This window comes from Flavobacterium sp. UBA5153, assembly GCA_002413745.1.
In the GTDB taxonomy this organism is placed as follows: domain Bacteria; phylum Bacteroidota; class Bacteroidia; order Flavobacteriales; family Flavobacteriaceae; genus Flavobacterium.
Genome location: DHXP01000025.1, coordinates 1 through 90,907 on the forward strand (window position 1 = coordinate 1; position 90,907 = coordinate 90,907).

Consider the following 90,907-nt stretch of genomic DNA (forward strand, 5'->3'; position numbering starts at 1 on the left):
CTTGTTTTAGTAGGGGACAAATCCATTCCGAATCCAGAATTCAATCAACTCTATAATTCCTTGGAAAAATCGATCCAAAATAAAATTATAATCCTGTATAAAATCGATTTCAAGGAATTATTGCTTTTGTTGCGGGGCGCATCGCTATCTGTTTATCCTTCAATCGCCGAGGGTTTTGGAATTCCGCCACTGGAGGCTGCCGCTGCGGGTATTTCATCCATTTGCTCCAATACAACCGCAATGTCCGATTTCAATTTTTTTCAAAACAGATTATTTAATCCTCTTGATAAAAATGATTTATTCGAAAAAATTTCATTCGCTTTAAACCATCAAAACAATAAAGAAATAATAGAGTCAGTCAGGCTCAAATACAATTGGGAATCATCAGCCTCATTGTTTCTGAAAGCCATTGAAGAAAAGCAGTAGGTTTTTTATTTAAAATGGCTTTAAAACCCTTATTTTTGGGTTATTAAAAAGGAAATAAATTAATGAGAATAGCCATTTTAGGAACTCGAGGTATTCCAAACCATTATGGAGGTTTTGAGCAATTTGCCGAGTTTTTCTCTGTTTACCTTGCGGAAAATGGGCAAGAAGTATTTGTTTATAATTCACATAACCATCCTTATCAAGAAAATTTTTTCAAAGGAGTACATATTATCCATTGTTATGATCCCGAAGGTAAAATAGGAACAGTGGGTCAGTTTATCTATGATTTGAATTGCATTTTAGACTCTCGAAGGAGAAATTTTGATATAATTTTGCAATTGGGCTACACCAGTAATTCTCTTTGGCACTTCCTTTTGCCAAGTAAAGCAATCATCATCACTAATATGGATGGTTTGGAATGGAAAAGGACAAAATATTCAAAACCTGTTCAAAAAGCATTAAAGTTTGCCGAAAAATTGGCGGTAAATAAAAGTGATTATTTAATTTCGGATTCACTGGGAATTCAAAAATATATAAAGGAAAAATACAATAAAGATTCCACCTATATTCCTTACGGAGCAATACCATTTAGTAATCCGGACGAAGAATTACTTGGTCAATATAAGGTTGAAAAATACAATTTCAATATGATTTTGGCCAGATTGGAACCGGAAAACAACATTGAAACGATTCTTGACGGTGTTGTTTTGAGTCAAGATGAAACGATAATTCTGGTTATCGGAAATCATGATACCAAGTTTGGAAATTATCTTAAAAAGAAATTCAACGATAAGAGTAACATTCGGTTTATCGGGGCGTTATTCAACCAAGCAAATCTTGATAATTTGAGATATTATTCCAATCTCTATTTTCACGGTCATTCCGTGGGCGGAACAAATCCGTCGTTGCTGGAAGCCATGGCGTCAAAGGCATTAATTATTGCCCATAACAATGATTTTAATAGAGCCATTCTTAAAGAAAACGCCTATTATTTCTCGAATGCCGTCGAGGTAAAAAAACGAATCCTGGAAATCAAAAAAAATGATAACTTGCAGTTAATTCAAAATAACTTTGATGCTATTCTAAGCGAATACAATTGGGATAAAATAAATGGAACATATTTACAACTATTTCAAAAAAGCATTTCAAAAAAAGGGTGATTCAACAAAAACACCAGCGGTTTTTGTTTATCTTTTATCAGCGATTTTGGTGACAATTCCGTTGAATTTTGCTTTTGGAAGTATATCGTGTATATTGTTTTTAATAGTGTCTTTTTCTACATTGTACAAAATTAAATTTTCTTACAGCAGGGCATTAATGTTGCCCATTTTGTTCTATTGCTTAATGATTTTGTCACTTTTTTGGACAAGAGATACAAAATCAACATTGGCGGGTTTGCAAAAAGAAATAGTGTTTTTGTTTCTGCCCTTGGCTTTTTTGTTTATCCCAAAATTAAGTAAACAAGCCATAGACAGCATCTTTAGGATGTTTAGTTTTAGTATGGTTTTTTATGCGTTATACTATTTTATAAAAGCTTTGTCTAGGTATTTTGTTTCAGGAAACACGGATGTTTTTTTCTATCATGAATTGGTAACAAAGGAATTAAATGCCATTTATGTTTCGGTTCTTGCCTCATATGCCATGTTTTATTTTATTTCATTGTCAAAGAAATCATTAAAAGAAAGGACGGCTCTAATCCTATTAATTTTATTGGTGTTTTTATTATCATCAAAAAACATCATTGTTATAGACTTTTTATTGATTGTCATTTATTACTTATTCTTTTCAGGCAGATCAAAGCAAATTAAGGTTATTACTGTGTTGATGATTGCATTTTCATTGCTTTTATCCGTAGTATTTGTAAATAAAATAAGAGATAGATTTTTGATTGAATATGAAACCGCTTTCAATGGCAATACCACAAATAAAAACGGGAAGGTTTGCAATATAAGTCTGAAGCAAGCTTGGAGTAATGAACAATTTAAGCAAAATGATTTTTTTTCCGGAACGGCATTCAGGTTATATCAAATTAGAATTTTCAAGGAAATGTTACATGAAGAAAACATTTTTTTTACCGGTTTCGGTCTTGAAGCTTCCCAGGATAAAATAAAAGAAAAAGCAAAACAACATAATTTGTATCCAGAATATGGGAAGTTTAATTTCCATAACCAGTACATTCAAACTTTTTCAGAATTGGGCATATTTGGACTATTACTTTTAGTTTTAATGGTATTAATCAATATAAAAAACGCGGTGGTTCATAAAAATTTCCTTCATATTGTTTTTACGGTAACAATGATAACACTATTTTTGACAGAATCCTTTTTTTGCAGGCAACGTGGTGTGATTTTTTTCGTCACAATGTATTGCATATTTAATACAACAGATGTGTCTAAAGTCAAAATCACTTTAAAATAAAAATATGAAAAGAATACTCATTACCGGAGCAGCAGGATTTTTAGGATCACATCTTTGTGATCGATTTATTGCCGAAGGCTACTTTGTAATCGGTATGGATAATCTTATCACAGGCGATTTAAAAAACATTGAGCATTTGTTCAAGCTCGAAAATTTCGAGTTCTATCATCATGACATTACGAAATTTGTTTATGTGCCAGGAAAATTAGATTATATTCTTCATTTTGCGTCACCTGCCAGTCCAATAGATTACTTAAAAATCCCAATACAAACCTTAAAAGTGGGTTCCTTGGGAACACATAATCTCCTCGGTTTGGCAAGAGTAAAAGAAGCCAGAATTCTTATTGCTTCGACATCAGAAGTTTATGGGGATCCGTTGGTTCATCCACAAACCGAAGAATACTATGGAAATGTAAATACGATAGGGCCGAGAGGCGTTTATGATGAAGCCAAACGTTTTCAGGAATCTATCACTATGGCGTATCATACTTTTCATGGTGTAGAGACCAGAATCGTCCGGATTTTTAACACCTATGGTCCAAGAATGCGACTCAATGACGGCCGAGTAATTCCTGCGTTCATTGGGCAGGCGCTTCGTGGCGAAGATTTGACTATTTTTGGCGATGGTATGCAAACGCGTTCTTTTTGTTATGTAGACGATCAGGTGGAAGGTATTTTTAGATTACTCCATTCTGATTATGCGTTTCCTGTTAATATTGGGAATCCAGACGAAATTACCATCAAAGATTTTGCCGATGAAATTATAAAACTCACCGGAACCAATCAAAAAATCGTTTATTATCCGCTCCCTGTTAATGATCCTTTACAACGACAACCCGATATAACAAAAGCCAGAGAATTACTGGGCTGGGAAGCCAAAGTGTCTCGAGCGGAAGGGATGAAAATCACCTATGACTATTTCAAATCATTATCAAAGGAAGAACTTTCAAAAGAAGAGCACAAAGACTTTTCTAAGTACATAATTTAGTGAAAACCAAAACGGGAAGATATTCAGGCTATATTCGCCCTTTTTCATACTTGATAGATCTGATAATTATCAACATACTTGCTATTTATATAATTCCAGTATCGGTCAATGAAATTTTTTATTCTGTTTTTATAAGTTGTACCTGGTTTATTATTGCCGCCAATCTTGGTTTTTATGAAGTGTATCGCTATACCAAGGTAATTTCTATTCTAAATTGCACCCTGAAACAAGGATTATTATTCACTTTATTTTGTCTTGCTTTTGAGTTTTTTTATTCCGAAAATTCCAATTCCGAAAAAGTTGTTTTGTTTGCCGCTATTGCTCTATTTTTAATTCTATTAATTAAACTGTTTATTTATTATTTCCTAAGAAAATACAGAGTGTTATTTGGAGGAAATTTCAGAACCGTTGTGTTGTTAGGAAATAATAAAAGTATCAATCCATTGCGGTGTTTTTTTATGGAAAATCCAGATTATGGATACCAATTAATGAAAGTATTTGACCTGGAAAACCATAAAAAACTCAAAATTAACGAATGCCTTTCCTTTGTTTTAGAGAACAAAATCGATGAAATATACTGTTCGATGTCCGATTTGTCAAATAAACAAATAAGCAACATTATCTATTTTGCCGACAATAATTTGAAAACATTAAAATTTATTCCTGACGAAAAGCAAATTCTTTCACGAAACTTTACTTTCGAATATTATGATTACATACCCGTTATTTCTCTAAGAACCATTTTGCTGGACGAAACGCTAAATAAAGGTATCAAACGTGTTTTCGACTTCCTTTTTTCGGCAGTAATTATTGTAGGGGTATTGTCTTGGCTTACACCAATTTTAGCTATTATTATAAAACGGGAGTCAAAAGGGCCTTTATTTTTTGTGCAAAAAAGAAATGGATTGAATTATAAAGAATTCAATTGTTATAAATTCAGGTCGATGGAGTTAAACGATCAAGCCGATTTACATCAAGTTTCCAAAAACGATATTAGAGTTACTAAAATAGGCAAATTGATGCGAAAAACCAGCATTGATGAGCTGCCACAGTTTTTCAATGTTTTATTGGGCGAAATGTCGGTGGTGGGGCCCAGACCACACATGGTAAGTCACACCAATATATATGCCTTAAGAATAGACAAATTTATGGTGCGTCATTTTGTAAAACCAGGAATCACGGGACTCGCTCAAACAAAAGGATTTCGAGGCGAAGTAGAAAGAGAAGCCGATATCATAAATAGAGTAAAATATGATATCTTCTATATGGAAAATTGGTCTATTTTATTGGACATTAAAATTATCTTCAGCACGATATTTAACATTTTAAAAGGTGATAAAAAAGCGTATTAAAAAACATCCTTTTCAATTAATCCCGTCATTTGAAAATCGAGATTAAAATTGTTTTCAGCATAATCAAAAACTATCTTTTTCATCTGCTGAATTTGTTCTTTTCCTTCTTTTGAGATTTTGATCAAAGTAAAATTCAAATTCTCAAAATTCCCAACTTCGGCAACCCAACCCAAATTGTTTTCTTTCACGATTGTCTCTCCTTCGCCACCGCCAAAATAAAGAATGGGGAATCCCAACGCGCTATATTCGAATATTTTTGAAGGAACTGATCCGTAAATTCTTGTTTTCAAGGGTACAATGGCAATATCAAAAGCTTTTAGTTTTTCGTGTAAAATATTTCGTTCCTTCATTCCGTGAAAGAATATTTTTTTCTGTGGATTTTGTTTGATTAGATCTTCAATCTGGGATTTCTCTGTGCCGTCGCCAAAAATATGCAAATCAATGTTTAAACCTTCTAATTCAATTTTTTGACACAATTCAAAAACACCTTGGGCAACACCCAACAATCCGGCATAAAACAGTTGAATGGGTTCATTTTTTTTGGTTTCAAACTTCATTTCCGCGACTTGATGATCAGGAAAATTGCGATATAAATAGCATTTTTTTTCTGGAAAAACCGAATGAATGTGTGCGATGATTTCTTTGGATTGTCCAAAAACTATCGAGGATTTCTTGTAAATATATCGTTCTAAAAACAACGAAACTTTATGCGAAAAGCTGTTTTTTTTAAGGGCTTTCAATTCAATGGCTGCCAATGGCCACAAATCAGAAACATTCAAGATTATTTTTTTCCGTTTTAGCGAAAGCACAAAAACCGAGATAAACGACAACAATAAAGGAGGTGATTGAACCACGACTTTATGGGGCGTTTTTTGGAACAATAAATAGAAAAAAAGCCCAGTTGAAAACGACAAAACCGAAAGCGTTCTTTTAAGGATGTTTTTGCTGACACTCGGATAAATCCAAAGGCGTTTTACGATGATATTCTGGAGATTTTCTGTTACCGAAAACTTGCCTTTGTATTCCGGAAACAATTCTCCTTTTGGATAATTCGCGAGTGGACAAATTACCGAAACCTTGTAATTATTTTGATGCAATTTCAGAGCCAACTGCTCAATTCTATTGGCGGCAGCCCCTTTTTCTGGAGGATAATAATTGGATATAATAAGGATTTCTTCCATTAGTTTTTGTCCAGTAAAATATCAATAATTCGTTCCGATGCTTTTCCGTCCCAAAGTTCTGGAATTCCGGCAGTTCTTTTTTCCTTTTTTAGAAATTCATCAAAGATTTCCTTTAAATTTTCAACCGAAGTTCCTACCAAAGTGTTCGTTCCAATGGTTTCTGTTTCGGGTCTTTCGGTGTTGTTTCGCATTGTAAAACAAGGAATTCCCAAAACCGTGGTTTCTTCCGAAATCCCCCCAGAATCAGTGATTACGGCAAAACTGTTTTTTATCAAATACATAAAATTCAAATAACCTTGCGGCTCCACAAAAACGATGTTTTTTAACGCCAAATCAGTTTCTCCCAAAATTGCTTTCGTTCTTGGATGAATGGGAAAAATCACTTTTTTGTTTCCCGCCATTTTATCAATGCCTTCGAGTAATTGAATTAGCGATTGTTCTTCATCCACATTTGACGGACGATGCAAAGTTAAAACGATATAATTTCCGGCTTCCAATCCAAATTCTATCCAAAAAACCGGCGCAAAAATTCTGTCCAAATTTTGATATAAAGTATCAATCATCACGTTACCCACGAAATGGATATTGTCTTTTTCGACACCATATTTCAATAAATTTTCCGATGCCGTTTCCGAAGTTGTGAAGAAATAATCCGTGATACTGTCCGTAACGATTCGGTTTATTTCTTCCGGCATCGTCATATCTCCAGAGCGAATTCCGGCTTCTACGTGGGCAACTTTTATGTTTTGTTTTTTGGCCACAATGGCACAAGCCATCGTCGAATTGACATCGCCAACCACCAAAACCAAATCGCAAGGATTTTGCAGCAATTCTTTTTCAAAGGCAATCATAATGGCACCTGTTTGTTCCGCCTGCGAACCGCTTTTCACCTCTAAATTGCTGTTAGGTTTTGGAATATTGAGTTCTTCAAAAAAAGTGTCGCTGAGGTTTTTGTCATAATGCTGACCCGTATGCACCAATCGATAGGAAACATTAAGCCCTTCTTTTTGCTTTTTTTCAATCGCTTTTATGATGGGTGCGATTTTGATGAAATTAGGCCTTGCACCTGCAACTATGGTGATTTTCATTTTTTTATTTCTTTGATTAATGAAACAAACTGCTTCAATTTCCCGCTTTTGCTTCGTTCCAGCTTCTCTTTTCGGATAAATGTAAAAGTCAATCCTTTTTCCAGATACAAACCAATTGCATTTTCAATTTTTTTGATTTGTTCCAATGTCAATTCCATTTCACTAACATATTCAACCTCAAAAGTATTGATTTTAGTTTGTTTGATGACAAATTCTTTTACGTTGCCATCGTCTTCAATGATACTTTTGGTCACGTAATAAAACGTCAATCCGGGCGATTTTTTTCCGCTTGGCAAAAGGGCAACATCGTTGGTTCTGCCAATTAATTTTTTCAGAATTGGTTTTTTGGCAGTGCTTTTCGTATCCAAAATTCCAATATCGCCAATGTCATATCGAATGAACGGATGCGCTTTGTTGAACAAAGAAGTGATCACGATGCGACCTGATTTGCCATAAGGCAATACATTATTATCATCGTCCAAAATTTCCACAAAAAGTGTTTCCGAATTCACCTGCCATTCTCCATCAGGGTTTTCGAAAGCAATCAAATCCAGTTCCGAAGCTCCGTATTCATTGACAACGGGAACGCCAAATTGTTTTTCCAGCAAGATTTTGTCTTCTTCGAAGAGCATTTCCGAAGTTACTATGCAAACCTTTAGAGTTGGGCAAATATCATTTAATATAACGTTTTTCTTTTGTAAAAACTTGGCAAACAAAACAATCGAACTAGTGTATCCATTGATGTAATCGAATTTTTTAGTTTCAAATTTTTTAAGAAATCCCTCTAAAACGTCATCCGATAAATCGAAAATCGAAAATCGAAAACGGCGGAGCAAAAAATCTTTAAAACGTTCCTTCTTGTTGCCCATAAAATCCAATGGAATTCCATAAAATCGAGCTTGAAAAGAGATGTTGAAATCGATTCCGTGCCGGCCGAAACGATACCTATTCGAAGCCCAAGTCAGAGCATGGGTATATTTGTCCTTGGCAAAAATAAAGGGATCTCCGCTAGAACCGGAAGTTTTATTGACGTAAACATTTTTTGAAGAATATCCCTTTGAAAGTCTTCCTTTTAGAGGTTTTTGAAAGTCTTTTTTGGTCATTATGGGCAAATCATTCCAGTTTTGCTTCGCCAATTCGCTATCGCTCGGGTCAAAATTACTTTTGTCAACAAATTTTTTATAATACGGATTGTTTTTTAGATGAAATTCAACAATTTCAAGTTTTTTGTTTTCAAGAAAATCTTCGAATTCTTGTTCAGGAATAGACAGGATTTTTCGCAATTCGGCTTTGGCTTCCTTCATCGGGAAACCATTTAATTGGAGCGACAAATTGAAAAGTTGAAACATTTAAGCTACTTTTTGTCCATCAAATCGTTTGATGGATTCCAATTCCTGTCTTTTATTTTCCGTTCCTTCTTCTATATCAAAATCATCTTGAAGGCCTAGCCAAAATTTTGCTGAATTTCCAAAGTATTGGCTTAGTCGCAGGGCTGTATCGGCCGTTATTCTTCGGTTACCTTTGGTGATTTCCGAAATTCTGGTTTGCGGAATCTTCAGATCTTTTGACAATCGGTAAGAGGTTATTTCTAAAGGAATAAGAAATTCTTCTAATAAAATTTCACCAGGATGTATATTTTTTAGTTTTTCCATTTTAAAGTTTTTAATGATAGTTTATAATCTCAACATTGCTAGTATTTCCATTTTCCCAAATAAAAATAATTCGCCATTGATTGTTAATTCGAATACTATAATAAACTTTCAAATTACCACTTAATTTTTCTAAATGGTTCGATGGAGGAATTCTTAAATCTATCAAATCTTGAGAATTGTTAAGCATTCTAAGCTTTCTTCTACCAATTTGCTGTATTTCTATTGATGGTTTTTTTACAATAATTCCATTCCATATTTTTTCAGTTTCTTTAGATCCGAATGAAATTATCATATCTTTTGCGTTACTAACGTCAAAAGTAAGTAAAAAAAATTATTATTTCAACTTAAAACGAACTATTTTTGCACCACAACTAAACAAAACTACACCATGACAATTTTACTACTGGGTTCAGGCGGAAGAGAACATGCATTTGCATGGAAAATGATTCAAAGTCCACTTTGCGACAAACTTTTTGTAGCGCCAGGAAACGCAGGCACAGCTTTAATAGCAAACAATGTTAATATCAGTCCAACTGATTTTGACGCCATAAAAGCATTTGTCATTCAGGAAAAAGTAACAATGGTTGTTGTGGGTCCGGAAGATCCGCTGGTAAAAGGGATTTATGACTTTTTTCTAAACGATGAGGATTTAAAGCATATTCCTGTCATTGGACCATCAAAAATTGGGGCACAACTCGAAGGAAGTAAAGAATTTGCCAAAGAATTCCTTATTAAACATAATATACCAACGGCTGCTTACGATAGTTTTACAGCCGAAACAGTCGAAAAAGGGTGTAAATTTTTGGAAACATTGCAACCGCCCTATGTTTTGAAAGCTGATGGTTTGGCCGCAGGGAAAGGGGTTTTAATTATTCACGATTTGGCGGAAGCCAAGGACGAATTGCGAAATATGTTGGTTCATCAAAAATTTGGCTCCGCCAGTTCAAAAGTGGTTATCGAAGAATTTCTTGACGGAATAGAATTGAGTTGTTTCGTTCTTACCGATGGGAAAAATTATAAAATTCTACCAACTGCCAAAGATTACAAACGTATTGGCGAAGGAGACACGGGATTAAATACAGGCGGAATGGGAGCCGTTTCTCCAGTTCCTTATGTTGACGCAGTTTTGATGGAAAAAATCGAAACACGCATCGTAAAACCTACGATTGAAGGTTTTCAGAAAGACGGAATTCCATATAAAGGTTTTGTTTTTATTGGTTTGATCAACGTAAATAACGAGCCAATCGTGATTGAATATAACGTGAGAATGGGCGATCCGGAGACTGAAGTGGTTATTCCGAGGTTGAAATCGGATTTAGTCGAATTGTTTTTGGCTGTAGCCAATGAAAAACTAGATGAAGTTTCCCTAGAAATTGACGAAAGAAGTGCCACAACGATTATGGTCGTTTCAGGCGGTTATCCTGAAGATTACGAAAAAGGGAAAGTTATTTCAGGATTAGAAAATATTACCGATTCCATAGTTTTTCATGCCGGAACAAAATTGGACAACGGAAATGTAGTTACTAATGGAGGAAGAGTTTTAACAGTAACTTCTTACGGGAATGATTTTCAAGAGGCCATAAAAAAATCTTACCAAAACATAGACAAGCTAAATTTTGATAAGATGTATTTTAGAAAAGATATCGGCAATGATCTATAATTTTAGTTCCACTATTCCTCCTTTGGGGTTAGGGGGCTACTTTAAGAAAGAATGAGCCGTTGTATCTTGGTTTTCTTCTCCTTTTTCTTCGTACAATTTTAATTGTTTGATCCAATAAACAATTGCAACGGCACAAATAGCCATAAAAATCCAGTTGAGTGTATTGGCAGCAAACCAGCTTTTGAGCTCAAGGGCTCTAAGATAATCGTGGAGAGCGAAAAAAATGTTTTCAAATAACCATTGAATTCCTTCAAAAAATGCTTTCATCTCATTAATTTTATTTGTTAATTGTATTCGATGTAACTCGCCATTGTATCTATTTTTAATGAAAAAACTTTACTTGGCTCGTTTCATCTTTGTACAAGTATTATATTTACAGTCACAAAAGTATAAAATATCCTTATGATAACAAGTGTTTTTAAAAAATCTACACCATTAAATTTATTTTTGGTCGTATTTTTAATGCTGGTTTTCTTTTTAACGTATCAATTTCAAGATTTGACTTGGACTAATTCCGGCTTTTTAATTTTTAAAAAAATGGGATTGTTTGCCATTTTGTTGGGTTCCGTTTTCATTACAAATTTCATTGCAAAGAAAAACGGATTGAGCAAGGACAGCAGTTACGTGATTTTATTCTATTTTTTATTGTTGCTTTTTTTTCCTTCGGTACTGGACAACACCAGCCTAATAGCATCCAATTTTTTTATTCTGTTGGCTCTTCGTAGATTAATCTCGTTACAATCCTTAAAAGCGTCCAAAGAGAAGATATTTGATGCCTCGTTATGGATTTTTGTGGCCACAATGTTCCATTTTTGGAGTATTCTTTATATCCTATTGGTTTTTATCTCCATAATTTTTCATGTTTCCAGAGATTATAGAAACTGGATATTGCCTTTTATTGCGTTTTTTGCCGTTGGAATTGTTTTTATGGTTTTTTCGATAATTTTTAAAATAGACGGGATTGAATATATAAATACAAATGCAACTACTAATTTTAACATAGATTATTTTACTAATAATTATCAAAATGGGGCTTTGTCAATATATGCAACTATTGTCTTGTTTTTTGTTGTTTCAATGTTTGCCTCATTATCAAATAGACCGCAGGTTTTGCACTCATCGTTCAAAAAAATCATAGGCTCCTTTTTTATTGGAGTTGTGATTTTTTTAATTTCCTCTAACAAAAGCAATGATTTATTGGTGTTTACCATTGCGCCATTGGCAATTATGGCAACGAGTCACATTGAAATTAAGCAGCTAAAATTGAAGCAGGAGATGGTTTTATTTGTGCTTATTTTGTGCAGTTTGTTTGCCTTTTTCTCTCAACTATAATTTATCTCCGAAAGCCAAATCGCCTGCATCTCCCAGTCCTGGTACAATATATTTTTCCTCGTTTAATTTTTCGTCTAAAGCGGCTATCCAAAGATGACAATTACTCGGCAAATGTTCTTCTAAATAAGCAATTCCTTCCGGCGCAGCGACAACAACGGCAATGTGAATTTCTTTCGGAGTTCCTCTCTCCATTAATCTATTAAAAACCGCGACGATTGATTGTCCAGTGGCAAGCATGGGGTCAATCAGCAATATGACCTTGTTTTCGATATCGGCAACGGCTTGGTATTCTACTTTGATTTCAAAATAGTTATCATTATTGGGATGGTATCTGTAAGCAGAAATAAAACCGTTGTCGGCATTGTCAAAATAATTCAAAAATCCCAAATGCAGGGGCAAACCAGCTCGCAAAATAGAACATAAAACCAACTGGTCTTTTATCTCGGTAGTTTTTTTAATTCCAAGTGGCGTTTGAATTTCGATGGTTGCATAATGTAACTTTTTGCTCAATTCATAAGCCATTACTTCGCCAATACGTTCTATATTCCTGCGAAAACGCATCCTGTCACTATGAACATTCACGTTTCGTACTTGCCCCAAAAAATGATTGAGAACACTATTGTTTTCGGATAAATGGTGAATTTGCATGGTTTTAATTTTTTCGAAATTTCTAAAAATCAGTTTTTTAAATCGGAATATTTTTCGGGTAATCTAAGTTTTTATTTGGTTCAGTTGGGAGTCATACGATACACAAAGCCTTCTTTCTTTGGGACTCTTAAATTTCTTAAACCCACTAGAAACAGAAAATAGTGCACTAAAACAATTTTTATCAATTGTTTAGAAGCTTCTTTTTCTAACGAATTTTACTCAACCATTTTTATTGGCTTTTCAAAATATTCGTGCTGTGCTTTGCATTTTCCTTTCTCTTCTTACAAAAATACAGTTTTATGTTTATAATTGTGTCCGATTGTTTGGGAATTTAAGCAGGAACTCAGGATTGCTAGAAACCTATTTAATCCACAAAAAAATCCCGTAGAGGCGAAATACTGCATCTCTACGGGACTTTTTTGTGGATTAAACTTTTCGATTGCTGCCAATATTAAAACCCAGAGGATTTTTTTGAAGTAAATTATTAGCGGAATCCAGTTGCAATCGTTAATTAAAAATTCTATATCATTAGTTTAATTTGTATGTAAGTCCCACCATAATCATTTTAGTAGTCATATCATAGGAAATATTACTTCCAGGAACTGCTCCAAGAGGGTTTGATGGGCTAACCATCATAGGATTGTTCATTGGGCCGCTTGTTGCACCATCGCTTGTTCCATAATGAAAAACGGCATTTATGGTTGCTTTTTTACTGAACTCATAACCACAACCCAATTGGTATGCATTTTTAATAATGGCTGTTGCTGGAGTGGAGAAAAACGCCAACTCTGGTTTAATTGGATTGCTACTGAAAGTATAGCCAGCCCTTAAAGGAAGTTTACTAATTCCTTTATATTGAACTCCAAAAGAAACAACTTGTATGTCATCCCAACCAAATCCGCTAACCGAATTGGTCGGAGTCCAACCTGATTTGTCGAATCCTTTTGTGTTTTTATAATCAACATAACGGAAATCTAGAGCAAGATCAAATTGTGAAGTTGAATATCCTGTTCCGATTGAATAAATAGCCGGGAAATTCATATTGAATGAATTGTCTCCTTTTGAACCATCAAGGTAGGTATTCTTGAATTTAAAATCAGAGAAGAATTGAGGAGATTTATAGTTGGCTCCTAATTTGAAGCCAGCCCCATTTTGGTAAAAAATCCCTAATTGACCACCATAGCCCAAAGTGTAAGCCTTATTTGTACTAGGATAGCCCGCCATCGTTGGTGAAGCTGTTGGATTAGGAGCCAATTGTAAACCAGCTAAATTAATGGTTGGGGTAAATCCAACAGAAAATTTATCAGAAATTTTATAGGCATAACTGAATCCAACTTGAAACAACATATAATCAGACTTTATTTGGCCAAATCCACCATAACTTTGCGGCATATTGATGGGATTGCTCATGTTTTCGGGAAAATTAACCCCAAATCCGCTGATTCCAAAAGCCGATATTCCATAGGTATGTTTACTTTTTTCTTTTCCCCATACATAAGCAACGGACGGCATTATGGAAACTCCTTTGTCGTTTTTCGTCACTCCGCTAAAGGGACCCGATGGAGTTGGTACTGTTGAGGACAGTTCAGGGGCTGAAAAAAACAAACCAGCATTAACAGTCAAAATCTTGCCGTCAAAAACGGAAAGAGCGGCAGGATTCCAATATAAGGCACTATTGATATCCAGTGGCTGTGCAGTTGCTGCACCTCCCATTGACATATTAACGGCACCAATGCCTTGCATAAGATGCCCGACTTGGGCAAATAAAGAGGCAGAAATTAAAATAACAAAAAGGGTCAAAAACTTTTTCATGTGATTAGATATTTAATTAAATAATTTTTTTTCGAACAAATAGGGAAGATTTTTGAAGCCAAAAAACTCAAAATGGTTGTGTTTTTTGATACGACAAAATTAAACCAATGGGTTGGCCACATTAATGATAAATATCATATTATAATATTTTTTTGAAAAAACAATAATAATTCCCAGTTACACAAGGGAACAGCAAAGGGATTCGTAAAGATGTTTCTTTTTTAAAAATATCGAGCGTTTGTATTGGTTTATGAGAACACTTCTGTTTTCATAAACCAGCATAAATCAAAAATGGCGAATTAGGTTGATTTAGAAACAAAACTTCCAATTTTTTTTCGAGCTATAAAATGTATCTTTGTCTTTTAAAATATAAAGACATGTTTTCAAAACTAGCTTATTCTGTATTTGAACAAAGTATTCAAGATTATCATCAATTTGATAATGTAGACCAACCTATTAACAATCCTTTTCCAAAAGAGAAAATAGAACATTTATTGTACCTAAAAAACTGGATTGATACCGTACAATGGCACTTTGAAGATATTATTCGTGATCCAAATATTGATCCGGTAGCCGCTTTGGCCTTGAAAAGAAGAATTGATGCTTCCAATCAGGAGCGCACAGATATGGTGGAATATATCGACGGTTATTTTCTTCAAAAATACAGCCACGTTTCCGTAAAAGACAACGCTAAAATAAATTCTGAAAGTCCAGCCTGGGCATTAGACAGATTGTCCATTTTGGCTTTAAAGATTTACCATATGAACGAGGAAGCCACTCGTGTCGATGCTTCGCAAGACCATAGAGACAAGTGCCAGGCAAAATTGAATATTCTTTTGGAACAAAGATCAGATTTATCAACAGCCATAGATGATTTACTGGAGGACATCGAAAATGGAGATAAATTCATGAAAGTGTACAAACAAATGAAGATGTACAATGATGACGATTTGAATCCGGTTTTGTATCAAAACAAGAAATAATTTCCGAGAATATCATTGTCAAAACCAATCCAACATATAGCCGTCATGAGACTTTCCGCAATGGGAGACGTCGCTATGACGGTTCCTGTTTTACGCGCTTTTGCAGGCCAAAATCCAGAAGTCAAAATCACCGTAATTTCCCGGCCTTTTTTCAAACCTTTTTTTGAAGGAATTCCGAATGTTTCTTTCTTTGTTTTTGATGAAAAGAAGCGGCACAAAGGATTTCTTGGATTATTGCGATTGTTCCAAGATTTGAAAGAGCTAAATATTGATGCTTTTGCCGATTTGCACAACGTTTTACGTTCTAAAGTTGTCAGAACTCTTTTTGCTTTGAGCGGAAAAAAAACAGCATTTGTTGATAAAGGAAGAGCCGAAAAAGCGGCATTGACCCGTTCCGAAAATAAAATTTTCAAACCATTGCCCACGATGTTTGAAAGACACGGAAAGGTGTTTGAACAACTTGGTTTTTCAATTGATTTGTCAAATCCAACGTTCCCCCAAAAAGCAATTTTAGACACTGAAATCATCAGTTTGACGGGAGAAATCCCGATAGCAATCGGGACAAAATGGATTGGAATCGCGCCTTTCGCACAATACGATTCCAAAGTGTATCCGCTGGATTTAATGCAGGAAGTCATTGATAAATTGGCCAAAAACAAAGAGTATAAAATTCTCCTTTTTGGTGGTGGAAAAAAGGAAATAGAGTTGTTGGATTCGCTTTCAAAAGACAAAGAAAACGTCGTCAATATTGCAGGAAAAATAAATTTCAAGCAGGAATTAAAGCTCATCAGCAACCTCGATGTGATGCTTTCGATGGATTCCGGAAACGCCCATATTGCTGCGATGCTTGGCGTAAAAGTGATTACGCTTTGGGGTGCCACACATCCGTTTGCCGGATTTCTGCCGTTTAATCAGCCCTTTGAAAACGCCTTGATTGCGAATAGAAATTTGTTCCCGAAATTACCCACTTCGGTTTACGGGAATAAAAAAGTTGCAGGTTATGAAAGTGCTATGCGGACGATTGCCGTGGAGAAAATAGTTTCTAAAATCCAGGAGCAGTTAGCCTAAAACCCAAAACCCGCGTGGCAGCTGGAATACGGTTTAATTAGTTATTTTTTTCGCTTTCTGAAGGTTTTCGCTTTTGTCTACCGAAGAATTTATGAAAGTTTTAGAATCTTAAATGACGATTGAAACCATTTTATTAATTATTTTTGGTTTAAAATGATAATTTAAGCGCTGTTATTATATCAGTTTCCATTTTTTTTTATCTTTAACACAGAATTCAATGAATATAAAAGTTGAGACTATAAATTTTAATTTATCCACATTTAAATACTAAATAGTATGGTAGTACAGTATCATGGTAAACAAAACGGAATTCCGACAACATTTACCATAAGAATCATCGGAAATAATCTGTCGAAAAGTAGTTCTAATTACCAAGTTGATTTATTAGTAGGCGACAAGCAATTGCCGATTTTTACCACATCAATTCACCAGAGTTTGTCTAATTGTTTAAAAGAAATTTACTTGTTCAGAAAACACAACAATATGAAGTTTGATGCCTCTTCAGAAAAAGTGGCGCCTAAATTAGTTCCTTACGATTTGGCTTTATACAATTACCACAAGAACACCTTGTTTATGGCATAACCCATTTTCTTCAAAACATAAAAAAAGACTGTTCATTGAGCAGTCTTTTTGATTTTAACGTATCGTATTTAGAAAGCTTTAGTGAGTACTTTCTCGTATGCTTTTCTTGGACTTCCCCTGAAATAAACCTCGCCACAGAAAGTGTAGCCCGATTTTTCAAAAATTTTCAACATTGCAATATTGTCATAATTGGTGTCTGCTCTTATACTGAATATGTTGTTGTTAAGTGCAAAATCTTCTATATAGCTGACGATTATTTTAGCTAAACCTTTTCCTAAATACTTTTCTGAAATAGCTATTCGGTGAAATACAACAAAATCACCATCCGTTAGCCACTTTCCTTCAATTTTCGCATATTCAGGTTCGTCATTGACCAATACCGCGCAATAACCGATGATAATTTTTCCTTCGGTCAAAACATATCCCATGCCTTTTTCAATGTCTTTTTGCACGACTTCTGGATTTGGATAGCCGTCTTGCCATTGATTACTGCCGTCTTCTTTTCTTCGTAGTATGGCTTGTTGTAAAAGGACCCATATTTGAGAGACTTCGGAAATTTCAGCTTTTCTAAAGTGGTAATTCATCCTATTTTAGGTTTTCGTTTATCATTTGGACTTTTTTAAACATCGTCATAATCCACAAAAATTGCTGCGGAGGTTGGATGTGCCTGGCAGGTGAGAACCAAACCTTCGGCGATTTCGCTATCGGTTAAAATGGAGTTTTTCTTCATCACCGCTGTTCCGGATTTAATGCGAGCCAAACAACTGCTGCAAATTCCGCCTTGGCAAGAATAGGGTGCATCGACTCCTTGTTTCAGCGCTGCTTCGAGCAAAGTTTGTTTTTGCGACATTTCGAAAGTCGTTTCCTCGTCATCAACGAGAATGGTGATTTTTGTGTGACCTTCCAACGATTTTTCGATTTTATTCTCGGCAGAAGAGCTTGAGAACAATTCGAACTTGATATTTTTTTCCGAAATGTTGTGTGCTGCCAAAACAGCCGAAACCGTGTTGATCATTTCTTCAGGACCGCACAAGTAGAATTTGTCGAATTCTATTTCCTTGTGTTTGTTATTCAACACAAAATTCACCACGGATTTATCTATTCGACCGAACAATTCGCCTTCGGCTTTGGCCTGACTGAATACAAAATGGACAAAAAGGCGTCCGGTATATTTGGATTGTAAATCGTGTAATTCCTGATGAAAAATGGTTTCCTCGGGCGATTTGTTTCCGTAAACCAAAGCGAAAGAACTTCGGGGTTCGCTTTTCAAAACCGATTTCAGAATTGAAATTACCGGCGTGATTCCGCTTCCGGCAACAAAAGCAGCATAGTTTTTTTGGCGATCAGCTTGTGGTTCAAGAGTGAATTTTCCTTCCGGTTTTCCAACCTCAAGGATATCGCCCACTTTTAGTTTCGTGTTGGCAAATTGGGAGAAATTCCCGTCTTTCACCGCTTTTATCGCGATTCGCAATTCGCCACTTTCAGGAGAGGAACAAATAGAATAAGCACGACGAATTTCCTGTCCGTCAAGTGTCAATCTTAAATTAACGTATTGACCGGCAATGAAAGTATAATTGGGTTTTAACTCCTCGGGAACATTAAAAAGGATGGAAACCGCTGCTGCCGTTTCGCGCTTAATTTCTTTTATGATCAATTTCTTGAATGATGGCATAGGATTATTTTTTACAAAAATAAGAAACGACAAATAAATCGGACTTATAAATTAAGGAATATTTTAAATTTACGGTAACTTTGGATTGTTTTAGCAACTAATCACAAAAACCAAAACCACAATATATGTTCAAACATTTTATCAATCTCGAATTTAAAGCTTTTTTTCGTTCGGCAAGTTTGGGGAAAAGCATTGGTCTAAAAATCCTGATGGGATTCTTGGCAATTTATTTTTTACTTTCTTTTCTGGTTTTGGGAATTGCACTTTATCCCATTTTAGAGGAAAGCTTCCCCAACCAGAAACCATTAACCATCGTAAATGATTTTGTGGTTTTTTGGATGGCTGCCGATTTGATTCTGAGGTTTTTTATGCAAAGTTTGCCGGTAATGAACATTAAGCCCTTGCTGGTTTTGCCCATAAAAAAAGGAAAAGTGATTCACTTTGTGTTGCTAAAAAGCCTGACTTCGGTTTATAATATTTTCCCGTTATTGATGATTGTTCCTTTCGGGATATTTTGCATTTTGAGCGGAAATTATGCGACAATCAATAGTATAGTTTGGATGTTGGCGATGTATGCCTTGGCTTTGATTGTGAATTACACCAATTTTTTAATCAAGAAAAAGTTTGCCGAAAACATAAAAGTATTTCTTGTTTTTGTATTTTTTGTATTGGTTTTAGCGGCTTTGGAATATTTTAATGTTTTCAAAATCAGCACAACTATTGGCGCCGTTTTAAACACATTGGTCGAGCAACCAGTTTTGGCTCTTGTTCCAATTTTGATTTTGGCGGGAATGTACTTTTTGAATTTCAATTATCTGAAACACAATTTTTATTTGGATAACAGCCTGCAATCGAAAGCACAAGAAGCAACCACAACTGATTTGGGTTGGACAAAACGTTTTGGTGAAATTGCTCCCTTTTTGCAATTGGATTTAAAATTAATTTGGAGAAACAAACGACCAAGAACCGCGGTTTGGATGTCATTTATATTCTTGGCTTACGGATTAATTATTTACACGAATCCACATTATAAAGATACGCCAGCCTTTTTTGTGGTCGTTGGAATCTTGATGACGGGAATTTTTATGCTCAACTTCGGGCAATTTATTCCTTCCTGGGACAGTAATTATTACGGAATGATGATGTCGCAAAACATTCCCTTGAAACAATATTTGGCTTCAAAAGCGGGATTGATGTCGGTTTCGGTTGTTGTTTTAGCAATTTTGAGCACGCCCTATCTTTATTTTGGTTGGAGAGTTTTGGCAATCAATTTGGCCTGCGCCACTTATAATTTGGGTGTAAATATTCCGATTTTATTGTTTGCGGGGTCGTACAATAAAAAGAAAATCGACTTAGAGAAAAGTCCGTTTATGAATTATCAAGGAACGGGCGCGACTCAATGGATTGTTGGATTGCCTTTGATGGCATTTCCTGCATTGCTTTTTTATGGCGTTTCTACTATTTTAAATCCAGAAATCGCCATAATAGTTTTGGCATTATTTGGCATTATCGGAATTGGAATGAGAAATTTCCTGATTGACAAAATCGCAGAAGGCTATCGAAAAAGAAAATATGCCACCATTGATGGCTTCAAACAGCAAGAAAATTAAACTAATTTTTATAGTTTAATTCCAGAATGATTAACCAAATTAACAAATAACCGAATAAACCTTTTTAAAATGATCCAAGTACAAAATCTTTCAAAAACATACAACGGAACTACCGTGTTAAAAATAGAAAATCTTGAAATTCCAAAAGGACAAAGTTTTGGATTGGTGGGAAACAACGGTGCAGGAAAAACCACTTTTTTCAGTTTGATATTGGATTTAATCCAGCCTTCAACGGGACACATTGTCAACAACGAAGTTCAGGTGAACACTAGCGAAGACTGGAAACCTTTTACGGCTTCCTTTCTTGACGAAAGCTTCCTGATTGGCTATCTCACGCCCGAAGAATATTTTTATTTCATAGGTGATTTGCGCAATCAAAACAAAGCCGATGTCGATGCTTTATTGGCCAAACACGAAGAGTTTTTTAATGGTGAAATCCTGAAAAGCAAAAAATATTTACGCGATTTATCCAAAGGAAACCAAAAGAAAGTGGGAATTATTGCCACGCTAATCGGCAATCCCGAGGTCCTAATTCTTGACGAACCTTTTGCCAATTTGGATCCAACAACGGTAAGCCGCCTGAAAAAAATCATCAAGGAACTTGCCGAAAAACCTGACGTTACCGTGCTGGTTTCGAGCCACGATTTGCAACATACCGTTGAGGTTTGCGACAGGATTGTCGTTTTAAACAGAGGGGAAGTGGTCAAAGACATTCAAACATCGCAAGAAACGTTACAAGAGCTGGAAACGTTTTTTGCAGTTTAAATTTCAATATTTCAAAAAGAAACGTATTTTTACCAGTCATTATACTAAAACGTGCTTTTAAAAGTTAAATGATAAAATGTTTCTCATTGAAAACCAAGGCAATTAAACACACATTCTTTATAGCATTTTTGTTTTTTTTGGTTGCTTGTTCGACCAGGAAAGACACTTTTATGTCAAGAAATTCCCATGCCTTAAGCACAAGGGACAATATCTTATATAATGGTCAAATAGGATTAGACAAAGGAATAGAAGGCATAAAAGCCAATAGCAAAGACAATTTTTGGAAGCGATTGCCCATCGAAAGAATGCAAATCAATGATGAGATTACCGCTGTTGGAAAACCAAAAAACAGCGATTTTGAACTTGCCGAAGCCAAAGCCACCAAAGCAATTCAGAAACATTCAATGAATATTGGCGGAAGGGAAAGAAACAGCCAGATAGACGAAGCCTATTTGCTGCTCGGGAAATCACGTTATTATGACCAAAGATTTGTTCCCGCATTAGATGCCTTCAATTATATTTTATACAAATATCCCAATAGCGATAAAATTTACGAAGCCAAAATTTGGCGAGAAAAAACCAATATGCGTTTGGGTAACGATGCGCAGGTCGTAAAAAACATAACCAAACTTTTGGATGAAAAAAAGCTTAAAAAACAAGTTGTTGCTAATGCCAATGCCCTTTTATCAGAAGCCTTCCTAAATCTTGAAGAAACCGATAGCGCCGTGGCAAAATTAAAAGTTGCCGAAAGATTCACTAAAATAAATGCCGAAAAGGCCAGATACCGTTTTATACTGGGCCAGCTGTATGAAGAATTAGGAAAAAAAGACAGCGCAGTAGATTGCTATCAATCCGTTATTGCGATGAATAGAAAAGCTGAAAGGAAATATGTTATTCAGGCCCACGCAAAAAAGGCACAATTATTTGATTATCAAAGGGGAGACACGACTGCTTTTTTAAAAACATATAACGACCTAATTAAGGACAGGGAAAACAGACCATTTTTAGATGTTATTTTTCATCAAATGGGTGTTTTTTACGATAAAAACAACAATCAAAAACAGGCCATTAATTTTTATAATGCTTCTCTAAAAAAATCTTCATTAGATCAATATTTAGTTGCGTCAAACTATAGAAATTTAGGGAATATGTATTTTAAAAATGCCGATTATCAAAATGCAGCGAAGTATTACGATAGTACCTTAGTGAAATTAGATGTTAAAATAAGAGAGTATCTTCATATTCAAAAAACAAGAAAAAATTTAGACGAAGTGATAGAATATGAAGCTATCGCCAAGAGAAATGACAGTATTATAAATATAGTTTCTTTGTCTGAAGCGGATAGAATTTTATATTTTGAAAATTATGTCGATAAATTAAAAAAGACGGATGAAGCCAAGAAAATTGCTTTAGAAAAACAGGAAGCAAAACTTAAAAACATTGAAAGAAACAGCAAATCCAATTCCGGAAATCAGGTTTCTTCGATACAAGAAACCGGGAAACCAACAAAAAAAGCATCGCTGGCACCACCCACAATTGCCAACGCATCCATAAAAGAAACGGCGAATGTTTTCTATTTTTATAATCCTACAATGGTGGCTTTCGGAAAATTGGAATTCCAAAAAATATGGGGGAATAGATTTTCAAAAGACAATTGGCGCTCATCAACCAGCAAAGCCAAAATAAAGCTTAACGATACCATAAGCAGTGACAAAATAAAAGAGGAGAACAAGTTAGCAGAAGAAGAAATAGCAGAAAAATATACCACTGATTTTTATCTAAAACAACTCCCAAAAACGCAAACAGCGATAGACAGCATTGTTAAGGAACGTAATCTTGCCTACTACCAGCTTGGGATCATTTATAAGGAAAAATTCAAGGAATACAAATTGGCGAGCAATAAACTAGAGCAATTATTACAGCATAATCCGGAAGAAAAGCTGGTTCTTCCCGCAATGTATAATTTATACAAGATTTATCAAATTACCGATGCTAACAAAGCGGAAGCGATGCAAAAAAGTATTTCTGCCCAATTTCCAAATTCTCGCTATGCACAAATAATAAACAATACAAATCCTAATGCCGTTTCCGAAAATGAAACCCCCGAGGGCGTGTACAACAAATGGTATACATTATATCAGGAAGAACAATTTACTACTGTGTTGGAAAATTTGGATGACCTGATTAATCAATTTTCCGGAGATGAAATTGTCTCGAAATTCGAATTGCTTAGAGCAAACACCATTGGAAAACTCAAGGGATTGGAAGGGTATAAAAATGCAATGCAAAACGTTGCGGACAATTACCCGAATAGTGAAGAAGGAAAGAATGCCCTTGAAATTTTGACCACACAAATCCCGTATCTGGAAAAAATGGATTTTAATGCCGTTGACACCAAAAACTGGAAAATTCTATATAAAGTTCCAACTCTTGACAATAAAAACACAGCTGCGATAGAAGAAAAAATCAACAAGTTTATCGCCAACGAAAACCATAAAACACTTTTTTATTCCTGTGACACTTATACTGAAAAAGAAAGTTTTGTTACCATTCACGGCATAAATTCGGAAGAATATGCAAAAGCTATTGTTAAGTCATTAGAAGAAAAATATAAAATTACCGAGCCTGCCATTGTGGTTTCCAATGAAAACTACAAAGTAATTCAAATCAAGAAAAATATGGAAAGTTATCCAGCACCAAAAAAGCCGTAAAATATGTTTGACAAAAAACCAAAATCATACACCGAACTTTTAGGAAAGACCAATAGAATTGTAGAAGGAACCATAATAAAAGGAGATATTATTTCGCAAGCCGACTTCAGACTTGATGGTGAATTAATAGGAAATTTTCAATCAAAGGGAAAAATTGTCATTGGTCCGGCAGGAATTGTTATAGGTGACATTGTGTGCAAAAATGCAGACATCGAAGGAAAATTCAACGGCAAGATTCATATTGCCGAAATACTGAACGTGAAATCCAAAGCAAGCATTCATGGTGAAGTTACGGTAGGGAAATTATCTGTGGAACCAGGTGCTGATTTTAGTGCTTCTTGTCTGATGAAGACCAACGTAAAAAACCACATTGCAAATGACGGACAACCAAAACCCGAAGAAACGAACCAATAATAAATGGCTCGCCCTTATCAATATTCCCATACAAATGGGAGCAATTGTTTTTCTGTTCTCTTATCTAGGAAATTGGTTAGACGGAAATTATCCGAATTCACATAATGTATTCGTCAAAATTTTAACTTTGGTTGGAGTTGCTCTGGCCTTTTATAACATCAACAGACAACTAAAAGACATCAATAAATCCCCGGAAGAGTAGCTATGAAATTAAAAAAGTACCAAGCCATTTTTGAAGTAATATTTTTATCCATTTTAGTCTATCTTCTTCACAAATTGTTTTTTTACCTTAACGGGAATAATCCAAAATATCAAAATTTCCATTTTCCAATAGAAGTTGTTTATGGATTTTTCTTTGGTTTTTCGATACTTCTTTTATTCATTTTGATTCGGGTAAAAGCCAAAAATATTGATAATGTAGGTTATACTTTTATGTTGCTTACTTTTATAAAAATGGCCGTTTCCTATATGATTTTATCACCTATATTGCATTCCGGAAACTCAAATGCCATAACAGAAAAAATTAATTTTTTTATCACATTTGCGCTTTTTTTAGCAATTGAGACGGTCGTAACGATAAGAATATTAAATAATAAGCAATAAAATACTTATAAATCAATAATTCCGTCAAAAAAAATATTTTAAGTTCTTTGTGTATTAAGAAAAGATGTACATTTGCACCAAATTTCAGAAAGTAAAAATAAAGTAAAAAAAGATATGGTGTTTTCAAAAAAACCACTCCATTTTATAGTTGCAATTTTAATCGCTTTTTTGCCATTAATTAATTTTGCCAATACTACAGTTGATTCTACTCAAGTCAAATCTGGAGTTGCTCCTCAGGCTGCTGAGGAAACGCAAACTCATGCTGAACCGACAGATGTAAAATCTAAAATTAAAGCATTTATCAATCATCACGTTTTAGATGCTCACGAATTTACTTTTACTGAAGATGAAGTAACGGGAAAACATTATGGTTTTTCGTTACCGATTATTCTTTTGGATAATGGTTTACAGATTTTTTCTTCTTCTAAATTTGAACATGGTGAAGCTGTAGCGGAATCTAATGGGAACTTTTACAAAATAAATCATCATGACGGGAAAATATACAAAACAGATGCTTCCGGAACTATTACAGAAGACGAAAAAACAGGTTTTCCAACCAATGTTCGTCCGATAGATTTTTCTATAACTAAAACAGTTTTTTCGATTATAATTGCTGCGATTTTAATGTTTTTGATTTTTACCGGATTAGCAAAATCATACAGTAAAAACGAAGGGATAGCCTCTGGAGCCGGTAGAATTTTTGAACCGGTCGTATTGTATATTCGTGACGAAATTGCAATTCCAAATATTGGCGAAAAACATTATAAGAAATACATGAGTTATTTGTTAACCATATTTTTCTTTGTATTATTCTTAAATATATTTGGATTAATGCCATTTGGTATAAATGTGACAGGAAATCTAACCATTACATTTTCATTGGCGATACTTACGTTTTTAATTACAAATCTTACTGCAAATAAAAATTATTGGGGACATATTTTCTGGATGCCAGGGGTGCCTAAAGTAATGCGGATTGTGTTAGCTCCAATTGAACTTTTAGGGGTTTTTATCAAACCGTTCTCGTTAATGATACGTTTGTATGCCAATATTTTTGCAGGTCATATTGTTTTGATGAGTATCATCGGATTGATGTTTATCTTTAAAAGCTGGTTAGGAAGTAGTTTGTCTTTTGGATTGTCATTTGTACTTTCTATTCTTGAAATATTAGTCGCGTTTTTACAAGCATATATTTTCACCATGTTGTCTGCTTTGTATTTCGGATCGGCAAAGGAAGAACACGGGCACGAAGAAGTGCACGTTTAATAAGAGTGTTTAATTTTTAATATATATATTATGCAAATTCCACAAATTGTAGGAGCAGGATTAATTGTAATTGGAGCAGGATTAGGTATTGGTAGAATTGGTGGTTCAGCAATGGACGCTATTGCTCGTCAACCGGAAGCTTCAGGAAAAATCCAAACCGCTATGCTTATTGCTGCGGCATTAATTGAAGGTATTGGTTTTGCTGCGTTATTCGCATCATAATTAAAACTCAAAACACTAGTTGCAACGGTTGGTTGCAACCGGTGTTTTATTATTATATTAAATATTTTATAGATACATAACATGGAAAAGTTAATAAATCAGTTTGAGTTAGGTTTGTTTTTTTGGCAGGTATTAATATTTGTTGGATTGGTATTCTTATTAAAGAAATTTGCATGGAAACCAATTCTTGATGCCGTTAATGAAAGAGAAGAAGGAATCAAAAACGCTTTACTTTCTGCAGAAAACGCCAGAAAAGAAATGCAAAATCTTCAGGCAGACAACCAACGCATTTTGCATGAAGCAAGATTAGAGCGTGACGCATTGCTAAAAGATGCACGTGAAATGAAAGAGAAAATGATTGCCGATTCTAAAAATGAAGCTCAGTTTCAAGGTCAAAAAATGATTGAGCAAGCAAAAGCCGCAATCGAAAGCGAAAAAAATGCCGCTATGGCCGAATTGAGAACGCAAGTTTCTAATTTGTCAATCGAAATTGCCGAGAAATTATTAAAAGAGGAACTGTCTAACAAAGAATCCCAAGTAAAATTGGTGGAGAAAATGTTAGGTGACGCTAAATTAAACTAATATGGCAAGTACAAGAGCAGCAATTCGTTACGCAAAAGCAATTTTAGAAATAGCAGATTCAAAAACTGTTGCTACTGAAGTCAGTAATGATATGTCTTTAATCGCTTCGACTATAAACAGCAATGCGGAATTAAGTACTTTTATCCAAAACCCAACCGTTAAAGTTGAGGTAAAGGAAAGTGCACTTTTGGAAGTTTTTGCTACTGTAAATGCGGTAACTAAAAGCCTTTTCCATTTATTGTTCGAGAACAAGAGATTTGAAATTCTGGAAGTCATTGCATCAGAATACAACAAATTGTTTGACGTTATGAATGGAGTTGAAGTTGCCAAAGTGACTACAGCCATTCCTATGGATGCTACATTAGAAGCTAAAGTTTTGGCTAAAATCGCAACCTTTTCAAACAAAAAAATTACCATTGAAAACACGGTAGATGCTTCAATCATTGGAGGGTTTATTTTAAGAATAGGCGACAAGCAGTACAACGCTTCCATTGCCAACAGATTACAAGTTTTAAAAAGAGAATTAAGTAACTAGTTATTTATAAATAATTATGGCGGAAATTAAACCTGCTGAGATTTCAGCAATATTAAAAAAGCAAGTAGAAGGATTTGAATCTGGCGCTACACTTGAAGAAGTTGGGACAGTTCTTAACGTTGGAGATGGTATTGCCCGTGTTTACGGCTTGTCAAATGTTCAATACGGCGAACTTGTAGAATTCGATAACGGACTTGAAGCTATCGTTTTGAATCTTGAAGAAGACAATGTTGGTGTGGTACTTTTGGGACCATCAACAGGAATAAAAGAAGGATCAACTGCAAAAAGAACACAACGTATTGCCTCTCTTAAAACAGGAGAAGGAATGGTAGGTCGTGTGGTAAACACACTTGGTTTTCCAATTGACGGAAAAGGGCCAATTGGCGGTGAATTATTCGAAATGCCTTTGGAAAGAAAAGCTCCTGGAGTTATCTTCCGTCAACCAGTTACTGAGCCATTACAAACAGGAATAAAAGCAGTTGATGCTATGATTCCGGTTGGTCGTGGACAACGTGAACTAGTTATTGGTGACCGTCAAACAGGTAAATCAACTGTTTGTATTGATACCATTTTGAATCAAAAAGAATTTTACGATGCAGGAAAACCTGTGTTTTGTATATATGTTGCCATCGGACAAAAAGCTTCGACTGTAGCAGGAATCGCAAAAATGTTTGAAGAAAAAGGCGCAATGGCTTATACCATTATTGTTGCTGCCAATGCTTCTGATCCAGCTCCAATGCAAGTTTATGCTCCTTTCGCAGGTGCTGCAATTGGAGAATATTTTAGAGATTCAGGTCGTCCAGCTTTGATTGTTTATGATGATTTATCTAAACAAGCTGTTGCTTACCGTGAGGTTTCTCTTTTATTAAGAAGACCACCGGGACGTGAAGCATATCCTGGAGACGTTTTCTACTTGCACTCAAGATTATTGGAAAGAGCTTGTAAAGTTATTGCCGATGACGGAATTGCAAAAAATATGAACGACTTACCGGATTCATTGAAAGGTATCGTAAAAGGCGGTGGTTCTTTGACTGCTTTGCCAATTATCGAAACTCAAGCTGGTGACGTTTCTGCTTATATCCCAACAAACGTAATTTCGATTACCGACGGACAAATTTTCTTGGATGGAGATTTGTTTAATTCAGGTGTTCGTCCAGCGATTAACGTAGGTATTTCGGTATCACGTGTGGGTGGAAATGCACAGATTAAATCAATGAAAAAAGTGGCTGGAACATTAAAATTGGACCAAGCGCAATTCCGTGAATTGGAAGCGTTTGCAAAATTTGGTTCTGATTTGGATGCCGTTACTTTAAACGTAATTGAAAAAGGTAGAAGAAACGTTGAAATCTTGAAACAAGGTTTAAACAGTCCTTTTACGGTTGAAGACCAAGTGGCAATTATCTATGCAGGTTCAAAAAACTTGTTGAGAAATGTTCCTGTTAATAAAGTAAAAGAATTCGAGAAAGACTTCTTGGAATACTTGAACAACAAAAATAGAGCTACCCTTGATGCATTGAAAGCAGGTAAACTGACTGACGAAATCACGGACGTTCTTGAAACAGTGGCAAAAGAAGTTTCAGCGAAATATAACTAATCCCCACCCAGCCTCCCCAAAGGGGAGGAGCAAAAAGGGAGATAGAAATAAAATATTAATATAAGACAGATGCCCTCGTTTGGTCTCCCTCCCCTTCGGGGAGGGTTGGGGAGGGGAAAAAATGGCAAATTTAAAGGAAATCCGTAATAGAATTACTTCCGTTTCATCGACGATGCAAATCACTTCGGCAATGAAAATGGTTTCTGCAGCAAAGCTAAAGAAGGCACAAGATGCCATCACGGCAATGCGACCTTATGCCGAAAAATTAACGGAATTATTGCAAAATCTTTCTGCAACTCTTGACGGAGATGTGGGCGGTGAGTTTACAACACAACGTGAGCTTAAAAAAGTATTAATTGTTGCCATCACTTCAAATAGAGGTTTATGCGGCGCTTTTAATTCGAATGTGATAAAGGAAGTTAAAAGCCGTTCTCAATTTTACGCAGGAATGCAAGTGGATGTTTTTGCCATTGGCAAAAAAGGGAATGATGTTTTGACTAAATCACTTACAGTTGTTGACAATCAAAGTCACGTTTTTGACGAATTGACATTTGACAACGTTACTAAAGTAGCCGAAACATTGACCCAAAAATTTGTTTCTGGCGAATATGACAAAATTGAATTGGTTTACAATCAATTTAAAAATGCGGCTACACAAATCGTTCAAACCGAACAATTTTTACCATTGGCTCCAATAAAATCAGACACTCGAGCCAAAGGCGAACAGAGCGTAGCTAAACCAGTTTCAACTGGTGATTATATTTTTGAACCATCAAAAGAAGAAATCGTGTTAACCTTGATTCCAAAATCATTGAAAACACAATTATATAAAGGAATTAGAGATTCATTTGCCTCAGAACACGGAGCTCGTATGACCGCAATGCACAAAGCAACGGACAACGCAACCGAGTTGAGAGACCAATTGAAATTGACTTACAACAAAGCACGTCAAGCATCTATCACTAACGAAATCCTTGAAATCGTTGGTGGAGCGGAAGCTTTGAACGGATAAGAGAAAATAAAATTTTTTCAAATTTTCAAATAGCGAAACTTTGAACGGATAAGAAATTTTTTTAAAATATATTTAAGAGTCCCACAATTGCGGGACTCTTTTTTGTTTCATATTTTTATAAAATGATTTGTTTATAAAAATCATTAACTTTGATTAAAATTTATTTTGAGATGGAAACATTAACCCAAAAAAAAGAACTTATAGACTGGATAACTTCAATTGAAGATGAAGCTATTTTAAACAAAATAGTTAAAATTAAAAGGGAGACAACTTTTAATTTTGACGAAGAATTTAAAAAAGGGATTTCTGCTGACGAATTTAGAGAAAGAACCACTGAATACATAAAATCGTTGCCTTGGAAAAAGTAAAATTGTTTTACAAGCCCGAGACTGAAGATTATTTTAATGAGTTAGTTTTTATCTTATTTAAGGAGGATTATTTCAGTTATTTAGAAAATGCGATAATTTACAAAGATAAAATTTTGAATTTTATCGAAAGTAATATTTCAACTTTTCCATCAAGGAAAACACCAAAAATACTTCAATCATTTGGCACAAATTATATTTTCTACAAATCAAATCAACGAACCACTTGGTATATTTTCTTTGAAAAATCAGAAAATAATTATTTAATTACCAATATTATAAACAGTCACTCCAAAGAAGCAAAATGGCTTTAAAAACAATAGAAATTACGACAATAGATGAAATGCTTGCCCAATTTGAAATGATGAAGCATTTATATCCCAATTTTACTTTAGAAAAATACGAATCCTATTTGAAAGAAATGATTCCGCATAATTATACCCAAATTGCAGTTTTCGAAAATGAAGAATGCCTTGGACTTACCGGTTGCTGGTCTGGAACAAAGCTTTGGTCAGGAAAATATTTAGAAGTAGATAATTTTATCGTTCATCCAGAGCATCGTTCCAAGGGAGTTGGAAAACTTTTAACCGATTTTGTCAACCAAAAAGCAACAGATTTGGGATGTACCATGATTGTTCTCGATGCATTTACGGGGAATTTTACCGCCCATCGTTTCTATTACAATCAGGGTTATAATCCCAGAGGATTCCATTTCATTAAAATGTTAAATGAAGAAGGGTTGTCCTAATACGTTTGATAAAAACTGAACATATTGAACCGACAAAATCAACATTAAACGATAGAAATGGTTATTTTTGTTTCGTAAAATAAAAACACACCTCCTTGGGATTATATAAAAATCTTTTCAAACAAACGGCCATATACGGACTAGCAACGGTTTTACCGCGCATGTTCAGTTTTTTATTGGTGCCACTTTACACGGATTTACTCCCAAAAGAAGAATATGGTAAAGTCACCATCATTTTTGCCTATATGATTTTCTTCAATGTCATTCTGGCTTACGGGATGGAAACCTCTTTTTTTAGATTTTACAATAACGAAACCGACAAAAAATCGGTTGTCGAAACCACTATGGTTTCTGTTTTCTGGTCCACAATAATCTTCCTTTTTCCAGCATTATTATTCCGAAATGTATTGGCTTCATTTTCGGGAATTGATGTTCAATACATTACCTATACAATTTGGATTTTGGTGCTTGACGCATTGGTAATTGTTCCATTTTCAAAATTAAGGGCAACCCAAAAACCAATGGCTTATGCCATAATCAAAATAGGAAATGTTATCGTCAACCTTGGTTTAAACCTATTTTTTTTAATTTATTTGCCAAAAATAGCAGCAGCTCATCCTAGTGGTTTTTTGAGCTCTTTGTATGCAGACAACTTCGAAATTGGTTATATTTTTGTTTCTAATATTATTGCCAGTTTGCTGACATTTATAGCGCTTTCGCCTAATTATTTTTCATTAAAATGGAATTTCGATTTCGGTTTATGGAAACGAATGATGCGATATGGTTTACCAATAATGATAGCCGGAATTGCCTTTGCCATTAACGAACAATTCGATAAAATCCTTTTGGGAAAATTATTGCCCGCCAATATCGCCGATGCCCAAGTGGGTGTTTATTCGGCCTGTTATAAACTGGGTTTGTTTATGGTTTTATATAGAACTGCCTATACTTTAGGAATCGAACCCTTCTTTTTTAGCCACGCTTCAGATAAAAACGCACCCCAGACCTATGCCACCGTTACAAAATATTTCGTTATTTTCGGCTCTTTCATTTTGCTGGCAGTCATCGTTTTTGCCGATGTTTTCAAATATCTCATGATACGCGATTCTTCATATTGGGAAGCCATGAAAGTCGTCCCGTTGATTATATTGGCCAATTTTTTTCTGGGAATTTACACCAATCTTTCGGTTTGGTACAAGCTAATCGACAAGACTTACATTGGAGCCTATATTTCAATTGTTGGCGCCATTGTGACACTCGCCCTTAATTTTTTGCTTATTCCCTCCATGAGTTACTATGGTTCGGCAATCGCGACAATCGCGGCTTACGGGACAATGATGTTGATTTCGTATATCTTGGGCAACAAATATTACCCCATTCCTTACGACATCAAAAAAATTGGAGGTTATCTGGGACTGTCAATCCTGTTCTCCATAATATCCTTCTATTATTTCCGCGAAAACTATTTTGTCGGAATCCCATTATTGGTCCTATTCTTGTATTTTATATATCACAATGAAAAAGAAACATTAAACCGAATTTTGAAAAGAAAAGTTAGTGGAAGCTAATCGCGCTGTACGTTGCAAGCTTTTTCATAAAATTGGTTTTTCCAAGTCCAAAAAGGAGCTTCCTTTGGTCGCTCTTTTCATCCAGGAAAAAATACAATTTTATCTCAAAAGGCTTTTCACTTCCATCACGGCTAAAAACCAATAATATAAGTACGGACAACCAAAACATAAGTACGGACAAGTCGCGACTTGTCCCTTCAAAACAAAACAAAAATATGACCATAAACATCATCAACAAATCGCAACACGACTTGCCTAACTATGAAACCATAGCCTCGGCAGGAATGGATTTAAGAGCAAACCTTACCGAATCAATAACGTTGCAACCCTTAGAAAGAGCCATTGTAAAAACGGGACTTTTCATCGAATTACCCATAGGTTACGAAGCCCAAGTGCGTCCCAGAAGCGGCTTGGCAGCCAAAAAAGGAATAACGGTACTCAATTCACCCGGAACAGTCGATGCCGATTATCGTGGAGAAATTGGTGTAATTTTAGTAAATTTATCCAACGAAGCATTCGTCATCGAAAATGGCGAACGAATCGCGCAACTCATCATCGCCCAACACGAAAGAGCACAATGGATAGAAGTTCAGGAATTATCCGAAACGTCTCGTGGCGAAGGCGGTTTTGGTAGCACGGGGGTTAAATAAATAAATTCAATAATTCAAAGATTTAATAATTCAAAGATTCTCGAAATTTTTTTAAATCTTTCAATCATTAAATCTTTTAATAAAAACAACAAATGAAAATAATAGTGCCAATGGCTGGACGGGGTTCCAGATTAAGACCACACACATTAACAATTCCTAAACCATTAATCCCAATTGCCGGCAAACCAATCGTGCACCGTTTGGTCGAAGATATAGCAGGTGTTTTAAATCAAAAAATTGAAGAAGTTGCCTTTATTATTCACGAAAGTTTTGGAAAAAAAGTAGAAGAGGAACTAATTGCAATTGCTCAAAAGTTAGGCGCCAAAGGAACTATTTACTATCAAAACGAGGCACTAGGAACAGGTCACGCCATTATGTGTGCCAAAGAATCTTTGAGTGGACCAGCTGTTATTGCTTATGCCGATACTTTAATTCGTGCCGATTTTGATTTAGACCAAAATGCCGACAGTGTTATTTGGGTAAAACAAGTAGATCAACCCCAAGCTTTTGGCGTGGTCAATTTGAACGAAGATAATCAAATTATTGAATTGGTCGAAAAACCTAAAGAATTTGTTTCTGACCTTGCCGTTATCGGAATTTACTATTTTAAAGATGTTGCCGTTCTAAAAAATGAATTGCAATTTGTTTTGGATAACAACATTATTAACGGTGGCGAATATCAAATTAATGATGGCATCAAGCAAATGATGGCAAAAGGTATGGTTTTTGTGCCAGGAGAAGTCGCTGAGTGGATGGATTGCGGAAACAAAGATGTTACCGTTGAAACCAATTCCAGAATGTTGGGCTTTTTGCACAATGACGGAGAACATTTGGTAGATTATGACGTGAAATCGGAGAATTCAACTATCATTCCTCCTTGTTATATCGGCGAAGACGTGGTTTTGATTAACGCAACTGTTGGACCCAATGTATCTTTAGGGAACGGTTGTCACGTGAGTAATAGCACTATAAAAAACAGTTTGGTACAAACGCATTCTCATATAAAAAACGCCAATCTAGACAATGCAATGATTGGGAATCACGCCAGTTTTGACGGTGATTTCACGAGTATCAGTATTGGGGATTATTCGGTTTTGGAGTAAAACTGGACTAAAGTCCAGCCTTACAAAATAGTTCGATCCTACGGCTCTATTATGTTATATGATAGTTCCGTAGGAACGAGACATATTGTAGTAACGGATTTTAATCCGTTGATTGAAATATTTGAAAAAATATAAATGAAAAAAACGGTTTCCTTCTTTTTATTCTTGGTTTTGCTTTGCAATTCGGCGGTGCTATTGGCACAAGCGGAACCCGAGGAAATCAAGCCTGAAACGGATAAATTCCAAGATTATTTTTATGAGTCTTTGAAGCAAAAAGGCATTGAGAATTATGACAAAGCTATTGTAGCATTAGAAGAATGTTCAAAAATAAAACCCAATGATGCCACCGTGTATTTCGAATTGGGAAAGAATAAGTTGGCGTTAAAAGATTATGAAAACGCCTATAATTCATTCGAAAAAGCTACTCAGATTGACCCCAAAAACAAATGGTTTTGGTTGGGAATGTATGACGTGAATTATCAAACCAAAAATTTTAATCGGGCAATTGTTGTGGTCAATAAATTGATTGAATTTGACGAAATTTACAAAGAAGATTTGGTTTCACTTTATATGAACACGCAACAATTTGACAAAGCGCTCTCTCTCATTAATGAGTTGAACGATAAAATTGGAAAGTCGGATAGGAGGGAATTGTACAAAATGCAGATTTTGTCTCAAGGGAAATATCAAAATGAGGAAATTGCTAATTTGATTGACCAAATCAATAAAAATCCAAAACAGGAATTGAATTATGTTGCCTTGATTCGGCTGTATTCGGAAAATAATGAGGCTGAAAAAGCGTTTGAAATCACACGAAAACTAGAATCGGAAATTCCAACATCGGAATGGGCGCAAGTGGGTTTGTTCAAATATTATTTGGATTTGAATGAAGGACAAAAAGCCGTAAATTCAATGAATATAGTTTTGGCAAGCACGAAAATGGATTCCAAAATCAAACACCGAATCCTGAATGAATTCTTGATTTTTGTAGATACAAATCCCCAATTTGCACCCGATTTGGGAAAAGCCATTTCGTATTTCGCCAATGATGACAACATAGATGTTGCTAAAGAAATAGGGAAGTATTACCATAATAAAAAACAGTGGGACAAAGCGGTTCAGTATTATGAGCAAGCTTTAAAAAATAATTCGACGGAAGATATTGAAACTAATCTGCTTTTGTTTCAAGCTTATTTAGAAACGAAGCAATTTGATTTATTAAACAATAAAGCAACGGCAATGGTTGAAACTTTCCCTACTCAGCCCCAGTTTCACTATTTTTCCGGTTTAGCCAACAATCAGTTGAAGCAATTCAAAAAAGCAAAAGAAATGCTGGAAATGGGAATGGATTATGTGATTGATGATGTAGTTTTGGAAATTAATTTCAACATTCAGCTTGGTGAGGCCTATAATGGATTGGGGGATTTAAAGAAAAAAGAACTGTATTTTTCTAAAGCAGATGAATTATTAAAAACAAAAAATAAATAAATTCTAATGAAAAAATTCTTGTTGTTAATGTTGGTTGGGTTTGCTAGTTCGCTGACTCTTGTTTCCTGTAAATCGAAAGCGGCGGTGGTTGGAGCAACAGAAAAGGCAACCCATCTGAGAGCCAACAAAATAATAGAAAACTACTACAACAATAAAACCGACTTTTCGACATTATATATAAAGTCCAACGCTAAATATTCGGATGGAAAACAAACGCAAAATGTTACCGCCGAAATAAAAATCAAGAAAGACGAACAAATCTTGATAAGCATTCGATTTTTGGGCATCACGATGGCAAAAGCATCGATTACTCCAACGGCAGTGAGCTATTATGAAAAGATTAGTGGCAGTTATTTTGAAGGTGATTTTAGTGCATTGAGCCAGTGGCTGGGAACCGATTTGGATTTTAACAAAATTCAAAACATGTTGTTGGGTCAGGCCATTGACGATTTAAAAAAAGGAAAATACACGGAATCATTAGTTGATCAAACCTATAGACTGGATGATACGTCAGACAACAATACCAAGAAATCCTTCTATTTTGATGCCAATAAATTTTTTGTCACAAAACAGGAAATAACACAAACGGCTGAAGGAAGAATGATTCAGGTTGCCTATTCAAATGACATAGTTTACAAGGAAGCGATATTGCCTTCGAGCATACTCATAAATACTTTTCAAAAGAATGGTAAAACCGAAATAAATCTAGAATATAACACCGTAACCTTCAATGGTGAACTTTCTTTTCCTTATAGCGTTCCAAATGGTTACAAAAGAATTATAATTAAGTAAGTTTGCATAAATATATTTTTAAGATGCCAAAATTTCTCCTAAGTCTCATTTTTATAAGCATGACTTCACTATTGTGGAGCCAATCAACGCAGCAAGAAAAATTAGAAGCACGAAAAGCCCAAATACAGCAAGAAATTAGAGATAATGAAGCATTATTGCAATCGGTAAAGAAAAAAGAAAAATCGGCGGTGAATGTATTTATGATTCAAACCAATAAAATCAAGCTCAAGGAAAAACTGATTAACACTACCGAAAAGCAAACCAAGTTGTTGAGTAACGATATGTATGTCAATCAAATACAAATCAACAAACTAAAGAAGGAACTTGCCGTACTCAAGGAAGATTACGCCAGAATGATTGTGAAATCCTATAAAAGCCGATCAGAACAAAGCAGGGCGATGTTTATACTTTCGTCCAAAAATTTTCTGCAAGCTTATAAAAGAGTCCAGTATATGAAGCAATACACCAATTACAGGAAATTGCAGGGCGAGGAAATAAAATCAAAATCAAACCAACTGACTGTTTATAACGGGAAACTGACTGTTCAAAAAACAGCCAAACAAAAACTGATTGATGAAAATGAAAAAGAACGATTGTCGCTTTTAAAGGAAAAAAAGGAACAAGAAAAACTGGTAAAGACGATTAAAAAAGACAAGAATAAAATAGCTGCCGAAATCAGGAAAAAACAACGGGAGTCAAGAGCCATCGATAAACAAATAGACAGATTGATTCGGGAAGCCATAGCCGAAGCCAATAGAAAAGCGGCAGCCGAAAATGCAAAAGCAAACCCGACTGCAAGCGTGTCTAAAACAGCAGTATCTTCATCAAGAATAGTATTGACGGCCGAGACAAAAATTTTAGCCGACAACTTTAGAGCCAATAGAGGAAAATTGCCATGGCCGGTTGAAAAAGGTTTTGTGTCTTTGCCATATGGCGACCAACCACACCCTGTTTTTAGTACATTAGTCGTCCACAATAGCGGCGTGGAAATCACGACCGATCAAGGGGCAAATGCGAGAGCCGTTTTTGGAGGAGAGGTAACGAGTGTCATAATTTTATCGCCTGTAAATAAAGCCGTAATGATACAACACGGTGATTACTTCACGGTATATCAAAACTTGAGCTCGGTATATGTTAGCAAGGGTGACAAAGTAAGCATAAAGCAAAACATTGGCAAAATAAGAACCAATGGCGATACCGGAAAAACGGTTATTAAGTTTACCATTTCGCAGAATACCACTTACGATAATCCGGCTAGTTGGTTGTATAATATGTAAGAAACAATGAATCGGGGCGCAAAAATAAAGAGCACTATTTTATTCAGGAATAAAATAGTGCTCTTTGTTTTTATAAAATAAAATGAACAGAAATCCATAATTTTTACAGATTCAATATGATTTACCAATAACCCTTTCTTAAGGGATTATTTGTTAAAACTGGATTGTATCGCTTTCAGGAATCCAGGAGTTGACCAAGATCCGGCAACAATTACTCGTCTGATAGTATAAAGTGGTTCAGCAGAATCCCTTTTGGTAGAAAGGATAAAGGCAAGTTTATATCCGCTTTTTTTTATTTCTGTAATGGCAGCCGAATTCCATATTCCATCAGGATAGGCAAAATAAGTTACGGGTTTGCCGATAATTTCTTCCAGTTTCTTTTTTGGTTTTGTGAGTTGGGTTTCCCAATCTGCTCCCACATATTTTGTGACCATATGATGATCCCAAGAATGGGCGCCAATAACATTTCCGCTGTCCGACAAATTCTTGATTTGCTCTTTCGTCATATATCCGGGGCGGTTTATAGAAATTGTCATAATGAAAAACACCCCTTTGTAGCCATATTTTTTCATTTCGGCAGCACCTATATTGAAATGTTCTTCACGAGTGTCATCAAAAGTAATTATGACAGGTTTGGAGGGTAATTTGCCATCACGAAGCAAATACTCACTCAATTGGGCTGGTAAAATGGTGTGATAGCCGTTATCTGACAAAGCTTTCATTTGCTGGGCAAAAGCGGCAGGAGCCACCGAATATGTTTTCATATTTGGTCCATCACTCGCAAGAATATTGCGGATGCGATGATAGCACAACACGGGTACTTCGGGTTTTGAAAGAATTTGTTCCGGGCTGGCATCCTTCTTTTTGGGAGCTTCTTTCTTGACTTGTATTTGGGCAAAAGCCGTATCTTTTTTTATCGTATCAGGTTTAGATTGACAGCTTGCCAATAAGAAAAGTCCAACGAAAAGGGAAAACATTATTTTTTTCATTTTTTAAAAGTTGAGTGCAATGAATTACTGATATTGAATATATATGGGCTTAGGGGTAAATTTGACCAATTCCTCAGGCGTGTACATTGTCCAGTTTTTCTTAATGTCATTTTTATAAAACAATTTAAAACCAGTAAACTGTACCGGCTCTCTAAAAATATAAGATTTATAGGTCGACTTTTTTAAAACCTTGTCGCCAAATCCATCCATATTCATAACTACCTGAACTTCGGGTACTTTTTTTATATTTTTGTAGCCCGTCACCATTCCTTGTGTGAATCTATGTACTACCAAAACTTTCGGGGTCAACTTATTTTTTCGCACCAAGTCCGCTAAAATGTCTATGGCATCATTGATATCATCTGAAGTGAAAGTGCCTATTTTGGTACCGGGAATTTCGCCATTTTTTAAGGAAAATTCGGGGTCAATTCCCAAATGAACATTGGGTAATTTCAGATAAGGTTCCAGCGAGGCAACTTCATTTTTCACCGTACTATGCCCAACCTGAACGTCTAAAAACACCAAAGCATTAATTGGCTTTGCCCACTTTATAATTGTATCTATCTGTTTAAAAGGCATTCGCATTCGGTGTAAATTTGCTTTTCCGGGTGCACCTTGTGCCGTGATGGCGATGTAGTGCAAGGCGGGAATTGCCTTTACGGTTGAATCGGCGGCTTGCCATTTAGCCACTTCCGACTGTAGTTTTTTAATCATTTCATCTCTGGGCAATTCGCCTAAGATCCCCATTCTTTTTGAATAAAGATTTCCGTAATAAGCAATGATTCTGTTATACGGCAAGATGGCTCCTGGCAGCGGATAAGGAATTTTTTTCACTGGCCATCTTCCGCTAGTGTCGTTGTTGGCTAAAGCCAACATTCTTTTGTTGTAATCGGCAGTATCGATTACAGAAACTTTTTTTTCCGGAATAGGTTTGGGTTTTACAATTTCTTTTTTTCCGTTTTCGGCGATTGCCTCGGAAGCTTTACCCCAATTGCAACTGCTGGCACAAAACAGCATAGAAAAGAGAAGCATTAATGGAAGGAATGTAAGGAACGACTTTTTCATAAAGTATCACTATTTGATATAATAAACGTAAAGATACGGCATTTAGAACGGCCTATTAAATTTATAAGGAAACAATCAGTTCAAACGCATTAAAATTATTTTAAGTTTTTTACACGAATTGCACAAATTTACACGAAATCTGTTAGGTTTTTATTTACTTCGTCTGTTCGACCTTTGGTCTCGGGTCACTAATCTGCCCAAGGGAGATAAAATTTGTGTAATTTAATCTTAAAATCATTATAATTTGTGACAATTAGTGTAATTCGTGTTCATTTTTTTTTAATGCGTTTGATCTGCGATTAGCCTAGAATTGTGAATGGAAAGGATTTCTTATTGTAAATAAAATCAAGAAATCACCACGTCTAAAATAAATTATTTTCCTTCATTTTTTTTCATTGCATAATAATAGGCGGCGCGACTCAAGGGCTCGTATTCTTCGGTTTCGCCGAGCATGACAAGTTTGTCATTATCGGTTTTTCTAAAACTGTAATTTGCCAGATTTCCGGTTCGAGTACAAACTGCGTGCACTTTGGTAACATATTCGGCAGTAGCCATAAGCGCAGGCATTGGACCGAAAGGATTGCCTTTGAAATCCATGTCCAATCCGGCAACAATAACACGAATGCCCTGATTTGCCAGATCATTACATATTTTCACGATTTCGTCATCAAAAAATTGCGCTTCGTCAATACCAACGACATCACAGCCTTGCGCCAAAATAGCGATGTTTGCGGCTGCTGGAACTGGTGTGGAACGAATTTCATTGGCATCATGCGACACGACCATTTCATCATGATAACGAGTATCAATGGTGGGTTTGAAAATTTCGACTTTTTGTTTGGCAAATTGGGCTCTCCTTAGTCTGCGAATGAGTTCTTCGGTTTTACCCGAAAACATCGAACCGCAAATAACTTCGATCCAGCCAAATTGTTCTTTATGATTTACTGTATTTTCGAGAAACATTTTGTATTTTTCTTGCTCTTAAAATGAATAGTTTTTATTACTTTGTAACGAAACAAACCGATATAAAAATTTTATACTTTTAGATTATTTCAAAAGTAGAAAATTTTTATCAAATCGAAGATCCGCGAACACTTATTTGCAAAATAATAATATTGTGATTAAAGGTTGCTTTCTCCTTTGGCTAAATAAAAAACAAAGAATAAATTTATTAATAAAGACACAACTTACTCACTATAATTTCAAAAGTTATGAAAAAAAGATTGGAAGCCGACTTAATGAGCATTGCACACAGAGTATTACAAATTAAAAACAAATCTGACATCAATCAATTATACATTGAATCACAGAAATTATACGAAAAACTTTCTATTTTGCGATTTGTTGAGGAGCATTTTGGAGGAGCAAAACCCACTATTGGCCAAGCCGAAATAGTAGAAAAAATGAAAGAGTTTTTTGAAAACAATACTGTATTGGAGTTCAGGGCAAATAAAGCAAATAATGAAATTGTTGCAGAAGAAATTGTTGCAGATGTAGTTGTAACCGATGAGAAAATTGAAACTTCATCGGAACAAATTGATGAAATAGCATTGGAAGAAATAATTGAGGACGAATCAATAGAATTGGATAATATTGAATTTCAACCTACATTTGAATTGGACGATGAGGAAGAAAAGGAAGTCCCAAATAAACCGGAAGAAGTTCAAATTTCCTTTTTGGATTTATTAGGTGCGGATTATAGAGAACCGCTATTTGTAAAAGTGGATCAAAGTGAAGAAACGCCAACTACAATCGCTTTTGACATTCCAGAAGAAGCCGATTTTTCAGAGGAAGAACTTTTTGGAGACATTGAAGAAAACCCAGAAAAGATTGAGCCAAAAAAAGTTTCCCTGAACGAAAAACTGTCAAAAGGCATAAATATAGATTTAAATGACAGGATTGCCTTTGTGAAACATCTTTTCGGCAATAGCGATGAGGATTATAACCGAGTTTTAAATCAGTTAATTACGTATGATAATTTTGAAGACGCCCAAAATTTTATTGAAGACTTGGTAAAACCAGATTATAACAGTTGGGAAGGAAAAGAGGATTATGCACAACGTTTTATAGAAATTGTCGAAAAAAAATTCTCATAAATGGGTAAATTATATGTTGTTCCAACGCCAATTGGTAATCTCGAAGACATGACTTTTCGAGCCGTCCGGATTCTTAAAGAAGTCGATTTGATTTTGGCAGAAGATACCCGTACAAGCGGGAAACTCTTAAAACATTTCGAGATTGGAACCCACATGCACAGCCATCACATGCATAACGAGCACAAAACGGTGGAGAATTTAATTTCGCGATTGAAAGCGGGAGAAATCATTGCGTTGATTTCTGATGCGGGAACGCCAGCCATTTCTGACCCCGGATTTTTGCTTACACGCGCCTGTGTCGAAAACGGAATTACTGTCGAGTGTTTGCCTGGAGCAACGGCTTTTGTTCCGGCTTTGGTCAATAGTGGTTTGCCAAATGACAAATTTGTTTTCGAAGGGTTTTTGCCCGACAAAAAGGGAAGACAAACTCGATATTTAGCACTTGTCGAAGAAACCAGAACAATGATTTTGTATGTTTCGCCACATAAATTAGTCAAAACTTTGGGCGAATTTATTACTTATTTTGGCGAAGACCGACCAATTTGTGTTTCTCGGGAATTATCAAAACTGCACGAAGAAAATGTTCGTGGAACCGTTCGCGAAGTGTTGACGCATTTTGAAAACAAACCACCAAAGGGAGAAATTGTGGTTGTGGTTGGCGGTAAAACAGTTCTAAAAGAGAACAAGAAAGACAAAGAATAATTTGTATGATTGGGCGAGGTAAAGGCAAAACGACTTTTTTATTAGACACCCGGATTCTAACTGGTTTGATAATTACATCAGTTTTAATGTCAAATTAAATCGTTGATATTTGAAGGATAAGGTGAAATCGGATTAAATGGAATTCCTATCAATAAAATTGAAAGAGACTTTCACCTTGCCTTTTTCTTTATTAAGAATCATTCTGGCGGCAGTTTCCCCCATTTCCTTAAAATCTGTTGAAATTACGGTTATTCCGAGCAATTCTTTTAAGGGAGTGTCATTATAGGAAATTATACCAATATCTTTTCCCAAAACAAATTCATAATCCCTAATTTGCTTTACCAAATTAACCAAGTCAGATTCTTCAATGGTAATAAACAAGTCCTCTTTTTTAAGAATCATATCATCATATACCTCATTAAGAATTTCAAAATTAATGGACTGTTCCACGCAAAATTTCCTAAACCCATGTAAAATTCTCTTCGGATAGGGATATATTGCTTTTTCGGGATAAATTAAAATCAACTTTTTATACTTAGCTATTTTCGTAAGACCTTCCTTTAAAGCATTATAAATATCATTTTCAAAATCTTGATATATCTCAATAATATTTCCTTCCATTCCAAGCTTTCCATTATCCATAATAATTAGCTTTTCTTCCGGTATTCTTTTAATAGCCTTAACTACCTCATCAGTATAACTAACATGTTTTAAATCTTCCGTTTTAAAATGTGGCATTATAACATAGTAATCGTATGCCCCTTCATTTTTGGCCAATAAATTCAAAAACAAGCTCTCATCACAATGATATATATGCAAATCTGTATGAGAATTTGGCCCAATACTATTTATAAAAGAGTTGTACGATTTCATTTTGTAAGAACTCAATTTATTAACCAAAAACAGAACATTTACTTTGGATATTAGTTTTGTTCTGGTAATATAATAACCTTTGCCTCTAATGGATGAAATTACTTTTCGTTCTTTTAAAATATTGTATGCCTTTTCCACCGTGTCTCTAGACATATAAAATTCCTCGCTAAACATATTGATTGATGGAATTTTTTGATCTATTTTAAGATTTCCATTGGAAACATTATATATAATAGAATCCACGATTTGCTTATACTTAGGCACTCGCGAATTTTCACCAATATTAATAAATTTAATCGTATTCATTTTAAAGGGATTATACCCATGGTGCATTTAGGTAATGTTAACTTTTAATTCATTGCTATTTAAACTCTTGTTTAAGGATCGAATAATTGTAAGGGTTGTATTTTAGAAAGTATTCTTATTCTAAAACCCATAAAACTTTTCGCATAATTTCTTCTAATCCTAAATTGGCTCTATAATTGAGAAAATAAAGTTTCAATTCTTTTTCTTGATTTTCTAATTATAAAGTTTGTTCTTTCTGATTGATCTAATTTTTCCCCATCGGAACTTCTAGTTTAATTTGGTGATTCCCAAACAAATTCAACTGATATCTGAGGACAAATAACCTTTATCTTCCAATAAAACACAATCGTTAAACGGTACTTTTTATAAATGTACTGGGGTTTTACTAATATAATTGAACACTATATTAAAAATAAAACACCGTCCTTTTATTTGGTTTATCATACTGTTTTTCAAGGAATTTAAATCAAATCATTATATAGTGTAATCGATTACACAAATATAGTTTTTAATATTCATTATCCAAATATTTTAGATATTATTTTAAATTATCAGTTTAAATAAACATATTTTTTAAAAAAAGTATTATTAAATTATGGGAATCTCTAAAAATTGCAAATTCTAATTCAAAATGTTTTCGCAATTTGAATTTATTTTTTTTAATTCCTCATTTTTTTTAACTTGTTTTTTTTAATGTATTGTATTTCAATAATTTATAATTACGGTAATTGGGTATTTGAGATACGTTCCTCTTTTAAAGGGTAATCCGTTGGGTAAGTAATGCCAAAAAGGCTTCTTTTAGAGGTGTATCATCGAATAGAGGATGATTTTACAGAATTAGCAGATGGGTTTATTACAAACTTAATTTTTGGTGTTTTGAAAAGAAAACCAGGTAAATTCCCATGGTTGATGGAGTTAATTATTAATGGAAGGAGTTATAGATGATTTAACGGTCAAGTTTATGAGAAAAAAAGCAGGACGCTACAGGATGGTAATTTGAAGGATAAGTTCTATTTTCACATAAAAATAAGTTTTAAATCTTTTTATTAAAGTAGTAAATGAAAACTCATAAAGTGTTGGGGGTTATTATAATTTTTCTATGTTTTTCATGCAAAGAAAAACAATGGACTACTTCTTTTGATAAAGAAGCGGTTAAGAGAGAAAGTGAGGCGCCGGTTATGGTAACAGGCAAAGAAAGTTCGATAGCTAAAGTTTGGATTGATCCAGAGACAGGGCATCGAGTAGAAAAGTTGATTGATAGGGAAGGGGAAAATAAAAGTTTTTATTTTCATAACAATCCCTTTTTACCAACCAAAGACAAAAAGGGATGGCTAATGGTATTTTATGGGAGTACGCCTAATGGGACACAACTATTTACTGTTGATTTAAAATCAAAGAATATCGTTCAAATTACGAATAAATCTGGTGAAAAAAGTGGTGAAATTGTAGGCGTTAAAACACGAAAAGTGTATTATCGAATAAATGACAGTATTTTTTCGACACATATTGACACACACAAAACGGCTTTTATCTTTAAATTCCCAACTGACAAAATGGGGTCGATAGCTACCTTAAATGCTGACGAAACAATGCTTGGCGGAGTTATATCCTCAAAAGAAGAACAAGAGATAGTGAAAAAATATCCAGAGAAAAAAGATTTTTTCGATAGAATTTATGATGCAAAATTAAAACGGACTTTGATAACAATTGATGTAAAGACTGGAAATTTAACGGAATTATTCTCTGAAAACGCTTGGTTAAACCACGAGCAATTTTCACCAACAGACCCTAAATTATTCATGTATTGTCACGAAGGACCTTGGCATAAGGTTGATAGAATATGGGCTATTAATATAGAAACCAAAATGCCCAAATTAATACATAAAAGAACGGTTAATATGGAAATTGCAGGACATGAATTTTTTAGTCCAGAAGGTAAAACAATTTGGTTTGATCTTCAAATTCCAAGAGGCGAAACGTTTTATTTGGCCGGTAAAAATTTAGAGAATGGAGAAGAAAAAAGGTACGCATTAAAACGCGATGAATGGTCTATTCATTACAACATAGCACCAGATTTAAAAACCTTTGCCGGTGATGGTGGAAACGATGGCCAAGTTGCCCATGCCAAAGACGGCCGATGGATTTATCACTTTGTGCCTAACGGAGATCACTTTGAGTCTACAAAACTGGTTAATATGAAAAATCATAATTACAAATTAGAACCCAATGTGCATTTTTCTCCTGACGGAAAATGGATTATTTTTAGGGCTAATTTTGAAGGAAATTCTCAGGTCTATGCAGTAGAAATTGATAAATCAAAACAATAATTTATGTCGATAAAACTTAAAAAACATCATGTCTTTATAATAATAGGCATTCTTTTTTCTTTGCCATCTTTGGCTCAAAATGTAGCCACAACTTCGCCTTGGCCAGTAATAACAAATACAAATCAGCCTTGGGCTCGCTGGTGGTGGATGGGAAGCGCCGTTGATAAACCCAATCTTAAAAAAAGTCTTTTAGATTTTCATAAAGCTGGAATAGGCGGTGTTGAAATAACGCCAATTTATGGTGTAAAAGGAGAAGAGAATAATTTTATAGATTACCTCTCCCCAAAATGGATGGAAATGTTGGATTATACAATTCACATAGCCGATAGTACCGGTATGCAAGTTGACATGGTGCTGGGTACAGGATGGCCTTATGGCGGGCCGCAAGTTACTTTGCCTTATGCAGCCACAAAATTGGTAGTAGAAAAATACAGTGTAAAAAAAGGAGCGAAAATCATTCAGGAAATTAAACCGGATAGTACCAAAGAAAAAGTACCTGCCCAACTTTTGTATGTTGTGGCTTATGGCGCCAATGGTTCTTATATTGACCTAACGGATCAATTGGACGGAACGCTATTAAAATGGAAAGCAAAAAAAACAGACTATACCATATATGCTGTTTTTAGTGGTAAAACAGGTCAGCAGGTAAAACGCGCAGCGCCAGGAGGTAAAGGATACACTTTAGATCATTATTCGGAAGAAGCGCTTAATACTTATGTAGTTCCGTTTGACAAAGCATTCAAAGGTTTTGAAGGGAAAATACGATCCATTTTTAATGATAGTTATGAAGTCTATGATACTGATTTTACACCTCAATTCTTTACAGAATTTCAAAATAGAAGAGGATATGATCTTAAAAAACAACTTCCAAAATTATTAAGCAAAACTGACACTGAGGTTGATAATAGAATTAAAAGTGATTATCGTGAAACCCTATCCGATTTATTATTGAACCATTTTGATACGCCATGGACGAATTGGGCACACACTAAAAATTTCAAAACCCGACTTCAAGCGCATGGATCCCCAGGGAATTTGATCGATTTATATGCTTCCGCAGATATTCCGGAATGCGAAACTTTCGGCTCTATGCCATTTGATATTTCGGGTTTAAGACGAGAAAAACAAGATATTCGCGAAGGCGATGCTGATCCTGCAATGCTTAAATTCTCATCATCGGCAGCACATATTTCAGGAAAACCATTGGTTTCTTCAGAGACTTTTACTTGGTTGAGAGATCATTTCAAAATAGCATTATCCCAATGTAAACCTGAAGCCGAGGAATTGCTTCTCAACGGAATCAACCATATATTTCTTCATGGTTCCACTTATTCGCCAGAAAGAGCAAAATGGCCAGGTTGGAAATTTTATGCTTCTGGAAATTTTAATGCAACCAATCCAATTTGGGAGGATGCCCCTTCCTTATTTTCGTATATCGCAAATTGTCAGTCAATGCTTCAACAGGGTAAATCGGACAATGAAACCTTATTATATTGGCCTATTTATGACACCTGGGATAAGTACCAAGGCGGGACTTTATTTTTTCAGTTTAAAATACATTCCCTTTCAGAATGGTTAAAAGGAACTTCGTTTTATGACACTGCCAAAAACCTAATATCGAAAGGCTATGGAGTAGATTATATTTCGGATAATTTTATCGCTCAGGCTGAGGTTAAAGACGGGAAAATAGTTTTGCCCGGAGGAACGTTTAAATCTTTGATTGTTCCTGTTTGCGAAAAAATGCCTTTGGCAACTTTAGAAAAATTGATAGCTTTGAAAAAAGCTGGAGGAAAAATTATTTTTCAAGGACTTCCAACGTCTGTTCCTGGCTTTTATGAATATGAAGAACAAAACAAAAAATTAGCCGCTTTAATTGCAGAAAATAAGAATAATGTCCAACCTGTTTCTGATGTTTTCAAAGCGCTAGAAACTGCTGATGTATATCCAGAAACATTGGTAAACACAGGTTTAAAATATATTAGAAGAGCCATTGACGGAGAAAAAACATACTATTTAGTGAATCACACCTCAAAAGTGATCGATGGATTTATTCCGTTAAGAGTTGGCAACAAGGAAGTGGTGATTTTTGATCCTTTAACTAAAGAATATGGCAATGCTATTGTTCAAAAGAAAGCAGATGTTACCTTGGTAAAACTCCGAATCGAATCCGGTCAATCTTTTATTCTTAAAACGGAAGATGTAGCCACGCAGAAGGAATGGAAATATTTTGAAAAATCAGCCGATCCAATTGTTTTAAAAGGGAATTGGGAAATTTCATTTGATAAAGGAGGACCTCAATTACCTGCGAAGGCTACAATTTCCACTTTAGAATCTTGGACAAAATTAAGCCACGACACCGAAGCATTTTCTGGAACCGCCACTTATAATTTGCAATTTGATGCGCCAAAAACAGAAGCCAATAATTGGAGTTTGAATCTTGGTGATGTGCGCGAAAGTGCCGAAGTTTGGTTGAATGGAATTTACATTGGAACTGTGTGGTCTAATCCTTTTACAATCAACTTAGGGAAATTGAAAAAAGGAAAAAATACATTGACCGTAAAAGTCACCAATCTTGGTGCAAACCGAGTTCGCGATATGGAACTTAGAGGGGAAGAATGGAAAATATTTTACGAAATAAATATGGTTGATAAAGATTATAAAAAATTTGATGCGACTAAATGGGATCCTACACCATCTGGATTGTTGGGGCCAGTTTCCATTACGCCACTAAAACAAAACAATTAATTATTAAATAACGATTCCTAAAGAATGAAAAAGCCACTTTTATTTTTCGCTATATTCCTCCTATATACTGGCACTACAGTGGCACAACAAACATTTGACAGAAACTTGGTGTTGAAACAAATGCAATCGGCCAATGCGTATTTTATGGATAAATGGCCTGATACCGGAAAAACTATAATCACTAATAAGGAACGTCCCAGCAATATTTGGACGCGTAGTGTGTATTATGAGGGATTAATGGCATTGCACGAAATTTATCCTAAAGAAGCTTATTATGATTATGCATATTCTTGGGCAGAATTTCATAAATGGGGATTTAATGGCGGGAATACCACCAGAAATGCAGATAATTATTGTGCCGCTCAAACCTACATCGATTTGTATAAGTTAGAACCTGATTCTAAAAAATTGAAGAACACAAAAGCATGTGTTAATATGCTGTTGAATACGCCTCAATTGGATGATTGGTCATGGATTGATGCCATCCAAATGGGAATGCCTGTTTTTGCAAAACTGGGAGTCTTGGAAAAAGAGGACAGGTATTTTGAAAAAATGTACGGAATGTACATGTATTCCAGAAATAAACATGGAGACCATGGGCTTTTCAATCCTAAGGACGGTTTATGGTGGCGGGATGCTAATTTTGACCCACCCTATAAAGAACCTAATGGGGAGGATTGTTACTGGAGTCGCGGTAACGGATGGGTAATTGCTGCCTTGGCAAAAGTGCTGACAATAATTCCAGAAAATGCTCCACACAGAAAACAGTATGTTTCCGATTTAAAGGCTATGGCCAAAGCGCTGGCATTGGTTCAACGTGAAGATGGTTTTTGGAACGTAAGTTTACACGATAAAAACAACTTTGGAGAAAAAGAAATGTCTGGAACGGCTTTGTTTGTATATGGTATGGCTTATGGAATCAATAGCGGAATATTAGAAAAAGACATCTATTTACCAATTGTAAAAAAAGCATGGAATGCAATGACGGAAAAAGGATTGCATGAAAATGGATTTTTAGGTTATCTTCAGTCAACTGGTAAAGAACCAAAAGACGGCCAGCCTTTATCGTATGACAAGATTCCTGATTTTGAAGATTATGGATTGGGATGTTTTTTACTGGCAGGATCAGAAATTTATAAAATGAAATTATAGCTAATGATTGAACTCAAAAAAGCCGCTTATTTTTGGTTCTTGTTATTGATCTTTTCAACTTCGTTTTCGCAAGAATTTGTTAGAAATAAATATAATTTTAACGCGGATTGGAAATTGAAACCGGGAGATTTTCAGGAGGCAAAGAACATTAATTTTGATGATAAAAATTGGGAATCCGTTACGCTTCCGTATGCTTACAATCAAAAAGAGGCTTTTAAAGTTTCAATTGAAAAACTAACTACAGGAATTGTTTGGTATCGCAAGAAATTTAAATTACCCAAAGGGATTTCAAATAAAAAAATATTTCTGGAATTTGAAGGAATTCGTCAAGGCGGCGTGATTTATGTTAATGGCAAAGAGGTTGGCGTTCATGAAAATGGAGTCATGGCTTTTGGTTTAGATATTAGCGAATTCATAAAGCCATTTCCTTTTCAAAATGTTGTGGCACTTCGTATTGATAATGATTGGAAATACAAAGAACAAAAAACGGGAACTACTTTTCAATGGAATAACATCAATTTTAATGCAAACTACGGAGGAATTCCAAAGAATGTTTTTCTGCATATTGCCGATAAATTATATCAGACTTTGCCCCTGTATTCAAGTCTGGAAACAACAGGGACTTATATTCATGCCACCCAAATTAATATTCCGGAGAAATCAGCCTTAATAACCGCTGAATCTGAGGTGAAAAATGAATACGCAGTTCCTAAAACTTTTTCGTATCAAGTTGTATTGTTAGATATTAATAAAAATAAGCTAGCTGAATTCTCGGGAGAAAAAACAACAATTGCTTCAGGTGAAACAAAAATTATTAAAGCCAGTCAACAGGTAAAATCATTACAATTTTGGAGTTGGGGATACGGTTATTTATATACCGTAAAAACAATTTTGAAAGTGGACGGAAAAGTTATAGATGAAGTTGAAACCAAAACAGGTTTTCGTAAAACGGAATTTGGAAATGGTGAAGTTAAACTCAACGACCGTGTTATACAACTCAAAGGATACGGTCAGCGAACGAGTAACGAATGGCCAGCAATAGGAATGTCGGTTCCGGCATGGTTGAGCGATTTTAGCAATCAATTAATAGTGGAAGGAAATGGTAATTTAGTGCGATGGATGCACGTTACACCATGGAAACAAGATGTAGAATCCTGCGATAGAGTAGGGTTGATGCAAGCAATGCCGGCAGGCGATGCCGAAAAAGATGCTAAAGGCGAGCAATGGAATCAGCGTGTAAATCTCATGAAAGATGCCATCATTTATAATCGAAATAATCCAAGTATTATCTTTTATGAATGTGGAAATTCAGTCATCAGTGAAGCGCACATGCACGAGATGAAAACAATCCGAAATAGTTTCGATCCTCATGGCGGAAGAGCGATTGGGGCACGTGAAATGTTGGACAGCCAAGAAGCTGAGTACGGTGGTGAAATGCTTTATGTTAATAAAAGCGCTAAAAAACCATTATGGGCAATGGAATATTCCAGGGATGAGGGACTTCGGAAATATTGGGATGAGTATTCTCCTCCTTTTCATAAAGAAGGTGAAGGTCCATTATACAAAGGACAATCCGCAGAAGACTACAATCATAATCAAGATAAACATGCCATTGAAGACGTAATTCGATGGAATGATTATTATAAAGAACGCCCCGGAACAGGTAAAAGAGTAAGCTCGGGTGGCGTAAATATTATTTTTTCGGACTCCAATACCCATCACAGAGGAGAAGAAAATTATAGAACCAGTGGCGAAGTGGATGCTATGCGAATTCCGAAAGATGGTTATTTTGCACACCAAGTTATCTGGGATGGCTGGGTGGATATTGAACACTATCGAACTTATATTTTAGGCCATTGGAATTATTCAGATAAAGTGATAAAAAAGGAATATGTAGTTTCAACCGGAGATAAAGTAGAACTTTTTGTAAATGGCAAATCTAAAGGCTTTGGAACAAAAACGAACTCTTTTCTGTTTACTTTTGATGCTATTCAATGGGAAGCTGGAACCATAAAAGCAGTGAGTTACAATGCTAAAGGAGAAATTCTCAACGAAGCAACAAAAACTACTTCGGGTGCTCCTTTTGCCATTAAACTAACTCCGCATACAAATCCCAACGGAGTGTTAGCGGATGGTGCCGACGTGGCTCTGGTAGATGTGGAAGTTGTTGATAAAAAAGGCATTCGCTGTCCTACTAACAATGCGATGATTAATTTCTCTCTAACAGGAGAAGCTACTTGGTTAGGAGGAATTGCTCAAGGACCAGACAATTATATTCTTTCGAAAAATTTGCCTGTAGAAAATGGAGTAAATAGAATTATGATACAATCGACCCCGAAAGCTGGAGAAATACACATTTCTGCAAAATCTGAAGGATTACAATCGTCAGAAATAGTCCTGAATACCAATGCGATTGCAACAGAAAATGGACTTTCTAAACAAATTCCTGAAGCCGATTTAGCATCAAATTTAAAAAAAGGTCCAACTCCAGAAACAGCTTCTTATACCAAGAAAAGAAATCCTGTTTTTATTGTAAATGCCAACGCATTAGCTAATAATGCTGATGCGTATAAAAGTTATGATGATAATGAACTTACGGAATGGAGAAATGATGGGAGGATAAGTACGGGTCAAATTACCTATACTTTAGACAAGCCATCGGTGATAAATGAATGTGTGGTTAAATTAACAGGTTGGAGAACCAAGAGTTATCCTATTCGGATTTTGGCTGATGGTAAAGAAGTATTTAATGGGAATACAGAACAAAGTTTGGGATATATCATATTAACTTTAAAACCCGTTTTAGCAAAACAAATAACTATTGAACTAACAGGAATCAATTCAGAAAAAAATGCTTTTGACAAAATTACTGAAGTAGATCCAACAAAAGAATTAGATTTGTTCAAAGATAAAACAGCAGTCGATGCAAAAGGTCAGTTGCGAATAGTTGAAATAGAATTTTATGAAAAACAAGATGAATAATATCAGTGGCATTAAATTAGTGTTGATTTTTTTATGTTTTGGATTTACTTCCACAATTTTTTCCCAAAATAAGGAGATTCCCTTATGGGATAAAATACCGGGGGCTATTCATTCTACAGATTACAAAGAAGAAGTTTCGTATGAAACCGATGGAATTGTAAAAGGATTCGGTAAAGTTTCCGAGCCCACCCTTTCTATTTTTTTGGCAGATCAGGAAAAATCCAATGGCGCCGCCGTAATTATTTGTCCGGGAGGGGGTTATTCGCATTTGGCAATCAATAAGGAAGGCTATAAGGTGGCAAAGTGGTTCAATAGTTTAGGAATTTCGGCTTTTGTGTTAAAGTATCGAATGCCCAGTGATATCACGATGCAAAACAAGGAAATCGGACCTTTGCAAGATGGGCAGGAAGCGATACGAGTACTCCGTCGCAATGCCATAAAATGGAAGCTGAATCCCAATAAAATAGGAATTATGGGATTTTCGGCAGGAGGACATTTAGCGGCTACTTTATCGACTCAATATAACGAAAAGACGTATGTTGCTAAAGATACTATCAGTGCTCGCCCAAATTTTTCTATCCTTATTTACCCCGTAATTTCAATGGAAGACGGAATTACGCATATTGGTTCAAAAAAATATCTTTTGGGAGATAATCCCAGCAAGGATATGATTGAAAAATATTCGATTGACAAACAGGTTATCAATGCTACGCCAAAAACATTTTTAGTCCAAGCCACTGATGACAAAACGGTGCCAGTTGAGAATAGCATCAATTATTATTTGGCATTAAAACAACATCATATTCCAGTCGAAATGCATATCTATGAAAGTGGAGGACATGGTTTTGGTTTAGGCACAGAAGGAACCAATAAAGACTGGCCAAAAGCTTGTGAAAAATGGTTGGATACAAACGGATATATTCAAAAACATGAAGGATATATTTTCTCCTATTTTAAAGGAAATGGCGAAGATGGTTTACACTTAGCCTATAGTGACGATGGATATCAATGGAAAGCTTTAAAAAATGACACTCCTTTTTTAACTCCTGAAGTAGGGAAAGATAAATTAATGAGAGATCCTTGCATCATAAAAGGAGGTGATGGAATATACCACATGGTGTGGACGGTAAGTTGGACGGATAAGGGAATAGGGTATGCATCCTCAAAAGATTTGATCCATTGGTCCAAACAGGAATTTATTCCCGTTATGGCCTATGAGAAAAATACACGGAATACTTGGGCTCCTGAAATAACCTATGACAGTGAAGAAAATAATTATATGATCTATTGGGCGTCCACTATAGAGGGGAAGTTTCCAGAGACCAAGTCAGATGATGAAAAAGGATACAATCATAGGATTTATTATACGACTACGAAAGATTTTAAAGATTTTGCCCCGACTAAATTACTTTATGAGCCTGGTTTTAATGTGATAGACGCCACGATCTTAAAACAAGATAAGGGGTTTGTCATGTTTTTAAAGGACGAGACGCGTAATCCCGTAGAGAAAAATATAAAAATAGCTTATAGTGAAAATTTGACGGGACCCTATAGTAAAGCCAGTGACCCTATTACGGGCGATTATTGGGCAGAAGGGCCTACCGCTACCAAAATAGATGGAGATTGGGTAGTTTACTTTGATAAATATACCGAGAAAAAATATGGTGCCGTAAAAGAAACGGCAAATGGTTGGAAGGATATTTCCGAAAAGATCAATTTTCCCTTGGGAACCCGTCACGGTAGTGTTTTGAGGGTTTCGGCAGCAGTGCTTTCTCAATTAAAAGAATAATCGTTTCATATTAAACCACCTCGAGGTAGAGCGCAGAGGTACAGGAACATAGATAATTGTTGACTATGTATTTTTCAGGATTGCATAAAAAGTTGGGAATTTGCGGTTTTCCAGAAATATGCGCTGCGGATGATGAAAATTTAAGCATAACGGGATCGGCATCTCCCTCACGAATGTCTTGTTTTTCTCGCCTTAGACCAGAAATGTCAAATGGCATAGAACCAAAAGTCTCGCATTCTGGAATATCTGCGGAGGCGTATAAATCGATAAGATTTCCGGGAGATCCATGGGCTTGAAGTCGAGTTTTGAAATTTTTAAAGTGTGCCCAATTCGTCCAGGGTTTATCAAAACGGTTCAATAATAAATCGGATAGGGTTTCCCGATAATCGCTTTTAATTCTATTATCAACTTCATTATCCGTTTTGCTTAACAATTTCGGCAACTGTTTTTTAAGATCATATCCTCTTCTGCTTTCAAATTCGGTGAAGAATTGAGGCGTAAAATCGGTATCATAGACTTCATAACTATCATTAAAAATGGAACGTATTTTTCCTTTAAAACCTTTGAATGCTTTGTCAAATGGAACCACATAAGTATTAAGTGCTTCTTCCGAATAATGATCTAAAGTGTAGCCTTTGCCTCCTGGCGCTGCGCGTTTTACTTGCTGTCCTGTTTTGCCACTGAAAACAGCATAAAGTGTATATGCTGTTTTTTTGGCTTTCCATTTTAAAAGTGTTCCGTCCAATTGATCCGTTAGGTCAATATAAGAACCATTGGCGCCATATCCCACAACATACAAAAGTTGGGCTGGTACTTTTTCTTTCGTACTATCTAATTTGATTTCCTGAATTATTTTTGCCCCTTTTTTTACGCTGTATTTTTCTACCACCAGTTTCGTGGCGGCATAAGGCAAGCTTACTTGAGGCCCACCATAAGGCCATCCCGTACCCAGCACCATATCAACTTGCATACCAGTACTATCAGCTATATGAATTGTATAATCCAACATTTCCATCCACTTTGGAGAGAGGTAATCAATAAAATTATTTTCTTCTCCTTTTACGCCATAAATTGGCGTTATTTCAACACCTCCTATTCCAGATTTATGAAAATCTAAAAGACTTTTTTTAAGATTTGGCTTATCAACAGCGCTGCCCATCCACCACCAGCGAGCCCAGGGTTGATTTGTATTGGTTATTTCTGGCCATGGGGAAGGTGCTATTTCTTGTGCCGAAGATTCAAAAGAAAAGAAAATACCTATAATTAAAAGGGCGTAATATTTTTTTAGTTTCATTATTGTAAATTATTGTAATGATTTATTTCTACGGCATAGACCTGAACATTTCCCTCAAAATTTGCGCGAAAAATAATCCATTTCCCGTCTGGAGAAAAATGCACATTGGGCTCCAGTTTGTAATTATGATTTTTCATATTCACTAACTTTTCGGAAACAAAGTGATCTCCATCAGGCACAAAATGATAAATCCATCGACCATCTTTAGCATGGGCAACCTGCCCGTCATCTCCACCATCTCCAGCAAAGGATTTCAAATCTGGTGCTATGTTGTAATGAATAGACCATTCATCGCGTTTTAATGCATATCGTTTTTCCTCTCCATTTTCTAAATTTTTACCTGCTAAATAAAAAGTTTCTCCTCTGGGAATTTGAAGATCAAACCAAATTGTCTTACCGTCTGGACTGAAAAACTCATGGCCAGCAATTTCCCTGTCGACCGTTCTTTTATGAATTAGTTTTTGTTTTTTTGTGTCAATGTCAATATTCCATATTCTATCTACCTTATGCCAAGGGCCTTCATGGCAATACATAAATAATTTAGGATTGGTTGGAGAAAATTGCTCATGATTCAACCAAGCATTTTCGGAAAACAATTTTTTTAAATTTCCTGTAGCCACATCAATTGTAATCAAAGTGCGCTCCAGTTTTGCATCATATATTCTATCGAAAAAATCTTTTTTCTCTGGGTATTTTTTCACTATCTCTTGTTCTTCTTTTGAAGATATGACTCCGCCAAGCATTGTTTCGTCAGCATTTAAGGTAGCTATCGACCCCATTCTGTCAGTTGGGAATTTAAAGATAAAAGTCGTTTTGTGTGTGTCAATATGTGTCGAAAAAATACTGTCATTTATTCGATAATACACTTTTCTTGTTTTAACGCCTACAATTTCACCACTTTTTTCGCCAGATTTATTCGTGATTTGAACGATACTCTTTGATTTTAGATCAACAGTGAATAGTTGTGTCCCATTAGGCGTACTCCCATAAAATACCATTAGCCATCCCTTTTTGTCCTTGGTTGGTAAAAAAGGATTATTATGAAAATAAAAACTTTTATTTTCACCTTCTCTATCAATCAACTTCTCTATTTTATGACCTGTAGACGCATCTACCCAAACTTTAGAAACCGAACTTTCTTTAGCCGTTTCCAAAATTGGAATCTTGTTCTCTTTGCGAATAATTTTGGCATTATAACTAGTAGTGCTTTGTTTTTCCTTACATGAAAAACATAGAAAAATTATAATAACCACCAACACTTTGTGAATTTTCATTTGCTACTTTAATAAAAAGGTTTAAAACTAATTTTTATGTGAAAATAGAACTTATCCTTTGAATTACCATCCTGTAGCATCCTGCTTTTATTTTTGTAAACTTGTCCGTTAAATTGCCTATAACTCATTTTATAAATAATTAACTCAATCAATAACAAGTTCTTACGTGGTTTTTTAAAATGGCTTACTATTCAATCTGTAATAGAAACCCGTTTGGATAATTCTGTAAAAAATCATCCTCTATTCGATGATGTACCTCTAAAAGAAGTGCTTTGACATTACCTATCTAACGGATTACATTTAGTTTTATCTACTTTATGTGCAGTATGGTGTATTATTTAGAACTATCTTTTTTCTATATGACAAAAAATATCTGTAACAACATCGTCTTTGAAACTAATCCAGTTTCAATTTTTGAATTTATGATTCCAGATTTTAAATTACGAATAACTTTTTTTGGTAAATATCCAACCTTCTTAATCTATTATGAATTTAAATCTTAGTCTACAACTGTTTTCGAGAAGTATTCCAATTTAGATTTTTTGGTTTAAGAATACATAAATTAAAATACGGTGCTTCCGGTGTTTTTCTAATCAATTAAATCCGCCTGCGATATATTGTACGGTATCTAAACCTGTTTTATTTTAAAACACCTTCTATTCCATTTGGCTGAAACCATGATGACTTGTTGGTTCATAAATCATTTGAAATAAGCGATTTTTTTATTGAAAATATAAAAAAAAATCATATTTTTTTTACACATAGAAATATATATGTTAAAAAAACAAAAATAAAAACAAAAAATTACGCTAATTCAAAGAGGCTAATATGCTTAAATACAGCTGTTTAATGAAATAAAAAGTGCTTTTTATTCAAAAAAAAATAGAATACTAAAAAACCAACAGGGTAGAGCAGGATAGTTAGTACCTCTCTTATAAATAGATTTGTTAGACTATTAATAACTAAATTTAATCTTTTTATGAAAAACAAATTTACTCTTTTGTTGATTATAACCATGTTTACTTTAATGTACACATCGGGTTATGCACAGGATAAAGTGGTAAAAGGAAAAATCACTGATCCTTCAGGATTACCTTTACCAGGGGCAAACGTAATTATTAAAGGCACACAGAGAGGAACAAGTACTGATTTTGACGGTAAGTACAGTATCTCTGCATCCACTGGGGAAACACTGGTGTTTTCCTATTTGGCCTTTAAAACTGTAGAGCAAGTTATAGGTAGCGCTAGCTCTTATAACATTGCCATGAAATCTGACAATGATCTTCTTGATGAAGTTGTAGTAATAGGTTATGGAACACAAAAGAAAAAACTGACAACAGGATCACTATCATCCATTAAAACCGACAACTTTGTTGAGAGACCTATTTCAAGACTTGATCAGGGTATGATCGGCCAGATTGCAGGGGTTAGGGTAAAACAAACAACAGGCTTACCTGGTCAACCTTTTAGTGTCGAAATTAGAGGTGCAGGATCTATTACTGCCGGAAATGAACCTTTGTATGTAGTCGACGGATTTCCTATTCATACTGAGGGATCAAATACTGTTGGTGGATTTTCGAATGGTAGTCCTCTAGACAATATGAACCCTAATGATATTGCATCTGTTGAAGTCTTAAAGGATGCAGCAGCGGCAGCTATTTATGGTTCAAGAGCTTCAAATGGAGTAGTTTTAATTACTACCAAAAGAGGTAAAACAGGAAAAGCAAAATTTACTTTTAATACCTACTCAGGTTTAAATAAGGAAGTAAAAAGAGTTGATGTTTTAAATGCCGACCAATGGATAACAAGAGCCAAAACAGTTATCGATACTCAATGGATAACTTCGGGTATACCTGGGGCTTTAGCTAGTCAAACTGTTGATGAGCGTGTAGCACTATATAATCAATACAAAACACCACTTGCTGCTGGCACGTATAATACTTCTTATATGTATGACCCAAGATGGGATATGCCTGGTCACCCAGGATTAGATTACATCAACTGGCAAGATAAAATATTCCGTCAAGGACAATTTAATAATTATCAATTATCAGCCTCTGGAGCTACTGATGCTGTTAATTATTATGTGTCTGGAAGTTACCAAAAGAATAAAGGGTATATTATTGGTACTGATTATTCTTTATTTTCCGCAAGAGCCAATATTGACATCAAATTATCGGATAATCTTAAAATAGGAATTAATATAGCGCCTTCTTACTCTATAAAAGATGACCCGGGAATTGAAGGAAAAGACAACATATTACACAAAGCACTTTCAGCAACTCCTATTTTTGAAAGCGCAGCTAATGATGCGGGAGAACAATATACCGTAAGATATAATTGGGGAAGCAGTACAACAAGTATGCTTAATTTATTAGCTAGAAAAGGAAAGAACTCTATGTACAGAAACCTTATTTCATCCTACGTGAGCTATAAAATCATTGATGGTTTAACAGCCAAGAGTACCATAAATTTTGACAATACAGACAATACAACTGAAAATTATTCTCCAAACGCTCTCTTAACAGGCATCACTGGAGCGTATAGAACTTATAGGAGACAAAACATAGTAAATGAAAATACTTTAAATTACAATAAGTCATTTAAAGACCATAATTTCACGGTACTTCTTGGCCAGTCCTTTAGTTCTTATCAAATCACAAGTTCTACTCTTAATTCGGGTAATCTCTATAGTAATTTTTCTGTAGAAACTTTGCCAGTAGGATCGACAGGTTTTACCAATTCAGAAAAAAACACTTTGCTTTCTTATTTTGGAAGAGTGCAATATGATTACAAAGAAAAATACCTGCTATCTGCCAGTATTAGACGTGATGGTTCATCAAAATTTGGATTTGAACAAAGATGGGGAGTTTTCCCTTCGGTATCATTGGGATGGAGAGTTACGCAAGAAGATTTTATGAAGAAGGTCGATTGGATTAACGATTTAAAACTTAGAGCGAGTGCAGGTATAAATGGAAGCAATAATATTGGTAATTATGCGTCAATTCCGGTACTTGGCAGTTATAATTATGCTCTAGGGGGAGCTACTGGTATAGGACAAGGAGTTTCATCAATTCCTAACTCTAAATTGCACTGGGAAGAATCAAAAAGTATCGATTTTGGGGTAGATTTTTCGCTTTTAAAAAGCAGAATTTCAGGAACATTTGAAGTTTACAGAAAAGAAAATAGTGAATTATTACTACAAGTTCCTGCGCCAGCTGCATCTGGATTTACCAGTTATCTTTCTAATATTGGAAGGGTTTTAAATCAAGGATGGGAGTTTGAATTGAACTCTGTTAATGTTTCCAGTAAAAACTTTCAATGGAAAACCTCTGCTAACATTAGCCACAACGAAAATAAAGTTTTAGCGTTAGGGCCTGGTCAAGACAAAATTGAAATTTCTTCGAGTTTTAGTGACCCATTTATGAAACTGGAAGTAGGTAAACCAATGTATACCATATTTACTGTAGTTCAAGATGGCGTTATTACACAAGCGGATATAGATAAAGGGGGTACTACTTATGGTGGAAAACCTTTAGTTTTAGGAGATCCAAGGTATATTGATCAAAATGGAGATAAAAAGATTACTACTGATGATCGTGTTGATGTTGGTAATCCTTCACCAAAATATACTTGGGGTATCACCAATACTTTTAAGTACAAAGAATTTGATTTAAATATTTTAGTTCAAGGACAAAATGGAGGTTATGTGTATGGATTAATAGGAAGAGCTATTGATCGTACGGGAATGGCCTATGCAGAAAACACTATTAATGTTGATCCTGCCGTAAGAGGAAACTGGAAAACTAATTTCGGCTTTGTAGCTAATACGGATTGGTTGTATAAATCAGATTACATAAGTATTAGAAATATAACATTGGGTTATAATCTATCTAAGGCTTTAAAATCTTTATCCAGAGTTGACAATGCAAGACTATACGTAAGCGGCGAAAACTGGTTCTATTGGGATAAATATAAAGTAGGATACAACCCGGAAGCTGTCAATACTTCGGGAAGTAGTGATGGTAGATTCCCGCTTCCTGTCGATTATGGAGGAGCCCCTTTGGCTAGATCAATAGTTTTAGGACTTAATATTAATTTTAATTAAAATAAAATGAAGAAATATATTTATTTAGCAGCAAATATTTTTATATTATTTGTTCTGGTATCTTGTGATAGTGAATTGAACCAACTTCCATTGTCTCAGGGAACTGCCGAGACTTTTTACACTACACCGAATGATTTTATTCAGGCTAGAAATGCAACCTATTCTGTCGCATTTCATGGGCTTGGTACTTATGGTTATGCCAATAGAATTTTGAATTTAAGTGAAACGAGATCCGATAATCTTTATGCGACCACCGATGCTTCAAGAGATTGGGAAGGTATCAATAATTTCGCCACTTCAATAAGCTCAAATTCTTATGTAACAGAGGCCTATATAAGTAATTATAATGCTATTTTTAAAGCGAATCAGTTATTGGAAAAATTACAAGAAAAAGGCGGTGTTTTTACGAATGCTGCCGACAAAAGTAGTATGGTAGCCGAGGCTCGTTTTCTTAGAGCATTCTGTTATTTTGACCTAATAAGATGGTTTGGCAGAGTTCCATTAATAGACAAAACATTATCCCCTCAGGAGGTTTCCACAATTGGCAGGTCACCTGTTGCAGATATTTATAAATTAATTATCTCTGACTTGGAAGCAGCAATACCAGATCTTGCTCCTTCTTATGCAGCAGCCGATTTTGGAAGAGTTACTAAATATGGTGCAAAAGGGATATTAGCATTGGTATATATGACTCGTTCCAGTCCAACTTATGGCATAGATGGAGCCACTTTAGGATTAAATGAATGGGATAAAGCGTATCAACAATTAAATGACATTAAGAGTAGTGGTTTGTATGTCTTTGGAGCAGATTATGCAACCATCTTTAAAACGGAAGGAATTACGAATAAAGAAAATGTTTTGGTTATTCCTTATACCCAAAACACCGGAAATGGTGTAGGAGGAAATTTCATGGTTGAAGTTGGATATGAGCCTTATTTTTGGTCGGTGGGTGTAACGGCAAATCAAGGATCTCTTGAAGCAAGACCAATTTCAACTGGATTTAGAGCAATGTTTAATGTAGCTGACAAAAGAGCTATATTTGGTATTGCGACCAGTTATACTGTGGCTTCAGGAACCTATAAAGGGTCTTATACGCTACCTGTTTTCAAAAAATACATTGATTTTAGTAGATATGGAAAAGATAGACAGGACTGGGGTGTAGATTTTATGGTAACGCGATATACCGATGTATTAATGATGATGGCTGAATGTACGCTACACGGAGGAGGAGGTACTCAAGCAGATGTAGATAAAATTGTGAATGATGTGAGAGGGAGAGCAGGTTTAGCTAAAGATGCCGCAAATATAACTTTACCTCAATTATTCGACGAAAGAAGAAAAGAATTCTTTTCTGAAGGGACAAGATGGTTTGACTTAATTAGATCAGGTGATGCCTTGATTATTATGAATGCTTGGAAAACTGCAGAAGATCTTTCAAAAAGTATAGGTACTATTGATAAAAACTCTTTATTGTACCCAATTCCTAGTCAAGAAATATTAGCATTACCGGGTCTATACGATCAAAACCCTGGCTATTAGTACAACCAAGCCTAATCTTTAATATCATTTTAAAAACTGCCCGAAAGTAATTTTCGGGCAGTTTTTTTATTTATAATGTTGATTTTAGCACTAAATACAATGAATAGGCAAACCGTTTTCAGGTTTCATTCTGTTCATCAACAAGAACTTTCAGCTCACATAATCAATTATTTATCCTTATACACAAATATTCGAAGAATTTGCTGACTGTCAACTATGTACAAATTAAAAGAGCTGTCCATTATGAACAGCTCTTTCCCTTTTTGAATTATAATTAACTTAGTCTAATGGCGCACCTTCCATAATTTCGGTATTGGCAAATGCTGAAAATTTCGCAAAATTAGCCTTGAATTTTTGTGCTAATTCTACCGCTTTTATATTGTATAATTTGGGATTGTCCCAGGTGTTTTCAGGATTCAATATCTCATCTGGAACATTTGGGCAAGATTGTGGTTCTGCAATTCCAAAAACGGTGTGATTTATATAATTTACATTGTCTAATTCTCCGTTTAACGCAGCAGTAATCATTGCTCGAGTGTATTTCAGTTTCATACGACTTCCTGTTCCATAAGGTCCGCCAGTCCAACCAGTGTTGATGAGCCAAACTTTTACATTGGCATCTTTCATTTTTTTGCTTAACATTTCAGCGTATTTTGTTGGATGCAAAGACATAAATGGTGCACCAAAACAAGCCGAAAAATTGGGTTGAGGTTCTGTAACTCCGGCTTCGGTTCCGGCAACTTTTGCAGTGTAACCGGAAATAAAATGATAAGCAGCTTGTCCCGGTGTCAGTTTTGAAATTGGAGGCAAAATCCCAAAAGAATCGGCTGTTAGGAAGAATATATTCTTAGGATTTTGTCCAATCGAACCCTTTTGAATATTATCTATATGATAAATCGGATAACTCACTCTAGTGTTTGGTGTTATGGAAACGTCTTCATAATCCACTTCGTTTGTTCCTTTTTTGAAAACAACATTTTCCAAAACAGCCCCTTTTTTTATGGCTCTAAAAATATCGGGTTCGTTTTCGTCAGTTAGATTAATCACTTTTGCATAGCATCCTCCTTCGAAATTGAAAACGGTATTTTCATTCGTCCAGCCGTGTTCGTCGTCTCCAATGAGTTTTCGAGCAGGATCGGCAGACAAAGTTGTTTTCCCTGTTCCTGATAATCCAAAGAAAATGGCAGTATCGCCTTCATCACCCACATTGGCACTGCAATGCATTGGCAACGTATTTTTGAAAACTGGCATAATGAAATTCAATGCCGAAAAGATTCCTTTTTTCATTTCGCCCGTATAACCAGTTCCGCCAATAAGTGCAATTTTTCTGGTGAAATCCAAGATGGCAAAATTGCCTTGGCGCGTCCCATCAACTTCTGGATTTGCCATAAAACTTGGAACACAAATCAAAGTCCATTCGGGAGTGAAATTTTCCAGTTCTTCTGTTTCGGGTCTCAAAAACATATTGAGACAAAAAAGGTTTGCCCAAGCGGTTTCGGTGACAACGCGTACATTGAGTCTGTAATTCGAATCCGCACAAACATAAGAGTCTCTTACGAAAACTTCTTTTTCGGACAGATAAGAGGTGACTTTATTATACAATTTTTCAAAAGCTTCTGGTTCGAAAGGGATATTGACATTTCCCCACCAAACTTTGTCTTCGGTAATGCTGTCTTTTACAATAAATCGATCTTGTGGCGAACGCCCCGTAAATTCGCCGGTATTAATGGCTAAAGCTCCAGTCGAATTTTCGGTTCCCTGTCCAGATTGCAAAGTTATTGCGTGTAACTCTTCGGCCGATAATTGGTAATGAATTTTTGAATTTTCGATTCCCAAATTTTTTAACGAAATCGATTTCGTATATAAGACGTAGTTGTCCATAAATTTGTAGTTGTGGGATTTAATTTATTCGGACGCAAAATTATAAATTAAATTGTGGACGGGATTTGTTTATAACAATTTTATGATTTTTTGTTAATATAATTTAATAATAATACCCCCCAAGCTAATATTAACAGCAATCCACCCAAAGGCGTTATGAATCCTATAATTTTAAAATCAAATGACGTAATGCTATTTGTCGCCAATAAATAAATGGATCCAGAAAAGAAAATCACCCCAAAAACGACCAAATAATAAATTGTTTTCTTTGTTTTTTGGGATAGTCCACTTATCGTTCCGATGAACAATAAAAAGAAGGCGTGATACATTTGGTAGCGCACTCCTGTTTCGAAAGTCGAAAGTTCTTCGATGGATAAAACTTTTTTTAAGGCGTGCGCACCAAACGCACCTAAAATGATTGCCAACATTCCGAAAATTGCTCCCGTAGAAATTATTTTTTTGTCCATTTTGTCTTTTAATTTGATGCAAAAGTATCTCTTTCTCATCAAAGAGAAAGAATTTTTAAGGATACTTTTTTGCTATTTATTTGCACTATCTTGATTTTTAATCCATTTCTATTTGTTACAAATACAACAATTACATATATTTGTGTTATATTTATATAATTATGAGAACAATTCTAATCATTGGAGCAGGAAGATCTGCTTCGTCGTTGATACAATATCTTTTAAATAAATCGGAAGAGGAAAATTTGCATCTCATTATTGGGGATTTATCATTAGAATCAGCTCAAAGCAAGACGGGTAATCATCCCAATGCCACTGCAATTGCCTTAGATGTTTTTGACAAGAATCAAAGAAAAGAGGCTATTCAAAAAGCGGATATTGTTATTTCGATGTTGCCGGCGCATCTTCATATTGAGGTTGCCAAGGATTGCATTGTTTATAAAAAACATATGGTCACGGCTTCATATGTGAGTGATGCAATGCAGGAATTGGATGCTTTGGCAAAGGAAAATAATTTGATTTTTATGAACGAGGTCGGTCTTGATCCCGGAATTGACCATATGAGCGCGATGAAGGTGATCAATGAAATCAGGGATAAAGGAGGAAAAATGCTTTTGTTCGAATCTTTTTGTGGAGGATTAGTCGCTCCAGAATCAGACACGAATCTTTGGAATTATAAATTTACTTGGGCACCTCGAAACGTGGTTCTTGCAGGACAAGGAGGCGCAGCAAAATTCCTTCAAGAAGGAACGTATAAATATATTCCGTATTGGAATTTATTTCGCAGAACCGAATTTCTGGAAGTGGAAGGTTATGGCAGATTTGAAGCCTATTCAAACAGGGATTCGTTAAAATACCTTGATATTTATGGTTTGAAAAATATCCTTACTTTATACCGAGGAACCATTCGAAGAGTGGGTTTTTCGAAAGCTTGGAATATGTTTGTGCAACTCGGAATGACTGATGATAGTTACATTATGGAGGATTCCGAGAATATGAGTTATCGTCAATTTGTAAATTCTTTCTTGCCTTATCATCCAACGGATTCTGTCGAAAGCAAAATGCGTTTGATTTTGAAAATCGATCAAGATGATATTATGTGGGATAAATTGTTGGAATTGGATTTATTTAACAGAAACAAGAAAGTAGGTTTGCAGCATGCCACTCCAGCTCAAATCCTCGAAAAAATTCTTGGCGATAGCTGGACGCTCCAACCCAAAGACAAGGATATGATTGTGATGTATCACAAATTTGGCTACGAATTGAACGGCAAAAAAGAGCAGACAGATTCCAAAATGGTTTGTCTTGGCAAAAATCAAACCTATACTGCAATGGCAAAAACAGTTGGTTTGCCTGTTGCGATGGCGACATTGCTTATCTTGAACGGAAAGATTAAAACGCCGGGAGTCCAGCTTCCCATTCGGGAAGAAGTGTATCTTCCTATTTTGAAAGAATTAGAAGAATATGGTGTTGTTTTTAATGAACAAATTGTGCCGTATTTAGGTTATAATCCTGAATAAATAAATTTACCACAAATTCGCAAATTTTATCAAGTTACTTAATTTGCGAATTTGCGGTTTAACAATCTATTAATTTACTTTGATTGTAAAGATATTGGTAAACTAAATTTCATTCTAACTTCTTTACCATCTTCTTTGCCCGGAATCCATTTTGGGGATAATTTTAATACCCGAACGGCTTCTTCGCCGGTTCCAAAACCTAAATCGCGAAGCACATTAAATTCAGAGAGGCTTCCGTCTATTTCTACCATAAATGATATATATATCTTTCCATTTCCTTTAAATTCAGTAGGAACTTTAAAGTTTTCACCAACAAATTTGTAAAATTCTTTCATCCCACCAGGAAAATCTGGGTATATCTCGTTTGCATTTGTTATTATGGAACTATTAATTGACTTTTCTGGAGACATAACTATTTCAACTGATTTAGGTCCCTTTATGTTTTTTGAATCTCCCATTAGTTGTCCTGTTTGATTATCTCTTTTATATGTAGGTGGTGGAGGTGGTGGGATATGTTTCATTTCTTCCTTTGAAAGTTCGTTGAATTTTTTCACTCCAATTCGATTGCCTTTTTCATCTTTAATTGTAAAAATTGTTTCTTCAAAATATTTTTCAATACCTGAAATTTGAGTTTGGGATTTTTCAACCTCATTATAAGTTATTACTAATTCTTTGAAATTATTAGTTTTATCCCATTTATCTGCGCAATTTTCAGTAATTATTAATTCCTTACCTCCAAATTTTTTATAAGAATCTTTCAAATTTTTATCAAAATAATCTTTTGTATAAAATTGATATTGAAACGGTTGTGGAAATTTTTTGTTTCTAGCATTTTTCTTAACTGAACTGCCTGTAAAATATACAAAATCAGAAGCGGAGTATTTACTTAATTCTGAATTTGGATAATGTTTCCCATCAATCCAAATAGCATATTTAGAAGAATTTTTAAATTCATTAAATTCATTTTTGCTAGGCGATTTCTCTATAAATGGTTTTGGAACAAAATGAATATAACTATCTTTTTCTTCTAAAGTAAGTTGTTCGTATTGCTTATCAATGATGATTTTTTTACTGCAATCTTTAAATATTATTCGTACTCCAGCATAAAATTCATCTCTCCTGTCATTTGTTGGATTTTCATTTTTGTCAGATTGATCTTTAACTAATATGTTGCTTTCTTGAGCAACAGTTTTTAAACATAAAAAGAATACTAATCCAAAAATAAATGGAATTAAAGCGATTTGTTTAAAAATCGCTTTGGTTTGGGATGTGGTTTTAGTCATCATAATTAAACGTTTTTTGGTTAAGGAATAGTTTAAATTGCTGGTTAAATAGTAAATTGGATTGTTGTTTATTTTTGAAAGCAGTAAGTTTTGATAAAACGAAACATTGTTATAAGAGACCACAACTTTCTCATCTGCTAGAAATTCGTGATTGAGTTGTATGGCTTTTTTATAAAAAATAAATATGGGATTGAACCAGAAAACAGTTTTCAAAATTTCTATAAATAACACATCAAAAGTATGTTTTTGAATAACGTGGGTTAATTCGTGAGAGAATAATTCTGCCTCAATTTTTTGATTGTTATAATCAGTTTCATTGATGAAAATGTTGTTTAAAAAAGTATGTGGAAGCACTTTTTCTTTCAGTAAAACCAATTTCGCGTTTCTATAATCAATTCTTGTATTCAATTTAATTTTGGAAGTGATTTTTAGAATATTTCTCATAAATCTGATGGAAAGCAAGACAGTAATGATTCCATAAATACTCCAAAGTATTATCGGGAAATAGTTTGTTTCTTCAACAAAATTAACACTACTTCCTTGAATGATTTGAATGGAACTATTTTGCATAATTGGCTTTGTTATTTCCTCAATAACTTCGATTGTTATAAACGGAATTACAAGCGAAAAAACAAGGCTAAACAACAAGTAAAACCTATTGAAGTTGTGCATTTTTTCTTTTTCCAATAAAAGATGATATACGGCTAAAAGAATGAATAATGGAATCGTGGATTTGATTAGAAAGTCTGTCATTTTTTCTTTTTTTGAAGTTCAACATCTATGATTTTTTTTAATTCTTCTAATTCCAATTCAGATAAATTGGTTTCTTTAGTAAAGAAAGAAGCAAATTGCGAAGCCGAATTATTGAAGAAGTTCGTTATCAATCCGTTGACGTGTTTAGAAAAATAATCCGATTTTTTTACCAAAGGATAATATTCTCTTGAGTTTCCAAATTCATTGTAAGTCACGAATTTTTTATCGATCATTCTTTTCAGCAAAGTGGCAACTGTTGTTGTTGCTGGTTTTGGCTCTGGATAGGCTTCGAGTAAGTCTTTCATAAAGGCTTTTTCGAGTTGCCAAAGATGCTCCATTAATTGTTCTTCAGAATTAGATAATGACATATGCTCTACGTTTTTAGAATTAACTCTACAAATGTAGAGTAATAAATTTAATATCCAAACTTTTCACAAAAAAATTTGTTCAATCAATTAATAATGAACTGTTTTTGAATTTGAGTTAGGTGATTGTTTTACTTTTATTACTATTGGTAAGCTATATTGCATTATACGATTCATTAATTTTTTTACCATAAATACAACTAAAACCCAAAACTTAATTTTATTTTGGAGTAGCCTTTTTTTTAGCTATTTTTACAAATGTAAAAAGCACACTTTTAACCAATCCCAAGAAATAAAATGAATATACTTATGATAAATGAATCTCCATTAATTAGCGAGCGATGTTATGCTAAAAGGAAGCCTCTTCTTTGCAAGGCATTGTATTGTGCACTTTTATTGAGTATTACGACTTTGTCGAATGCTCAATCTGTTGTGGTTACCCAAAGCAATTCGAAACAAAATACCAACTTTAAAGTTGCCGAAGACACTAAAACCTGGAAAGCCGACAATGGAAACGGAACTTTTACCAATCCACTTTTTCAGGATGAATTTTCCGATCCAGATTTGATTCGCGTTGGGGATGATTATTATCTTACGGGAACAACTATGCACGCTATGCCGGGACTACCTGTGCTGCATTCTAAAGATTTGGTCAACTGGGAATTTCTGACTTATGTGGTTGATAAATTGAATTTTAATGAGGCATATCGTTTAGAAAGCAACAAAGACATTTATGGACAGGGGATTTGGGCACCTTGTTTTCGATACCACAATGGTACTTTTTACATTTTCACAAACGTAAATGGACAAGGAACACAACTGTTTACAGCGACTAATCCGAAAGGCCCTTGGAAACACACGCAGATGAAAAAGTCCTTCCACGATTTGTCGGTACTTTTTGATGATGATGGGAAAGTCTATGTGATTTGGGGCTACCAAGAAATCAAAATGGTTGAATTGAATGATGATTTTACGGATGCGAAACCTGGAACCGAAAGAATCATTGTGCCAAAAGGCAGCGGAGCAGGAGAGGGTTCTCATTTTTATAAAATAGACGGCAAATATTATATTACCAATACCAATTATGATCCGCTTTGTTACCAAGTTTGTCTTCGTGCCGATAAACCCGAAGGTCCATATGAAGTGAATGTGATGAGTGCGGAGGAAAGTCTCGGAATTGGTACGGGTTGGAGAGTGGATAATCCTCGCAAAGGACCGCCTTTTAATTTGATTCCGCCAGTGGAAAATTATGTAGGTTGTATTCCGATGCACCAAGGTGGAATTGTGCAAACCCAAACTGGAGAATGGTGGGGTTGGTCGATGTTAGATTATAATTCGGTGGGACGTGTAACTGCACTTTCGCCAGTGACTTGGAAAAACGGTTGGCCGTATTTTGGTTTAGAAGGAAATTTAACGCGTTCGCCTAAAACTTGGGTAAAACCGAATACGGGTTTTGTTTCGAAACCAATGCCAACTTACGAGCGTTCGGATGATTTTTCGGCAAAAGAATTGAAACCGATTTGGCAATGGAACCATGTGCCGGATGATACTAAATGGTCTCTTTCTGCGAAAAAAGGATATTTAAGATTGCATTCTCTTCCGGCTACAAGTTTCTGGGATGCCCGAAACTCTTTAACACAAAGAGCTATAGGTCCTGAATCTATTGCAACAACAGAAATAGAAGTTAAAGGACTAAAAAATGGTGATATTGCCGGATTGGCGTTATTGAATGTGCCGCATGCTTGGATTGGTTTGAATAAAAAGGATGGCAAATTAGAAGTGCAGCAATTTTACCACCAAGTCAATAAAGTAGTGAGCGAAAAAGTGAATACTTCCCATTTGTGGTTGCGTGTACATTGTAATTTTGATACCGATAAAGCCCGTTTTAGTTATAGTACAGATGGAACGAACTTTAGCTTTCTTGGAGATACGATAATAATGCCTTTCTCCTTAAGAACTTTCCAAGGTGTGCGTTTTGCGTTGTTCAATTACAATACAAAAAACACGCAAGGCGGTTATGCCGATTTCACTAGTTTCACTGTTGATGAACCACGTTACAAAGGCTTGACTCAGCCTATTCCGTACAATAAAGTGATTGCGTTGACAAGTTTGGCAGATGAAACGGTATTGGTAAATTGGAATGCTTTTGTGCGTCCTATGGGAAGCAAAGATCATTTTGCCGATGGTAATGCTACTCATTTCAGGGTTTTAGATAGAGACAACGGGAGAATCGCATTGCAGTCAGTAAAAGATGGTGGTTTTGTTACCGTAAAAGGTTCAGGACTTATGGCTGAGGTTCGCATTGAAAAGGAAGAGCAAGGGGAGGCTTCGTTGTTTCAGTGGCAAGATATGGGCAGAGGTGATTTGATGTTGATGTCATTAGCCACTCATCGTTATTTATTTGCCGACCCAAATGCTCGAAGTTTATGCTCGGCAGATGCTCCAGGGACACGACCGGATAGAAAAGATGGTTCTTGTTTTGCGTGGAAGTTGGTAGCAGAATAATAGATTTTTAATTTTAGTTTTACAAAAAAATCCGTTCACTCAATTTAGAATGAACGGATTAATAATATGTTTCTTAGTGGCTTTGCGGCTTTGCGGCAAAAATTTATTTCGACAACTCCACAAAATATTTATAAAACAACGGAATCGTTTCAATTCCTTTCAGGTAATTAAAAATTCCAAAATGTTCGTTTGGCGAGTGAATGGCATCGCTGTCCAAACCAAATCCCATTAAAATTGTTTTGCTTTTTAGTTCTTTTTCAAACAAGGCAACAATAGGAATGCTTCCACCGGAACGCACCGGAATTGCTGGAACTCCAAAGGTTTCCGTGTAGGCTTTATTGGCGGCTTTGTAGCCAATGCTGTCCGTAGGAGTCACATAGCCTTGTCCGCCGTGATGCGCTTTTACCTTCGCCGTAACGCCGGCTGGAGCAATGCTGATGAAATGTTTGGTGAATAATTCGGTGATTCCTTCCCAATCTTGATTAGGAACCAAGCGCATCGAAATTTTGGCGAAAGCCTTGCTCGCAATAACCGTTTTAGCTCCTTCGCCAGTGTATCCGCCCCAAATTCCGTTGACGTCAAGTGTTGGTCTAATTGAATTTCTTTCATTAGTTGTGTATCCTTTTTCTCCATAAATGTCGTTTAAGTCCAAAGCTTTTTTGTAATCTTCCAAATTGAAAGGGGTTTTTGCCATTTCGGCTCTTTCTTCGGGAGACAATTCTTGCACTTTATCATAAAAACCAGGAATGGTAATGTGGTTGTTTTCGTCGTGAAGCGAAGCAATCATTTTTGCCAAAACATTAATAGGATTGGCAACAGCTCCACCATACAATCCGGAATGCAAATCCCGATTTGGCCCCGTAACTTCGACTTCTACATAACTCAAACCACGTAATCCGGTGGTAATAGAGGGTTGCTGGTTAGAAATCATTCCGGTGTCTGAAATTAAAATGACGTCGTTCTTCAACTTTTCTTGGTTGCGTTCCACGAACCAACTCAAGCTTTTGGAGCCAATTTCCTCTTCGCCTTCAATCATAAATTTCACGTTGCAAGGCAAAGTATTGGATTGCACCATATATTCCAATGCTTTCACGTGCATATACATTTGGCCTTTGTCGTCGCAAGAGCCACGGGCAAAAATAGCGCCTTCGGGATGAATATCGGTTTTTTTGATGACGGGTTCAAAGGGTGGTGAAGCCCATAATTCGATTGGGTCGGCTGGTTGAACGTCATAATGTCCGTAAACTAAAACGGTTGGTAAATTCTTATCGATAGTTTTTTCGCCATACACTATTGGGTTTCCCGGGGTGTCACAAATTTCTACAAAATCGCAGCCTGCTTTTTCCAGACTTGCTTTCACGGCGTTTGCAGTATTGATAATATCTTGATGGTAAGCGGCATCAGCACTTACTGAAGGGATTTTCAACAATTCGATTAATTCGTTGATAAAACGGTCTTTGTGCTGTTGAACGTATGATTTTATGGTTTCCATTATTTGTTTGTGTTTATAGTTTCAAAAGTACAAAAAAGAGACCGAATATTTTTATGTAAATTGCTTTGAAAGTTGGAAGTTATGCTTATATTTGCACTCACAATTTTGCGGGTATGGTGAAATTGGTAGACATGCCAGACTTAGGATCTGGTGCCGCAAGGCGTGTAGGTTCGAGTCCTATTACCCGCACTTTAAAAACCCATAAATCGTTTAAAATCAACGTTTTATGGGTTTTTTGTTTCTGATTTTGCCGAAATATTGCCGACAATTATTTTTATTTATAGAAATTAATACAATGGATTCCTATAAATATATTCGTTAGCCATTTGTTCGATTTCCTGTTTTGTCTTTACTCTTGTAGAGGTTATCCAATTCACAATGTCCGATTTTTTAAAATACAATCGTTTTCCAGTTTTAAAGTATGGTATTTTACGTTCATGGATTAATCCATATACAGATGGTTTAGCTAAACCTATAAAACTGGATACTTGTTCTAAATTCATAAATTCTTGCTCGTCATTCGAAACAGCATTTAGTTTTTCAATTGCTTTTTCTATGCTATTCAATTTCTCTAATATAATTTCAAAAGGATTTTCCATTTTTAATGTAAAATTAAAACGGAAAATTTAAAGACTTAATTTATTAGATAGAAAATACGGCATCATTTCTGAAATTTTCATTCTCATTGTATTTGACATATCCCAATTGATTAGTTACCAATTTTGTTTTTCCGATAGAGAAGTCAGGTACATTGCAATGATGGTGACCATAGATCCAATAGTCAATTTCGTTATTTTCGATGACTAAAGCCATTTCTGTTCCAAAAGCTTCATTTATATTGCTATTGGCATACTTCTCTGGATAATTGATAAAAGTTGGCGGATGATGGCTTATTACAACCGTGGGAGCATCTGTTTTGGTTTTGAAAATTTCTTCTAAAAAGGATCGGCTTTCAAGATGGAACTGATTATAATCTTGGACAGTTAATCTTTTTTCATTTTTTCGAATTACTCTAAAATCAGATAGGCTTTGTTCTATTATAAATTGTTTTTCTGCCGAAATGTGCGACCATAAGGTTGAAAAGACTAGTCTTACTCCATTGATAGTTTTTACCGTATTGTTGAGTAAAGTTACATTATCTCTGATTTTCTCTTCAAAAGAACCACTTCTTGTGGAAATATCCGAATTGTAGTATTCGTGGTTGCCGGGAATCCAAAACGTTTGCTCAAAATGTTCGGATACATAATCAAAGAATTTTTGATGTTGGTGTATTTCTTTAAAAAGCACAATGTCTCCAGCCAAAATTAGAATATCTCCTTTGGGTATGATAGGATTTTCCAAAACCCATTTACGGTTTTCTAAAAATTCTAAATGCAGATCGGAGCAATATTGAATTTTCATAACTTATTTGAAGAGTGTTTATAGTAATTATTGTTTTATAATTGAATCTGTTTCCACCAAGGTTTAATGAACTCTATTACGTCATTAATACCTCTTTTTTTGATTTCAAGATCCATATTGTCTAATGTATTTTCCCAAATATGGTGTTTACCATCTACATATAAATAAATAACATTGGGCATATTCCAGTAAAATTTGAATCCTTCAAATTTAAATTCTAACTCTTTTTTTTGATTTTTGTAATACTGAAACGAAGGATTTAGTTTGTTTTCATCAATATTAAAACAAAATTCGAATCTATTCGTTACTTTAATATCCACTTTGTCAATGTAGCTTTTACAAATAAAACTGTTTTCATCTCCTAACTTGCAATTAGTATCAAAAACAAACTTCTTGTGAATAAAAACTTTATTAAATTGTTTTAATCTGTCTTCGGCTTTTTCTTTTTTAGTTTTTAGTATTTCCATTTCAAAACCTTCTTCAATGGTTTCTCTACTCATTCTTTCAAGTTCAGCCCCGTTTTTGATTTCAAGTATTTCTTCTAATGCCTCTTGAAAAATTTGCTCATCATCATTTCTTTTTCTCCATGTTTCTGTTTCATTATCTTCATCAATGTCTATTTTATGTAGCAAAACGCCCATTTCCCGATTATTCTTTTCGGAATATTCATAAAGGTTCATCGATGCTATTAGTAGATAATTTTCGTTGTAATAACATTTAGAATGAACGTTGGGATGATGCATTAAGTTTAAATTATCAAGCGCTAACAATTTTGTTTTGTCTTTATCAGACAATTTGTTCTCTCGATAGATAATTATGGTTTCTACGCCACGTTTATTGGCATTGAAAAGACAATTATAGATGTTGTCAGACAATTGCATAAATGGCGTTATAATCACTAACGCTCTTTCTGTTTCGTTTATTATTTTGGGAATCCAGTTTATTAAACCTTTGGTATTTAAAAATTTGGGCATATCAATAATTTATTCATTACTTCCTAAAAAGTAGATTGGGTGTAGGGGCAATAGATTCTTTTGTTCGTCGTTCAATTTTGCGTAATATTCTTGCCATAAAGAAGTCAATCTGTCAAAGTTTATAAGTTCGATATGTTCTCTTGAATCTCTGGCTTCTTTAATAGCAGGTTTTGAAAAAGTTCCTGAGGTTACAAATATTCCAACATCGGAATTTCTTTTTAGGGTTCCTGATAATTTTTGAATTTCATCAGAAGACACATTGTCATTAGGTCTATGTTTTACCTGTACAATAATTCGTGGTTGTCTCGTTCCAAGCGGATCTGTATAGGCAATTATATCAATGCCTCCATCAGGACCTCTTTGAGCAACATCAGAAATAAAATACCCCATTGCTCTTAATAATTCAGCAACTAAATCTTGAAACTCGTATGGGTTTTTACTAATAATGAAATTTCTAATTCCGTTAAAAGCTTCTTCTTCGTATTGACTTAAAATTGCTTTTTGTGCTTGAATGATATTGTCTTCTGAAAACTCCTCTCCTTCCAAACCTTCAATTTCTACTGTTTTTTTTCTGTTTCCGTCCCATTCACGATACAGTTTGGTTGCAGTTTCTAATAGTTTTTCTTTTCCAAGTTTGATTGCTTTTTCACCTTCCTCGGTAAGTATCCAAGTACCTTTGTTTTTTCGTAAAAACCCTGCTTTCATACAGTCTATTGTAAAAAAACGCAAAACAGATTCCCATCGAATATTCCCCGTCTTTTCTAAGCGATGACTTTCATATTCATCAAAAATAAGCGTTTCTCTAATTTTATCTACGACATCTTTGCCACGCATTTCTCCACCAGCTTCTTTCAATATTTTAAAGGTTGCAAAAATGGTTTTCTCTGCTATTTGTTGTGATTTTGATTTTGACATATTTTTTTATATTTTATCATCAGATTCAAACATTTGTTCTGAACCATTAGTTTCTAATTCAATTTCTTCTATTTGTTTTTTAAAATGTAACCTTGGATTTTCAACAAATCTCACTCTATTTATAGGTAAATTATGTAACATTCTATAGTGGGAAAAAAACTTGTTTTCCTCATCTTCCCATTTACTACCCATTCCATTAATATAATTATAATACAACATTAACTGTTCATCATTTGACATTTGTGCTCTTAAAATTTTTAAATATTCTCTAGATTGTTGGTAGTCAAATATCCCTTTTTTTTCTTTGTCTACTACATATTTGACCGTGTTAAATAAGTGTCTGTAATAATGCGCTAACCTTGACTCGTGACCAGTAAAAGGGGCATACTTAATATGAAGATCAATATCTCCTTGAATATCTTTAAAAGTTGTTTTTAAACCAAGCTCTTTTTTATGGTCATCTCTTATCTTTTTTAATTTGATTCTCATTTTAGAGATAATATCAGAATCTTTTTCATTTGGAGTGATCGAACTAGAAACTGAACCAAAGAAAAATAACCGATACCCAATTTTTAATAATTCTGTATCATTAGTTAGCGATTTATACTCTTGACAAAAACCATAACAAGCTGTCAATTCTTTAATCATAGAAACAAAAACTTTTCTTCCTTCTACAAACCTTTCAGTTTGAATTTTTGATTCAGTAGACTTTGTTAATACACCTTTTTCTCTTTCAAGAGAATTACCTAATAATACTCCATAACCAGATATTTTCATTTCATTGACATTCTCTTTATGTAAACGAATCATCTCAAAAAAGATATTTTCAAATCTTTGGATTGTAATATCATTTTTCTGCTGTTCATTAGCTTTATATTGAACCCAAAAAGCTAAAAAAGTTAACATTGCAGCAGAAATTGCCACTATTGGGCTAATGAATCCTGTAGCAGTTGATCCTAAAGAACTTAATTTGGTGTAATCATATTTTTCAGGGAAAAATGTTGGAAATAAAAGAATAAGAAATAAAATGATTGCCAAACCAATAAAAAATAAACTTAAACCACTTCCAAATTTATAAATAGCTCCCTCTTGATTCTCTTGTTTTATCTTGATCATTTGTTTTAAATATTTTTTTGTGTTTGCTTTTTTTTAATATTTAAACAATTATAATTTCATTTTCTTCAAACCAGCCAAATTGTAATGCATTTTTTGTCACAATTTCAGGACTATCAGAGTAAGCGACTATAGCTAAACTTTCTTCTGCTCTGCTGCATGCTACATAGAAAAGTCTTCGGGTCCTATCATTACCGGTTTCTTTACCCTCTTCCATATTTTTTTTATCTGTAACACTTAATTCTTTTGAACCAAAAAGTTTATCATAGCTAAATAAAAAACCTCTTGATTCCTCATCATCTAGAATAACCATTACTCTAGGATATTCTAATCCTTTAACACCTTGATGGGTACCAAATTTTGACTCTTCGGATAAATAATTATTGTATTGTCTGATTTGGGAAAATGGATTAGATAAAGCTAAGTCCCAAGCATCAATAATGTTGTCAGTAATTTCATCTTCTTCTTCATTGTTTTCCAAATTATCTGCAATTATCTGTTCCGATTTAGTTCTTTTAGCTATTGGTATTAAACTATCTGGTATTGGGAACAAGCCAGAATTAGATATGTTTTGTAATATATCAACTAACAGCGGATCATTATTTTCATTCCACAATGAAAATAGCTCTGATAATGCTTTGTTTGCTTTTTTGATATTTTCTATTTGTTCATAATTTTTAAAGATTTCATCTCTTTTTAAATAAATAGAATTTTTTTTAACAATTCGAGCAATTGCAAATTTATCGTCGGTTTCATTTGCATCAACTAAGGGTAAAATTATTTTAGTAAAAAAGTTTGCTCCGGAGAGAGTGCCATCTAATAATCCAGTGGATAGTTTATCTTCCTTATACAATGGTTCAAAAAAATCTAAAAACCCCATTCTTCTTGCTGCCATATGATGTTCAAGAATTAAGGTTTTTACATCTGCTTTATCTATACTACTATTCCACAATGAATCCTGTGTTATATCAGACATTTTTCGAGTAACTAAAGTCTCTATTTCTTGTTTGTTTTGTCCTCTTTGACAAATAAAAAGTCTTACAAAACCTTGCTCCTTTTCAGTACGAGGGTTTTGTTTTTGTCCATCAACATTTTGTCTAATATTATTTATTAGAGTTATTATCCTCTTATTAGAACGATGGTTCATTCTCTTTACTGGTTTAATCCAATCTTGAGGTAATCCTTGTTCTAAATTTTCTTTTCCATCAGAATATATTCTTTGCATTGTATCCCCAAATAAACCTAAGGAAAAAGAATCTTTCTTATTTTTTTGAAGTTCAAAAAAAGCATCTATTAATTCTTTTTTAGTATCCTGACTTTCATCTATTAAAACTATTGGGAATTTACAAACTAATAAATCTTGCATTAATGGCTTAGACTTTATAAAATCTGCTGCAATGCTTACAACTTCAGAATGATTTAAAGAATCTTTAGAAATATTATCACCATTTGGATTATACCTAAATTGAATAATATTATCTAGATTTTTAAGCCTTTTAGATTTTGATTCAATTTTTTTAGCTCTATCTATCGATGTCTTATTTTGTAAGTTTCTGCTTTTACTTTGCTCATCTTCTAATTTAGAAATTTCAGAAAACAAATTGATTTTCAACCATTTTTTTATGTCTTGATTAAAGTTTTTGATTAATTCCCAAGCATAACTATGTATTGTGCTTACCGAAAATATAGGGTCATACTTTAGTCTATGAATTATTTCATCACAGGCGGCATTGGTATATGTTATAATCGCAACTTTTTTCCTATTTAATCTAAATTGCTTTCCATATTCAGATTTAAAGTCAATTAATACATTAACCAGAGACCTTGTTTTTCCTGATCCCGCACCAGCAAAAAGGAAAAAACTTTTAGGATTTTCAAGGTTTAAACAATTATATATTTCTTTATCAACATAATTATCAGCATCATTATTAGGTGTCTCTAAATTCATAATTAATTATTTTTCACTAATATTTAAACCGTCTTTTTTGCTTACTAATTTTTCTTCAAGCCAATCTAATCCTTCTTTAATATATTGTGGTGTTGTCAAATCATTGGGTTCTTGGAAATATAAAAGTTCTAATGCAAATTCTGCCTTTTTAGCTCCGTTAGCTGTTATAACTTCATACATTTCCTTTGCTGATTTTTCAATATCAACAATCTTTGATGCATTGATCATCTTAGCTAAAAGTCCAGTCCCTTTTGATATTTTTTCAAAAATCGCTCTATTTTCCATAACTAATGAATCTTCAAAAGTATATGGAAATACTTCTACATATCTACTTCCATCATTAATTTTTAATGGTATTTGGTATGCAACTTTAATCGGAAAGACAGTATGTTCTTTTTCAATAGAACTTAGTTTCAAAAGCTCATCAAGTTCCTCTTTTATTGGGATCCACTTTTTTAAAGTATCATTGCCTGTCTTATATCCTTTTGATTTTTCTGGTGAAGTTTTTGTATTGTTCTTAGTAGAATCAACGGAATCCAAATCTGTAATAATTAAAGTAACTATCCCCAACCTTTCAATAAGAGGTTTTAAAGTATGTGCATGACTACCGCCAATTTCTAATATTGATATGTAGCAAGAAGTTAAATTTTTATGTTGCTTTTTTATAAAATGAGGCACCAGCATTCTCTCAACCGGACCTTCAACCATAATTACTGCATCTGCAAAAAATAAATCACTATGAGTAGTTTTTAAATATCTTATTGCAAATTTTGTTGAATCATCTACTGTTCCAAAAGTTTCTGATAGGTTTACAACTGTAGAAGTATTAACTAACCCCTTTTCTGCTTGATTTCTTTTAAAATAACGTAATGAAGTAAAATCTATTTCATGTGCAATATGGTTAGAATGAGTGCTAATTAGAAGTTGAGTTTTGAAATTTTCACCTTTTAAATCCGAATGGTTTCTTAGTACTTTGTATGCTTCCTTAATAAAAACTTGTTGTACCTGAGCATGTAAATGAGCTTCTGGTTCTTCTATCAAAACCAAATGCAAAGGTTCAAATTCTTTCTCGGTAATTTTATTATCAGCATTATAAATTTTTCCAACCTGCATCCATTCGTCTCTAAATCTAATGAGTTTAAAAATCATAGATATTAGATTTTGATAACCTAAACCATTGTATTTTTCAGGTAAGGTTAGTTTTGAATTTTCTTCACATAAATTATACTGAACAGAAGAGTCATGATTTAAACTATCAACTGTATTGAATTTACTTGATAAGTTGATTGTTGGATTACCAAATCCAGGATAATTAAGTTTTTCAAGTTCATCTAAAGATGATTTAAAGCTTTCTTTTAAATCATTATCAAAGAGTTCTTTAGCTTGTTGAATCGCATTTAATGCCTTTATATCATCTTCTGTTGGATTTTCAGATGGATTAAGATGTTTATCATAATAGCTTCTTAATTGGCTTGACAGATTTTTTATATTAGATGTGTTTTCGTTGCTGTCAGAATTGACATCTGAAAAACCTCTTTGTGCATTTATTATATCGACTTTTATAAGACCACTAATTACATTAATATCTAAAGGAATACTATCATTTGGAAGTTTTTGAGGTGAAATTTTTATTGATGGATTTAATAAATATGTCTTTACTGAAAACAACTTATTTATATTACTTTTTTTGTCCAAGAAATCCCATAAATCATCTGGCCATAACTTAAAATCATTTTCGCCTACAATTGATTTTGAATTATTATAAGTTGATATGAATTCTTTATATAACTCTTCAATATTATTTGGCTCAAATCGTAATCTAACACCTAATGAACCACCAGCCCAATCAAGAGTTGGTATTAAATGGCTTACGTAATGAATTTCATTTGATTTTACAGTTAACCATATATCTAATGTTGGTAAATTATCTGTCCAACTTTCTATTGTAAAATCTAGATTGCTAAAATCTGTTTCATTAATCCAAGATTCTCCAATCTTATTTAAATCTAACCAATTTGTAAGAGTAAAATCTCTTGTCGAAAACTTTGCTTTTTTTAAAAAGATAATAAGAGCGTCCATAGCAGTTGTTTTACCACTATTATTTGCACCGACTAAAACAGTTTCTTTTTCGGAAAAATCAATTCTACAGCTCTTTAACTTTCTAAAATTTTGGATGTCAACACAATCTATATTCATTTTTGTAAATATTTTTTTATTATTCCTTCCTCACTAAATCCTAACAAAGATTCTTAATTAGCTTGCCTTTTTGATTTTATCTACCCCACCTTCGCAAACCCGCTCACAAAAGTTTCCACAAACCCAATGATTTTACTCAAAATCCTATCCCCTGTTTTCTTACGTTCTAAAACTTTGGGTTTTTCTCCTTCAATTAAATCCAGAAGTTCGTCTCGAAGAGGTTCTCGTTCCGCAAAGAGGTAATTTTCTATGAGCTGTTCCGTTTTTTCTTCGGATAGGTTTTCTTCTTTTACCAGTTGCTTGAAGGCTTTTATTTGTTCCTCGTTCCAGTATTTTTCAAACTGGTCTGGGAGGTCTTCTGTGTCTTCTATGTTGGGAAGATTTTCAAGTATGAAACGTTCTATTAATTCTCGTTTGCTTCGCAAGTTGGCTTCTCCTGTGAGTAAATCTATGATTTCTTTTTGCTTTTTGATTTTCTCGTGCGGGTCTGCATTTTTAAGCGTTGCCAATAAATTCAGAATATAAGTAACATTAATTTCGTCTCGGTGTATTAATTCCAATTCAAAATCGACGTCTTCCAGTATAGAAACTTTTTCTTTGGTGTGGTCATTTTTGACTTTATCGTATAAATCGAGGTATTTGCTTTTGTAGTCTTCAAACAATTGCTCGTCCATATCCAAATCTTCCATCGTGAAATCGGAGAAAGTAGTCAGTACATTTTTAAGTCGCATCAACTCTCGGAATGCTTTTACAAATTCCAACTCTTCTTTTTCATTTTGCAAATCGTTTACACTGTTCACCGTTGGCACAATCTTCAAAAGTGCCGTAACCGCTTCGCCAAATTGCTGCACATAATTCTCATAAGGCTGCATAATAATTACGTCTATGGCATCTTTGTTCGAGAAGAGCGCAATAGCATCATCGGTGGCTTTTTTGAGGTTCCGGAAAACAATAATATTTCCTTGTGATTTCTGTTCGTTAAGTATTCTATTGGTTCTAGAATAGGCTTGAATCAATCCGTGATGTTTCAAGTTTTTGTCGACATACATTGTGTTCAGGTTTGGACTGTCAAAACCAGTTAAAAACATATTGACTACCAACAGAATATCGATATTTTTATTTTTGACATTCTTGGAAATATCATTGTAATAATTGTAGAATAAAACGCTGTCTTTGGTAGAGAATTTTGTGCCAAACATCGTGTTATAATCTCCAATAAATTCGTCCAGCTTTTCTCTGGAATGCTTGTTCAAACCATATAGTGCTTTTGGTTCTTCGACTACCGATAATTCTTCGGGTATAAAACCATTGGCATCGGCATCATCTTCATTGGCAGCATAACTAAAAATGGTTGCAATTTTCAAATTATGTTTGCCTTCAACTTTTTTGGCTTGAAGTATTTCGTAGTATTTAATCAACGTTTCCACGCTGCTCACACAAAACATAGCGGTAAATTCCCTGCTGTGGGTTTTGCGGTTGTGATTGTCTATGATGTAATCAGCAATTTTATTCAAACGCAAAGGTGATTCCATTAATTCCTTCGTATCTATGTCTTCTACCTCAATATCGATGTTGGTTTTGCTGTCGTCCTTTTGTTTATAACGCCCCACATATTCCACGGAGAATTTCAAAACATTCTCATCTTTGATGGCATCCGTAATTACGTATTTATGCAAACATTCTCCAAACAATTCTTTGGTGGTACGTTTTCCTAATTCGTTTTTTACGGCATTATCAGCAAAAATGGGTGTTCCCGTGAAACCAAATAATTGGATATTATTGAAAAATGATTTAATGCGGTTGTGGGTTTCTCCAAACTGGGAACGGTGGCATTCATCAAAAATAAATACAATTCGTTCGTCTTTCAGTTTGTCCATTTTGTTCAAATACTGCTTTTTGCTGATAGCTGTATTTAGTTTTTGGATGGTGGTTACAATCAGTTTGGTATCGTCTGTAAACTGTTTGACCAATGCTTTTGTATTGTCCGTTCCGTCAATGCTTCCTTTGCTGAAACTATTAAATTCTTTGGTAGTTTGATAATCCAAATCTTTTCTGTCCACGACAAAAACCACTTTTTTGACCTGTGGTAAATTCATTAAAATCTGGCTGGCTTTAAATGAAGTCAAGGTTTTTCCTGAACCTGTGGTATGCCAGATGTAGGCATTTTTGTTGGTATTCTTTACCGTTTCAACCAATGCTTCTACGGCATAATATTGATAGGGGCGAAGCACCATTAGTATTTTATAGGCTTCACTCAACACAATGTATTTGCATATCATTTTGGAAATATGACACGGATCCAGAAAGTCTGTGGTAAAACCGTTTAATATATTGGTCAGGCGATTGTTGGCTACATCCGTCCAATAAAAAGTTTGTTTGAAAGACTGGTTTCTATTATTGGCGTAGTATTTTGTGTTTACACCGTTACTGATAACGAAAATCTGAACGTATTGAAACAAGGCGGAATTGACTCCAAAAGAATGGCGTTGGTAACGGTTGATTTGGTTGAAGGCTTCCTTGAGTTCCAGTCCACGGCGTTTCAATTCGATTTGTACCATTGGCAAACCATTAATCAACAGCGTAACATCATATCTGTTTTTATAGACGCCATCTATAGAAATTTGGTGCGTAACCTGAAATTGGTTCTGACACCAATGTTCCGAATTGATGAACTCAAAGTACAAATCCTCTCCGTTGTCTTTTACAATATGTTGTCTTTCTCGAAGTGTTTTGGCTTTTTCAAAAACAGATCCTTTACTCAAAATATTTAGTACCCTTTCAAATTCTTTGGGTGAGAACTCTTTTTTGTTGTGCTTCTCCAGCTGGGATTTCAGATTGGTAAGTAGGTCTTTTTCATCAACAATAGTGACTAAACCATAGCCCATATTTTGCAATTGGACTACTAATTGTTCTTCAAGAATTTGTTCGGGTTGTTTCGCCATTTTCAATTTGTTAGTACAACTTTTTATCTATGCTTGTACTAATGGCGTACTGTTTGTTTTCGTGATTGATACGTCCAAGAATAATTGCGGGATTAATTTTGTTTTTAGTAGAAAATTTCAAAATCATAGAGTCTGAAAAATCAAATGGATCATTAATTTTCGACCAAATAGCTTGTGGTATTAAACTCTCTTTGGCAAATTCATCTGCTTCTTTTTCAATATATTCTAAATGCGAACTTTTTGTAGTTAGGTCAAAGAATTGTTGTTCTTTATCCGTTTTTAAATGCAAATCAATATGTCCTATTTCGTGCATAATTGTAAAAGCAAAATTATCAATCCTATTATGTCTTAATGTTAATGCAATGGCAGGATTGTCGCCTGACCAAAAAGTATAACCATCAATAGGTGTTTGTTCTAATTTTGGAACCAAAATAAATTTAATTCCATATTGATTCAATTTATTCTTGACTTGGTTTACGGCTTCTTTATTTTGAAAAAAAACAGTTTGAAGTTCCTGTACTAAATCGGGTAGTTTTTCAGGATTAAACGAATTAACTTCTTGTTTGTTCGCTTCATATTTTGCAACAACATTCCAAGCCAAAACATTCTTTTCACTTATTTTTAATTTGTCCGATTTTCTGAAAAGAGAAAATTTCTGTTTTGCCGATAAACCAACTAAATCATCTACATTATTGATGTTGTACATTTCTTTTATTTTGGCAATATCAGTAGTTAACTCATCAACTAAGTAGCTTAATTTTCTAAAATAATTTACAGGAACATACTCTTTTATGATTTTCCAGATGTCAATGTTTATTATTTTTTGAATATTTTTTTGTTTTATCCGTGCTGAATCCAACTCGTATTGTGATTGAAAACGCATCCAATACTCGGCTGAAATTCCTAATGTTTTCTCAAGCAACAACGCTGTTTCTGCCGTTACGGGCCTTTTTTCTTTTATGATTTCGTTTAACATTGTTTTTTGCATTCCAATCTCAACGGCAAAATCTTTTTGATTAATTTTTCGAGCCTCCAATTCATCTTTTAATAAACCTCCTGGATGTGACGCAATAAAGGGGATGTGATTTCTGGTTTCCATTTTTAATCTCTTTATTTGTAGTGATTGCTTAATTCAATTATCGAACAAATTGTAATCGTTTTTGGCGGTGTACCTTGAATGTTGCTTTTAAACTCAATACGGTATTGGTTATTTACTCGAACTGATTCCAAGCCCTCTTTGTTTCCTGATAATTTTTCGTAGTTCAAACTGTTTATTTGAAACAGTTCTTCCAAATTGCTGGCGTTTTCTAATCGACTGATTACTTTGACATACTGTTTTATTATTTGAGGCTGAAAACGATACTTTTTTTCTTTGGTTTTACCGTTTTCATACAATTCTCTCAAATACTCTTTTTCAAATTCGATTACCATATTTTGGTTTTTCGTGGTACAAATGTACAACAATTAGTTGTTATTATTCACTAAATAAGTGAATTATTTTGTAATCACACAAACATTCTCTGCAACAATCCTTTTTTCCAAACCTCCGTATTCGCAATCTGCGCCTGACACTGATTGATTTTATCATCTATCGCCGATAGAAAATTAGCGATTTTGGTTTGTTCTTTAAGGCTGGGAATTTGAAGATGGATTTCTGAAAGCATTGTAAAATGTCGTTTGTATCCTTGTTGTTGTATATTATTAAAGATTAAATTATAAAAAACATATTTAGGATTATCATTTTTGCATTTTAATAATTTGGTTCCATCTGCTCCGACTACAAACTCAAAATCAATATATTTTAATGCAGTTGTATGGTCTCCAAAAACTATTATAGGATAATTTGTAAATAAGAATTCGATTTCATCACAATAACCAGCAATTAAATTCTGACCTTGGTCAATAACCTTATATTTCCCAAATTCTTTAATTTCAGCAGTTTTTATTTGATGTTTTTTTGTTGGTAATGATTGTAAGCATTCCCCCAACTTCTTCTTCTTCCAATCCGCAAACGCATTCCCTTTATCATCAGTAAACCGTAATTCTTGTGAGAATATTTGTTGCATCACGCCTTTTTTGTATTGCTCCAGTAGGTTTTTCTTTTGCTTCAAGGCTTGCAGTTTTTTATCTACTGCCGTGAGGAATGTGGCGATTTTTTGTTGTTCCGGGAGGGTGGGAATTTGGATTTCTAATGCTTTTAAATCTGGTAAATCTAATTTTCCAGCACCAATACCTGTTCCAGTTACCATATTTAAAATCATTGGCTCAAAAGCTGTAAACCAATTCAAAATAAATTCTGATGTTGAGTAATTATCAACTACAATAGATTTTACATCTTGATTAAAAGCAACATCTTTTGAAACAATTCCAATAGGAATTTTATTGAAAAGCATACTCCCACGAACTAAAATAAGTAAACTTCCTTTTTTTGCTAATTTCGAACCTTTTTTTAATCCTGCGTTTGTTATTTTAAGTTCCGAATCTGAATAAACTATACCTCGCATACTAGAAGCACTAATCCAAGGAATATCGCCATCCCAGTATAAAGGATTGTCTTTTGGAGGTGTTCCGCCTGATGCCCAACTCGTGATTTCCCCCAATTTCTTTAATTCCCATTCTCCTTTAAATTCAGGAAAACGCAAGGTGGGAGTGTTTTTGTTTGCTGTAGGCATTAGTTGGATTTGTTTTTTAATTTGTCTTCTAATTGCTTTAGTTCTTCCAAATCCTGCTCATCGGCTTGTTGAGCTTCCAGTTGTTTTCGTTGCGTACTAAACTTTTCGTAAATGGCATCTACTTTTTTCTCCATTTGTAAGTGACTTACTTTGCCTGGGTGGTTTAATACTTTTTTATCGTTGAATTCAATAATACGATTGACATTGGTTTTCCAAAAATTCATCGTGATGTCTTGTCTGTTTTTGGCTCTTAATTCGGCAGTTTCAAGAAACACGACCACAAAGCGGTTTAGTGTGTCAATTTCATCACTTGTCAGATAGTTTTTGGCAGTATAAATATCTCCTTTTCGAACAATTGCTCCTTTCCAACTGGTTAATGCCATATTGGGGTCATTGGGGTTGGCACGAGAAACCACTATTTCAGCAGCCGTTTTTCCTGTAATGGCATACAGGATTTTATTTTGTGTTTCGGCAAAGAACATTTGTGTAGCCTTATCGGTTTTATCATAATCACTACTCAAGGAAAATAGGTCACGTACTTTTTGATAAAATCGTTTTTCAGAGGCTCGTATGTCACGAATTCTGGCTAGTAATTCATCAAAATGATCTATTCTTCCGTTGGGGTTTTTAAGACGTTCGTCGTCCATAACAAAACCCTTAATCATATATTCTTGCAGGTTTTGGTTCGCCCATTGACGGAACTGCGTGCCTCTTTTGCTTCGTACCCTAAAGCCTATCGCTAAAATCATGGCAAGGGAATAAAAAGTAACATTGTAATTCTTGCCGTCTGCGGCAGTTGTTAAGTAATCCTTAACAACTGAATTAGAATCTAATTCGTTTTCTTTCAGTATTTTAGATATGTGCATACTGACGTTAGGCACAGAGGTGTCAAAAAGTTCAGCCAATTGATTTTGGTTCATCCAAGCATCACCATCTCTGGTAAAAAGGGCTACCGAAGATTTGCCATCAATCGTATTGTAAATAATAATATCTTGTTTTTCCATATTAAAAAGGCGTTGCAATATTCAATTGTTTGCAAAAATCAGCTATCGTTTTGTCAGTATTGGCAATTTGCGTGTCCAATGCTTTTATATCATTCGCAATAGCGTTAATGTCAATGCTGTCTTCGGCTTCAAACGTATCTACATAACGAGGAATGTTAAGGTTGTAATCGTTGGTGGCAATTTCTGCCAATGTAGCCCGCTTGCTATATTTGTCTTCTTCCAAACGCTGGCGGTAGGTTGAAATAATTTTGTCAATGTGTTCTTCCCGCAATACGTTTTGGGTTTTCACCTTTTCAAAATGCCGGCTGGCATCTATAAATAAAACATCTTCGGGGTTTTCACGGCATTTTTTAAATACCATAATACAAGTTGGTATGCTTGTTCCGTAAAAAATATTGGCTGGCAAGCCAATTACGGCATCTAAATAATTACGGTTTTCAATCAAATATTTGCGAATATGTTGTTCTGCTCCACCACGAAACAAAGCACCGTGTGGCAAGACTAATGCCATCGTACCATTTTCGGCCAAATGGTGAATCATGTGTTGCACAAAAGCAAAGTCGGCTTTTGAGCTTGGGGCTAATTTTCCGTATTGCGAAAAACGATCGTCAGAGGTAAACAAAGGATTGGCACTCCAGTTTGCCGAAAATGGAGGATTGGCCACAATGGCTTCAAAGGTCATCCCCAGATGTTGCGGATGCTCTAAAGTGTCTTCCTGTTTAATATCGAATTTACGGTAATGCACGCCGTGCAAAATCATATTCATTCGGCAAAGATTGTAAGTAGTACGGTTCATTTCTTGACCGTAAAAATTACTCACTTCCTTAACTTGTCTGGCAATGCGAAGCAGCAAAGAGCCGCTTCCCGATGTGGGGTCATAAGCCGATTTTAGCTTGGTTTTTCCAGTAGTTACAATTTTTGCCAATATGGTACTTACTTCTTGTGGGGTATAAAATTCTCCCGCTTTTTTTCCTGCGCCACTGGCAAACTGCCCAATCAAATATTCATAAGCATCGCCCAAAACATCCAATTCGGTATCCTCAAGTTTGAAATCTATTTTATCTAAATGCGAAAGTACTTTGGCGATAATTTCGTTTCGGGCATCGGGAGTTTTGCCCAGTTTGGTGCTGTTCAAATCCATATCCTCGAAGAGATTGTCAAAATCGTCCTCGCTATCCGTACCCATTGTGCTTAACTGGATATTAATCAGGATTTTTTGAAGGTCTTCAATGATAAAATTGTTTATGCCTTCCACATCGCTGTTTCCACGTTTGGCAATTTCGCTAAAAAGTTCGTTGGGTTTCAGAAAATAACCTAGTTTGTCTAATGATTCTTCTTTAATAGCGGCAATGTATTCCGCTCCTTCTGGAGTTGTGTCATCAATATTTCGGAATTGTAAACCGTCTTCTTTTAAAATGGAATTGGCGTAAAGCTCCATTTTTTCAGCAAGATATTTAAAGAAAATAAATCCTAATATGTAATCTCGGAACTCGTCGGCATTCATTTTTCCACGGAGGGTATTGGCAATATTCCAAAGTTGTTGCTCCAACTGCTTTTTCTGGTCTTCTGACATTATAAATGGTTATATTATTTCTTTCCGCTAATGTATTGAATATTTAAGGAAGAATTATTGAGGGAAACCGTAAAGGGGGATTATTTTTTATTATTAATCAAATTAATAAACTTGTTTTCAGTTTCTTTTAATCGTTTTCGTTGATGACATATCCTTTTGCCAAATAATCTCTTAACTGTTGGGTTGCCCATCGACGGAATTGTGTCCCTTGTTTTGATTTCACGCGATAGCCTACGGATATAATGACATCGAAGTTGTAGAAATTGGGTTTCATAAGTTTTTCTGTCTTTTGCAGTATGTGCAAAAAATGCACACACTGAATTTTTATCCAGTTCACCTTCTCTAAAAACATTGTTGATATGTTTGTTTATTACCGTTCTATCCCTATCAAATAAAAGAGTGATTTGCTTTTGATTGAGCCAAACAGTATCCTTCTCAAGATTTACTTGTAATACCATTGGTTAATATGTTTTAGTCCAATCGTTCTGGTATAAT

At 34.7% G+C, this 90,907-nt stretch carries 77 protein-coding genes, 1 tRNA gene and 1 pseudogene; 43 read left to right on the top strand and 36 right to left on the bottom strand.

Annotation, left to right across the window (positions count from 1 at the left end; translation table 11 throughout):
- From B2145_RS05170 to B2145_RS05190, 5 genes are all read left to right on the top strand, one after another.
- A partial coding sequence (locus B2145_RS05170) for a glycosyltransferase (RefSeq protein WP_291099185.1) occupies positions 1-426 on the top strand: 426 nt, incomplete at its 5' end.
- 62 nt (positions 427-488) lie between these two features.
- Entirely contained in the window at positions 489-1,586 is a 1,098-nt protein-coding gene (locus B2145_RS05175) for a DUF1972 domain-containing protein (RefSeq protein ID WP_291099188.1), read from the top strand.
- Entirely contained in the window at positions 1,537-2,844 is a 1,308-nt protein-coding gene (locus B2145_RS05180) for an O-antigen ligase family protein (RefSeq protein WP_291099191.1), read from the top strand. The genes B2145_RS05175 and B2145_RS05180 overlap by 50 nt, the downstream gene beginning before the upstream one ends.
- A gap of 4 nt (positions 2,845-2,848) precedes the next feature.
- On the top strand, positions 2,849-3,832 hold the full coding sequence (locus B2145_RS05185) for a UDP-glucuronic acid decarboxylase family protein (protein WP_291099194.1): 984 nt from the start codon (positions 2,849-2,851) through the stop codon (positions 3,830-3,832).
- Entirely contained in the window at positions 3,832-5,184 is a 1,353-nt protein-coding gene (locus tag B2145_RS05190; protein WP_291099196.1) for an exopolysaccharide biosynthesis polyprenyl glycosylphosphotransferase, read from the top strand. The genes B2145_RS05185 and B2145_RS05190 overlap by 1 nt, the downstream gene beginning before the upstream one ends.
- Here B2145_RS05190 and B2145_RS05195 read toward each other — a convergent pair.
- The 5 genes from B2145_RS05195 to B2145_RS05215 are packed head-to-tail and all read right to left on the bottom strand — an operon-like array spanning position 5,181 to position 9,397.
- Positions 5,181-6,365: a glycosyltransferase family 4 protein gene (locus B2145_RS05195; RefSeq protein ID WP_291099199.1), complete on the bottom strand. Its 1,185-nt coding sequence runs from the start codon at positions 6,363-6,365 to the stop codon at positions 5,181-5,183. The two genes, B2145_RS05190 and B2145_RS05195, sit on opposite strands and share 4 nt — an antisense overlap.
- On the bottom strand, positions 6,365-7,453 hold the full coding sequence (wecB, locus tag B2145_RS05200; RefSeq protein WP_291099201.1) for a non-hydrolyzing UDP-N-acetylglucosamine 2-epimerase: 1,089 nt from the start codon (positions 7,451-7,453) through the stop codon (positions 6,365-6,367). The genes B2145_RS05195 and wecB overlap by 1 nt, the downstream gene beginning before the upstream one ends.
- On the bottom strand, positions 7,450-8,802 hold the full coding sequence (locus tag B2145_RS05205) for a phenylacetate--CoA ligase family protein (protein WP_291099204.1): 1,353 nt from the start codon (positions 8,800-8,802) through the stop codon (positions 7,450-7,452). The genes wecB and B2145_RS05205 overlap by 4 nt, the downstream gene beginning before the upstream one ends.
- On the bottom strand, positions 8,803-9,105 hold the full coding sequence (locus tag B2145_RS05210) for a HigA family addiction module antitoxin (RefSeq protein WP_291099207.1): 303 nt from the start codon (positions 9,103-9,105) through the stop codon (positions 8,803-8,805). It abuts the gene before it with no gap.
- 10 nt (positions 9,106-9,115) lie between these two features.
- Positions 9,116-9,397 (bottom strand): type II toxin-antitoxin system RelE/ParE family toxin, encoded by a 282-nt coding sequence (locus B2145_RS05215; protein WP_291099209.1) that lies wholly within the window; start codon positions 9,395-9,397, stop codon positions 9,116-9,118.
- A gap of 96 nt (positions 9,398-9,493) precedes the next feature.
- Between B2145_RS05215 and purD the strand changes: the two genes are divergently transcribed.
- The gene (gene purD / locus B2145_RS05220; protein ID WP_291099212.1) at positions 9,494-10,765 is read left to right on the top strand and encodes a phosphoribosylamine--glycine ligase; all 1,272 of its coding nucleotides are present in this window, start codon (positions 9,494-9,496) and stop codon (positions 10,763-10,765) included.
- Positions 10,766-10,801: 36 nt separating this feature from the next.
- Here the strand turns inward: purD and B2145_RS05225 are convergent, their stop codons facing one another.
- Positions 10,802-11,032, bottom strand: coding sequence for a DUF6341 family protein (locus B2145_RS05225; RefSeq protein ID WP_291099215.1), 231 nt, complete (start codon positions 11,030-11,032; stop codon positions 10,802-10,804).
- Between the two features lie 135 nt (positions 11,033-11,167).
- Between B2145_RS05225 and B2145_RS05230 the strand changes: the two genes are divergently transcribed.
- Positions 11,168-12,097 carry a DUF6427 family protein gene (locus B2145_RS05230; RefSeq protein WP_291099217.1) on the top strand — a complete coding sequence of 310 codons (930 nt, stop codon included), beginning with the start codon at positions 11,168-11,170 and terminating at the stop codon, positions 12,095-12,097.
- Here B2145_RS05230 and upp read toward each other — a convergent pair.
- Together upp and B2145_RS05240 are read right to left on the bottom strand one after the other, a co-directional pair.
- The gene (upp, locus tag B2145_RS05235) at positions 12,092-12,745 is read right to left on the bottom strand and encodes a uracil phosphoribosyltransferase (RefSeq protein WP_291099219.1); all 654 of its coding nucleotides are present in this window, start codon (positions 12,743-12,745) and stop codon (positions 12,092-12,094) included. The genes B2145_RS05230 and upp overlap by 6 nt on opposite strands.
- A gap of 528 nt (positions 12,746-13,273) precedes the next feature.
- Complete coding sequence (locus tag B2145_RS05240) at positions 13,274-14,557, bottom strand: OmpP1/FadL family transporter (protein ID WP_291099222.1); 1,284 nt, start codon at positions 14,555-14,557, stop codon at positions 13,274-13,276.
- Positions 14,558-14,934: 377 nt separating this feature from the next.
- On the opposite strand from B2145_RS05240, the gene B2145_RS05245 reads away from it, so the two are divergent.
- The 3 genes from B2145_RS05245 to B2145_RS05255 all read left to right on the top strand — a co-directional run bounded on the left by B2145_RS05245 (position 14,935) and on the right by B2145_RS05255 (position 17,190).
- Complete coding sequence (locus B2145_RS05245; RefSeq protein ID WP_291099225.1) at positions 14,935-15,540, top strand: DUF4254 domain-containing protein; 606 nt, start codon at positions 14,935-14,937, stop codon at positions 15,538-15,540.
- Positions 15,541-15,585: 45 nt separating this feature from the next.
- The gene (locus B2145_RS05250; protein ID WP_291099228.1) at positions 15,586-16,608 is read left to right on the top strand and encodes a glycosyltransferase family 9 protein; all 1,023 of its coding nucleotides are present in this window, start codon (positions 15,586-15,588) and stop codon (positions 16,606-16,608) included.
- Positions 16,609-16,884: 276 nt separating this feature from the next.
- Positions 16,885-17,190, top strand: coding sequence for a hypothetical protein (locus B2145_RS05255; RefSeq protein WP_291099230.1), 306 nt, complete (start codon positions 16,885-16,887; stop codon positions 17,188-17,190).
- Positions 17,191-17,258: 68 nt separating this feature from the next.
- Here the strand turns inward: B2145_RS05255 and B2145_RS05260 are convergent, their stop codons facing one another.
- Entirely contained in the window at positions 17,259-17,774 is a 516-nt protein-coding gene (locus B2145_RS05260) for a GNAT family N-acetyltransferase (RefSeq protein WP_291099233.1), read from the bottom strand.
- A 35-nt stretch (positions 17,775-17,809) separates the two neighbouring features.
- Positions 17,810-18,862, bottom strand: coding sequence for a ferredoxin--NADP reductase (locus B2145_RS05265; RefSeq protein WP_291099235.1), 1,053 nt, complete (start codon positions 18,860-18,862; stop codon positions 17,810-17,812).
- Between the two features lie 125 nt (positions 18,863-18,987).
- Here B2145_RS05265 and B2145_RS05270 point away from each other — a divergent pair, with 125 nt between their 5' ends.
- From B2145_RS05270 to B2145_RS05370, 21 genes are all read left to right on the top strand, one after another.
- On the top strand, positions 18,988-20,472 hold the full coding sequence (locus tag B2145_RS05270; RefSeq protein ID WP_291099238.1) for a DUF5687 family protein: 1,485 nt from the start codon (positions 18,988-18,990) through the stop codon (positions 20,470-20,472).
- A 69-nt stretch (positions 20,473-20,541) separates the two neighbouring features.
- Positions 20,542-21,237 carry an ABC transporter ATP-binding protein gene (locus B2145_RS05275; protein WP_291099241.1) on the top strand — a complete coding sequence of 232 codons (696 nt, stop codon included), beginning with the start codon at positions 20,542-20,544 and terminating at the stop codon, positions 21,235-21,237.
- Positions 21,238-21,407: 170 nt separating this feature from the next.
- Positions 21,408-23,948: a tetratricopeptide repeat protein gene (locus B2145_RS05280; RefSeq protein ID WP_291099243.1), complete on the top strand. Its 2,541-nt coding sequence runs from the start codon at positions 21,408-21,410 to the stop codon at positions 23,946-23,948.
- 3 nt (positions 23,949-23,951) lie between these two features.
- On the top strand, positions 23,952-24,362 hold the full coding sequence (locus tag B2145_RS05285; protein WP_291099246.1) for a bactofilin family protein: 411 nt from the start codon (positions 23,952-23,954) through the stop codon (positions 24,360-24,362).
- Complete coding sequence (locus B2145_RS05290) at positions 24,325-24,564, top strand: AtpZ/AtpI family protein (RefSeq protein WP_291099249.1); 240 nt, start codon at positions 24,325-24,327, stop codon at positions 24,562-24,564. The genes B2145_RS05285 and B2145_RS05290 overlap by 38 nt, the downstream gene beginning before the upstream one ends.
- Positions 24,565-24,566: 2 nt before the next feature.
- On the top strand, positions 24,567-24,965 hold the full coding sequence (locus B2145_RS05295) for a hypothetical protein (RefSeq protein WP_291099251.1): 399 nt from the start codon (positions 24,567-24,569) through the stop codon (positions 24,963-24,965).
- Positions 24,966-25,079: 114 nt separating this feature from the next.
- Positions 25,080-26,231, top strand: a complete 1,152-nt coding sequence (atpB, locus tag B2145_RS05300) for a F0F1 ATP synthase subunit A (RefSeq protein WP_291099254.1) — start codon at positions 25,080-25,082, stop codon at positions 26,229-26,231.
- Positions 26,232-26,261: 30 nt separating this feature from the next.
- Complete coding sequence (gene atpE, locus B2145_RS05305) at positions 26,262-26,453, top strand: ATP synthase F0 subunit C (RefSeq protein WP_291099257.1); 192 nt, start codon at positions 26,262-26,264, stop codon at positions 26,451-26,453.
- Positions 26,454-26,534: 81 nt separating this feature from the next.
- A complete protein-coding gene (locus B2145_RS05310) occupies positions 26,535-27,035 on the top strand; it encodes a F0F1 ATP synthase subunit B (RefSeq protein WP_291099260.1) in 501 nt (166 codons plus the stop codon).
- Position 27,036: 1 nt separating this feature from the next.
- Positions 27,037-27,570, top strand: coding sequence for an ATP synthase F1 subunit delta (gene atpH / locus B2145_RS05315; protein WP_291099263.1), 534 nt, complete (start codon positions 27,037-27,039; stop codon positions 27,568-27,570).
- A 16-nt stretch (positions 27,571-27,586) separates the two neighbouring features.
- Positions 27,587-29,164 carry a F0F1 ATP synthase subunit alpha gene (gene atpA, locus B2145_RS05320; RefSeq protein ID WP_291099266.1) on the top strand — a complete coding sequence of 526 codons (1,578 nt, stop codon included), beginning with the start codon at positions 27,587-27,589 and terminating at the stop codon, positions 29,162-29,164.
- A 121-nt stretch (positions 29,165-29,285) separates the two neighbouring features.
- The gene (atpG, locus tag B2145_RS05325) at positions 29,286-30,176 is read left to right on the top strand and encodes an ATP synthase F1 subunit gamma (RefSeq protein WP_291099269.1); all 891 of its coding nucleotides are present in this window, start codon (positions 29,286-29,288) and stop codon (positions 30,174-30,176) included.
- Between the two features lie 170 nt (positions 30,177-30,346).
- Positions 30,347-30,544, top strand: coding sequence for a hypothetical protein (locus tag B2145_RS05330; RefSeq protein WP_291099271.1), 198 nt, complete (start codon positions 30,347-30,349; stop codon positions 30,542-30,544).
- On the top strand, positions 30,532-30,855 hold the full coding sequence (locus B2145_RS05335; protein ID WP_291099274.1) for a hypothetical protein: 324 nt from the start codon (positions 30,532-30,534) through the stop codon (positions 30,853-30,855). The genes B2145_RS05330 and B2145_RS05335 overlap by 13 nt, the downstream gene beginning before the upstream one ends.
- Entirely contained in the window at positions 30,846-31,289 is a 444-nt protein-coding gene (locus tag B2145_RS05340; RefSeq protein WP_291099277.1) for a GNAT family N-acetyltransferase, read from the top strand. The genes B2145_RS05335 and B2145_RS05340 overlap by 10 nt, the downstream gene beginning before the upstream one ends.
- A gap of 95 nt (positions 31,290-31,384) precedes the next feature.
- Positions 31,385-32,857, top strand: a complete 1,473-nt coding sequence (locus tag B2145_RS05345; RefSeq protein WP_291099280.1) for a lipopolysaccharide biosynthesis protein — start codon at positions 31,385-31,387, stop codon at positions 32,855-32,857.
- A 215-nt stretch (positions 32,858-33,072) separates the two neighbouring features.
- Positions 33,073-33,507, top strand: coding sequence for a dUTP diphosphatase (gene dut / locus B2145_RS05350; protein WP_291099283.1), 435 nt, complete (start codon positions 33,073-33,075; stop codon positions 33,505-33,507).
- 92 nt (positions 33,508-33,599) lie between these two features.
- On the top strand, positions 33,600-34,610 hold the full coding sequence (locus tag B2145_RS05355) for a sugar phosphate nucleotidyltransferase (protein ID WP_291099286.1): 1,011 nt from the start codon (positions 33,600-33,602) through the stop codon (positions 34,608-34,610).
- Positions 34,611-34,745: 135 nt separating this feature from the next.
- The gene (locus B2145_RS05360) at positions 34,746-36,098 is read left to right on the top strand and encodes a tetratricopeptide repeat protein (RefSeq protein WP_291099289.1); all 1,353 of its coding nucleotides are present in this window, start codon (positions 34,746-34,748) and stop codon (positions 36,096-36,098) included.
- Positions 36,099-36,104: 6 nt separating this feature from the next.
- Entirely contained in the window at positions 36,105-36,890 is a 786-nt protein-coding gene (locus B2145_RS05365; protein WP_291099292.1) for a DUF4292 domain-containing protein, read from the top strand.
- Positions 36,891-36,913: 23 nt separating this feature from the next.
- On the top strand, positions 36,914-38,167 hold the full coding sequence (locus tag B2145_RS05370; RefSeq protein ID WP_414654614.1) for a murein hydrolase activator EnvC family protein: 1,254 nt from the start codon (positions 36,914-36,916) through the stop codon (positions 38,165-38,167).
- A 146-nt stretch (positions 38,168-38,313) separates the two neighbouring features.
- On the opposite strand, the gene B2145_RS05375 is transcribed toward B2145_RS05370, so the two are convergent.
- From B2145_RS05375 to B2145_RS05385, 3 genes are all read right to left on the bottom strand, one after another.
- The gene (locus tag B2145_RS05375) at positions 38,314-39,156 is read right to left on the bottom strand and encodes a polysaccharide deacetylase family protein (RefSeq protein WP_291099298.1); all 843 of its coding nucleotides are present in this window, start codon (positions 39,154-39,156) and stop codon (positions 38,314-38,316) included.
- A gap of 24 nt (positions 39,157-39,180) precedes the next feature.
- Positions 39,181-40,221: a hypothetical protein gene (locus B2145_RS05380; protein ID WP_291099301.1), complete on the bottom strand. Its 1,041-nt coding sequence runs from the start codon at positions 40,219-40,221 to the stop codon at positions 39,181-39,183.
- 372 nt (positions 40,222-40,593) lie between these two features.
- On the bottom strand, positions 40,594-41,184 hold the full coding sequence (locus B2145_RS05385; RefSeq protein ID WP_291099303.1) for a thymidine kinase: 591 nt from the start codon (positions 41,182-41,184) through the stop codon (positions 40,594-40,596).
- A gap of 248 nt (positions 41,185-41,432) precedes the next feature.
- On the opposite strand from B2145_RS05385, the gene B2145_RS05390 reads away from it, so the two are divergent.
- Both B2145_RS05390 and rsmI read left to right on the top strand, forming a co-directional pair.
- Entirely contained in the window at positions 41,433-42,317 is an 885-nt protein-coding gene (locus B2145_RS05390; RefSeq protein WP_291099306.1) for a hypothetical protein, read from the top strand.
- Positions 42,318-43,019: a 16S rRNA (cytidine(1402)-2'-O)-methyltransferase gene (rsmI, locus tag B2145_RS05395; protein WP_291099308.1), complete on the top strand. Its 702-nt coding sequence runs from the start codon at positions 42,318-42,320 to the stop codon at positions 43,017-43,019.
- Between the two features lie 132 nt (positions 43,020-43,151).
- Here rsmI and B2145_RS05400 read toward each other — a convergent pair whose 3' ends face one another.
- Together B2145_RS05400 and B2145_RS17700 are read right to left on the bottom strand one after the other, a co-directional pair.
- On the bottom strand, positions 43,152-44,198 hold the full coding sequence (locus B2145_RS05400; RefSeq protein WP_291099310.1) for a GntR family transcriptional regulator: 1,047 nt from the start codon (positions 44,196-44,198) through the stop codon (positions 43,152-43,154).
- Between the two features lie 83 nt (positions 44,199-44,281).
- Positions 44,282-44,561: pseudogene (locus tag B2145_RS17700) on the bottom strand (transposase); the annotation flags it as partial.
- 695 nt (positions 44,562-45,256) lie between these two features.
- On the opposite strand from B2145_RS17700, the gene B2145_RS05405 reads away from it, so the two are divergent.
- Genes B2145_RS05405 through B2145_RS05425 form a run of 5 tightly spaced genes read left to right on the top strand, consistent with a single transcriptional unit; the run spans position 45,257 to position 55,193 of the window.
- On the top strand, positions 45,257-46,525 hold the full coding sequence (locus B2145_RS05405; RefSeq protein WP_291099313.1) for an oligogalacturonate lyase family protein: 1,269 nt from the start codon (positions 45,257-45,259) through the stop codon (positions 46,523-46,525).
- 3 nt (positions 46,526-46,528) lie between these two features.
- Positions 46,529-49,270: a glycosyl hydrolase gene (locus B2145_RS05410; RefSeq protein WP_291099315.1), complete on the top strand. Its 2,742-nt coding sequence runs from the start codon at positions 46,529-46,531 to the stop codon at positions 49,268-49,270.
- 24 nt (positions 49,271-49,294) lie between these two features.
- Positions 49,295-50,422: a glycoside hydrolase family 88 protein gene (locus B2145_RS05415; RefSeq protein ID WP_291099318.1), complete on the top strand. Its 1,128-nt coding sequence runs from the start codon at positions 49,295-49,297 to the stop codon at positions 50,420-50,422.
- 3 nt (positions 50,423-50,425) lie between these two features.
- Positions 50,426-53,404 (top strand): glycoside hydrolase family 2 protein, encoded by a 2,979-nt coding sequence (locus B2145_RS05420; RefSeq protein WP_291099321.1) that lies wholly within the window; start codon positions 50,426-50,428, stop codon positions 53,402-53,404.
- Positions 53,385-55,193 (top strand): prolyl oligopeptidase family serine peptidase, encoded by a 1,809-nt coding sequence (locus B2145_RS05425; protein WP_291099323.1) that lies wholly within the window; start codon positions 53,385-53,387, stop codon positions 55,191-55,193. The genes B2145_RS05420 and B2145_RS05425 overlap by 20 nt, the downstream gene beginning before the upstream one ends.
- A gap of 10 nt (positions 55,194-55,203) precedes the next feature.
- Here the strand turns inward: B2145_RS05425 and B2145_RS05430 are convergent, their stop codons facing one another.
- Together B2145_RS05430 and B2145_RS05435 are read right to left on the bottom strand one after the other, a co-directional pair.
- Entirely contained in the window at positions 55,204-56,487 is a 1,284-nt protein-coding gene (locus tag B2145_RS05430) for a glycosyl hydrolase (protein ID WP_291099326.1), read from the bottom strand.
- The gene (locus B2145_RS05435; protein ID WP_291099329.1) at positions 56,487-57,761 is read right to left on the bottom strand and encodes an oligogalacturonate lyase family protein; all 1,275 of its coding nucleotides are present in this window, start codon (positions 57,759-57,761) and stop codon (positions 56,487-56,489) included. Before B2145_RS05435 ends, B2145_RS05430 begins: the two co-directional genes overlap by 1 nt.
- A gap of 979 nt (positions 57,762-58,740) precedes the next feature.
- On the opposite strand from B2145_RS05435, the gene B2145_RS05440 reads away from it, so the two are divergent.
- Complete coding sequence (locus B2145_RS05440) at positions 58,741-61,869, top strand: SusC/RagA family TonB-linked outer membrane protein (protein WP_291099332.1); 3,129 nt, start codon at positions 58,741-58,743, stop codon at positions 61,867-61,869.
- A gap of 6 nt (positions 61,870-61,875) precedes the next feature.
- Positions 61,876-63,408, top strand: a complete 1,533-nt coding sequence (locus B2145_RS05445; protein WP_291099334.1) for a RagB/SusD family nutrient uptake outer membrane protein — start codon at positions 61,876-61,878, stop codon at positions 63,406-63,408.
- A gap of 279 nt (positions 63,409-63,687) precedes the next feature.
- Here the strand turns inward: B2145_RS05445 and pckA are convergent, their stop codons facing one another.
- Positions 63,688-65,289: a phosphoenolpyruvate carboxykinase (ATP) gene (pckA, locus tag B2145_RS05450; RefSeq protein ID WP_291099336.1), complete on the bottom strand. Its 1,602-nt coding sequence runs from the start codon at positions 65,287-65,289 to the stop codon at positions 63,688-63,690.
- 80 nt (positions 65,290-65,369) lie between these two features.
- Positions 65,370-65,756 (bottom strand): DUF423 domain-containing protein, encoded by a 387-nt coding sequence (locus B2145_RS05455; protein ID WP_291099339.1) that lies wholly within the window; start codon positions 65,754-65,756, stop codon positions 65,370-65,372.
- 161 nt (positions 65,757-65,917) lie between these two features.
- On the opposite strand from B2145_RS05455, the gene B2145_RS05460 reads away from it, so the two are divergent.
- Positions 65,918-67,276, top strand: a complete 1,359-nt coding sequence (locus tag B2145_RS05460; protein WP_291099342.1) for a saccharopine dehydrogenase family protein — start codon at positions 65,918-65,920, stop codon at positions 67,274-67,276.
- Between the two features lie 74 nt (positions 67,277-67,350).
- On the opposite strand, the gene B2145_RS05465 is transcribed toward B2145_RS05460, so the two are convergent.
- The gene (locus tag B2145_RS05465) at positions 67,351-69,312 is read right to left on the bottom strand and encodes a M56 family metallopeptidase (RefSeq protein ID WP_291099345.1); all 1,962 of its coding nucleotides are present in this window, start codon (positions 69,310-69,312) and stop codon (positions 67,351-67,353) included.
- Positions 69,309-69,680, bottom strand: a complete 372-nt coding sequence (locus B2145_RS05470; protein ID WP_291099348.1) for a BlaI/MecI/CopY family transcriptional regulator — start codon at positions 69,678-69,680, stop codon at positions 69,309-69,311. The genes B2145_RS05465 and B2145_RS05470 overlap by 4 nt, the downstream gene beginning before the upstream one ends.
- A gap of 306 nt (positions 69,681-69,986) precedes the next feature.
- Here B2145_RS05470 and B2145_RS05475 point away from each other — a divergent pair, with 306 nt between their 5' ends.
- Entirely contained in the window at positions 69,987-72,182 is a 2,196-nt protein-coding gene (locus tag B2145_RS05475; RefSeq protein WP_291099351.1) for a glycoside hydrolase 43 family protein, read from the top strand.
- Between the two features lie 103 nt (positions 72,183-72,285).
- Here the strand turns inward: B2145_RS05475 and B2145_RS05480 are convergent, their stop codons facing one another.
- Positions 72,286-73,674: a dipeptidase gene (locus B2145_RS05480; RefSeq protein ID WP_291099354.1), complete on the bottom strand. Its 1,389-nt coding sequence runs from the start codon at positions 73,672-73,674 to the stop codon at positions 72,286-72,288.
- Positions 73,675-73,781: 107 nt separating this feature from the next.
- Between B2145_RS05480 and B2145_RS05485 the strand changes: the two genes are divergently transcribed.
- A tRNA-Leu gene (locus tag B2145_RS05485) sits at positions 73,782-73,863 on the top strand.
- Between the two features lie 98 nt (positions 73,864-73,961).
- On the opposite strand, the gene B2145_RS05490 is transcribed toward B2145_RS05485, so the two are convergent.
- The 14 genes from B2145_RS05490 to rhuM all read right to left on the bottom strand — a co-directional run bounded on the left by B2145_RS05490 (position 73,962) and on the right by rhuM (position 90,686).
- The gene (locus tag B2145_RS05490) at positions 73,962-74,273 is read right to left on the bottom strand and encodes a helix-turn-helix domain-containing protein (RefSeq protein ID WP_291099357.1); all 312 of its coding nucleotides are present in this window, start codon (positions 74,271-74,273) and stop codon (positions 73,962-73,964) included.
- 43 nt (positions 74,274-74,316) lie between these two features.
- Positions 74,317-75,075 (bottom strand): metallophosphoesterase, encoded by a 759-nt coding sequence (locus tag B2145_RS05495; protein ID WP_291099359.1) that lies wholly within the window; start codon positions 75,073-75,075, stop codon positions 74,317-74,319.
- 35 nt (positions 75,076-75,110) lie between these two features.
- On the bottom strand, positions 75,111-76,049 hold the full coding sequence (locus tag B2145_RS05500) for a phospholipase D-like domain-containing protein (protein WP_291099362.1): 939 nt from the start codon (positions 76,047-76,049) through the stop codon (positions 75,111-75,113).
- 9 nt (positions 76,050-76,058) lie between these two features.
- Positions 76,059-76,964 carry an Mrr restriction system protein gene (locus tag B2145_RS05505; protein WP_291099365.1) on the bottom strand — a complete coding sequence of 302 codons (906 nt, stop codon included), beginning with the start codon at positions 76,962-76,964 and terminating at the stop codon, positions 76,059-76,061.
- 6 nt (positions 76,965-76,970) lie between these two features.
- Positions 76,971-78,080, bottom strand: coding sequence for a putative phage abortive infection protein (locus B2145_RS05510; RefSeq protein WP_291099368.1), 1,110 nt, complete (start codon positions 78,078-78,080; stop codon positions 76,971-76,973).
- 40 nt (positions 78,081-78,120) lie between these two features.
- Positions 78,121-80,025, bottom strand: a complete 1,905-nt coding sequence (locus B2145_RS05515; RefSeq protein WP_291099371.1) for a UvrD-helicase domain-containing protein — start codon at positions 80,023-80,025, stop codon at positions 78,121-78,123.
- A gap of 6 nt (positions 80,026-80,031) precedes the next feature.
- Complete coding sequence (locus B2145_RS05520) at positions 80,032-82,221, bottom strand: AAA family ATPase (RefSeq protein WP_291099374.1); 2,190 nt, start codon at positions 82,219-82,221, stop codon at positions 80,032-80,034.
- 80 nt (positions 82,222-82,301) lie between these two features.
- Positions 82,302-85,163, bottom strand: coding sequence for a type I restriction endonuclease subunit R (locus B2145_RS05525; RefSeq protein ID WP_291099377.1), 2,862 nt, complete (start codon positions 85,161-85,163; stop codon positions 82,302-82,304).
- A 10-nt stretch (positions 85,164-85,173) separates the two neighbouring features.
- A complete protein-coding gene (locus B2145_RS05530; protein ID WP_291099379.1) occupies positions 85,174-86,262 on the bottom strand; it encodes a HigA family addiction module antitoxin in 1,089 nt (362 codons plus the stop codon).
- An 11-nt stretch (positions 86,263-86,273) separates the two neighbouring features.
- Entirely contained in the window at positions 86,274-86,594 is a 321-nt protein-coding gene (locus B2145_RS05535; protein WP_291099382.1) for a type II toxin-antitoxin system RelE/ParE family toxin, read from the bottom strand.
- Between the two features lie 74 nt (positions 86,595-86,668).
- Positions 86,669-87,835, bottom strand: a complete 1,167-nt coding sequence (locus B2145_RS05540) for a restriction endonuclease subunit S (RefSeq protein WP_291099385.1) — start codon at positions 87,833-87,835, stop codon at positions 86,669-86,671.
- On the bottom strand, positions 87,835-88,839 hold the full coding sequence (locus tag B2145_RS05545; RefSeq protein ID WP_291099387.1) for a virulence RhuM family protein: 1,005 nt from the start codon (positions 88,837-88,839) through the stop codon (positions 87,835-87,837). Before B2145_RS05545 ends, B2145_RS05540 begins: the two co-directional genes overlap by 1 nt.
- A 1-nt stretch (position 88,840) precedes the next feature.
- Positions 88,841-90,412, bottom strand: coding sequence for a type I restriction-modification system subunit M (locus B2145_RS05550; RefSeq protein ID WP_291099388.1), 1,572 nt, complete (start codon positions 90,410-90,412; stop codon positions 88,841-88,843).
- Positions 90,413-90,539: 127 nt separating this feature from the next.
- Positions 90,540-90,686 carry a RhuM family protein gene (gene rhuM, locus B2145_RS05555; protein ID WP_291099391.1) on the bottom strand — a complete coding sequence of 49 codons (147 nt, stop codon included), beginning with the start codon at positions 90,684-90,686 and terminating at the stop codon, positions 90,540-90,542.
- Between the last annotated feature and the right edge of the window lie 221 nt (positions 90,687-90,907).

Excerpts from the sequence above, each read along its gene's own strand:
- B2145_RS05260 (WP_291099233.1), bottom strand. The coding sequence starts at position 17,774 with ATGAATTACCACTTTAGAAAAGCTGAAATTTCCGAAGTCTCTCAAATA.
- B2145_RS05445 (WP_291099334.1), top strand. The coding sequence starts at position 61,876 with ATGAAGAAATATATTTATTTAGCAGCAAATATTTTTATATTATTTGTT.
- B2145_RS05355 (WP_291099286.1), top strand. The coding sequence starts at position 33,600 with ATGAAAATAATAGTGCCAATGGCTGGACGGGGTTCCAGATTAAGACCA.
- B2145_RS05505 (WP_291099365.1), bottom strand. The coding sequence starts at position 76,964 with ATGTCAAAATCAAAATCACAACAAATAGCAGAGAAAACCATTTTTGCA.
- B2145_RS05245 (WP_291099225.1), top strand. The coding sequence starts at position 14,935 with ATGTTTTCAAAACTAGCTTATTCTGTATTTGAACAAAGTATTCAAGAT.
- dut (WP_291099283.1), top strand. The coding sequence starts at position 33,073 with ATGACCATAAACATCATCAACAAATCGCAACACGACTTGCCTAACTAT.
- atpG (WP_291099269.1), top strand. The coding sequence starts at position 29,286 with ATGGCAAATTTAAAGGAAATCCGTAATAGAATTACTTCCGTTTCATCG.
- atpA (WP_291099266.1), top strand. The coding sequence starts at position 27,587 with ATGGCGGAAATTAAACCTGCTGAGATTTCAGCAATATTAAAAAAGCAA.
- upp (WP_291099219.1), bottom strand. The coding sequence starts at position 12,745 with ATGCAAATTCACCATTTATCCGAAAACAATAGTGTTCTCAATCATTTT.
- B2145_RS05205 (WP_291099204.1), bottom strand. The coding sequence starts at position 8,802 with ATGTTTCAACTTTTCAATTTGTCGCTCCAATTAAATGGTTTCCCGATG.
- B2145_RS05360 (WP_291099289.1), top strand. The coding sequence starts at position 34,746 with ATGAAAAAAACGGTTTCCTTCTTTTTATTCTTGGTTTTGCTTTGCAAT.
- B2145_RS05380 (WP_291099301.1), bottom strand. The coding sequence starts at position 40,221 with ATGAAAAAGTCGTTCCTTACATTCCTTCCATTAATGCTTCTCTTTTCT.
- B2145_RS05400 (WP_291099310.1), bottom strand. The coding sequence starts at position 44,198 with ATGAATACGATTAAATTTATTAATATTGGTGAAAATTCGCGAGTGCCT.
- B2145_RS05530 (WP_291099379.1), bottom strand. The coding sequence starts at position 86,262 with ATGGAAACCAGAAATCACATCCCCTTTATTGCGTCACATCCAGGAGGT.
- B2145_RS05285 (WP_291099246.1), top strand. The coding sequence starts at position 23,952 with ATGTTTGACAAAAAACCAAAATCATACACCGAACTTTTAGGAAAGACC.
- rhuM (WP_291099391.1), bottom strand. The coding sequence starts at position 90,686 with ATGAAACCCAATTTCTACAACTTCGATGTCATTATATCCGTAGGCTAT.
- B2145_RS05185 (WP_291099194.1), top strand. The coding sequence starts at position 2,849 with ATGAAAAGAATACTCATTACCGGAGCAGCAGGATTTTTAGGATCACAT.
- B2145_RS05215 (WP_291099209.1), bottom strand. The coding sequence starts at position 9,397 with ATGATAATTTCATTCGGATCTAAAGAAACTGAAAAAATATGGAATGGA.
- B2145_RS05405 (WP_291099313.1), top strand. The coding sequence starts at position 45,257 with ATGAAAACTCATAAAGTGTTGGGGGTTATTATAATTTTTCTATGTTTT.
- B2145_RS05385 (WP_291099303.1), bottom strand. The coding sequence starts at position 41,184 with ATGTTTCTCGAAAATACAGTAAATCATAAAGAACAATTTGGCTGGATC.
- purD (WP_291099212.1), top strand. The coding sequence starts at position 9,494 with ATGACAATTTTACTACTGGGTTCAGGCGGAAGAGAACATGCATTTGCA.
- B2145_RS05430 (WP_291099326.1), bottom strand. The coding sequence starts at position 56,487 with ATGAAACTAAAAAAATATTACGCCCTTTTAATTATAGGTATTTTCTTT.
- B2145_RS05280 (WP_291099243.1), top strand. The coding sequence starts at position 21,408 with ATGTCAAGAAATTCCCATGCCTTAAGCACAAGGGACAATATCTTATAT.
- B2145_RS05415 (WP_291099318.1), top strand. The coding sequence starts at position 49,295 with ATGAAAAAGCCACTTTTATTTTTCGCTATATTCCTCCTATATACTGGC.
- B2145_RS05515 (WP_291099371.1), bottom strand. The coding sequence starts at position 80,025 with ATGAATTTAGAGACACCTAATAATGATGCTGATAATTATGTTGATAAA.
- B2145_RS05440 (WP_291099332.1), top strand. The coding sequence starts at position 58,741 with ATGAAAAACAAATTTACTCTTTTGTTGATTATAACCATGTTTACTTTA.
- B2145_RS05370 (WP_414654614.1), top strand. The coding sequence starts at position 36,914 with ATGCCAAAATTTCTCCTAAGTCTCATTTTTATAAGCATGACTTCACTA.
- B2145_RS05255 (WP_291099230.1), top strand. The coding sequence starts at position 16,885 with ATGGTAGTACAGTATCATGGTAAACAAAACGGAATTCCGACAACATTT.
- B2145_RS05460 (WP_291099342.1), top strand. The coding sequence starts at position 65,918 with ATGAGAACAATTCTAATCATTGGAGCAGGAAGATCTGCTTCGTCGTTG.
- B2145_RS05180 (WP_291099191.1), top strand. The coding sequence starts at position 1,537 with ATGGAACATATTTACAACTATTTCAAAAAAGCATTTCAAAAAAAGGGT.
- B2145_RS05330 (WP_291099271.1), top strand. The coding sequence starts at position 30,347 with ATGGAAACATTAACCCAAAAAAAAGAACTTATAGACTGGATAACTTCA.
- B2145_RS05240 (WP_291099222.1), bottom strand. The coding sequence starts at position 14,557 with ATGAAAAAGTTTTTGACCCTTTTTGTTATTTTAATTTCTGCCTCTTTA.
- atpB (WP_291099254.1), top strand. The coding sequence starts at position 25,080 with ATGGTGTTTTCAAAAAAACCACTCCATTTTATAGTTGCAATTTTAATC.
- B2145_RS05340 (WP_291099277.1), top strand. The coding sequence starts at position 30,846 with ATGGCTTTAAAAACAATAGAAATTACGACAATAGATGAAATGCTTGCC.
- B2145_RS05540 (WP_291099385.1), bottom strand. The coding sequence starts at position 87,835 with ATGCCTACAGCAAACAAAAACACTCCCACCTTGCGTTTTCCTGAATTT.
- B2145_RS05230 (WP_291099217.1), top strand. The coding sequence starts at position 11,168 with ATGATAACAAGTGTTTTTAAAAAATCTACACCATTAAATTTATTTTTG.
- B2145_RS05290 (WP_291099249.1), top strand. The coding sequence starts at position 24,325 with ATGACGGACAACCAAAACCCGAAGAAACGAACCAATAATAAATGGCTC.
- B2145_RS05375 (WP_291099298.1), bottom strand. The coding sequence starts at position 39,156 with ATGAAAAAAATAATGTTTTCCCTTTTCGTTGGACTTTTCTTATTGGCA.
- wecB (WP_291099201.1), bottom strand. The coding sequence starts at position 7,453 with ATGAAAATCACCATAGTTGCAGGTGCAAGGCCTAATTTCATCAAAATC.
- B2145_RS05465 (WP_291099345.1), bottom strand. The coding sequence starts at position 69,312 with ATGACAGACTTTCTAATCAAATCCACGATTCCATTATTCATTCTTTTA.
- B2145_RS05550 (WP_291099388.1), bottom strand. The coding sequence starts at position 90,412 with ATGTCAGAAGACCAGAAAAAGCAGTTGGAGCAACAACTTTGGAATATT.
- B2145_RS05225 (WP_291099215.1), bottom strand. The coding sequence starts at position 11,032 with ATGAAAGCATTTTTTGAAGGAATTCAATGGTTATTTGAAAACATTTTT.
- B2145_RS05535 (WP_291099382.1), bottom strand. The coding sequence starts at position 86,594 with ATGGTAATCGAATTTGAAAAAGAGTATTTGAGAGAATTGTATGAAAAC.
- B2145_RS05390 (WP_291099306.1), top strand. The coding sequence starts at position 41,433 with ATGAAAAAAAGATTGGAAGCCGACTTAATGAGCATTGCACACAGAGTA.
- B2145_RS05425 (WP_291099323.1), top strand. The coding sequence starts at position 53,385 with ATGAAAAACAAGATGAATAATATCAGTGGCATTAAATTAGTGTTGATT.
- B2145_RS05435 (WP_291099329.1), bottom strand. The coding sequence starts at position 57,761 with ATGAAAATTCACAAAGTGTTGGTGGTTATTATAATTTTTCTATGTTTT.
- B2145_RS05250 (WP_291099228.1), top strand. The coding sequence starts at position 15,586 with ATGAGACTTTCCGCAATGGGAGACGTCGCTATGACGGTTCCTGTTTTA.
- B2145_RS05420 (WP_291099321.1), top strand. The coding sequence starts at position 50,426 with ATGATTGAACTCAAAAAAGCCGCTTATTTTTGGTTCTTGTTATTGATC.
- B2145_RS05470 (WP_291099348.1), bottom strand. The coding sequence starts at position 69,680 with ATGTCATTATCTAATTCTGAAGAACAATTAATGGAGCATCTTTGGCAA.
- B2145_RS05525 (WP_291099377.1), bottom strand. The coding sequence starts at position 85,163 with ATGGCGAAACAACCCGAACAAATTCTTGAAGAACAATTAGTAGTCCAA.
- B2145_RS05365 (WP_291099292.1), top strand. The coding sequence starts at position 36,105 with ATGAAAAAATTCTTGTTGTTAATGTTGGTTGGGTTTGCTAGTTCGCTG.
- atpE (WP_291099257.1), top strand. The coding sequence starts at position 26,262 with ATGCAAATTCCACAAATTGTAGGAGCAGGATTAATTGTAATTGGAGCA.
- B2145_RS05195 (WP_291099199.1), bottom strand. The coding sequence starts at position 6,365 with ATGGAAGAAATCCTTATTATATCCAATTATTATCCTCCAGAAAAAGGG.
- B2145_RS05475 (WP_291099351.1), top strand. The coding sequence starts at position 69,987 with ATGATAAATGAATCTCCATTAATTAGCGAGCGATGTTATGCTAAAAGG.
- B2145_RS05210 (WP_291099207.1), bottom strand. The coding sequence starts at position 9,105 with ATGGAAAAACTAAAAAATATACATCCTGGTGAAATTTTATTAGAAGAA.
- pckA (WP_291099336.1), bottom strand. The coding sequence starts at position 65,289 with ATGGACAACTACGTCTTATATACGAAATCGATTTCGTTAAAAAATTTG.
- B2145_RS05495 (WP_291099359.1), bottom strand. The coding sequence starts at position 75,075 with ATGAAAATTCAATATTGCTCCGATCTGCATTTAGAATTTTTAGAAAAC.
- B2145_RS05310 (WP_291099260.1), top strand. The coding sequence starts at position 26,535 with ATGGAAAAGTTAATAAATCAGTTTGAGTTAGGTTTGTTTTTTTGGCAG.
- B2145_RS05265 (WP_291099235.1), bottom strand. The coding sequence starts at position 18,862 with ATGCCATCATTCAAGAAATTGATCATAAAAGAAATTAAGCGCGAAACG.
- B2145_RS05275 (WP_291099241.1), top strand. The coding sequence starts at position 20,542 with ATGATCCAAGTACAAAATCTTTCAAAAACATACAACGGAACTACCGTG.
- B2145_RS05520 (WP_291099374.1), bottom strand. The coding sequence starts at position 82,221 with ATGAATATAGATTGTGTTGACATCCAAAATTTTAGAAAGTTAAAGAGC.
- B2145_RS05500 (WP_291099362.1), bottom strand. The coding sequence starts at position 76,049 with ATGCCCAAATTTTTAAATACCAAAGGTTTAATAAACTGGATTCCCAAA.
- rsmI (WP_291099308.1), top strand. The coding sequence starts at position 42,318 with ATGGGTAAATTATATGTTGTTCCAACGCCAATTGGTAATCTCGAAGAC.
- B2145_RS05175 (WP_291099188.1), top strand. The coding sequence starts at position 489 with ATGAGAATAGCCATTTTAGGAACTCGAGGTATTCCAAACCATTATGGA.
- B2145_RS05270 (WP_291099238.1), top strand. The coding sequence starts at position 18,988 with ATGTTCAAACATTTTATCAATCTCGAATTTAAAGCTTTTTTTCGTTCG.
- B2145_RS05545 (WP_291099387.1), bottom strand. The coding sequence starts at position 88,839 with ATGGAAAAACAAGATATTATTATTTACAATACGATTGATGGCAAATCT.
- B2145_RS05490 (WP_291099357.1), bottom strand. The coding sequence starts at position 74,273 with ATGGAAAATCCTTTTGAAATTATATTAGAGAAATTGAATAGCATAGAA.
- B2145_RS05480 (WP_291099354.1), bottom strand. The coding sequence starts at position 73,674 with ATGGAAACCATAAAATCATACGTTCAACAGCACAAAGACCGTTTTATC.
- B2145_RS05455 (WP_291099339.1), bottom strand. The coding sequence starts at position 65,756 with ATGGACAAAAAAATAATTTCTACGGGAGCAATTTTCGGAATGTTGGCA.
- atpH (WP_291099263.1), top strand. The coding sequence starts at position 27,037 with ATGGCAAGTACAAGAGCAGCAATTCGTTACGCAAAAGCAATTTTAGAA.
- B2145_RS05295 (WP_291099251.1), top strand. The coding sequence starts at position 24,567 with ATGAAATTAAAAAAGTACCAAGCCATTTTTGAAGTAATATTTTTATCC.
- B2145_RS05410 (WP_291099315.1), top strand. The coding sequence starts at position 46,529 with ATGTCGATAAAACTTAAAAAACATCATGTCTTTATAATAATAGGCATT.
- B2145_RS05510 (WP_291099368.1), bottom strand. The coding sequence starts at position 78,080 with ATGATCAAGATAAAACAAGAGAATCAAGAGGGAGCTATTTATAAATTT.